The organism is Candidatus Pelagibacter bacterium nBUS_25 (genome assembly GCF_051200975.1).
GTDB lineage: Bacteria > Pseudomonadota > Alphaproteobacteria > Pelagibacterales > Pelagibacteraceae > Pelagibacter.
Genome location: NZ_CP172846.1, coordinates 574157 through 689184 on the forward strand (window position 1 = coordinate 574157; position 115028 = coordinate 689184).

The window sequence follows — 115028 nt, forward strand, 5'->3', positions numbered from 1 at the left end:
GGTGATCCTTGAGTCAATAAAAGGGCATAAAGCGAGAGGAGTTTTTTGGACTTACCCAAACTCTTCAGGAAAAGAACAAATTAGAGACGAGAAAATAAACGAGTCTGCTTATTCAGAATTTATTGATGATTATAAAAAAACTTATTTTAAAGAAGTTTTTGATGTGTTGTCATCAAAATACAAATTAGGTAGAATTAGAATTTTATTAAAACAACCAAGGTCTACTTTAAGTTGGCATAGAGACCCAGAGCCACGATTACACATTCCAATAATTACAAACCCTGGATGCCATATGGTTATAGATAATGTTGCAAAACATTTGCCTGCTGATGGTTCTGTTTGGATTACAAATAATACTAAATATCATAATGCGTTTAATGGTGGTGAAGAAAATAGAATTCACCTAGTTGCTTGCGTATTAGATCATAAATTTAATTAATTTGAAAAAAATATTTATTTCATCTGATCACGCCGGTTATAAATTAAAAGAGGTTATCAAATTACACTTATCAAAAAAAAAAATATCTTTTCTTGATATGGGTCCTTATAATCATGACAGAGTTGATTATCCTGATTTTGCTCATAAAGTAGCTAGAAAAGTTAAAACTAATAAAAATAATGTTGGTATTTTGGTTTGTGGCTCAGGCATGGGGATGAATATTGCGGCGAATAGACATAAAAAAATTCGCGCAGCACAATGTTTTAATTTGAAATCAACAAAATTATCGAGATTGCATAATGATGCAAATATCATTACATTAGGTTCTAGGTTATTGACTAAAAGAGTTGCTTTAAATTGTGTAAGTGTTTTTTTAAATACTAAATTTGATGGGGGAAGACATTTAAAAAGAATAAAGAAAATATAATTATGTCTAGCGAAAAAAATTATATAAATGATAGTTACAGAAGTTTTTTTGAAGATAGTTTGTCTTTAAAAGATCCAGAACTTTATAAAGCTATCAAAGATGAATTAATCAGACAACAGCAACATATAGAGCTAATAGCCTCTGAAAATATAGTTTCTCAAGCAGTTCTGGAAGCCCAGGGTTCAGTTTTAACAAATAAATATGCAGAAGGTTACCCTGGAAAAAGATATTATAATGGCTGTGAACATGTTGATGTCGCTGAAAATTTAGCAATAGAAAGATTAAAAGAATTATTTAATTGCAAATTTGCAAATGCTCAGCCTCACTCTGGTGCTCAGGCAAATGGTGCTGTATTTTTAGCTTTATTGAATCCAGGTGATACTTTTATGGGAATGAGTTTAAATTCTGGTGGTCATATTACACATGGGTTAAAAATTTCAATGTCAGGTAAATGGTTTAATGCAATTGGATATGATGTAGATAAAGATTCTGAACTTATTGATTATGATAACGTTGAAAAACTTGCTTTGGAGCATAAACCAAAATTAATCATAGCTGGTGGTAGTGCTTATTCAAGAGTTATCGATTTTAAAAGATTTAGAGAAATTGCAGACAAAGTGGGTGCTTACCTGATGGTTGATATGGCACACTTTTCAGGTTTAGTTGCTGGTCAAGGGTATCCTAATCCTTGTGAACACGCTCATGTAGTTACCTCAACAACCCATAAAGTATTTAGAAGTGCGAGAGGTGGTATAATACTTACTAATCATGAAGAACTTTCTAAAAAATTTAATACTGCTGTATTTCCAGGTTATCAAGGCGGACCTTTAATGCACATCATAGCAGCTAAAGCTGCTGGATTCTTAGAGGCATTACAACCAGAATTTAAAGATTATATTAAATCGGTTTTATCAAACGCTAAAATATTAGCAGAGACTTTAAAAAATAACGGTTTCAAGATTTATTCGGATGGAACTGATACCCATTTAATGTTGGTAGACTTAAGGCCTTACAATGTTAAGGGAAACTTAGCAGCAGAAAGTTTATCAAGAGCAAATATAACTTGTAATAAAAATGGAATTCCTTTTGATGCAGAAAAACCCATGATTACATCAGGTATTAGACTAGGTACACAAGCAGCAACTACTAGAGGTTTTGGTTTAAATGAATTTAAAACTGTAGGTGAGCTGATAACTAGAAATTTAAAAGGATTATCAGAAAATCCAACTGATAATTCTAAGATTGAAAATGAAGTTAAAAATGAAGTTATTTCTTTAACCTCATCATTTCCAATATATAAGAATTTATAGTAAATGATTTGTTCAATTTGTAAAAAAGGCGAAACCTCAGTTGTTGACTCACGTCCTACTGAAGACGGTACTGCTATTAGAAGAAGAAGACTTTGTGTTTGTGGAGCTCGTTTTACAACATTTGAAAGAGTCCAGTTTAGAGAAATTATGGTTGTTAAAAAGAACGGGAGAAAATCTTCCTTTGATAGAGATAAATTGTCTAAATCAATTTATATCGCTCTTAAAAAACGACCTATAGACACAGAAACGGCTGAAAAATTTATAAGCAAGATTTCAAGAGCTTTAGAAGAACTTGGGCAAAGTGAAATTTCAACAAATACAATCGGAACAATGGTGATGGAAGGGCTTAAGGAATTGGATCCTGTTGCATATGTTCGATTTGCTTCAGTTTATAGAAACTTTAGAGAAGAAAAAGATTTTGTACAATTTGTTGACAAGCTTGATGTCTACAAAAAAAGATAAATTTTCAAAAAAAGATAAACTATATATGGGGCTTGCTCTTGATTTAGCAAAATCTCGAGAGGGTCATACAGGACCAAATCCTTCTGTAGGTTGTGTAATTGTAAAAGATGACAAAATAATATCTATTGGCCAAACATCTTTAAATGGAAGACCACATGCTGAATATAATGCAATTAAAAATTGTTATGAAGATTTGCAAGGTTCAAAAATGTATGTAACTTTAGAACCATGTTGTCATCAAGGTGTAACATCACCATGCACATCAGCAATAATTAAGTCAAAAATTAGTGAGGTTATTTATTCAATAAATGATGTCGATAAAAGAGTGAGAGGAAAATCAAAAAAAATTTTAAATTCAAAAAAAATTATTGTTAAAACAGGCTTGCTTAAAGATAAAATTAAAGAATTCTATAATTCTTATTTCTATAATAGAAAATATGAACTGCCTTTTGTAACAGGTAAAATCGCAGTATCAAAAAATAATTTAATTTATAGTAAAGGGAATAAAAGGATAACAAATTACTTATCAGATAATTTTACTCATTTATTAAGGTATAAAAATGATTCTATTATGGTTTCTTACAAAACTCTCAATAAAGATAATTCAAAATTAAATTGTAGATTAAAAAATGTAAAAAATTTCTCACCTAAAAGAATTATCTTAGATAATAAATTAAATCTTAATACACAAAGTTTTTTATTTAAAAGTATCAAAAAAAATAACACTATAGTTTTTTATAATGAAGCAATTAAATCAAAAATTAAAGAATTTAAAAAAAATAAGATTAGATTAATAAAATCAAAATTATCTAAAGATAAAAAATTTAATATGAAGGTTATCTTTAAAAGAATATATGCTTTAGGAGCAAGAAATATTTTGATCGAAGGAGGAAATGAATTAACAACTCATCTTGTTAAAAAAAGATTATTTAATAAGTTTTATTTATTCAAAAGCAAAAAAATCTTATCTAAACTTGTTGAATATAAGGAGTTTACTGCCTTAAAAGATCTTAAGAAAAATTATAAAAATAGATTAAATTTAAAATTAAATTTTGGTAAAGATACAATAACTTTGTATAAAAATTAAGATGTTTAATGGAATAATATATAACCAGGGCACAATATTAAAAGTATTAAAAAGACCTAAGGGTATTAATATATTTGTAAAAAGTAATTTAAAATTAAATAAAAAAGACATCGGTTTGTCTGTTGCTTGTGATGGTGTTTGTCTTACCTTAATTTCATTTAAATCAAAATTAATGGAATTTTATCTTTCAAACGAAACTCTTGTTAGATCTAAATTTAAATTTTTAAAAAATAATGATATTTTAAATCTTGAGTTACCATTAAGTTATGGAACAAAAATTTCAGGACACATATGTCAAGGTCACGTAGATACTGTTGCGCGTGTATTAAACATTAAGAAAATTGATAAATCTTATCTATTTGAATTCCAAATTCCAATCACAAAACGAAAAAACTTAATTGAAAAAGCATCAATATGCGTAAATGGTATATCTCTTACAATATCAAAAGTTTCAAAAAAAGGCTTTCAAATTTGGGTTATACCTCACACATACAATGAAACAAATTTAGCAGGTCTTAAGAAAAATGATCTTGTTAATATAGAGATAGATATCTTATCTAAATACGTTAGAAATTATTTTAATGACAAAAAATAATTTTGCATCAATTGAAACCATTATTAATGTAGCTAAAAAAGGCGGCATGTTTATTCTTGTTGATGATGAAAAAAGGGAAAACGAAGGAGATTTGATTATCTCTACATCTAATTCAAATGCAAAAAATATAAATTTTATGGCTAAGTATGGTCGAGGTTTAATTTGTTTAGCATTAGATACTGTTCAAGCTAAAAGATTAAATCTATCTTTAATGTCATCTAACAATCAATCTCGAAACAAAACTGCCTTTGCAATTTCAATTGAAGCAAAAAAGGGTATTACCACAGGAATTTCAGCAAAAGATAGAGCCAAAACAATTAATATCGCCTCAAAAAAAAATGTTAAGAAAAGCGATATTGTTTCACCAGGTCATATATTTCCAATAATAGCAAAAGATGGTGGTGTTCTAGTTAGAGCTGGTCACACTGAGGCTTCTGTAGACATATCTAAGTTAGCTAAGAAAAATAATTCAGCAGTAATTTGTGAAATTATGAATGAAGATGGAACGATGGCTAAAGGCCAAAATTTATTTGATTTTGCAAAAAGACATAAATTAAAGATCGGTAAAATTGAAGATTTAATTGCTTACAGATTAAAAAAAGAAAAATTAATCAAATTAAAAAAACAGAGTTTTATCATAGTTAAAAATCAAAAATACAAAATACGAATTTATGAAAATCTTCTTGATGGATCAGAACATTTTGCTCTAATTAAAGGAACTATAAAAAAAGGTATAACGCCAAGAGTAAGAGTTATTTCGTCTAATGTTGTGCAAAATTATTTAATAAACCAGCAATTACCAAATTCTTTTAATAAGACACTTAATTATTTTAAAAAATTTAATAGTTGCGTACTGATATTCATAAAAGATACTAATTTAAGATCTGTTACCCAAACTTTAAAAGACTATAAAAATAAAGATTTTTATAAAAAAGGAAAAGATAAATTAATTAGAAATTATGGTATTGGTGCTCAGATAATTAAAGACTTAAAAATAAAAAACATGACCTTAATTACAAAATCTCCTAAAAAAGTTATAGGTTTAGATGGTTATGGTATAAGAATTACTAAACAAGAAATAATTTGATGAAAAAAAAATGTTTAATAGTTGTGGCAGATTACTATAAAGATATAGCAAAAGGCCTTCTTGATAGCGCTTTAAAATTAATTCCAAAATCTAATATTATTAAGATTGTTCGTGTGCCGGGTGTTTTTGAAATACCAGTAACAATATCAAAAAATATTAAAAAATATGACGCTTTTTTAGCACTTGGCTGTGTTATTAAAGGTGAAACTCCTCATTTTGATTTCATATCTCAAGCTTCGACAAATGCTATTATGGATTTATCTGTACTTAACAAAAAACCAATTGGAAATGGGATTATAACTTGTTTAAATATGAGTCAGGCTAAATTCAGAAAAAAAAAAGGTGCTGAAGCAGCTATGGCGGTAAATTCAATTTTATCCCAAAAATGAAAACTCACTATAATCCAAAAAATAATCCAAGAGTAATTATAATCCAAAAATTATATGGTAAATTTTATAACGAAGACAATGATTTAGAATTTCCAAAACATAGATTTAAAAAATTTATTAAAGATATTGTTTTTGGAACAATAGAGCGCAATGATCTAATATTGGATGAATTAAATAATAAGCTTGGAGATGAGTTTGTATTAGACAATTTAGATAAAGTTTTTCAAACTATATTAAAAGCAGCAACATATGAATTTTTATATAAACCAAATATTTCTATCAATATCATAATTAAAGAATATCTAAACTCATCAAATTTTTTTTTAGAAGATTCTCAGACTAAATATCTGAACGCTTTACTGGACAATGTTGGAAAAAAATTAAGAACTTCAAATGCGTGAATTTGAGTTAATTAAAAAGTATTTTTCAAATTTATCTAAATCAAATAAATCTTCATTGAATTTAAATGATGATGTTTTCTTTGATAAAAATAGATCTCTTGTTATTTCAATTGACACATATAATGAGGGAGTTCATTTTCTGGATTTTAAAAAACCAGATTTAGTTATTAAAAAGATTTTGAGATCATCTATTTCGGATCTAATATGCAAAGGTGTTTCTCCAAAATATTATTTTATATCAGGTAGCGGCAATAAAAAAACATTTACAAATAAAAATTTATCAAAAATTTCAAATTCATTAAAACATGAACAAAATAAATATGGAATTCATTTGTGTGGAGGTGACACAACTTTTTCAAACAAATTAAGTTTTTCAATAACTTCTGTTGGTTTTTCAAAAAACATTATTTTCAGAAATAAAGCAAAACTTAATGATGACATATATGTAACTGGTAATCTTGGCGATAGTTTTGTTGGTTTAAAAATTTTACAAAATAAAATTAGTTCTACAAAAATAATTGAAAATTATTTTATAAAAAAATATTTTGAACCTGATATTCAAATAAAGTTAACAACAGCATTATTAAGATTTGCTAACTCATCAATAGATGTATCTGATGGTCTGATAGATGATCTTACAAAAATGATAAATAATCAGAGATTATCATATAAAATTTATGAGGAAAAAATTCCAATATCTAAAAAATTGAGCTCTTTTCTTAAAAAAAATAATCTTAAAAAATTAAATTTTATCTCAAACGGAGATGATTATCAGATTTTATTTACGGCTGGCGTTGAGAAATCTAGAATCATTTCACGCACATCAAGAAAACTTGGCATTAAAATAACCAAAATTGGTAAAATTACTTCAAATAAGAAAAAATCAGCTATCATGAGTGAAAAAGGTCAGCATTTACTTGTGAAAAGTCATGGCTATGAACACCAATTCTAAAAGTTAATTATTGTCTTTTTTAGCTTTTTTTGTATTGTCCGGGCTTAAAATTTAACAACCAACAACCTTAAGGTTTATATGAGCGCAACAGTCGAGACTATTTTATTATACACAATCGGAGCTGGTTTTTTATCCATAGTTTATGGATTTTTTACTGGAAAAAATATTTTAAATCAAAGTGCAGGTAATGCAAAAATGCAAGATATAGCATCTGCAATTCAAATTGGTGCCAAAGCTTATCTAGCAAGACAATACAAAACAATAGCAATTGTTGGTGTAGTTGTTCTAGTAATTGTAAGTGTTGCCTTTAGTCCTTTAGTAGGTTTAGGATATTTAGTTGGTGCTGCGTTATCTGGTATTGCTGGTTATGTTGGTATGCTTGTCTCTGTTGAAGCAAATGTTAGAACTGCAGAAGCTTCTAGAAAAGGTCTTGCTCAAGGTTTGTCAGTGGCATTTAAATCAGGTGCTGTAACAGGCATGTTGGTTGCAGGTTTAGCGTTGTTAGCTATCGCTGTTTATTATTATTATTTACTAAAATTTAATATTGATGAAAGAGAAATAGTTAATGCTCTTGTTGCGTTAGGTTTTGGTGCTTCTCTTATTTCAATTTTTGCAAGATTAGGCGGTGGAATATTTACTAAAGGTGCTGATGTAGGTGCTGACTTAGTTGGTAAAGTTGAAGCTGGTATTCCAGAGGATGACCCTAGAAACCCCGCTGTAATTGCTGATAACGTTGGTGATAATGTTGGTGATTGTGCTGGAATGGCTGCTGATTTATTTGAAACCTATGCAGTTACAATTGTAGCAACAATGGTTTTGTCGTCAATTTTCTTTCAAGGAGATATGAGTATGATGATTTATCCACTAACAATTGGTGGTGCTTGTATCTTAACTTCAATTTTAGGAACATTTTTTGTTAAACTTGGAAAAGATAAAAATGTAATGAATGCATTATATAAAGGTTTTGTTGTATCTGCTATTTCTTCAATAGTGATTTTATACCCAGTGACAGATCATGTAATAGGATTTGCTACTGAATATAATGTTAATGGAAAAAATTTTACTGGAATGAGTTTGTATTACTGTGGGATAATTGGTCTTATAATTACCGGTTTATTAATCTGGATCACTGAATATTACACAGGTACGAATTATAGACCTGTTAAATCTGTTGCTGCTTCGTCGACAACAGGTCACGGTACTAATGTTATTCAAGGTTTAGCTGTTTCTATGGAGGCAACTGCTGTACCTGCGTTAATTATTGTTGCTGGAATTTTAGCTACAAATTCAATCGCTGGACTTTTTGGTATAGCAATTGCTGTAACCACTATGTTAGCTTTAGCTGGGATGGTCGTTGCTCTTGATGCTTATGGACCAGTTACTGATAACGCTGGTGGAATTGCTGAAATGTCTAACCTAGACAAAAAAGTAAGAAAAACAACTGATGCTCTCGATGCTGTTGGTAATACCACTAAAGCTGTTACCAAAGGTTATGCTATCGGATCTGCTGGTTTAGGGGCTCTAGTTTTGTTCGCAGCTTATGTAGAGGATATAAAACATTTTTCAGGTGTAGCTGGCTCTAAATTAGAAGGTATTGTTGTAACCTTTGATTTATCAAACCCTTACGTAGTTGTTGGCTTGTTAATAGGGGGAATGCTTCCTTACTTATTTGGTTCAATGGGAATGCAAGCTGTTGGAAGAGCGGGTGGTGCTGTTGTAATAGAAGTTAGAAGACAATTTAAAAAATTTCCTGGCATCATGAAAAGAAAACAAAAACCAGATTATGCTAAATTAGTTGATCTTTTAACTGTAGCAGCAATTAAAGAGATGATTATACCATCTTTGTTGCCTGTCTTATCTCCAGTTGTTCTTTATTTTATTATCCTTGCTATCGGTGGACAGGTTGCTGCATTGGCTGCTGTTGGCGCTATGTTGTTAGGTGTTATTATTACAGGACTTTTTGTGGCAGTTTCAATGACCGCAGGTGGTGGTGCATGGGATAATGCTAAAAAGTACATCGAAGATGGAAATCATGGTGGGAAAGGTTCAGAAGCTCATAAAGCTGCTGTTACGGGAGACACTGTTGGTGATCCGTACAAAGATACAGCAGGTCCTGCAGTTAACCCAATGATTAAGATAACAAACATTGTAGCTTTGTTATTGTTAGCAGTTATCGCTGGCTAATTTCTTTTTGTTTATCGGCCCTCTTACCAAGAGGGTCGTTAATCTTTTGCCTCATACTTGACATAAAATCATACACAAAAGTATTTTTTTTATATCCAATTTCTGTTTTATTTTTTGCAATTTTTATTTTTTTCATATCTTCTTTATTATAAAACTCTTTTTTTTTAAGCATTCCATAATCATCTATTTCTAAAACCAAAACATCATTTCTATATATTTTCATTTTACCAAGATTTATTAATTTTGATTGTGTTTGTTTTCTTTCAATATAGATCCACACATCATTATCAAATTTACTTTTAGTGGAAGGATTGCCTAAAATTTTCATTATATCATTTTTATTAGTTTTATTAACAATTAATGAAGATTGTTTTTTTTCTAAAAAAGGCACACCATGGTGATTAACAACTTTTTTAAAGGAGCAATTTGAAACTATTAATGAAAGAAAAATTATATATAATATTTTGGTCATGAATAAAAAATATCTATATATCTATAACAATTTAATAAATTTCACTAGAAATAAAGATTTATATAAATCTTTGGATAGAGATGATATTTTTTCAGATCGTTTAACTTTATTTTTATTACATTTTGCTTTTTTTCTAAAAAATTTTAAAAATGAGGAAAATAAGATTATTTTACAAGAGATTTATGATTTTAACTTCAGGCAACTTGAACTTAGTATAAGAGAAATAGGTTATGGCGATCAATCAATTAATAAAAAAATGAAAGATTACATTAATTTATTTCATTCAATGGTTTCAGAAATTCATTTTTGGAATAAATTAACAAGAAAACAGAAACTTGCAAAAATTTCAATTTTTTTAACTGATTTTAAAAAAAATGATCAATTACTTGATTATTTTGAGATTTTTGATGAAAATTTATCAAAAAAAACTTTGAATTCTTATTTAAAAAGTGTAAGTAACCACTGATTATGGCTGTACCAAAACGTAAACAAACCCCTTCCAGAACTGGAATGAGAAGAGCTCAAACGATGAAATATTCAACAAAGAATATTGTTGAAGATAAAAAATCTGGTGAGTATCGATTATCTCATCATTTAGATTTAAAAACAGGTATGTATAAGGGCAGACAAGTTTTAGACCCAAAAGAATAATATAAATCTAAAATGACTGATCTGATAAAAATTGCAGTTGATGCAATGGGCGGTGATAACTCTCCAAATAAAATTATTGATGGGGTAATCTTAAATCATAAATCAAATAAGAATATATTTTATAAAATTTTTGGAGATAAAAATAAAATTAACAGTCTCATTGACGATAAAATTGGTAATGAATTTTATGAAATCATCCACACATCTGATGTAGTTAAAAGTACTGATAGCCCACTAGAGGGTGCTAAAAGAGGCAAAAATACAAGTATGTGGCTTGCAATAGATAGTGTTAAGAAAAAAGAAGCGGATATTGTGGTATCAGCTGGTAACACTGGTGCTTTACTTGTTATTTCAAAACTAAATCTTAAGATGATAGAAAATATTGATAAACCAGCATTATCAGCTTTATGGCCAAATAAAAAAGGGATGAGTGTTGTATTAGATTTGGGTGCAAATATTGAATGTAGTTCTAAAAATTTATTAGATTTTTCTATAATGGGTGCATCTCTTTATACCTCGTTATATCCTGGTGATAAACCAAATGTAGGTTTACTAAATATTGGATCAGAAGAATTAAAAGGACATGAAACAATTAAAGAAACTTATCAAACTTTAAATGATAAGAAATCTGAAAATTATAATTTTTCTGGCTATATAGAAGGTAATCACTTAATGGATGGAGAGGTCAATGTGATTGTTTCTGATGGTTTTACAGGAAATGTAGCTTTAAAAACTGCTGAAGGCACTGCCAATTTTATTACTAGTGAACTTAAAAAAGCTATGACTGGATCAATAATTGGAAAAATCTCATCTTTATTAAATATTTCAAATTTGAATAAATTTAAAAAACGCTTAGATCCAAGACTTTATAATGGAGCTATATTTATTGGACTTGATTCACCAGTTGTAAAAAGTCACGGCGGAACTGATTTTATTGGTTTTTCAAACTCTCTAGATGTTTGTCATAGAATTGTAAAAGGTAATTTGATAGAAAAGATCAAGCAAAATATTTAAACTAATGAGAATAAACTTAACTAAAAAAGACTTAGTTAATTTGGTGTATATGCAGCTGGGTTTTTCAAAACAAATCTCTGAAAACCTTATTGAAGATTTTCTAGCAACAATTGTCACAAATATTAAACAAGAAAAAAAATTAAAATTATCTAAATTTGGAACTTTTTCTGTTAGACAAAAAAAATCTCGAATAGGTAGAAACCCAAAAACTAAAGAGAATAAAATGATTTCTTCTAGAGATGTTGTGTTATTTAAGCCATCAAAAGAATTTAAAGAATTTATAAATTTAAAAGATAATGGATAAATCTGACAGCGCTTACAAAACAATAGGTGAGGTCGCAAAAATATTAAATCTAAAATCTAATAAAAAAGGTATTCTACCAACTCATACAATTAGATTTTGGGAAACTCAATTTAAGCAAATTAAACCTAAAATCTTAAACTCAAACAGAAGATATTATGATGAAAACTGCATTAATCTTCTCAAAAAAGTTAAATTTCTTCTTAAAGAACAGGGCATGACAATTAATGGTGTAAAAAAGATCCTAAACGGAGGCGAGTTTTTAGAACTTGACGAAATTGCAAATAATTCTATAAAAGCTGATAATTTAAGAAATAAATTAATTAAAATTTCTAAAATTGTAAAAAACTTAAAAAATTTAAAATAATATGGCTAAAAAAACACACGTAAAAGTTAGACTGGTTCCAGAGTCTAAACCTGACAGTCCATTCTTTTATTATGTTAAAAAACCTGCTGGCGGTGAAAAAGCTAAAGTAAAGCTGTCTGCTAAAAAATATAATCCTGCAACTAGAAAACATGAAACTTTTGTGGAAAAGAAACTTCCACCACACAGTAAGTAATTATTATTTTTTAAAATTTCTTCTCTCGTAGTCGATATATGACCAGATCATATTTTTCCAAATTCTATTAGTGATTTTTGGATCGATTTTTAATTTTTTTGATTTTCCTTTGATTTTGTTAAGGATAAAATTAATTCTTTTTTGGTCAACTATTTCTTTTTTAAACTCTTTTAACTTAAGCACCTCTTTTACAAGGCCTGTTCTGTATTTAATCAGAGAAAGAAGCTTATTATCAAGTTTATCAAGCTTAACTCTAATTATATTTAATTTTTTTTTATTATTAGGCGACATTTAATTTATTGGATTAATTAATAATTATTATATTTATCTACACATGTACAGTGCGAATAGTCATATAAATTATCAATTAAAAATTTGGTTACTTATATTATTGTCATTGATTATTTTGATTATCTTAGTAGGTGGACTAACAAGATTAACAGATTCAGGTCTGTCCATTACTACATGGGAATTATTTGTAGGTTTTCTTCCCCCTTTAACAAATGATAAATGGATAGATTATTTTAATCTTTATAAGACAATACCGGAATATCAGGAACAAAACTTTAATATGACTTTAGATGAGTTTAAACTAATTTTTTGGTGGGAATGGGCCCATCGACAACTAGGTCGACTAATTGGTTTGATTACATTATTACCGCTCCTGTATTTTGCAATTAAAAATGGTTTATGGGTTGTAAAAAGATATGGCATAATTTTTATTTTAGTTTGCTTGCAAGGTTTTTTAGGATGGTACATGGTATCCAGTGGTTTAGTAAATAGAATTGATGTCAGTCATTATAGATTATCCATACATTTGTTTACAGCCTTTATTATTCTTTCAATTGTTTTTTGGAATGTTTTAAAATTAACCAAACTACAAATTAATCAAATTTCTATTAAATTATTTTTTATTAAATTTTTTCTTGTTTTGCTATTTATACAATTAATTATTGGTGCTTTTGTATCAGGTATGGATGCTGGAACCATTTATAATACATGGCCTTTAATGGGCGCTTCTTATTTTCCAGATGATAGTAAAATGATTGAATTTTTAAGCATTTCTGTTTTTGATAATCCTTCTATTGTACAATTTTTACATAGAAATTTAGCCTACCTAATCATGATAGTTTATATTTTTCTGTTAATTTCTATCTTCAAGGAAAGAAATAAAATATTTATAAAACCAATTTTAATTATTGGGATAAGTTTGTTTTTACAGGTTGTGTTAGGAGTATTAACTATTTTATCTGGAGTAAAGATTATTTATGCATCTTTACACCAGATAAATTCTATTTTGATAATATTATCGACTTTATATTTCCTCTACATATCCAGGTATGAGGAAAAAACTAATTAGTTTCTATTTGTTGACATATAAAACTCAAATTAACTAACAGCTTTTAATTTACCTTTAGAAGAATTCTCTAAAGCTTGATCCAAATCATCAATGATATCGTCTATATGCTCCAAGCCAATACTCAATCTTACATAACCAGGTGTTACTCCAGCTGCAGCTAACTCATCTTCAGTAAGTTGACTATGTGTTGTTGTTGCCGGATGAATTGCTAAGCTTCTAGCATCACCAATGTTTGCAACATGGTAGAACATTTTCAAAGACTTAATAAATCTTTTCCCTGCTTCAATACCTCCAGCTAGTTCAATGCCAACTAGCGCACCATAACCACCTTTAAGATATTTTTTAGCTCTACTATTTATTTCATCATTATGTTCAGTAGCATAAATCACTTTATCGACCGCTTTATGTTTCTTTAAATAATCAACAACTTTAGAAGCATTTTCACAATGTTGTTTCATTCTTAAAGCTACGGTTTCTAAACCTTGAATTACCCCAAAGGCATTATCAGGTGATAGTGCTGAGCCAAGATCTCTTAAAATTGTTACTCTTGCTCTCACTGCAAAAGAAACATTAGCACCTGTAAGTTCTGGAACAGCTTTTCCCCAAACTACACCTCCATAGCTAGCATCAGGTTCGTTGAAAAGAGGTTGCCTTTTTGGATCTGCTGTCCAATCAAAATTACCACCATCAACTAAAGCTCCACCAACAACAGTTCCGTGACCAGCTATATATTTTGTCAGCGAATAAACCACAACAGCAGCCCCATGTTCTAATGGCTTACAAATTACCGGTGCAGCTGTATTATCAACAATAAGTGGTATATTGTATTTTCTTCCAATATCTGAAACTTCTTTGATAGGAAAAGCTCTTAAATATGGATTTGGTAAAGTTTCTCCATAAAAAGCTCTTGTTTTATCATCTATAGCTTTTTCAAAGTTTTTTGGATCAGAAGGGTCAGCATATCTTACTTCAATACCAAGTTTGCTTAAAGTATGCGTGAATAAAGATACAGTTCCACCATAAAGATCTGTTGAACTAACAATATTATCTCCAGCTTGAGCAACATTTAATATTGCAAAAGTTGAAGCTGTTTGTCCTGATGAAACGGTTAAACTTGCTAAGCCTCCATCAAGTGCCGCCAGTCTTTTTTCCAATACATCATTGGTTGGGTTCATGATTCTTGTGTAAATATTGCCAAACTCTTTTAATGCAAACAGGTTGGCTGCATGCTCCGTGCTATTGAATTGATATGATGTAGTTCTATAGATAGGCACTGCTACAGCATTTGTTGCAGTATCACTTCTGTAGTCTCCACCATGAATTGCGATAGTTTCTGGATTATTTCTTTTTGTACTCATTTTTACTCCTTTTTTAGTGCTTTAACTTAATGTAAGGCGCACAATATAGTTCAAATGCCTACCGATAATGTTGTGTAAATTCCTGTTTAGCAGTTTTATGCCCGCAATAGGATCAAATCGGCTCAAACCTTTTAGCAGATAAGTATTGTAATGCAAGCCAAATATCAAATTGACTTTGCAATTAATAATAGTATTAATCCTGGCACAATGACAAAATTTGTAAAAAAAGACCAAGTAACATCATCATGGTTCGAGATAGACGCAACTAATGCTGTTGTTGGTAGATTAGCAACTGTTATTTCAAAAATTATTCGTGGCAAAAACAAAACTACTTATACTCCTCATATGGACCACGGTGATTTTGTTGTAGTTAAAAATATCGAACAAGCAAAATTTACTGGAAAAAAGTTTGAGGATAAAATCTATTATAGACACACTGGCCACCCAGGTGGAATTAAAGAGACTACACCTGAGAAATTACACGAAAAAAAACCAGGTGAAACTTTAAAGCTTGCCGTAAAAAGAATGCTTCCTGGTGGAGTGTTAGGTAGAAAACAATTAACTAAATTAAAAATTTATACAGGTAGTGATCATCCACATGCAGCACAAAATCCTCAAATTATTGAGTTAGGCAAATTAAACAGCAAAAACTTAGTTAGAAACTAATATGGAAAATACTCAAACAGCATCAAAAACACCTAAACTAAAATTAGACTTTAAAGACAGTAAGTATGCAACAGGTAGAAGAAAAACTTCAATTGCAAAAGTTTGGTTAAAAAAAGGTTCAGGAAAGATTTATGTAAATGGAAAATTATTTAATGAATATTTTTCAAGTGAATTTCATCATCTTCAAATTACTAGACCTTTTGATATAATCAAACAATCTACCGACTATGATGTTAGATGTAGTGTTAGTGGGGGAGGTCCAACTGGTCAAGCAGGTGCCTTAGTTCATGGTATTTCTAAAGCTTTAGTAATGTTTGATGAAAATTTAAAATCTACATTAAAAACTGAAAAACTTACAACCAGAGACTCTAGAGCAGTTGAAAGAAAAAAACCTGGTAGAAGAAAAGCTAGAAGAAGCTTCCAATTCTCTAAAAGATAATTCTTTTTTAATTTTAAACTGTTATAATATATTATGCCTAAGCTTAATGCGTTGGTTGCTGGTTCAACTGGATATATTGGAGTTCAATTAATTAAATTATTAATTAAACACAAATTTATAAACATAAGATTTCTATGCGGAAATAGTTCTGTAGGAAAAAATATTTCTAGTTATGACAAATCTCTTTCAGGAAAAAATTTACCAAAAATTATTAAATTTAATAAAAAACTTTTAAAAGATGTTGATGTAGTTTTTACAGCATTACCCAATGGAGAAGCACAAGATATTTCAAAACATTTAACAAAAAATATCACTTTAATTGATTTAGCTGCTGATTTTAGATTAGAAAATAGATCAGAATATTTAAAATGGTACAAACAAAAACACAGAGCAGTAAATTTAATTAAGAAAAGTATATATTGTCTTCCAGAAGTTAACGGAAAAGATATAGGTAAATATCAGATTGTATCTTGTCCGGGTTGTTATCCAACTTCAATACTTTTACCTTTAATTCCTCTTTTTAAAAAAAAATTAGTTAAAGTTAACAATATAATAATGGATTCTAAATCTGGCTATTCAGGAGCTGGTAGAGGTGTCCATAAAAAATTTAAAGATAAAAACCTATATGAATCTTTAAGTGCTTATGGTGTTGGCTTTCATCGACATAATTCAGAGATTGATCAAATGTTAAGAAAATTCACTAAAAAGAAATTAAGTTTTAATTTTACACCTCATTTAACTCCTATGTTTCGAGGTATTTTAAGTACTATTTATATTGATCTAGAAAAAGGTGTTACTCAGTCAAAAATAATTAAGACACTAACAGATTTTTATAAGAATGATGATTTTTTAAAAATTTTAGAAGCAAATAGTCTGTTAAGTACAAATGATGTAATTAACTCAAACAATTGTTTCATTTCTGTTTGTAAATCTAAATACAAAAATAAGATTGTAATAATTTCAGCTATAGACAATTTGATTAAGGGTGGAGCTGGTCAAGCAGTACAAAATTTAAATATGAAATTTAATTTCCCAATTAAAACAGCTTTATAATGAAATTAGTCTTTATTTTTTTTATTTTTTTTATTTTAAATAATTGTTCATTAAACAAAGATTCTAAATATTGGACAGAAGATGTGGTAAAAAAAAGTGAAGATCAAAAAAAATTATCTGAAGTATTAAAAAAGTCAGAAGACATAACAAATATGAGTTATGACGAATATAAGATTTATATAGATGACTATACTAAAAAAAGTAAATATCCGGATATAAACCAATGAAAAAATCAATAAATATTGCTGTAGTAGGTCTTGGACAAGTAGGTTCTTATTTGCTTAATGAATTGAATACTAAAAAAAAAGATATTGAGCTTAAAACAGGCAAGAAGATTAATGTTGTATCCATATCAGCTAGAAATATAAATAAAAAAAGACAATTTAGAATTAATAAAAAAATATTTTTTAAAAATCCGTTAGATATTTTTAGTAAAACAAAGGTTGATATTTTGTTTGAAGCTATAGGTTTATCAGATGGGATTTCAAAAAAAGTTGTTGAGACTGCTTTAAAAAAGAAAATTCACGTAATAACTCCAAATAAAGCATTAATCTCAAAACACGGTAACGAATTAGCTAAAATTGCAGAACAAAATAATGTCAATCTAGAATTTGAAGCATCTGTTGCTGGGGGAATTCCGATATTAAGATCAATTAAAGAAGGTTTGGCTACTAATAAAATTTCAAAAGTTTATGGGATTTTAAATGGTACATCTAACTATATTCTCTCAGAAATGGAAAATTCGAACCAAAGTTTTGTTGATGTTCTAAAAAAAGCTCAAAAACTTGGATATGCAGAACCAGGAAATCCAAAATTAGATCTAAATGGTTTTGATGCTTTCGCAAAAGTTAGAATTTTATCATCATTATCATTTAATAGTAAAATTTCTAAACACAAATGCTTAATGGAAGGAATTGAGAAAATTGATCTTAAAGATATTAAAATTGCAAACCAATTAGATTTAAGAATTAAACTTCTTGGAATATCTGAATTGAAAAATGGTCATTTATTTGAAACAGTACATCCATGCCTTGTAAGTAAAAATTCTTATATTGGTAACGTTACCGGTGTAATGAATGCTGTTATACTTGAAGGAAAACCTGTTGGTGAAAGTATTTTACAAGGAGAGGGTGCTGGCCCAGGTCCTACATCTTCTGCATTATTGTCTGATTTATTATCTATCTTAAGAGGTAATATAAAAAAACCTCTGGGTGTTTCTGTTAATAAATTAAAATCCTTAAAACCATATAATGTTAAAAATTATGTTAATTCTTTATATTTAAGATTTGAGGTAAAAGATAAGCCAGGTGTTTTATCTCAAATTACAAATCGTTTAGCTAAATATAATATATCTGTAAAAAGACTAATTCAAACTCCCAATAAAAAAGATGATAAAGCTACTATTGTTATAATAACTCATAAAACTTCTGAACTTAATTGTAATAACTGTTTATCTATATTTAAGAAAAATAAAAATATTCTTAAAACACCAGTTTTAATCAGATTGTATAATTAATGGATATTTACTTCAAACTTTTTGAAGTTTTATCCCCTGTTTTTTTTATTGTCGGCATTGGTTATTTTTTAGGTAAAAAAAATCCAAAACTGGATACTTCTTTCATTACTAATTTTGCAGCAAATATCGGTACCCCAGCAATGGTGTTTTATTCAATAACAACAACCGGAATTACTTTTGAAATATTTACAAATTATTTTTGGTATGCGTTACTAGCTATCAGTGGTTTTGCTTTAACAGGAATTGTTTTTTTATTTGTTCTTAAAAAAGAAATTATTAGAGAATTACCTCCTTTTATTTTACCTAATACAGGAAATATGGGTTTACCAATTTGCTTATTTGCGTATGGCAGTCAGGGTTTAGGTGTAGCAGCAGCAATATCTTCACTAGTTATATTATTTCACTTTACTCTAGGAGTTTTTTTGGCTAGCAGAAAGTTTGATCTTGATCTAATTGTTAAAAGCCCTCCTTTTTATGCAATAATAATTTCAGTATTATTTCTTTATTTCGAAATAGAGTCGCCAGTTTATATAATTAATCTTACAATGATGCTTACCTATACAGCCATTTTTTTGATTCTTATGTCCCTAGGAATTGCTTTAACAAGATTTAAAGTCTTTTCATTCCAATCTGCTTTAATAGCTTCCATTAGTAGAGTAATTATTGGACCAGTAATTGGTTTTTTGATAATTAAATTTTTTAATTTATCTGGATTTGCTGCAGGTGTTCTATTAATTCAATGTTCAATGCCAAGTGCAGTATTAACTTATTTAGTTGGCTCAATGTATTCGCCTAAGAAAATTGTTGATAGTGTTGCAAGTATGATTGTTGTTTCAACTGTAATGTCTTTTATTACAATACCAATTACCTTATTCTTTGCTTTAAAATACTTCTATTAGGCGGTATCCTTCTTTTATGAAGGCAATAATTTTAAATGCTACTGCTTGGATGATTGTTCCTGTAATGGACGCAATTGCTAAACATCTAAGTCTAACAATGGATGTTTTTCAGATAACTTGGGCTAGGTATTTCTTCACTGTTGTTTTTACGCTTTCTTTAATGGTTTTATTTTATAGAGAAACCCTTATTTGGAGCAAAAGACCAAAGCTTCAGCTTGTTAGAGGAATAATTCTTGCTTTTTCAACTTTATGCTTCTTCTATTCAATATCAGTAATTTCACTTCCTAAAGCATTAACACTTGCATTTGTTGCCCCAATAACATGCACTGCTTTATCCCCATTTTTTCTTGGTGAAAAAGTTGGTATTAGAAGGTGGTCAGCTGTACTTGTGGGTTTTTTAGGGACTCTAATTGTTATCAGACCAGGATTTATAGATGTTAATTTAGCCACTTTAGCAGCTCTAGCTTGCGGTGTTTGTTATGGCTTCTATTTAGTAATAACTAGAAAGTTAAGTACTTCAGATAATTCGCTTTTAACGCTTTTATTTACTGGTGTAGTAGGGTTAGCGATAATTAGTGTGTTTATGCCTTCAGTGTGGGTTAATCCAACTCCAAATGAGTGGATTATGATGGCTATAATCGGCCTTATAGCCTCTGTAGCACATCTTTTTATCATTTTATCACTCAAATATGCTGATGCTTCTAAATTAGCTCCTTTAGGCTATACAGAGATTATCACTAATATCATTATTAGTTATTATTTCTTCCATGAACTTCCTGATAATTGGACTTATCTTGGTCTTTTTATTATAGTATTAAGTGGTCTATATATCTCTAGGAGAGAATACTATCTAAGCAAGTTAAATTAATAGTAATAAATTATTTACTAAATACTAATGTATTAGATTAATTTTATACAATAAATAATTGTAATTGTTGATTAATTTAGTTTATTAAATATATAAATAAAATTGTAATATAGTAAAAAAAATATTACTATATATTCAATTAACCTCAATAATTAGCGATAATAAGATAATCATTAATCCAATATTCAATTTTATATTAATAAAAATTATATCAATAAATCAAATTTATTGTGATTGATTAAAATTGTTTAATATCAACACTTTTAAACATTCTAACATAAATAATTAATATTAAAGTACAGGAGGGGAGTGAAAATAACTAAAAAAACAAGCTGTTTTTTCATCTTCTAAAAGTATTGATATCATTGAAAACTAGAGCAATGCACTATCCGAATATACGCTTTAAACGGCCATAGAGCACCTTATTTTAAGCAAAGATAGATATCTAGTACAACTAAAGGGTGCATAATACTATTTATGGGAAAAAGGATTATAATAGCTTAAAAGTGTTTATTTTAGCGGTTAATTTAAGGATTAGGTATATAAAAAACGCTATTTAATGAAAACCTTTTCTAACCTCAGTAATCGCCTTTTTTGCTGAATACCACCTTTTCCTGAGTAGCCACCAAGGCTGCCATCAGATCTTATCACTCTATGACATGGTATTTTGGGAGGATAGGGGTTTTTGCCTACAGCATTAGCAACTGCTCTGAAAGTTTTAGGTTTTCCAATAGCTTTAGCAACTTCAAGGTAAGTTTTAACTTTACCTTTTGGTATTTTCCTCAAATAATTCCAGACTTTTAACTGAAACTTAGTCCCCTTTAAGTTCATAGAGTTCAAAACCTGTGTTATTGGCTATTTTATCGTATAATTTCTTTGCATTTTCATTGGAAGAGTGGGTGATCCAACGAATTCCATTCCAATTATTGTCTTTAGATAAGGATTTTAGATGACTAATAAGCTTTTGAGCTATTTGTTGACCTCTAAATTTTGGCTCTACGAACAAATCATCTAAAAAGCCTATATATTGGCCCTTAATTGGTCTTGGCATTGTTCTATAATGGGCAATTCCAGCAATTTTACCCTCTAATTCAAAGCAAATACCATTCACAATATGATTTTCATCATGTATCCAATTCCATAAAGTATTTAAAATCTCGTTATTCATTGATACTTTGTAAAATTTAGCATACCCACAATACAATTTTATCCAATTTTCCTTATCTTTTCGCTCTAATTTTCTAATCATTTAAATTAAATTTAGCTTTTAAATCTTTGTAATTAATATGTTATTTGTCTTTTAAATGAATTGTTCTTGAAACCAAATTATGTAACCCTTGCTTTCTTGAGGTAAAACCTATCATAATAAGACCAATGAATAGGATTATAATAGAAATACCAACGACTAAATAGTTTCCGGTTGCTCTCCAAAATCCAATTTTATCAAGATTTTCATCATTTATTGTTATATCTAAAGCTCTCATTCCTAAAGTTGATCTTTTTGATGATGAGTGCTGAATTGCAAAATAAAGCCATCCAAAAAATATTCCGATTATCCAGCCAATTACTGGAATTAGAGTAAGAACAAAGTAAATTACTGCTAATATTATGAAATCTATTAAATAAGCTAAAAATCTATGCCAAAAACCGGCATAAATTTTATTTTTTGGTAATTTTTTATAATTTCTTTTTTTAATTAAAATTAAACATAAAATTAATGCAATTAAGGATGGGAAAAATAATAATATTAATATTCCTAATTGCCAAAATCCTATAGACATATTCATTTATTATTTCATTTGACAGATAACTTCTATTAATATATTACTAACGATAATTAATGGTTATCAATAGTAATATATGAATCAAATAATAACTGACATAAAAGCATTACAGGAAGAAACATTATTAAACCTTAAAAGTTCTAAGGCAGTGAATACGGTTAGAGCTTATAAATCTGATTTTAATGATTTTGGATTATTCTGTGCGCAAAATGGATTTAAATCACTTCCATCTGAACCAAAAATAGTTTCATTATATTTGACTCATTTATCAACTAAGGAAGTTAAAATAAGCACTTTAAAACGCAGATTAGTATCAATAGGTGTCATACATAAGCTTAAAGGTCACTATTTAGATACAAAACACCCTTCAATTATTGAAAATATAATGGGTATTAAAAGAAGAAAAGGAAGCATTCAAATAGGTAAAAAACCATTATTAATCAATAGTTTAAAAGAAATTATTAATGTAATAGATCAACAAAAAAAGGAAGCGATAAAAAAACTTAGGGACAGATCAATTATCTTAATCGGGTTCTCAGGCGGTTTTAGAAGAAATGAGATAGTTTCATTAGACTATGAAGATTTAGATTTTGTGCAAGAAGGTCTTAAAATTAACCTTAGAAGGTCAAAAACAGATCAATTTGGTGAAGGTTCATTAAAAGGCCTGCCCTACTTTAACAAATCACAATATTGTCCAGTTGTTTCAATCAGAAAATGGATTGAAATATCAAAAATAAGTTCTGGAGCGTTATTTAGAAGGTTTACTAAAGGATCAAAATTGTCAGATAATAGATTAACCGACCAGACAGTCGCTTTACTTATAAAAAAATATTTAAAATTAGCAGGTTTAGAAAGTAAAGATTATTCTGGACATAGTTTAAGGTCGGGCTTTGCAACATCAGCAGCTAAATCTGGAGCAGAAGAAAGAAGTATAATGGCTATGACAGGCCATAAGTCAACAGAAATGGTTAGAAGATATATTAAAGAAGCAAACTTATTTAAAAATAATGCTCTTAACAAAATTAAGTTTTAGAAAAAGTTACAATATTAGTTTTGTCAATATTATTTAATTTAAGACTATGTTCTTTTGCTAATTCATTACATTCAAACAAAGATAAAATGTTTGATTTCGGACCATCAAATTCTTTTAATCTTTTATAAAAAAATTTTTTTAAAGAAAAACGGATCACAGGCTTAATAATTCTTGACCAATTCATACCCCTTTTTCCCGTAACTATAATACCATTTCTATTTAACATCATATTATAATCGCTAAATAGTTTTTTAAATGAATATTCACAACAACAGAAAGATTTTATGTTCACATCTATAATAACGTCATATTTAGAAAATATTTTATTAGAAAAAACATTATTCTCTAATTTATTAAAAAAATAACTTTTATAATTTTCTATTTTCAAACTTTTAGCTAAAATAATTTCATTCATAGATATTGATATACCATCAATATTTATAAATTTTTTTAACTTTGTAGCAACATAAGAGTTACCTATACCGATATGAAGTATAGAAATATTTTGATTATTGTATTTATTATTTAAGAAATCAGTAATTTCAATTTCATCATTAGTGACATTTCTATTTTCCCAGTACAAATAATTAGAATTATCATTAAACAGCTCACAACCGTTAACGCACTTTGTTTTATTAAATTTTTTTATAAACATTAATTATTTTTTAAATTTGATGTCCTCATATATTGTGTTGATTTTTAAATAAAACTTAAAAATATTATCTTTTTTGTTAATGGGGACTCTTGGAAGTTTACAATTATTAAATTTATTGAAAATATATCTTGATCTATTAGTGGTAACAGCAAAGTTATAATTATCTTTTACTATATTAAAACATTCATCATCAAAAGAACCAAAAGGATAAGAAAATGTTTTAACGTCTAGTTTGAAAACTTCATTAAAGTATTTTTTGGGATTTATAATTTGTAATTTTTTTTCATTACAATCAAGATTTACAAGATTTTTGTGATCAGATGTGTGTGAGCCTACATCCATATTGTTATCAATCCATAACGAAATTTGATTAATATTCATCAAATTTAATTTTATAAATTCTTTTTTGTTTTCATCCCAAGCATTATATTTACCAATAAAATTTGAAACAAAAAAACATGTTGCTGTAAAATCATATTTTTTTAAAATTGGTAAAGCATTAAGAAAAACATCCTCATAACCGTCATCAAAAGTAATTATAAAAGTTTTCCTATCAGGAATGTTTGTTAATTTTTGTAAACTCATTGTTTTATATCCATTCTGACTCATAAATCGCATTTGTTTGTCAAAATTTTCAATTGAAACAGATAATGGATTGTTACCATCTGAAATGGAATGATACATTAAAATTGGAATTTTCATTTATTTACTACATTCATAGTACAAAATATCATTCAATTGGCCAATTTTTGGAATTTTTAGCTCATTTACTAAATTAAGATCATTGCGTGATAATACGCTAACCATTCCATCATAATATCTTGTGTGTCTTAATTTTCTTGAAGCTGTACCACTTTTTCCAACAAATATATAATCTTTACTTTTTGTTATGCCCCTAGTCCATACAGGGAGTTTTTTAATAACGGATAACTGATTTAAACTTACCAAGTTTCCGTCTTCTGACGCAGAAAAAAAATAATCATCACCAATTTTTTCTATATCATGTGTATGAAAAATATCTTTTAATTCAATAATTTTTCCAACATTAAATGCATCTAAATTATTATTGGTAATATTTTTAGCAATAATTTCTATAATTTGAGCATTTTTTAAGTTTTCTTTATTACCATTGTTTAATCCTATTAATATTCTATTTTTATCGACATAAATAGCGTTTACATGATTATAATTTTTTCTATCCGGTCCTATATCTATAAATGAATCAATTTTCTTAGTTTCACAATTATAAACTTGAACTCTGTTTTTACCAGTATCAGTTAAATAAATTTTTTTATTATGATAAAATATTTGATGAACGTCGTATATGTTTTTAATAGTCACGTTTTCAACAGACCTATTATTTATTGGGTCGTAAAAATGTAAAAGTAAGTCAGTAGATTTGTTATAAAATTTATCTATAGTAAAATTTTCACGGGACGCAGTAATAATTTGATTTTTGTTATTATCTAAACATATACCAAAAAAACCTTTACTTGGTTTTTTAAATAAACCTTTGCTCCAATTACCAATAATTTTTATTAAGATATTATCTTTAAGATTATATTTATATAATCCTTTGCTAGTCGTTAAGTATAAACACATTTTAAGAATTAATATTTTTAAATATAAGTGAAAATAAAAAAAAATTTAGAAAAATCAGATTAACACTTCTATAGTCATTTTCAATTATTTTAAGGTGTGATGAATATTTCTTTATATCGAAACTACCAAGTTCTTTCATTTTTTAACTTCCAATATCAACATATAAGATTTTTTATTATTCATTTAAAAATAATTTTTTATTTATATTCCCAGAAAAATCTTTTTTTTCTATTAATATCAAAAACTTTGTTAATCATATACTCAGAAACTATCTTTGAATTCATATGTTTGTGATATTTTTTCATACCTTTTTTTGCAATAAGGTTTCTTAATTTATCATCGTTTTTATATCTATTTATCTTTAATGATAAATCTTTAATATTTTTATAAAAAATAATTTCATTATTAGAAAAAATTTTATTAAGTTTAGTTTTAATGTCAACAAATGTTAAAATGCCATTACCAACTAGCTGAGCAATCCTATCACTTGAATAAAACTTTAATGAAGCACCTTGGCTTAAATTAAGAGCCATTTTACATTTTGAAAGTTCATTCTTAAAATTTTCTGCCCATATAGGTTGTTTTTTATCTATCCCAAATATATGAAATTTAATTTCATTATTAAATTTAATCAACATACGTAATAAACTCTCTCTTTTGTCAGATTTGCCTAATTTTAATGTGCCCCTATGAACTCCGTGCGAAAGTGCGAAAAATAAATCATGTTTAAAAATTTTTTTATTATATATATTTAGATTTTCAAAAGTCTCGTCTACTGGATTAGGGATAAATAATACATTATTTTTACTAAAAGATTTGATTGCAGAAGGATGTGTGGTGCAAAAACTTACATCAACATACCTAAATTTTTTAGAAAATCTATCCTTATTCATTCGCCATTCATTATCATCCATTTTATCCAGAAACCATTGGCATATTTTTATATTTGGGTAAAATTTTTTAATAGTTTTTAAGGTTGTATTCTGAATTTGGTCTGCATGACCAAGCATAAGTAAATTTGGATTATAATTTGATATTATTTCTAATAACTTATTGTTAAGTGATTTTGATCCAGTTAAGTCACTTATTTTTCTTTCACGGCTAATTGTATCTCTATCACTTAAAGTCTGAACAGTATGACCAAGTTTTATAAGTCCATTATTTATTCTTCGACCTGTATTATAAAAAAGTCTGCCATTATGACGTTCATTTAAATTTGTAACATGTAAAATTCTAAATTTACTTCTTTTAATATAGGTTTTATTTTTTGTTATTTTTTCTCTATAATTATCAATCTGTTTTGAAGTGTATATATTATCTAGATAAAAATTTTGAAGTGAATTCTTTTGAATTCTTTTTAGTTTAGTCTTATCAATTATTAACTCTTTAATATTTTCATATATTTCTTCAACATTAAGATTTTTTAAAATTATACCATCCGTTATAGTCTCTGGTAATCCCCCTTTATTGCTAACAATTACAGCACAACCCCTACTGCTGGCCTCCAAACTTGATCTGCCAAATGGCTCATCCCATCTGGAACAAGCAACAGCGATAGAACTTATCTTAAAAGATTTCAAAATTTTATCATTAGACTCATAGCCATTTTGCAATAATCTTTCATGTTGAAATAGAATTTCTTCCCTAGGTTCGTCTCCATATACTAAAACTTTCCAGTCTTTAAATTCATTAAGAATTTTAATTGCAGCTTTACCAAACAAATCATAACCTTTCGATCTATTAAGTTTACCAACAAACATAATTATCTTTTTTTTACTATCTAAATTTACTGGTGATTTAGATGTTGATTGATTAATAATTTCTATTTTTTCAGAATTTAAATAAAATTTATCTATCTCGTTGAAAAATCTATTTTTTGTCCATTCGCTATTAAAAATAATTTTGCTACAAAAATGTAAAATAAACAATCTTTCTGAAATACTTTTTGAACCATTCATAGATAAGGGATCGTTATGAAAATAAAATACGATTTTAGGCTCAAATGTATCTTTAAAATATTTAAGATAATTAGGTCTGTTGTGTATTTCAATTATATTAGAATTTCTTTTTTTTTCAATTTTTAAGAAATTATTTACATATGTTTTAGATGAGCTTTGAAATAAGCTTTTTTTGAATGATAAATTTACATAATTTTTTGATAATAAATTTGAATAATTAGTATTTCCATAAACTTTTATATCATTCTTAAATCTACTATATTTATTAACACCATTAATAAATATTGAAACTGCCCCAGCATAATCTTTTGAGAAATTTTCTTTGTAAGGTAGCAGAATTGAAATCTTCATTAATTTTTTTCTAGAAACTTTTTTTTTAATAAATTACGTTTTTTATAATTTTTTTTTAATAAATATTCATTCTTCATAGCTAGTGATTTTGAGTTGTAACATCTTTTATAGATAAGTGTCCACTTTCTACCTTTTGTAAATTTTGCACCTCTTGATGTATTATGAAGAGCCAACCTATTTTCTATGTCGCTTGTATAGCCAACATAAGAAGTGGTTCTATTTGTATTAACATTTATTAACAAGTAGACAAAAAATTTCATTTATGGCGGTCCCTGGGGGAATCGAACCCCCCTTTGCAGGATGAAAACCAGCTGTCCTAACCGATAGACGAAGGGACCATTGGTGGGTCTTTTATTTTAAAAGTTACTATAATTCAAGACTTATTAGGTTGTAGAATTAAATCTTTAATGTTTAATTGGATTGTTTTTTTATTATTCCAAATATTTTCATGAATTTGAGCAATAATATTTATCTTTTTTTTATGGGACAGCATATAATTTGCAATATTTGTATTTAAACAGTTATAACATATTGCTTTCACTGATGAACCTCTATCTGGTTTTATTATAGCGGATATATGCTTATTATTAATTACTTCAAATTTAATAATTCTAACATTTTTAATAAGAAAAGTTGGTAAAAAATTAAAATTACCAAAAGGTCCTAGTTTGTTTAGTTCGTTTATAAATTTTATATTAATTGCAAAGTTAGACAGCTCCATATCATAATTGTCTGAGCTATATTTTTTTGAATTTTTTTTAGAGTAATCTTTTTGGATAAATTCATCTAAAATTTCAAGATTTTCTTTTTTAAGAGTAAAACCAGCTGCCATATTGTGTCCACCACCCTTTTCAATAATATGATTATCAATTAATGATTTTATTAAATCACCAATATTATATTTTGGGGTAGATCTGGCTGAAGCTTTAAGAGTATTATTAGCTTTTGTGATAATAATTGATGGTTTATTAAAATAATCTTTTAATCTTGAGGCTATAATACCAATCAAACCCTCATTTAAATTATTTTTATAGTAAATTATGACGTCCTTATTTTCTTTTTGGATTTTATCAAAATCTATTTCATTTAGAATATTTTGTTCTATAATTTTTCTTTTATTGTTAAGTTTGATTAACTTATTGGATCTATCTTTAATAATTTCAGGATTATCAGAGGACAATAACTCAACGCTATATTTAGAGTGGTTAAGCCTACCACCAGAATTAATTATTGGTCCTATTAGAAATCCTAAATCCTCAACAGTAATTTTTTTTTTTAAATCATATTGTTTAAATATACAACTTAACGCTAGATTATTTTTTAAATTAAAGTCATAAATTGCATTACGTGCTAAAATTTTATTAATTTTCCTTAATGGCATTACATCACATATAGTAGCAAGTAACACATATATTAGAAAATTAGATAATTTATAATTTGATTTACTTTTTTTAATTAAGATGTCTATAAAAAAATAAGTTAAAGCAGTAGCGCACAATAGAGAGCTTTCTTTCTTATTTTTATCTTTTTTAGGATTTATAATAGCATCTGATACTGGATATGGTTTATATATTTCATGATGATCAATAATTATAGATTTAATATTTTTTTGTTTTAAATAGTCAATCGCATCATTTGAGGTTGAGCCACAATCAACCATTATTATCAATTTAGGTTTCTTTAGAATTAATTTTTGAAAAAGTTTTTTGCTAGCTCCATAACCATCATTGACTTTATCAGGAATATAAAAAAAGTGTTTTTGATTAATGTGATTAAAATATCTAACTAATAATGATGTTGCGCACGCTCCATCGACATCATAATCACCCAAAATACAAATATTTTCATTATTTTTGATGGAATTTAAAAGAATTAAAGATGCTTTTTGATAATCATAATCATTTTTTAATATATTTGTTAATACTTGACTATTGCTGATTCCATGTATTTCTGAATTATCATAATTTCTTGAAATGATTAACTGTGATATAATATTACTAAATCCGAAATCTTGCTTAACTTTTTCAACTAAATTTTTATTAACTTTTTGCTGTACCCAAGTTTTTCCAGAAACAGAAATCATTCATTTGTAAAATTAACACTTTTAACTATTTCTCTAAAATTACTATTTTTATGAGTAACCAGAGTTTCGCTAAAATATTTGTTTCTCTCAACAACAATTCCTTTTAACACTTCACTATTAGTTATTCCTGATGCACAAAAAAGAGAATCTCCTTTAACAATTTCGTTTAATTCATATTTTTTGTTTAAATCTGTTATACCCATCGATTTGGCTTCAATTATATCTTTTTCATTATCAAAAATAAATCTTCCTTGAAAATGACAATTATATGAATCAAGTGCACATGCAGCAAGAACACCCTCTGGTCCACCACCAATACCTAAAAACATGTCTACTTTATATTTTGGATCCGAAACATATAGTGCCCCAAGTACATCACCATCCGTTATAAGTTTAATATTTACATTTAAATCTTTTAACTTATCAATAATAATCTTATGTCTAGGTCTATCCAATATACAAACAGTTATTGAAGAAAAATCTTTGCTCTTATATTCAGATAAATTTTTAATATTTTTTTCTAAAGGAAAATCTAAATCAATTAAACCTTTGTCAATTTTTCCAGTCGCAATTTTATTCATGTAAGTTTCTGGTGCATTAAATAAATTACCTTTTTCTCCAATTGCTAATACAGCAATCCCACCAGGTAAATTATTAGCTACAAAATTCGTTCCCTCAACAGGATCCACGGCAATATCAAAATCTGGGCCTTTTTTTGTACCTAAAAATTCTCCAGTATAGAGTAGTGGAGCTTCATCTAAAGTTCCCTCACCTATTACAACCTGTCCATTCATATTGATTTTATTTAGTTCTGATCTCATGGAGTCAACGGCCGCTTGATCAGCAGCAATTTTATCTTTCTTACCTGTCAAATATGAAGCTGCAAGAGCTGCTTTAGATGTAACGTTACAAAATTGATCAATAAATTTTTTATCAATAGCCATTAAATTTTTTCATCAATAAATTCATCTTGATTTATCTTTGACTCAAATTCTCTTAAACGTTTATAAACACTAGCCAATTCAATTATTGTAGGCCAAGCTTTAAGTATATATTGCATAGAACCCTCTACTCTTCCAAAAGCTCTGATTATTTGTTGCATTACACCAAGTGTAACAGCACCAGCTACAATTGCTGGAGCTAAGAACACATACGCCGATAGTACATTCGCTTGCAAATAAGCAATACGACCAATATTAAAATATAAATATCTAATGTAACTTAAAAAATGTATTTCTCTTACACCATTAAAAAGTTCTTCGATTGATTTTGGTCTTACAGTTCCATCATCTTCGGCTACAACTAAAATTTTTCTATATGCTGCCTCTTTTTTTTGAAGATCATACTCAACACCAACTAATCTTAAAATTAAGCCTAGTATAATCAAAAATATAGTTCCTCCAACAGACCAAATTAAAGCTCCAACAATTAATCCATAGTCCCAATCACCAAAAAAGAAAATTGGAATACTTACACTTAAACCAAATAAAATTGGCATAAATTCAATTAAAATCATTAAAGCTTCAATCAAACTAGTACCTAATGTTTCCATTATTCTAGAAAATTTTATTGTATCTTCTTGAACCCTTTGAGACGCACCTTCGATTTTACGCGCTCTATCATAAACGCTGTGATACCATTCAACCATTGCAGCTCTCCACCTAAAAAGATAATGGGATGTAAAAAAACTTACAACAACAGCAACACCAACATAAACTGCTGCTAGAGTAATAAACGATAAAAGACTGGACCAATATTCCTCTATGGTAATAGCATTTGGTTCGCCAAGTGCTTTTTGAATCATGTCGTAAAACTGACCAAACCATTTATTTATTTTAACATCAATTTTAACTTGGATCCAAAGAGAGGATAAAATTATTATTGATCCTAACCATGACCACATAAACCATTTTTTTAATTTAAAAAATCTAAACATTTATTTATTATTTTAAAAAATTATCTGCGTATGATTTTTTTACAGTTTTTCTTTTCTTGGGTTCAATTAAATCAAAATTAATTTTTCTTTTTTTTGCATAATTAACAGCTAATTCTTTAGATGAAAATTCTAATTTAAGTTCAGACAATGTATCTGAAGAACTTTCCCAGCCCATTAAAGGATTTTTAGTTGGATCTTTAGTAATAAACTCTAGTATCCATTTATTATTCTTAGCAGTTCCCGACTGCATAGGGCTTTTGTTTGGAATATAAATTATAGCTTTATTCATCATAGATGGTCGGAGTGGCAGGATTCGAACCTGCGACCCTCTGGTCCCAAACCAGATGCGCTACCAGGCTGCGCTACACTCCGATCCGTGTACTATTACAGTACATTTTAATTATTTAAAAGGATAAAGATAAGCAAATTGAAGGTAATTTTAATAGAATCTGATATATAAAAATTATGATTATTGAGTGCATAAATTGTAATAAAAAATTTAATGTAAATGACAAGCTAATTCCAGTAGATGGGAGGCAAATAAAATGTGGATCTTGCAATCATAGCTGGCACTTTATAATTGAAAAACCTTTAGAAGAAACCACTATTATTAAAAATGAAGATATAATACGTGATCAGTCAGAAAACAAAAAAAATTTTGAACTTCCTATAAAGATTAAAAGAAATAAGATTAATGATAAAAATAAAACATTAAAAAATGATTCAAATTTTCTAAATGATAGTAAAAATCAAAGATCAAATAATTTTTTTTCATATTTATTAGTTTTTATCATTTCGCTTATTGCACTAATTATTGTCGTGGATACACTAAAAACACCACTTATTAACCTCTTTCCTGGTTTAGAAATTATTTTATTTAATCTTTTTGAAACATTGAAAGATGTAAAATTATTTATTATTGATCTAACATAAGATTTTATGATTAATTATTTATCTCAGCCATTTAAATGGTTTTTTAAACTCGAAGCTGCAAGTGGATTAATTTTGTTAATTGCAGCTATATTGGCATTAATAATTAGTAACAGTGGTTTCAGTTATCTATATTTTCATAGTCTTGAAAAATATTTATTTATTGGTGTTAATGAATTCGGATTAAAACTTAGTGTTCATCACTGGATTAATGATGCTTTGATGGCAATATTTTTCTTTTTTGTCACTTTGGAAATTAAAAGAGAATTTATCCAAGGTGAGTTATCAAATATTAAACAAGCTCTACTTCCTATAATTGCAGCAGTTGGTGGCATGTTAGTACCTGCTCTTTTTTATGTTTTTATCAATTGGGGAAATTCAGAAACTATGAATGGTTGGGCAATACCATCAGCAACTGATATAGCCTTTTCATTGGGGATTTTGTCATTATTAGGATCAAGGGTCCCAATATCATTAAAAGTTTTTCTAACTGCTTTAGCGATAATTGATGACCTTGGTGCTATTTTAATTATCGCATTCTTTTATTCTGGAGATTTAAGCATCCCATATCTTAGTCTTATTTTATTAAGTTATATTTTACTTTTAATTCTAAATAAATTTTCTGTAAAAATCTTTATCCCATATCTGATTATTGGATTGTTTATGTGGTTTTTTACTTATAAATCTGGAATACATGCTACGATTGCTGGTGTTTTGTTGGCTACTACAATTCCTCACAGAATAAAAGATAAGGATTTTTCTCTACTTGTAAAAATAGAACATGCAATTTCACCATATGTTGCATTTATGATAATGCCTCTTTTCGCATTTGCGAATGCTGGTGTAAACTTAGAAGGCTTGTCTTTATCTAGCTTACTGGCCCCAGTTCCACTTGGTATTTTATGTGGACTATTCTTTGGTAAACAAATTGGCGTTTTATTATTTTCTTATATTTCAATAAAATTAAAGTTCGCTGAGGCACCTAATAATTCTAATTGGTTAAGTTTATATGGAGTTTCAATTTTAACAGGAATTGGATTTACGATGAGTTTATTTGTCGGTAATTTAGCATTTATAGATAACACCCAGTATATTGATGGTGTTAAAATAGGAGTATTAACAGGATCATTGTTGTCTACTATATTTGGATATTTATTGTTATTAATTTCGGCAAAAAAAGTAAATGTTTAAAAAAAAACTTATTGTTTATATAATAATTTTAATGTTTTCTTTTTTTACTAAAACTATGTCAGATAATTCAAAAACTTTTTTTGATTTTAAGATTAATTCTATAAATGGCGATGAGCTAGATCTGTCGAGTTTTAATGGCAAAACTGTACTGTTGGTAAATGTTGCTAGTAAATGTGGATTTACAAAACAATACAACGATCTTCAAAAATTATATGACGATTATAAGGATAAGGGGCTAATCGTAATTGGTGTTCCTACAAATCAATTTGGTGGCCAAGAACCTGGATCAGAAACAGAGATTAAAAATTTTTGTGAAACTAATTTCAATATTACATTTCCAATGACCAGCAAGTATGATGTCAAAGGAGATAATGCTCATCCAATATATATATGGGCAAAAGATTCATTTGGTAAATCAACAGTACCTAAATGGAATTTTCATAAAATTTTGATAAATAAAGAGGGTAAAATTGATGATACTTTTGCATCTTTTACTGGGCCAACGTCTAAAAAAATTATAAATAAGTTAGATCAAATTTTATAAGTTTACTGTCAATCCATCATAAGCTGGAATAATATTTTTAGGTAATTTTTTTTTAATTACCTCGTAGTCTATATCGGTATGAAGATTAGTTAAGATGGCCTTTTTTGGAGAAAATCTATTTATCATTTCTAAAGATTTTTCAAAATTAAAATGTGCAGGATGATTTCTGTACCAGAGACAATCAATAATCAGATATTTGAGATTTTTGAAATATCTATAATCTTTTTCAAATATTTTACTTACATCACTTATATAAGCTAATTTTTTATCTACAATATAGCATATAGAGTAAACATTACCGTGTTGAACTTTAATAGGTTTAACCAAGATATCTTTATCTTTATTTTTAATAAATAAAACTTTATTAATGTTATTTAATTTAAGTGTTGCAGGATATTCTCTGTTATATGTGTCAAAGCAATAAGAAAATGTTTTTTTAAGATATTTAGATGTTGAGTTGTCAGCAAAAACATTAATTGGTTTTTTATTTCTTATAAAGAAAGATCTTAAATCATTTATACCGTGTGTTTGATCTGCATGTATGTGGGAGTAAAAAACTTTATCAATTTTTTTTATTTTTTGACTTAACATTTGATTACGTAGGTCAGGAGAGGTATCAATTAAAATATTTTCTTGATCTGTTTTTATTAAAGCGGAACATCTTGTTCTATAGTTTTTTTTATTTTTAGGATCACAATTACCAAAATAGCCATCTGGACGAGGTACACCCATCGAACTTCCACATCCAAGAATTACAAACTTCATAATATTTAATTAAAAAAAAGTTTATTAAAATTGTTAGTAGTAGAACTTATCAAATCAGATTTAGAAATATTTTTTATATCTGCTAATTTTTGAGCAGTATAATCAATAAAAGATGGTTCATTTTTTTTACCTCTATTAGGAACGGGTGCTAAAAAAGGGCTATCTGTTTCTATCAAAATATTATCCAAAGGTAAAAATTTAAATGTTTCTTGTAAATCTAGTGAATTTTTAAAAGTTATAATACCACTGGCAGAAAAAAAGGCATTGAGGGTCAAAAGTTTTTTTGCAAAATCTTTACTACCGGTAAAACAATGCATTAATATTTTCAGGTTTTGATCTTTATAATTGTTCAGTAAATTAAAAGTTTCATCCTCAGCGTCTCTAGAGTGAACAATTAATGGAGTATTTGTTATTATGGATGCCTCAATATGTTCTTTAAAGCTAATTATTTGATCATCTTTATCACTATTATTGTAATAAAAATCTAAACCAGTTTCCCCAATTCCAATTATTTTTGCATTATCATTAAGATTTTTTACAATAAAATCTGAGGTAATTTTATTGTCAGCTGTTTCATGTGGATGAATACCTATTGTACCATAAATCATTTCATCCTCTTCTATAATCTTCTTAATTCGATCAAAGCTTTTATATGAAGTTGAAATTGTTAATAGTTTCTTTATACCCACTTCTTTTGAACGCTTAATTACGTTGCTTAAATCACTTAATAAAGGCTCATGATCTAAATGACAGTGTGAATCAATCATTATATTTATCTATCTTTTTAAAAAGAATATCTATTTTATTTATTTTACTTCCATTTGTTAAGAATTCATTATTTTCAATGGACGTTAAATTAATATCATCTTCATTAAGTTTAAAAATCTTTAGAGCCTTGACCGCTGATTGAGGAATTATTGGATAAAGTAAAAAGCTAATTTTTCTTACAATTTCTAAGGTTGAATAAACTATTGTATTCAATCTAATTGGATCTTCTTTTTTTTTCCATGGTTCTTGATCGTTAAAATATTTATTAGCTTCAAATAAAGAGTTTATAATAAAATTTATGTAAAAATTAATATCCTGATTATCAATTTTCTCTCTTATTATTGGTAAATTATCTTTATATTTATTCAAAATTACTAAATCTTCATCTGTAAATTTGATATTCTTTGGGACTTCGCTATTACAATTCTTAATAGCAAATGCTGTAACACGTTGACATAAATTTCCGAAATTATTAGCAAGGTCACTGTTTATGCAATCTTCAAGTCTTTCTTGTGATATGTTACCATCGTTTCCAAAAGATACTTCTTTAATTAGATAATATCTTAATGGATCTAGACCATATTCGTTAATAATTTCAATCGGATCTAAAATATTTCCTTTTGATTTAGACATTTTTTCATCACCAGAAAGGATCCAGCCATGACCATAAACTCTTAAGGGTAATTCTATTTTAGCAGCTAAAAGAAAGGCTGGCCAATATATTGCATGAAACCTTAAAATATCTTTGCCAATTAAATGTATTGATGCTGGCCAAAAATTTTTAAACAATTTATCATTGGTGTCAGGATAATTTAATGCGCTTATATAATTTGTTAGTGCGTCGAGCCATACGTAAATAACATGATCCTTATTATTAGGTACTTTTATTCCCCATGAAAAACTTTTTCTACTAACTGATAAATCTTTTAATCCACTTTTAACAAAACTTATAACCTCATTTTTTCTGGACTCTGGTGCAATAAAATTTGGGTGAGATTCATAATACTCAAGAAGTGGTTTTTCCCATTTTGATAACCTGAAAAAATATGACTTTTCCTCAATCCATTCAACAGGTGATTTTGAAGAAATAGATCTTTTAATACCGTCTATTTCTTCTATTTCATCTTCATTGTAAAAAGCTTCATCTGATACAGAATACCAACCAGAGTATTTTGATAAATAAATATCATCATTTTTTTCAAGTTCATTCCACAAATATTGCACTGTTTTTTTATGTCTATCTTCAGTAGTTCTTATAAAATCTGTATTTGTTAAATTTAGTGTGTGTGAAAGATCTCTAAATGTTTGACTAATTTCATTGCAAAATTCCAAAGGGTCAATATTTTGCTTTTCTGCTGAACGTTGTATTTTTAATCCATGCTCGTCAGTCCCAGTTAAAAATTGAACATCAAAACCATCCATTCTTTTAAATCTAGCAAAAAAATCAGCTATTATACTTGAATAAGCGTGACCCATATGAGGATTGGCTGAAGGATAATAAATTGGTGTGGTGATATAAAACTTTTTATCCATTTAAAACTCTATCTTCAAATTCCATTAATATACTTTCATCATCTAAATTAAAAATTTTTGTATCGTTAATTTTATTTAAAAAATATTTTTGTTTGTTCAGTAATTTAATATTCTTAACTGATATATTATTTCTAAAATAGATCTCTATTAAAAAGTATAATAAATTTTTAATAAATTGGTCTTTTTTATATTTTTTTTCTATTATAACTTTTTTTATAAAGTCTTTTAAATTAATATCTTTTAAATTAATATCATTTTGATTGGAAAAATTTATTAAATTTAATATTGTTCCTGGTGTACTGTAACCATTTATCATTTCTTCATTAATTGAATTCCTATAATCTGCCTCTAAAATTTTGTTAGTGATATCAAATGATTGGTTAGATGTAAGATGAATTTTATAATTAAGACATCTAGATTTAAGAGTAGGTAGAATTTTTTTGTTATTATTGATTAATATAAAATAGATATTATCATTTGGTTCCTCTAATACTTTCAATAAAGCATTAACAGAATTAATATTTAAAAGCTCAATATTATCTATAAGTACAAGCCTGGGTTTTAAATTAAAAGAAGATTTGTTTAGAGTTAAAATTAAATGTCTAATTTGGTTTATATCAATACTTTTTTTATCTTCATTGATATCAATTGAAATAAAGTTTGGATTAGATTTATTTGAAATTAATTTATATGATTTATTATCTGGGTTAATTTTAAAGTTTTTAACATCATATGTAAAATCCTCATCATACGACAAAATGTAATTAACAATGTGATATGCTAGAGTAGATTTCCCTATCCCCTTTTCACCGGATAATAATATTTTATTGGGTAGTTTTTTATTAATATAAAGTTTTTTAAAATTCATAAATTCAGAATGATGACCAAATAGGTTTAATTGATTTGATGGATTCAAGTTCATTTAATTAATTTATCAATTTTATTCAAAATTAATGCTTGATTATGTTCTATGTTTAAATTTGAATTAATTAGTTGATACTTTTTTTTTTTATTTTTGATAATTTTAAAAATCCATTTTGAACCTTTTTATAAAATGATATATCAAATTTATCATATCTGTTTAGTGATTTTCTCATTTTTAATCTTTCCTTTAAATTCTTTTGATTAACTGTATTTAAAAATGTAAAACTAATGTCAATATTTTTCAGCAAATACTTGTTTAAAGTTTTAATTAAATTAATATCAACACCCATTCCATAGTGTTGATAAGCTATTGTTGAGTCAGTAAATCTATCAATAAGTATTATTTTTTTATTAAATGATTTTTTTATAATATCTATATTTTCACTTCTTGCAGCCATATATAGTAATAAGTCAGTGTTTTTATTAAAATTTGATTTGTTATTTAAAATCAATTTTCTAATCTTTTCTGAATTTGGATTGCCACCAGGCTCTCTTATTTTTATATGACTAATTTTTTTTTTGTTAAGATACCTGGAAACGACAGAAATATGGTGACTTTTTCCACTTCCTTCTATTCCTTCAAAAACTATGATTGGTTTTTTAGACATCGCCCCAAATGAGATAATTAAGTGATTTTAATAATCTAGATACAAAATTTACTTGTTTAACTTCTTTTGAAGCCAGTAAATCGTATTCACCAACTAACTCATCATCATAAACAACTTTCAAAACAGCAACTTTTTCATCTTTTTTAATTGGAGCTTCTACAGGTTCTTCATATTTGATAGAAACTTTTAAAAGTTTTTTTTTAGCTTTTTTAATAGTTTTGTAGATGTCTTGTTTGGTATAGACATCAACTCTATCATCTTTTCCAAGCCATACATTTATTTTTTCAAATGGTTCATTAGCTTTAGAAATCTTGACAAGATCAAAATTAGTAAGACCGTAAGTAAGTAATTTTGAACTTTCCCTTGATCTAGCATTTTTCGAATTAAATCCACTACCAACGGCAATTAATCTTCTGCCATTTCTAATGATTGATGAAGCTAAAGAGTATTTTTCAACTGCTAAATATCCAGTCTTAATACCATCTGCACCTAAGTTTTTATATAAAAGAGGATTTCTATTACCTTGTGTTATAGGGTCACCTCCTGTTCTATTCCAAGTAAATTTTTTTTCAGAAAAAATCTGATAGAATTTAGGATGTTTATCAATTAAATATTTAGACATTTTTAAAATATCTCTGACAGTTGAATAATTGTCTGGGTTATTTATACCTGACGAATTTGCAAAATTAGTATTTTCCATCCCTATTTCTTTAGCTTTTGCAGTCATTAAAATTGCAAATTCTTCTTCAGTGCCAGCAATACCTTCTGCCAATGCTATACAAGCATCATTTCCAGAAGCAATTATTATCCCTTTTAATAAATTCTCTACAGATACCTGGTCTCCTACCATAATAAACATAGATGAATACCCCGAGGTTGATAAACGCCATGCTTTTTCAGAAATTATAAATTTTTCATCTAATTTTAAATCACCTGATTTAATTAAATCAAATGCAATTATTGATGTCATAATTTTAGTCATTGAAGCTGGATATATTGAGATGTCAGCTTCTTTCTCATAAAGAATTTCACCTGAATAATAATCTTGTAATATTGCAGTTCTAGCTTTTACATCAACATTAGCAGTAGTTAGTTCAGCGTAATAAAAACTAACAAATAGTATTAAAAATAATTTCTTAAACATCTTTTAAAATTTCTATATTTTCAAAATTTAACAACTTAATTTTATTAAATAAGTCTTTAAGTTTTTTTATATCACTAAATGGTCCTATTAATACCCTATATTTAGTATTTGATATTGTTTTAATAATAATAGGGTTCTTAATATTTGTTTCCTTAGTAATTCTATCTGACATATTGATAGCAGAGTCTTTATAATAAAAATCAGCAATCTTTATTGAGTATTTAAAAATTTTGTCTTTTGAAATATCTTCTTTTTGAAAGCTAGAATTACCTAAATTATCAATTTGAATACCATCAACAGGAGCTTTTTGTGCAACATATTTTTCTTCTTTAAAAGTTTTAGCTTTTTTTGCAACAAATGTAGAGTTTTGTGAAATTAAAACTAGATCAATATAAGGATCTTTTAAATCTAACGATAATTCCTCTGCTATTCTTAATGTTATGACACAATTATAGAAATCAGAAAATTTTGCTTTATTTGAAATAACTTTCGCAATTATTGTTTTTTTGTTAGTGGGATTTGTGATCTTAACAAAAGAATTTTTTTTCAAATTTTTATGAAAAATTAATAGAGATCTATTGTCAATTTTTTTTGTAATTTTTTTTTTTTCTTTTAAATTAGCGTCATAAACTAAAGCAAAACCAGAGTTTTTATATTTATTTGACATTTCATAATTAAGTATTTTTTTATTGAGATTTTTTTGTTCACAACCAGCCAAGAAAATAATAGCAATAATTATTAATAAGGTTTTATAATTCATCATTAAATTTATCTTTAAGTGTACATACAGCCAATGAAAACCTTAAGGATCTATTCCATTTTAAAATAATTTCATAATTGTCAAAAACTACATAGGCAGGGCTTAAATTTTCTGCATCCGGTATAATATCTTTATCAGGTGTGATTAGTGATACTTCAAGGTTGTCAAATTTTTTGTCCAAAATATCACTATTAATAATATATTTCCTAAAATATTTTAATTTTTTCTTGTTATGAAGTTTTTTTGCAGAAACATTTAAATATTTTTTTGGTATAGTTGGTGATAAATCAATTTTATAAAAACATGGCTGATCATCATTCCATCCTATTTTACTTAAATAGTTAGCTGCTGATGCATATGCGTCTTTATTGTTTTTTAGGTCGATATAACTATTTTTATCAAAATCTATTGCGTAATTTTTCATTGTTGATGGCATAAATTGAAAATAACCAAATGCTCCAGCCCAAGATCCATATAATGTTTTATAATCAATTTGATTATTTTCTATTAGTTTTAGTAATATTAATAATTCATTTGTAAAAAACTCAGACCTGCGCTGATCATAACTTAATGTAGCTAATGAAGATAATATGTCCATTTTACCAACATAAGTTCCAAAATTGGTTTCTATACCCATTAAAGCTAATAGAAGTTCTTTTTCTATTTTATATTGATCCTCAATTGTATTAATCAAATTAAAGTTTTTTTTATAGAAATTTACACCTTTAGAGACTTTTTTTGATGATGTTCTTTTTCCAATATAAGTTTTGGTATCCTCATAAAATTCTGGTTGATATCTGTCATATTTAATAACATTTGGTAAAAATTTTACATTAGCCATAGCTATGTCAAAAGTTTTTTCTGAGATATCATTTTTCAAAGCAGTTTTTTTAAAATTTTCCTTCCAAGTAAGAAAACTACTTGGACTTTCTGAAAATGATGATGAGTAAATAAAAATTACAAAAACAAATATATAGTTAACTAGTTTCATATAAATCCTTCAAATATATAATTACAGCAATCCATATAAAAATAAAACTAACTAATTTTGCCATTGAAAATGGCTCGTCATAATAAAAATAACCAAGTAAAAATTGTAATGTAGGCGTTATATAAAAAATCATTCCTGTTGGTCCTAAGCCACACAATTCCACACCTCTGACATACAGAAATAATGGTATTACAGTCATAGGACCAGCTAAAAAAATAAACAACATCATAGGTGGGTTTGATAATTGAAAATCATTATGTCCATATAAAGTTATCAAATAAAAAGCTATTAGAGCAAATGGTAAAATATAAAGACTTTCAATCAATAGACCTATATCTGTATCAATATTAATTTTTTTTCTTACTAAATTGTAAAATCCCCAGCTTAATGCAACTATGATGCCAACCCAAGGAAGAGATTTGAAACTCATTAATAATAAATATAAAATTGAAATAATTACTAATATAATTGATAAAATTCTTTGTTTGTTTAGTTTTTCATTAAAAAAAATGTAACCAAGCATAACACTTAAGATCGGCATCATAAAATACCCAAAGCTTGCATCAATTATTCTGTTGGTTGCTATAGCGTAGATCCAAACAGCCCAATTAATAAAAATAAGAAAACCTGACAAGAAAAGATAAATTAAATTTTTTTTATTTTTAATAATTGTAAAAAAAATATGCCATTTTGAAAAAAAGAAAGTTGTAATTATTAAAGTAAATGTAGTCCATAAGCATCGGTGAACAACCAATTCTATGTGACCAATAAACGTGATATATTTAAAATAAAGAACACCAAAAAAACCCCACCAAAAAGAACCGGATCCCGCTAAGAACAGTCCTTTGTTAAATTCTTTATTCATAGAAATTAAACTGATTTGTTATAAATAGCTTCTTTAGACTATTTTATAGTTGAATTAAATAATTATAATAATAAAACAATGCTCACGGAGAGATGGCAGAGTGGTTGAATGCACCGGTCTTGAAAACCGGCAAAGGGGCAACTCTTTCCTGAGTTCGAATCTCAGTCTCTCCGCCACTTTTTTTATTCACTGTATTTAAAATTTTTGTACAAAAGGTTGATTTTGTTATCTTTAAATTTAAAATCTGTTACTAAACCATTGAAGAAGTTATAAAGATTAGCGTCATCTATATCTAATAACTTTTCTAAATCAGCAAGATCTTCATTATTCAATTCATCAATATATTTTTTTGTAAAGGCGCCTAAGAGTTTATCCATTTCTTTTGTGCCACGATAATTTGAGCGGTAAATAATTTTTTTTTTTAATTGATCTATATTGAGTGTCATTAATATAATATATTATTAGTTTATGGCTAATAAAAGTAATTATGAGTACTTATTATCAGATTTAACCAAGCTTAATGGTGTTGGTATTAAAACAACTAATTTATTAAAAAGAAAAAAAATTAATAATATTTTTGATTTATTATGGAAGTTACCAAAATCATATACTGATAGAACCTTATCAACAAAAATAAAAGATTTAAGGATTGGAGAAAATCAAACAATAACTATAATTCCTAAAAAATATCTGTTTCCACGTGTTAGAAATTTACCTAACAGAGTGTCATGTTTTGATGAATCTGGTGAAATTGATTGCATCTTTTTTAATAGTTATGAGGGCTATGTAAGAAAAATTCTTCCACTTGGAAAAGAAATTACTGTAAGTGGAAAAATTGGTTTTTATAGAAATAAATATCAACTTACTAATCCTAAATATGTTTCTGAAGACTCTTCTTTAATAAAACAGAAACATAATACTTACTCACTGACAGAAGGCATCTCAGAAAAAATATATAATAAAATTATTAATCAAATAATAAACAATTTACCTATATTAAAAGAATGGCATTCAAAAAATATATTAGATAAATTTGATAACATTAATTGGAATGAAGCAATCATTGAATTACATAAATCAGAAAATATTGGAAAATATCAAGATAACTTTTATCAAAGATTAGCTTTTGATGAGATCTTTTCTACTTTTCTAGTGAATTCAGAAATTAGAAAAAAAATAAAGAAAATTAAAAAAAAAAGTAAAAGCTTAGATATAAAAAAACAAATAAACCTAATAAATAAATTAGAGTTTTCTCTTACCAATGATCAAAAAAAAACCTTAGAAGAAATTAATCAAGATCTTTCCTCGTCTAATAAAATGTTTAGACTTTTGCAAGGTGATGTAGGGAGTGGTAAAACAATTGTTTCATTAATCGCTGCATACAATACTGTAAATTCTGGTTTTCAAGTTGCGTTGATGGCCCCTACCGAAATTTTAGCACGCCAACATTATAATTTTGCAAAAAAATTATTTTCAAAAGAAATTAATATAGAATTAATTTCAGGTAAATCTGACTATAAAACTAAAAAAATTATATTAAATAAATTAGACAATAATAATATTGATATCATTTTTGGTACTCATGCAATTTTTCAAAAAAAAGTAAATTTTAAAAATTTAGGATTAATCATTATTGATGAGCAGCATAAATTTGGTGTTAACCAAAGAAAACGTTTGTCTGATAAAGGTGGCAAAAATTGCGATGTATTATTAATGACCGCCACACCAATACCGAGAACTTTAACAATGACCATGTATGGAGATATGGATCTTTCTATTATAAGAGAAAAGCCTAAATCAAGAAAACCCATTAAAACTTATAGTAAATTAGAAAGTAAAATTAATGATGTTATTAAATTTATTAAAAAAGAAATACAACTAGGCAATCAAATTTTTTGGGTTTGTCCTTTAATAGAAGAGTCAAAAAAAATAGACCACTCTTCAGCTGTTAAAAAGTTTGAATATTTAAATAAACTTTTTCCAAATCAAGTATCTCTACTTCATGGCAAGACTGATATAGAGGATAAGGAGATAATATTAGATGATTTTTTGAAAAAAAAATTTAAAATATTAGTATCCACAACGATTATTGAGGTTGGTATAGATTTTCCTAATGCAAACGTAATAATTATAGAAAATGCAAATAAATTTGGATTATCACAATTACATCAGCTTAGAGGTCGAGTTGGAAGAGGCAATAAAGACTCTGCCTGTATATTAATGTTCAAATCAAATTTAAGTGATAATGCAAAAAAAAGAATTAATATTCTAAAAGAGTCTAATGATGGTTTTTATATATCTGAAGAAGATATGAAAATTAGAGGTTTTGGTGATATATTGGGATTTAAGCAAAGTGGTATTAAAAATTTTAAATTAGCTGATCCAATACATAATAATGATCTTTTTCTATTGGCAGAAAAAGAGATTAAAAGAATAGAAAATAATAGTGAAGATATAGGTAGGTTTAAACCACTTATTAAATTATATGATAGAGCAGATGTTATAAATGATATTGCTTAAGATTCTTTTTTTGAAGTACCTGCAGAAACTATAAATTTAGAAGCCTCTTCGAAATTCATATCTAGAAAAATCACATCATCAATAGGAAACATTAATAAAAAACCACTTGTTGGGTTTGGTGTGGTTGGAACAAAAACATTGATGAGTTTTTTGTTAGTTTTATCTGACATTTCACCTTTATTCTCTTTAGTTGCAAAACCAACTGCCCAAACATCTTTTCTTGGGTATTCGACTAAAACAACACTTTTTTTGTCATCATCCTTTTTAGAAAAAGTTTCTGTCATTTGAACGATTGCTGAATAAACAGTTCTTAGAAAAGGAATTCTTTTAAATAAATCATCAATTAATCCAAGAATTTTTTTACCCAAGAAAGACAAAGATAGCCCGCCTACGATAGTTATTAATAGTATAGAAATCAAAATTTCTACGCCAGGGATGTCAAAAGGCAAATAGTGATTAGGATTAAGATTTTTAGGAATCAATTTTGAGGATACACCTATTAAGAATTTACTAAGATATATAGTAAATCCGATAGGAATTAATACAACTACGCCTGTAATAAAATAGTTCCTAATTTTTAATGATAAAGATTTTCTTTTAGATTTTTTATCCATACTTTAGTTAAAACTTGAATAAATTACAAAAACTATCGCAACAATAAATAATACTAATAAAATTTTATTATTAAGATTCATAATAAAATGATAATAACAACTATATATGAAAATGAATAGAAGAAAATTTTTGTCTTATGTTGGCTGCGGTTGCTGTGGCTTTATCATGCCCTCTTGTACAACTGCTCCGATTACTGAAAGAAAACAATTAAAAATTGTTTCTGAAGCAAGACTAAATGCCCAAGCAGCTCAAATATATGAAAAAGTCAAAGAAAAAGAAAAAATGAGTGATGACAAAAAAACATTAAATGAAATTAAAGAAATTGGAAAAAAAATGGAAGATTCAATTTCTGAATACTTTGATAGAGAAAATTTAGATGACCCAACTAGAGACTTTGATTGGGAATATATATTAATTGATAAAAAGAAAGTACGTAATGCGTGGTGCATGCCTGGAGGTAAGATAGCTGTTTATACAGGTATTCTAGATGCAACAAAAAATACTAATGGTTTAGCTGCTGTAATGGGTCATGAAATTGCCCATGCTGTTGCAAAACATTCTGTTGAAAGAGCTAGTAGAGGTACTTTGTTAAATGTAGGTACTAGAATTATTGATATAGCAAGTGGCGGTGTATTATCTGACATTAACAGAACAACGGGTCAAAATACGGTTGGATTATTAGCACAACTTGGAATTTTAAATCCTTTCAATAGAAAGCAAGAAAGTGAAGCAGATTATCTTGGAATGATATTTTCCTCACTATCAGGATACGATATTAGAGAAACTGTTAAAATTTGGGAACGAATGAAAGTTTTAAACAAAGGTAAAGAACCTCCTGAGTTTATGAGCACTCATCCATCATCAGATAATAGAATTCGTGACTTAAATGAAAAGATGAACGAAGTAATATTAGATTATCCACCAATTAAACACAGCTAAATTTTAGTAGTGACAATCCTTGATGGACTTAAATCTTTAATCAATTCCTAAAGGAAAATGACATAACTGAAAAATTTTGATTTTAAAAAAAATGCTGATTAAAGGTTGTATGAATATAAAAAGCCTAATGGTTTTGCGAAATTTTTGATTAAAAACTAAATCTTATAATTTCACATATTAAAAATTAAAAATTTTTTTAATTTATTATGTTTTTAATAAATATATGTAAGTACTTGTAGTATTTTTTTAGTTCTTTATTTTCATCAATCTCATCTTCATTAATGAAATCAGTTGCCTGAAAATTGATTAAGAAATATTGATGATTGGATAGATAAAATAAAGTTTAATTAAATCTAGCATATTTTATTACAGTAATTTTTATGTTTATTATTCTTTCAAACAAACTAAAAAAGACTCTGATATAAAGTGGATAATTAGTAAAATTTTAACAATAAAAAAAAATTATGGCAAAAATAACAATAAGCTATCTATATAATATTTTTGGTTCAAATATTCTAAAAATACTTAACAATGATGTAAAAAAAATTTTAGTATTTAGCCCTCAAAGAACTTTTTCTAATTACTTTGAAACACTTTTGGAAAAAAATTTCTTTATAGATTTTGAAAACACTACAAATGAAGTAAAAAATTATAATAGTAAAATTCACAAACATACTTTTAATCCAGATTTAGAATACTTAAAAAAACATCATAGTGACAGTATTATATTTATTTTGTACAAAAATTTTGATTTATGGTTAAAAAGTTTAGAAACAAATGATCAAGATTTCTTTGATCATTTTCTGCCACATCACAATATAAAAATTGATAGAAATGATAAGATTAAATTAAAACAATATTATTTTAATTGGTATCAAAATTGGTTAAATATAAAGAATAAGATAAAAAACGTAGAACTTGTTAATCACAAGCAAACTCTTACATTGGAAAATAATAAAAAACTTTTTAAATATTTAAAAATAAAATATAAAATGTATTCAAAAGGAAATTTTAAAGAACCAAGCAAAATTAGAAGATCGGCATCTTTTAACAAGAGTTTTTACCTAAATAATATTGAAGAATCAAACAGTCCTTTTGTTGAGTATTTTCAAATAATTAAATAAAAAAACTGTGATAGAGGCAAATTTCAGGATGCATGAGTTTGTAAATTGAATTAAATGGAAAGAATAGTGGTGAGCCCTGATGGACTTCGAACCATCGACCCATTCCTTAAAAGGGAATTGCTCTACCAACTGAGCTAAGGGCCCCCAAATATTCAAATTGAATAGTTGTTGTATACAGAATTATTCTTATATTTCAAACGTCAAATTGAACAAAAGAAAGGATATCTATTACAACTTATCTATGTATTTATCATGAAATTGATCAAAAGTACCTTCTGAAATATTTTTTCTTATAGCTGACATTAATTCTTGATAAAAATTAATATTATGTAGAGTTAGCAACATTGATGCTAAAATTTCATTAGTATTAAACAAATGATTTAAGTAATTTTTTGAATATTTATTGAGACTTAAATTGTTACAATCAGCATCTAATGGAGTATTGTCTGTTTGATATTTGTTATTTTTAATGTTTATTCTTCCATTCCAAGTGAATGCTAAACCAGTTCTTCCCGATCTTGTTGGTAAAACACAATCAAACATATCAATACCTCTTTTAACTGCTCCAATTATATCTGAAGGTGTCCCTACGCCCATGAGGTAATGAGGTTTTTCATCAGGTAAATGTTCTTTAACATCATCTAGTACATCAAACATTTCTTTTTGAGACTCTCCTACTGCTAAACCACCCATTGCATAACCATCAAATCCAATTTTAATTAATTCCTTTAGTGATTTAATTCTTAAATCTTTAAATAAGCCACCTTGGACAATGCCAAAAAGAGCTTTGTGTGGATTTTGACCAAAAGCTTTTTTCGATCTATCTGCCCAGTAAAGAGACAAATCCATTGATTTTTTTATCAGTTCATAATCATCAGATTTTCGGGGGCATTCATCCATTATCATAATTATATCAGAATTAAGGCCTAATTGAATTCTTATGCTTTCTTCAGGGCTTAAAAAAAACTTTTTACCATCAACATGTGAATTAAAAATTGCTCCTTTTTCTCTGTCAATTTTATTTAACTTAGAAAGGGACATTACTTGAAACCCACCAGAGTCGGTAAGAATTGGTAAATCACAGTTCATGAAATTATGAAGACCTCCTGCTGACTGAACTCTTTCGACACCTGGTCTTATCATTAAATGATATGTGTTTGATAATATAATTTCTGATCCAGTTTTCTTTATATCTTCAATGGTACATGCTTTAACTGTAGCTTGAGTACCAACAGGCATAAAAGCAGGAGTGTTAATATTTCCTCTGTGAGTTTCAATTAAACCACATCTAGCAAATTTATCTTTTTTTAAAACATTAAAGGCAAAAGATTTTAATGCCATTTAAAGAAATTATAATGATTTAAAGCTTATAATCTTATCCGGATCTGATACAGAGCCGTTATTACTCTCATCACCTCTTTTAATTTTATCCACTAAATCCATACCTTCTAAAACTTTTCCAAAAACTGTATATTGTCTATCAAGGAACGGTGCTGGTTTAAAACATATAAAGAATTGACTATTTGCACTATCAGGATCGGAAGATCTTGCCATAGATAATGTTCCTCTATCGTGTGGAACACTACTAAATTCTTGTTTTAAATCAGGTAAATCAGAACCACCCATTCCAGCTCTTCTTAAATCGAAATCATTTGAATCTGATTTTCCAAACTTTACATCGCCTGTTTGAGCCATAAACCCATCGATGACTCTATGAAAAACAACATTATCGTATTGTCCTCCGTCAGCTAATTCTTTGATCCTTTTAACATGATTGGGAGCCACATCTTCAAATAACTCAATCTTTACATCTCCATCTTTTAATTTTAAAATCATTATATTCTCCTGTGCTATTAATTGATTGGTAAATAAAAAAAATAAAATAAGTATATTTGCTAAAATTCTATTCATATTTTTCTTTTAAAGACTTAATTGTACTTTTGGTAGTAAATTTTTTAATATCACCATTTAATTTTACAATTTCTTTTACAAATCTTGATGAAATTATTTGATTTTCTACATCAGACATTAAAAAAATTGTCTCAATATTATTATTAAGTTTTCTATTCATACCAGCTAATTGAAACTCATATTCAAAATCCGAGACCGCTCTTAAGCCCCGCAAAATTATATTAGATCTATATTTTTTACACAAATCAGTTGTAAGAGAGCTGAATGAAACTACTGATATTTTTTTTCTATTTAGTTTTAAATCAATGAATAAAGCTTTATTAACGATATCTATTCGCTCCTCAGAATTAAATAGATAGTTTTTATTACTAACATTAGAAACTCCAACAACAATTTTATCAAACAATTTTAATGCTTTTTTAATTACATCTATATGTCCGTATGTAATTGGGTCAAATGTACCTGGATAAATAGCTGTCTTGTTCATCAAATTAGATTATCATCAATTTTAATTGCAGATACCACTTTTTCTTCACCTGATAATTTTATAATTCTTACGCCCTGAGTATTTCTACCCGCTGTTCTAATTTCTTTAACAGCAACTCTTATTACTCTTCCTTTGTTTGTAGAAATAAGTATTTCGTCACCTTCAAAAACTGGGAATGACGATGTAATATTTCCATTTCTTGGTGAATTTACAATTCCAATTATTCCTTTGCCACCTCTATTAGTAACTCTATAATCTATATGAGAAGTTCTTTTTCCATATCCATTCTCACTTATTGATAAGACAAATTTTTCTTTAGCTTTGATTTCAGATTTTTCATCTTTAGATTTTTTGCCATTTTTTTTTACTTTATCGTTATTAATGACTGACAGAGATACAATCTGGTCGTTTGAGGCTAATTCTATACCCTTAATACCTTTAGATGATCTTCCTTTAAATACTCTTAATTTCTTTGCTTCAAATCTTATACATTTACCAAACTTTGTACTTAAAATAACATCCTGATCATCTTGACAAATTTTTACTCCTACAATTTTATCATTATTGTCAAGTTTCATTGCAATTTTTCCTGATGCATTAATTGATGAAAAATCTTCTAAACTATTTTTCCTAACTTTCCCTTGTGCTGTAGCAAAAATTATTTGGTAATTTTTAGACTCAGTCTCATTTTCTGGCATTGGCATTATAGAGCTAATAGATTGGTGGTTTTTTAAAGGCAAAATATTAAACAATGATTTACCTTTTGAGGTTGTGGAACCCTCAGGAATTTTCCATGCCTTTACTTTATAAACTAGTCCTTCAGTAGAAAAGAAAAGGACTGATGTATGCGTGTTAACTGATAATGTCTGGATAACAAAATCTTGATCTCTTGTAGTGATACCAGATTTACCTTTACCACCTCTTTTTTGTTGTTTAACACCATCCAATGATCCTCTTTTTATATAACCCTGTAGTGTAACGGTAATGATTACAGACTGTTTTTGAATAGTTTCTTCAATGTCATAATTTAATACAGCATCTATAATTTTAGTTCTTCTTGGAACTGCAAATTTTTCTTTGATATTTTTAAGTTCTTCACTAATCACTTTTAAGAGTTCTTTTTTTGAAGATATAATTTTTTTGTATTTAGCTATTAACTCAGCTAATTTTTTTATCTCAACTTCTATTTCATTTATTCCAAGGGCTGTAAGTTTTTGTAATCTTAATTCTAAAATAGCTGTCACTTGGGGTTCTGATAATGTGTAAATATTTTTACTTTTTTTACCTTCAACCAAAGAAATTAGTTTTTGGGTTTTGTTTATTTTCCACTTTGTTTTTAAGATAGATTGTTTGGCGTCATCTGGGGTTTTAGATGAACGTATAATCTTAATAATCTTATCTAAATTTTCTACAGATACAGATAAACCTAATAAAATATGTGCTCTTTCCTCTGCTTTTTGAAGATCAAATTTTGTTTTTTTAATAACAACATCTTCTCTAAAAGATAAAAAGTTTGTTAAAAAATCTTTTAAATTACAAGTTTTAGGTTTTCCATCAACAATTGCTAAAGTATTAAATCCAAATGAACTCTCAATTTGAGTATTTTTATAAAGTTGTCTTTTAATCGTTTCGGGCTCAACACCATTTCTTAAATCTATAGCAACCCTGATACCTTCTCTATTAAACTCATCTCTAATATCTTTAATACCTTCGATCTTTTTCTCTCTAACGAGTTGAGCAATTCTTTCATTTAATACTGACTTGTTAACTTGATACGGAATTGATGTAATAACCAATCTATCTCTACCATTTTTTAAAGTTTCAGAAGCTACCTCACCTCTAATTTTAAATGAACCTCTTCCATTATTATATCCTTGTTTAATGATATCTTTACCAATTATAACACCTCCTGTTGGAAAATCAGGTCCAGGAATATGTTTCATTAATTCCTTAACTTTAATATCTTTATTGTCAATCAAAGCTAATGTTCCATTTATTATTTCGCCTAAATTGTGCGGAGGAATACTCGTTGCCATACCTACAGCAATACCACCTGCGCCGTTAACCAAAAGGTTTGGGTACTGTGCAGGTAAAACAGTTGGCTCTTTTTCAGTTTCATCATAATTACTTTTGTATGAGACTGTATCTTTTTCAATATCATCAATTAAAAACTGTGAAACTTTTGAAAGTCTTGTTTCAGTGTACCTCATAGCAGCAGCAGGATCTCCGTCAATTGATCCAAAGTTACCCTGACCTTGAACCAAAGGTAAGCTCATTGAAAAATCCTGAACCATTCTTACGAGAGCATCATATACTGACTGGTCACCATGAGGGTGATATTTACCAATTACATCCCCTACTATTCTTGCAGATTTTCTAAATTGTTTTGACCAATCATATCCACCTTTATACATTGCGTATAGAATTCTTCTGTGAACAGGTTTTAATCCATCTCTTACATCAGGCAAAGCCCTACTGACAATTACACTCATTGCATAAGAAAGATAAGACGAGCTCATCTCATCATGCATTGAGATTAATTTAATATTATTGTCTTTTGGAGCTTCAGTTTTTTGCATAGACACTAAAATGGAATTTCGTCATCCATATCATTTGAAATCTGTGAAGAATCCTCAATATTATTTTGTTGAGAAGTATCATTTTGAATTCCACCACCAGTATTTCCGCCTCCAAGCATTGTTAGTGTAGTGTTGTACCCTTGAAGAACAATTTCAGTAGAATATTTATCTTGTCCAGACTGCTCATCTTTCCATTTTCTTGTAGTTAGTTGACCTTCTACATAGATTTGAGCACCTTTTTTTAAATATTGTTGAATAACATTTACAAGGCCTTCGTTAAATACAACTATACGGTGCCATTCAGTTTTTTCTTTTTTTTCACCTGTATTTTTATCTTTCCACGATTGACTTGTAGCTAAGCTAAGTCTCGCAACACTTTTGCCATTAACCATTTGTTTGATCTCAGGGTCTGCGCCCAAACGACCAATTAATAATACTTTATTTAAACTTCCAGCCATAATATTTAATATTTGTTAAATTAATTAATAAGAACTATATCACAATTCTTCTCATTATTAATTTTATTAACTCAAAGCAACAAAAAATATGATCAAAAAGATAGTTATTAAGGGTGCCAAAGAACATAATTTAAAGAATGTTTCTGTTGAAATACCTAAAGATCAATTTGTTGTAATAACAGGTCTATCAGGGTCAGGAAAATCCTCGCTAGCTTTTGATACTATTTATGCAGAAGGTCAAAGAAGATATGTGGAAAGCTTGTCTGCTTATGCAAGACAATTCTTAGATAAAATGAAAAAGCCTAATGTAGATCTTATAGAGGGCTTAAGTCCTGCAATAGCTATTGAACAAAAAAATACGTCTAAAAATCCGAGATCAACTGTTGCTACAGTTACAGAAATTTATGACTATATGAGGGTTTTATTTGCCAGAGCAGGAATTCCTTACTCACCGTTTACTGGTAAACCAATTACATCACAAACAATAACTCAAATTGTAGATTTAGTAAAAAAACTCCCAAAAAAATCTACTATTTATATTTATGCTCCAGTAGTAAGGGGTCGTAAAGGAGAATATAAAAAAGATATTTTAAGTTACAAAAGAAGAGGATTTAGAAAAATTAAAATTGATAATGTTTTATACGATATAGAAAAATCACCTAATTTAGATAAAAAACTAAAACATGATATTTCAGTTTTAGTTGATAGAATTGTATTAAATTCAAAACTAGGCAATAGATTGGCAGAGAGCATTGAGACAGCAGTAAATTTATCTAATGGATTAGTATTTGTTGAATATGAAGATGAAACACTTCCACAAAAATTTAGAAAAACAGAAAAACTTATTTATTCAACAAAATTTGCTTGTCCAGAAAGTGGCTTTACTATTGAAGAGATAGAGCCAAGACTTTTTTCATTCAATAGTCCTTATGGAGCTTGTGAGGAATGTGAGGGTATTGGAATTAAATTAAATGTTGATCCAAATTTAGTTGTTCCAGACGAAAGAAAAAGTATTGCAGATGGTGCGATTGAGCCATGGGCAAAATCTACAACATTATATTATGCTCAAACATTAGCATCAATTGCTAAACATTATGGTTTTTCACTTGATGATAAATGGAAAAAATTACCAAAAAAAATTAAAGATGTAATTTTGTATGGATCTGATGAAGAAGAAATTAAGTTTAATTATGATGATGGTTATGAAAAATATTCACATAAAAAAACATTTGAAGGTGTAATTAACAATCTGGAAAGAAGATTTTTAGAATCTGATAGTGAGTGGAAAAGAGAAGCTATAGCAGAATATCAATCAGATTCTGCTTGTGAAGGCTGCAATGGAAACAGACTTAAAGAAGAAGCTCTATGTGTAAAAATTGATAATCACAACATCAGTGAAGTTACAAAAAAATCAATCCTTGATGCATCTCAATGGTTTAATGATTTAGAAAAAAATTTAGATAAGCGACAATTTAAAATTGCGGAACATGTCTTGAAAGAAATCAATGAAAGATTAAACTTTTTACTTAATGTTGGCTTAGATTACCTAACATTATCAAGAGAGTCTGGGACACTTTCAGGTGGTGAAGCTCAAAGAATAAGGTTGGCTTCACAAATTGGATCTGGACTTACAGGTGTTTTATATGTTCTTGACGAGCCCTCAATAGGATTGCACCAAAAAGATAATGTTAAACTAATTAATGCTCTTAAAAGGTTAAGAGATTTAGGTAATACCGTAATAGTTGTAGAGCACGACACAGAGACAATGGAAAACGCAGACCATATTATTGATATGGGGCCAGAAGCTGGAACTAATGGTGGACAAGTCACAGCACAAGGAACATTCGAAGAAATAAAAAAAGATAAAAACAGTATTACTGGACAATATTTATCCAATAAAAAAATAATTGAAATTCCTAAAACTCGTCGATTAGCAAAAAATGGAAGATTTGTAGAAATTAATGGTGCTACAGGAAACAATTTAAATAATGTAAACCTTAAAATACCAACAGGAAGTTTCACTTGTATAACAGGTGTTTCTGGAAGTGGTAAATCAACCTTAATATTACAAACTCTATATCATGCTTTAAATTTAACCCTAAACAATAAAGCTAGAAAGGCGCCAAAAGCTTTCAAAAGTTATAAGGGTGTTGAGTTAATAGATAAGATTATAGACATAGATCAATCACCGATTGGGAGAACTCCTAGATCAAACCCAGCAACTTATACTGGTGCCTTTGGTCCAATTAGAGATTGGTTTACAAGTTTGCCTGAGTCTAAAACTAGAGGTTATAAACCTGGAAGATTTTCTTTTAATGTTAAAGGTGGAAGATGTGAAGCTTGTGAGGGAGATGGTGTTATAACATATGAAATGCATTTTTTACCTGATGTGTATATTCAATGTGATGAATGCAAAGGTACTAGATACAATAGAGAGACATTAGAAATTAAGTTTAAAGATAAAAGCATTGCAGACGTTTTAAATATGTCGGTAGATGAAGGTTGTGAATATTTTGAAAATATATCGAATATTAAAACAAAACTTTTAACACTTAAAAAAGTAGGTTTAGGTTATATAAAAATTGGTCAACAAGCCACAACACTTTCAGGTGGTGAAGCTCAAAGAATAAAACTAGCAAAAGAACTTTCTAAAAGGTCTACTGGTCGAACCATGTATATATTGGATGAACCAACTACTGGACTTCATCAGCATGATATAAAAAAACTTTTAGAAATACTTCATACATTTGTAAAACTAGGTAACACGGTCGTAGTTATTGAGCACAATTTAGACGTCATAAAAACTGCTGATTATATAGTCGATATGGGGCCTGAGGGTGGTGTTAAGGGTGGCAACATTATTGCAGAAGGTAAACCTGAGGAAATTTGTAAAATCCCAGGGAGTTACACTGGTCAATTTTTAAGACCATTATTAAAATAATATATTAAAAGATTGTTAAAATTTTTGAAAAATTAGTGTATAAACACACAGAATCATGAGTAATTTATTATCATCACTTTCTAAAACAATCCATGCATCCCTAGCATTAGCAATATTGCTGTTTATTGGTTTATTTTATTTAAATGGTGGATTTGCATTTGATACATTGTTCTGGAGTTGGTTGTTTAGATATATACATGTAATTGTTGCAATTATGTGGATTGGTTTACTATGGTATTTCAATTTTGTTCAAATTCCAAACATGGGAAAGATTCCAGATGATCAAAAACCAGCGATTGGTAAAGTTATAGCACCTGCAGCTCTATTTTATTTTAGATGGGCAGCAGCATTAACTGTACTATCTGGATTAGTTTTAGCTTTACTTAATGGTTATTTACATGACGCGATGACACTAAGTATCGGCTCTGGAATTCCAAAACACACTGCTATTGGTATAGGTATGTGGCTGGGTGTAATAATGGCTTTTAATGTATGGTTTGTAATATGGCCTAATCAAAAAAGAGCCTTAGGTATAGTTGATTGTGAACCTGAATTAAAAGCTAAATCAGCAAAAACAGCGATGTTGTTCTCAAGAACAAATACTCTACTTTCTCTACCAATGTTGCTTGCAATGGTAGCAGCACAAAATCTTTACTAGTTTTTTTATTTTAAATTTAGCTCTGCTTAAGTTAATACTGTAGTTCTTTTATATTGGTATACTCATCTAAAACATGTGCGTTTACTAAGGCCTCTTTGTTTTTAATTTTATTACCTTCAATAATATTTTTAACAGCTAATTCAACAATTTTACCACTTTTGGTTCTGGGAATGTCATTTACTTTTATTATTTTATGAGGAACATGTCTTGGAGATGCGTTTTTTCTTATTTGCAATTTTATTCTTTTTAATAAATCTTCACTAAGTTCATAATTTGAATTTAAAATTACAAATAAAACAATTCTAATATCATTATCCCATGACTGACCGACAACAAGAGATTCCTTAATTTCATTAAATCTTTCAATTTCAGAATAAATTTCAGCTGTTCCAAGACGAACACCACCAGGATTTAAAGTTGTATCTGAACGACCAACAATTTTAAAACCTTTTTTATTAGTTATTTTTGCATAATCGCCATGATGCCAGATATTTTTAAATTTATTGAAATATGCGTTATTAAATTTTATATCTTTTTTATCATTCCAAAACTTTAAAGGCATTGATGGGAAAGGATTAACACAAACAAGCTCTCCCTTTTCATTTAGAACAGATTTACCTTTTTCATTAAAGACACGAATATCCATTCCCAAACCTTTGTTTTGTATTTCACCAGAATAAACGGGTTGATATAAATTTCCTAGAACAAAACAAGATACAATATCTGTACCACCTGATATTGATGCGAGGTGAATGTTTTTTTTTATATTCTTGTAAACATATTTAAAACTATCTTCAGATAAGGGAGAGCCAGTTGAACAAATAGTTCTTAATTTAGGTAATTTGTATAATTTTTTAAAATCTTTTTTAGTTTTTCTTAATGAATCAATATATTTTGCACTAACACCTAGTAAAGTTATATTTTCTTTATTTGCTATTCTTAATAAAAGGTCCTCTTTTTTGTACATTGGAGAACCATCAAATAATACAATTGAAGCTTTTGAGGCTAAAACTGAAATTAACCAATTCCACATCATCCATCCACAAGTTGTAAAATAAAAGACATTATCGTGTTCTTTTATATCGCAATGTAGCTGATGTTCTTTTAAATGTTGTAATAATACACCACCAGTTTTATGACATATACATTTAGGTTTACCAGTTGTACCACTTGAAAAAAGAATTGCTAATTCATGTTCAAAATCAAATTTTGAAAATTTTAATTCAATTTCGTCTTCTTTGATAATATTTTTCCAATTATAGGTTTTAATATAATTGTATTTTGGAAGTTGTTTAATTTCTGATTCACCTGGATAATTTGAGACAATTATATGTTTTATGGTTGGTATCTTTTTAATTATGCTGGGAATTCTTTCTAAAATATTAATCCTTTTTCCATTATAGAAATATTCATTTGTTACAAATAAGACTTTTGGTTTTATTTGTGAAAATCTTTCCACAACACCATTTATACCAAAATCTGGTGAGCATGATGACCATATGGACCCTATAGCTACAGTAGCTAAAAAAGCCTCAACTGTTTCTGAGGTGTTTGGCATATAGGCTGCTACTCTATCTTTTGATTTGATATTTATTTTCTTTAAAAAGGTACCAACATTCTTAACGTTTTTATTTAATTCTCTCCAATTTTTTGTTTCACGAAATCCACCTTCACTAATAAAAGTGATCGCCTTATCGTTATTATTTTTAGAAAGTAAATTTTCAGAAAAATTTAATTTTGATTTTGGTAAAAAAATGTTTTTATAAAATTTTGGAGATTTTTTTACTTTGATTGATTTTTTCTCACCTTTTACTTTTGCATAATCCCAAACACTATTCCAAAAATTATGTGAATTTTTTACAGACCAACTATGAAACTTTTCGTAGTTTTTATTAAAATTTTTTTTATATCTTTTTGATATAAATTTCTCAAATTTAAATAAATTTGAATTTATTTTTAATTTTTTTGAAGCTTCCCAAAGTTTTTTGTTCATGCAAATATATTGCTTTAGATAGTTCTAATTTAACTATTATCATCCTCTCTCAAAACAGTTTTTTGAGAAACTCTAAGTCTAACTAAAACAGTGTTGGCGATATAAATTGAAGAATAAGTTCCAAAAACTACGCCTAAAATCATTGCTAATGAAAATCCTTTTAAAATTTCACCTCCAAAAAAATAAATGGCTATTAAAGCTAATAATGTTGTAACTGAAGTAATTATCGTTCTAGATAAGGTTTCATTAATTGAAATATTTGTTAACTCAAAAATTTTAATATCAGAATATTTTCTCAAATTTTCTCTTACACGATCAAAAATAACAACTGTGTCATTCATCGAATATCCCACTATAGTTAGGACGGCAGCTATGATGGATAAATTAATTTCAAGACTAAACAAAGAGAACACACCAAGAGTAACTATAACATCATGAAATAAAGCCAATATTGCACCAAGACTAAATTGCCATTCAAATCTTATCCAAATATAAAAGAGCATTATCGCTAAAGATAAAGAGATTGCAATTACACCAGATTTTAATAACTCAGCACTTACTTTAGGTCCAACATTTTCAACTCTTCTAAAATTAAAATTATTACCAAAAGATTTATCAAGGTTAGTTTTTATTTCTGCAATTATATCTTTCTTATTATCTTTATTTTCAAATTTAACTAAATAATCGGATTCATTACCAAATTTTTTAACTGATACATCTCCAAGATTCATTTGGCTAAATTTATCTCTAAGTGAACTAACATTTATTTTTGTATCTGTTGATCTTAATTCAATTAGTGTGCCCCCTTTAAAATCAATTCCAAAATTAAGTCCTTTAAAAACTAATAGAGCTAGCGAACAAGTAATCAATAGAACAGATATGTAATTAAAATGATTATAATATTTGTTAAATGCTATCATTAAATTAATTTTTCCTTATTTCTATTTTTGGACACATAGAGGCTAGTGAAAAGTCTTGCAATAAAATAAACTGAAAACAGTGTAGTAAAAATTCCCACACCAAGAGTAACTGAAAAACCTTTTATTGGACCTGACCCCATAAAAAAAAGTATAATTGCTGCTAATAAAGTTGTGATGTTAGCATCAATAATTGCTGTTCGGGATTTAGTATAGCCACTATCAAAAGCTACAATATTATTCTTTTCATCTTTTAATTCTTCTTTAATTCTCTCAAAAATTAAAACATTTGCATCAACAGCCATACCAACTGTTAAAATTATTCCTGCGATACCTGGTAGTGTTAATGTGGCTTCAAATAAAGTTAAAATTCCTAACAAAATAAATAAATTAATGATTAAAGTTACGTTAGTAATTAAACCAAAAACTTTGTATTTAACAAACATAAACATTATAACCAAAAGAAAACCTAAAGCTAAAGCAATCATTCCTGCATTAATTGAATCCTGACCTAAATCTGGCCCAACGGTTCTTTCTTCGATGATATCTAGTGGAGCCGGCAATGCACCAGATCTTAATAAAAGTGCTAAATCTGTTGCAGATTGGAATGTAAATCCTCCACTAATTTGTCCTGAACCGCTTGCAATAGTGTCTCTAATAACTGGTGCACTTATTATTTTACCGTCTAATACTATGGCAAGCTGTTTTCCAATACCAGTAGAAGTTGCTTTACCAAATCTTTTAGCACCCACCCTGTCTAATGAAAAAGAAACAATGGTTTGGTTTGTTTGTGTATCCATTTGAGGCTGTGCATCTAAAAGATTATCACCACTAATTATGATACGTTTACTTACAGTTGCTTCTTCAATTCCATCTTCATATTTTAATTTTTCAACACCAAACCTATCGTTTTCATTACTAGTAACAAATCTAAAAGTTAAGTTAGCGGTTTTTCCTAAAAGAGATTTTACTCTCATAGGATCATCTAAACCAGGGAGTTCAACTAAAATACGATTGTTTCCTCTCTTCAAAATATTTGGCTCATTAGTTCCTACTTCATCAATTCTTCTTCTGACAATTTCTATTGCTTGATCTTGAGAAGAGGTTTTTAAAGAAATTAATCCTTGTTTTGAAAAATTTACTTGAATATTTGTGCCTGTATCTTCAATTTCTAATTGATGAGATTTGAATCTAGGATAATAAGGATTTAGATCACTATTTTCATCGGTAAAAACATCAATTATTAATTGTTTGCTCTGATCATCAGTATTAAAAAATATTTTTTCATCTTCAATTTTAATATTATTAATCTTTATATTTTGATCTTTAAAATAATTTCTAATTGTTGTGGTTAAATTTTGAAGTTTTTGCTCAATAACTGGTGCATTATCAATTTCAAGCAATAGATACGAGCCACCTTGCAAGTCTAAACCTAAATTAATCTTTTTACTAAAAAAATTGTCATCAACTTTAATTAAATTTGATGAGGCTATAACAATAAATAATAATGAAAATAGAGTTATAAATAAGATTCTTAACTTTGAAAAATAAAGCACTTTACTTTAATTTATTATTTCTTAACTTCTTGAGTATTTAAAAGACCTTGAATGCCTGTTGCTTTCACAATTTCAACTTTAACATTGTCAGCTATTTCAACTTCGACTTTATCGTTATCAATTAATCTTTCAACCGTACCAGTAATACCTCCAGAAGTAATAACTTTGTCACCTCTTTTTAAACCTTCAACCATTGCCTTATGTTCTTTAACCTTTTTTTGTTGAGGTCTTATTAAGAAAAAATAAAAAATAACAAATATTAAAATTAACGGTATAAATTGTCCTATTCCTGAACCTTCCATAAATCTCCTTATAAATTAGATGAATTATTATACTATCTTAATTGTGAAAACAACTTTAATTGAATGAAATACTTTCTAAATTGTTCATATAAGATCTTAAGACTTTTGGTACAATAATTGAACCATCTTTTTGTTGATAATTTTCTAAAACAGCTATCAATGTTCTACCAACAGCTAGTCCACTTCCATTAAGGGTGCCAACGTAGTGGGTTTCTTTATTTTCAGTTTTATATCTAGTTTTCATTCTTTGACCCTGAAATGTTGAGCATGACGAACAAGAAGAAATTTCTCGATATTTATTTTCTGAGGGAAGCCAAACCTCAATATCATAAGTTTTTTCAGCACTAAAACCCATGTCTCCTGAGCATAAAATAATCTTTCTGTAAGGTAATTCTAATTTATCCAATATATCAGTTGCGCAGTTAGTCATTCTTTCTAGCTCTTCTGAGCATTTTTCTTTTTCAACAATACTAACCATTTCAACTTTATAAAATTGATGCTGCCTGATCATACCTTTAGTGTCTTTACCATAACTACCAGCTTCTTTTCTGAAACAAGGAGTTGACGCAACTAATCTTATGGGCAAATCCTTACGATCAACAATTTTATCTTTAACCATATTTGTTAAGATTACTTCAGCCGTAGGTATCAAAAATTTTCTGTCAGACGCTCCGTCAAATTTAATTTCAAACTGATCATTTTCAAATTTTGGGAGTTGCCCAGTACCAAACATTGTATTATCAGAAGCAATCAATGGTGGTGAAATTTCTTGATAGTGATTTTGATTTACATGAGTATCAAGCATAAAATTTGATAATGCTCTTTCCAATAAAGCTAACTGGTTTTTGACAAAAACAAATCTTGAACCTGTAGTTTTTGTTGCAAGATCAAAATCAAGCATTTTTAATTTTTCACCTAGCTCGTAGTGTGATTTAGGATTAAAATCAAAGTGAGGTATTTTACCTGATTTTGAAATTTCAATATTATCATTTTCATCTTTACCATTAGGAACATCGGGATGAGGTATGTTTGGGATATTTGATAGTATATGTTCTAATTCAACTTTAATTTTTTTTTGATCATCAGAAACCTTCTCTAAATCAGAAGAAATTTCTTTTGATCGTTTGAACAAAGACTCATCTTTAGATTTTGATATATCTTTTTTTTCTTTTTCAAGAGTTTCTTTTTGTTGAATTAAATCTCTATTTTGTTCATCCAATTTTTGTAAATTCTTAAAATCAATATTCAAAGATCTTTTTTCCAAAGACTTTTCAAAGAAACTAAAGTCTTTTCTAATTTCTTTAATATTATGCATCAGTATTTTTTAAATTTTTGTTTTCTATAAATTTTACAGAAAATATTGATAATTCATATAAAATTAATAATGGAATGGCCAACCCGATTTGAGTAATTGGGTCGGGTGGTGTTAACAGAGCAGCAGCTGCAAAAATTATAACCACAACATATTTTCGTCTATCTTTTAAGAACTGACTATCTACAACACCTACTCTAGCTAACAAGCTAAGTACCACAGGTAATTGAAAACTTAATCCAAAAGCAAAAATAAGTTTCATTACAAGAGATAGATATTCATTTACTTTGGCTTCAAGTTGTATGGGTAAACTTGTTGATAGACCAGTACTTTCGAACGATAAGAAAAATTTTATCGCAAGAGGCATAATTAAATAATAAACCAACATTCCCCCTAGAAGAAATAATATTGGTGTTAAAATTAAGTAAGGCATAATCGCTATTTTTTCATGCTTGTACAAACCAGGAGCTATAAATTTCCAGATTTGCATAAGAATAAATGGACATGTAACAAAAAAAGCTGTGAAGAAAGAAACCTTTAGATAGGTTAAGAAAGTTTCTTGTAACGCTGTAAAGATTAATCTTCTTTCAGATCCATCATCCTTAACAGCTTTAGCGAAGGGATCAACCAAGAACCCATATATGGTTTCAGCAAAAAAATAACATCCAATAAAAAAAATAAACAAAAACAAAAAACTATGAATTAGTCTTTTTCTTAGTTCTGTTAAATGACTTATGAAGCCACCTTCATTTTCTTCGTTATTCATCTTTTTTATTATCTTTTTCTACTTTTTCAATTTTTTCATCTTCAATATCAATATTTGAAACTTCATTTTGAATATCATTGATGTATCTTTTGGCTGTACCAATCCAAGAACCAGCTTTTTTTAACATTAAAGGAAAGTCTTTTGGACCAAGAACAACAATAGCAATAGCTACTACAATTAAAATTTCAAACCAACCAATAGTAGGCATGTATTTTAATCTTTGTTATTTGAGTCTTTATTTTCGTCGGAAATATTTTTTGGCTCGCTTTCGTCAGTAACATCTGACGCCATTCCTTTTTTGAAACTTTTAATACCCTTAGCAACATCACCCATTAAACTAGATATTTTTCCACGTCCAAATAATAAGACAACTAATATTACAACAATTGCTATTTGCCAAATTCCTATACTCATAAAAACTTATAACCTTTTTATGGTTGATTTAAAAGTGACTTTTTTATGTATCTTTTTCCTCTTCATCAAGAGTGCTATTTAACATCTCGTCAATATTTGAGTAGATATCTTCTTTCTTTTCATCTTGTTTTTCTTTAAAAAATTTGCTCGAGCCAAAAATTGCATTATCAACACTTGCGCTATCAATTAAACCAGCGGCACCTAATTCATCAACTGTTGGAAGATCTGATAATTTTTGTAAATTGAAATGACTTAAAAAGCCATCTGTTGTTAGGTATTGAATAGGTTTACCTGGAACATCTTTACGGCCTCCTGGTTTAACCCAATCTAATTCCATTAATATTTCTAAAGTATTTGTCCCAAATGCAACACCACGTATTTCTTCAATTTCTGCACGAGTGACAGGTTGATGATAAACAATAATGGCTAAGGTCTCAATAGCAGCGCGCGATAATTTTTTTTCAACAGTTTTTTCTTGAGTCATTAAATTTGAAAGTTTAGGTGACGTTCTAAAAGACCATTTATCTTTTATACAAACCAAATTTATACCCCGGCTTGAATATTCATGCTGTAATTTTTCTAACGATTTAGCAACATTTGCTTTTTTTGAAATTTTAGTTTCTATTGTGTCAACATCAAGAGGCTCAGCAGCCGCAAAAATTACAGCTTCAATTTCTTTTTCAAGATCTGTAAGTTTTGATGGAAATTTAACTATGTTATCTTTAGATATTTTTTCTTTTTTAATCATTAATTTCCCTTACATAGATATCATCAAATAGGTTTTCTTGTTTTATCGAAAGATTGCCTTCTTTGACTAGCTCTAAAGATCCAGCAAATATACCCGCTTTGCCTGTCTTTTTATATTTTGAACCATTTTTAAAATTATTAGGTATTAAGTCATTTATATTTTTCCAATCCATCAATTTGCCAAGAAATTTTTTTATAGTTTTAATGCCATCTTCAGTAGTAAATACAGGTAATTTAGGAATACTCATGGTCTGAAAGTCTTTAGTCATCACTATTGATGAATAAGATTTTAAAAGTTCAAATAAGCTTACATTATATTCAGAACTATAAATAGATCTTATATTGCCTTTAATACCACGAGTTCTAATTTCTCTCCCCAATCGATTTCTTTTAAGCATTTGCTCAGAAAGCAACCTAATTAGTTCCAATTTTTTAAGTTGTAATTTTAATTTTTCTGCAACCTCTTGAACTTTGAATTCCTCTTCAGGGGTGCCTGGGAGTAATAATTTTGATTTTAGATAAGCTAACCATGTGGCCATTAACAAATATTCAGACGCAATTTCTAAATTCAAATTTTTTTCGTTGGTAATATAGTTATGAAATTGGTCAGCTAATTTAGTTATTGAAATTTCTTCTAAATCTACTTTTTGTGCTTTAGCAAGATCAAGTAATACATCTAACGGGCCATTATAGTTATTGATATCAACATTAAATAAAACAGAATCAAACTCAGGCATATACAAATATTAACTTAAAATTTTATAAAATTGTGATGTTTTTTTAATTATAAAGCTACTTATCAAGGGTGAATTTTCAGCAACTATCTTCATTTCATTGAGGTTACTATTGCAATGAAGAACTATATTACATCCAGCTTTAAAAGATTTAATAGTATTGTCTTTCATGGTCTCTTTTAAGCTCTTCATTGAAAGATCGTCTGAAATTATAATGTTTTTGAAACCGATTGAATTCCTAATATGATTAATCACTTTTTTTGATTGAGTTGCTGTATTTAACTTATCAATATTTCTATAAATAACGTGAGCTGTCATTGCAAAAAAACAGTTCTTTTTTTTAAAAACACTAAAATCATATTTCTTTAGATAATTAAGGGATTTATCAACTACAGGAGTAAAATTATGACTGTCAACTTTAGCTAAGCCATGTCCCGGTATATGCTTTATTATTGTTCCAATCGAATTTTCTTGAAATAATTTTATACATAAATCACCCAACTTAGAGACTATTTTTGCTTTTTTTGAAAAAGATCGATTACCAATTATATTACTAGATCCTTTAATTCTAAGATCTAAAACAGGCACAGTATTAATGTTTGCCCCTATTAACTTTAATAAGTGAGATGTTTTATCAATAAATAATTTATAAATAATATCAAATTTCATTTTATCTTTTTCATAAAGATTGCCAAAATATTCAGATGTTAAGCTGTCAAAAGAAATAATATTACTTAATCTATTTACTCTTCCACCCTCTTGATCAATTAATATTGGATAATTCTTATCTTTAAATATCTTTTTTATACTATCTGTTAAAACTTTGGTTTGTTTGATAGATTTAATATTTCTTAAAAACAATATCACGCCCCAAGGTTTGTATTTAATTAAAAATTTTTTTTCATTACTTGATAACTTGTAAGATTTAATACCAACGATTATAGCTCTTCTATTTTTAATCATTTTCTAATAATTTCCAAAAGTTAAATTTTTTTTTCTTTTTTTTGTCTGTCTGTTTCACATATTCAATGACATTATCTGTATCATTTCTTAATAAAGGTAAATTTTTTGAATAATCCTTAATTTTCTGATTAATATTTTTGTAAGATCTATAAGAATTTTTGATATTATCATTTGAGAAATAATATTTTCCCGTGAAAAAAAGAAATATTATAATAATTGTTATAAATATTAAATACTTAATCTCTTTTAACATTACATTTTAGTTGGAGAAGCAACACCAACTATATCCATTCCTGATTTAATTACATTTGCAATTGCTTTTAAAAAAACTAATTTATCTTGGGAGATATTTTTTTGATCATTGATAAATCGTTTTTCTGGAAATTGTTTTCCAAGATTCCAATAAGAATGAAATTCAGCAGCAAGCTCATATAAGTAAATTGGTATTCGATGAGGTTCTAGTTTTGTGCTAGATGCATCAATACATTTTGGCCACTCAGATATCTTCTTTAAAATTTTAATTTCATCAACAGAATATTCGAATTTAAAATTATCTATATTAATATCTTTTTCTAAATCTCTCTCCAAATGCCGAAATACAGATGAAATTCTAGCATAACAATATTGAACATAGTATAGCGGGTTATCTTTAGATTTTTCTTTGACAGCATCAAAATCAAAATCTAGCTCCACATCACTACTTCTGTTTAACATAATAAATCTAGTTGCATCTTTACCAACTTCCTCAATTAAATCATCAACTGTAATATAATCGCCTTTTCTTTTTGACATTTTAAAAGGTTTGTTGTCTTTAATTAATTTTACAAGCTGACTAATTTTACAAATTAATTTATTTTTTTTTCCTGAAAGAGCTTCTACTGAAGAAGAAATTCTTTTTATATAACCAGCATGATCTGCACCAAGTATATTAATTAGATAATCAAATTTACGATCAACTTTATTTTTATGGTAGGCAACATCACTTGCAAAATAAGTCCAGGTACCATCAGATTTTTGCAAAGCCCTGTCCTTATCATCACCGAAATCTGTTGATCTGAACAATAATTGCTCTCTTTCTACCCAATCCTTCTTATCTTCCCCAGCCGGTGCTTTAATTTTACCTTTATAGACAAAATTATTAACTTCCAAAAATTTTATTACATTTTCAACTTCTTTATCTAAAACAATATTTTTCTCGCTAACAAAATTGTTATGTTTAATTCCAAGACTTTTTAGATTTTTTTTGATTAATAATAAGGCTTGTTCTATTGATAATTCAGTTAATCTTTCACTTATATTTTCATAATTATCAAAATTTAATTCAGAATTGGAGGAAATAATATTTTTTGCAAAATCAACTAGATAGTCTCCAGGATATAGATCGGAATTATCAATTGGAAATTTTTCATTAAATTTAATCTCACGTATTCTGGCAAAAACAGATTTAGTAAAATTAATAATCTGATTTCCATAATCATTGACATAATATTCTTTAGTAACTTTATGATGGTTAAAGATTAATACATTTGAGATTACATCACCCAATATAGCTCCACGACAATGACCGACATGGAGGGGTCCTGTTGGGTTAGCTGAAACAAATTCTATTAAATAATTCAGCTTTTTTTCTTTTTGATTAACACCAAAGTTTTTTTCGTTAGTAATAATTTCTTGAATAAAATTTGTCCAAAATAAAGGTTTAAACTTAATATTGATAAAACCTGGTTTCACAATTGTTATATTTTGGATTAATGAATCTTTATCTTTAATAATGGGAGATATTTGTTCAGCTATGTCTATTGGTGATCTTTTATTTAATTTTGAAAGTACCATTGCTACATTGGTCGATATATCACAATCAAATTGAACTGGTGGAATTTCAGCATTAATTCCATTAAAAGTTTCTGGTATAAGTAACTCTCCTTGTTTGCTAAGATTAATCAAAATTAATTTAATTTGGTCTAGGTATGATTCAAAGATATTCATTTATAATTATTATATAGGTTAATAGCATAACGATCCGTCATACCTGAAATAAAATCTGAAATAGCTCTAAATTTATCACTAGTCAATTGATCTTTTGAAAGAAATTTTTTAGGATTAGATTTAATTATACTAAATAATTTTTTAATGATCACTTTACCTCTTTGGTTTTTTCTTAGGACTGATTTATTATTGTACATTTTAGTTCTTAAAAATAATCTAATTTCTCTTTCTGAATTCTGCAATTTATCTGAAAGATTGACTACTAATTGATCTGCTTTGTTGACATCATTTACAGATTTGATTTTTAACTCTTTTAAATTTTTTTGTGTGTTAGATAGCAAATCCCTTATCATTAAATCAATTGAGTCTCTAATTATTTGATAAGTGGCAATCTTATAATTTCTTTTATTTATTTTATTTTTATACTTAAGATAAATCGATTTAAAAAAATCTATTTCAACAAGTTCTTCTAATTTAAACAAATTAGCTTTAATTCCATCTTGTATATCATGATTATTATAAGCAATATCATCAGAAATTGCTGAAATTTGAGATTCTAAAGATGCGTAAGTGTTAAAATTAATCTTTCCTTTAAATACCTTTAATCCAATTAAGCTATTTACTAAGTTTGTATCTTCGACAGGTCCGTTATGTTTTAACAACCCTTCTAATGTTTCAATAGATAAATTAAGACCTTTAAATTTAAAATACTTATTCTCTAAGAACATAACTATTCTTAATGTTTGCAGATTATGATCAAAACCACCATAATTTTCCATACACTCGTTTAAAGCGTCTTCACCAGCATGGCCAAAAGGTGTGTGACCTAAATCGTGAGCAAGACTTAATGTTTCAGCTAAATCTTCATTTAAATTTAAATATTTAGCAACAGATCTTGCTATTTGAGCAACCTCAATAGAATGGGTAATTCTTGTTCTGAAATGATCTCCCTCCGTATTTACAAATACTTGTGTTTTATGTTTCAGCCTTCTAAACGATGCACTATGGATAATTCTATCTCTATCTCTTTGAAAGGGTGATCGATACTTTGAAGTGGGCTCTTTACTAAGTCTACCCTTACTTTTGAATACGCCTAACAAAGTGTGTTTTTTCATCCTTTAATTTAAATAATTAAGTATTATATTAGTAATATCAGTGTTCAGACATGATTAAAGAAATTAAATTTACAGATAATGCTCTAAAACAGATAGCAAATTTATTATCTAAAAAAGATGATGGATCATTTTTTAGAATCGCTATTAAGGGCGGAGGATGTTCGGGTTTTCAATATGAATTTACATTTGAAAAATCTAAAAATGACGATGATTTAAATTTTGAAAACATCTTAATTGACAAAACTTCAGCAGATTTATTAAAAGGTTCTGAGGTTGATTATGTATCTGAGCTTATTGGTGAGTCTTTTAAAATTTCTAATCCACAAACCAAATCTTCTTGTGGTTGTGGTGTTTCATTCTCACTTTAATGATTATCTCATCTTGGAATGTTAACTCAGTAAGAGCCAGAATAGAAAATATCAAAAGCTATCTACTAAAATACAAACCTGACGTTTTAATGATGCAAGAAATAAAAACTGAAGATGTTAATTTTCCATATGATGATTTTGCCTCCATGGATTATGAAAGTCATGTTTTTGGTCAAAAAAGCTATAATGGTGTTGCCATCTTATCTAAAGGAAAGTTAAATAATGTCAGAACTGATTTAATCAAAGATAAGTTAAAACAATCAAGAATAATTTCTGCAGAAATAGAATATAAAAAAAAAGTTATTCAATTAATAAATATCTATACACCTAATGGTAATCCAGTTGATACTGAAAAATATGATTATAAAAAAAATTGGATGGATCAACTTATCAAGCAACTAAAAACTTTATCTAAAAAAAATCAAAACATCATTTTAGCTGGAGACTTTAATGTTATCCCTGCTGCTGAAGATGTTTATAACGTTAAAAGCTTTGAAGACGACGCTTTGTATAGACTTGAAATTAGAAAAAAATTTAGAGAAATGTTAAATCTTGGTTTTAATGATGTTTATAGACACTTTAATGAAGATAAAGAGGGATATACATTTTGGGATTATATGAGAGGTGCTTGGCAAAAAAATAATGGTATGAGAATTGACCACTTCTTAGTTTCAAACTCTCTTATCGATAATATAAAAGATATTAATATTAATAAAGATCCTCGTGGAAGAGAAAAACCCTCAGATCACACGCCTATTGAAATTAAACTAGCTTAGAGACTTTATTTTATTAACCAAATCCTCATTGATATTTCTAGGACCTGTATCCTGTCTATTTTTATGTCTTCTTTCACCAGGCAATCTAACTTCACCCATTGATTTCATTTTTTCAAAAAATTCTTCAGCATGTTTTTGCCAAGTTGTTCCAGCTGTTTTATCAGGACAAATAGCTAAAATAAATTCGCCTCCACTAGGTGGTCCACCATCATTATTATCTTTTGCAGCAGTCTCGTAACTAAAATTATCTCCAACTAAAGCACCCGCAAGTAATTCAACCATCATTGCAATTGCAGAACCTTTATATCCACCAAAAGGCAACAATACACCTCCGTCTGCTATTTCACCTGGATCAGTTGTTTCTTTGCCATCTTTAGTTAAGCCTGTACCAAGTGGAACTTTATGCCCTTCTCTTTTTGCGACTTGTACTTCACCCATTGCCATTGAGGCAGTGGCCATATCGTAGACAACAGGAGTTTTTCCGGGTCTAGGCCATGCAAATGAAATTGGGTTAGTACCAAATAAGGGTTTGATTGCTCCAGCAGGAGCAACAGCAGGCTTGTATGATGTGCAGGCAAAAGCAACTAAACCATCATCTGCTAACATTTCAGTTTCAGGCCACATAGCAGCCATATGATGTGAATTATTAATAGCTAAAACGGCAACACCATTTTCTTTCGCAGCTTTAGATAATTCAGGTAAACCTTTGTTCAAAACAACTGGAGCTAAGCAATTATTGCCCTGAACTTTAATTACAGATGAAGAAACTTTATTAATTTCAGGTTTTCCTTTACCGTCTATCTTTCCACTCTTAAGACCGCTTACATATGCGGGTAACCTAAATAAGCCATGGGATACAGATCCATCTCTTTCTGCATTTCTAATTAGATTTGATAAAATAGTTGCAGTTTCATCATTACATCCATTAGCTATTAGCGTTCTTTTTGCTAATTCAAAAATTTCATCCAAGGATAAAGAAATATTACTCATTTATTTAGTCTTACAATTTTTACATAAACCAAAAAATTCTAAATTATACTTGCTGTATTTCATTCCAGTTTCATCCGTAAAGTTTGATAAATATTTTGAAAGCTTTGAATTGCTTATTTCAGAAACATTTTCACAATTTTCACAAATTGAGAATGCTGTTGCTTTAGAAATTTGACAATTAGAATTTTGACAAGCTATAAAAGCATTTCTACTTTCAATCTTATGGATCTTTCCAATTTCTACTAATTTATCTAACGCTCTGTAAACTTGTAATGGAGCTTTAATACCTTCTTTTTGAACATTAAACAGGATTGAATAAGCTTTCATCGGCTCGCCAGATTTATCAATTATATCAAAAATGATTTTTTGGTTTTTAGAAAGATTGTGTTCTTTTTGCATATACAAATTCTTATCAATTAGTTGTTAATTTTTCAATTTAATCGATTGTTTAATATTAAGTAAAGACAATATAAATAAAACTAAAGCAGCCATAATTATTGAAGGTCCAGATGACGTATTAAATTCTAATGAAGAAAATAAACCCAATATTACTGATAAAAGACCACCAATAATTGAGTATAAAACCATTTTCTTTGGACTATCTGAAATATTTCTGGCCATTGCAGCTGGTATAATTAACATTCCAGTTATTAATAATAAACCAACCATTTTAATTGATATAGCAATGACAGCAGCCATCAGAATAGTAAATATAGCTTTTGATCTATCAGGGTTTAATCCTTCTGCTTCTGCTAATTCATAATTTACCGTAGATGCGAACAAAGGTTTCCAAATCAATTTAAGTACAAATAAAATTAATGCTCCACCTGTCCATATAATAATTAAGTCATTAGTTGTTACGGCTAATATGTCACCAAATAAAAGACCCATTATGTCGAAACGAATAAAGGTTAAAAAACCAATTACAACTAATCCAACAGCCAAAGAAGAATGTGCCAAAAGACCCAACAAAGCGTCTCCAGGTAGATTGGTTTTTTTCTGAAGCTGAATTAATATTAATGCAACTACAGATGAAATTATGAATACTGAAAGCGCAATATTAAGCTCAAAAGAATAAGCTATTGTAACTCCTAATAAGGCTGAATGAGATAGTGTATCGCCAAAATAAGACAATCTTCTCCATACTACAAAACAGCCTAGTGGGCCCGTTACCAACGCAACTCCTATTCCAGCTATTAAAGCTCTTATGAAAAAATCATCTAACATATTAATTTTTCTTTATTTGACCCTCATCTGAATGAACATGGTCATGTTTGTGCTCATAAACAGATAGAATTTGAGAGGCTTGTTCACCAAATAAAGTTTTGTACTCATTATTTTTAGCAACATCCATTGGTGTACCTGAACAACATACATGACCATTCAAGCAAACAACATGATCAGTTGCTGTCATAACAGTATGCAAATCATGGGAAATTAATAAAATTCCACAATTTAAAGTATCTGAAATTTTTTTGATCAACTCATATAACGCTATCTCTCCAGTATAATCAACGCCTTGAACTGGTTCATCTAGAACTAATAATTCTGGTTTTTTTGAAATTGCTCTTGCAATCAAAACTCTTTGAAATTCTCCACCTGATAAATTTCCTAAATTTTCATTTTTAAGATGACTAACTCCAGTTAGAGTTAAAGCTTCATTTATTGCTTCGTCTTTAATATCTTCAGTTAAAAGCATAAAATCATACACTCTTAGTGGCAAGGTCCAATCTATAGAAATTTTCTGAGGAACATAACCAACTTTGTTTGTAAATTTTTCAACACTTCCCGCAATATTTTTGTAAATACCTAATGCAATTTTTGCTGTAGTACTTTTGCCAGACCCATTTGGGCCAATTAAAGTAACAATCTTTCCCTTCTCAACTTTTAACGAAACACCTTCAACTAACCATTTATTATTTTGTTTAAAACCAACTTTATTTAGTTCAACTAATATATTTTTATCTGAGTTCATTTATATCTTGACTTATATATGTTATATTATTACATACTGTTATATTATAACAACTAATTAAATTACTTATTATGAAAAATATCAAAAAATTACCCTTAATATTATCAATTTTATCAATGTTAACATTCTTTACATCAGCTAGTGCTGAAATTAAAGTAGTTACATCAATAAAACCTATCCATTCTTTAGCAAGTTATCTTATGGATGGGGTTGGAAAACCAAGTTTAATTGTAAATGGCTATGCGTCTCCTCACGCATTTTCCATGAAACCATCTCATGCAAAAATGTTACAAAATGCAGATATTATATTCTGGGTTGGTGAAAGCATGGAAAATTTTCTAAAAAAACCATTGAGCTCAATAGCAAAAAAAGCCGAAAAAATCGAATTAATAGAAGTTAAAGGATTGAACGTATTAAAGTTCAGGGAAAGAAATATTTTTGATGAGCACAATCATGATGATCACGCTAAAAAAGAAGATGATCACGACGACCACGACCATGATGATCACGCTAAAAAAGAAGATGATCACGACGACCACGACCATGATGATCACGATGATCATGCACACGGAGATTATGACTCTCACATTTGGTTAGATCCAATGAATGCTAAAGTAATCTTAAATGAAATGGCTGAACATTTGATCGAAAATGATACTGAAAATGCATCTAAATATAAAAATAATTTAAAAAAAGCACTTAAAGAAATTGATACTCTTATAATCCAAGTGATGACTGAATTAAACAAAAGTGTGTCATCTATAGTTTTTCATGATGCATATCAATATTTTGAACAAAGATTTAATGTAAATATTCTTGGAGCGTTTACTGTTAACCCCGATGTAATGCCCGGTGCCGAACAATTAGCAGAAATCAGAGAAATTATTGAACATGATAAAGTTGCTTGCGTGTTTTCTGAGCCTCAATTTAATCCTGACATAATCAACGCTGTAGCAAAAGATATGAAGATAAAAACAGGTGTTTTGGATCCATTAGGTGCAACTTTAGATCCAGGTAAAAATTTATATTTTGATTTAATAAAGAATATGTCTTTGTCATTTAAAGATTGTTAAGTCAGTAGTTTTGTAATTGTACTAAAATACAACTTATATTTGTAAATTTTAAGTAGACAAATTTTAAAGATAATATATTGCTAATGAATCAGCTAATCCTTTAAAAACTTCTATATTCTTACTGTGGACTTATGTTTTTTTTATTATAAATATCGATGAATCAACTCATCTAAAAAAAATATAATAAATTTAATTATAGATAAATTTCCTCACACCTATTAAATCGTCATCAAGAATAAGAATCGTTCGAAACGGAAAACAATAAAGTAAACGAAAAAAATAGGAAAGAAATGGAACTGACAACAATATATACGATCGTCGGCTTTGCATTAGCTGGTTATAGCGTTATTGCAAATGATTCAATACAAACGCTAGGTACTTTTATAGCGTCTAAACAAAAATGGTTTAAATGGTACACTCTTGCTGGTTCAGCATCTGTAGTAATGGCTATAGCTATTACATGGGGGTGGTATTCGTATGATGGTGATATATCATACGGCAGGCTTAACAGAATACCATTTCAAGAAATTCAATGGTACCACGCAGTAGCTCCTGCTATTCTTTTAGTACTTACTAGAGTCGGTATACCAGTATCTACAACCTTCTTAGTACTTTCAGCATTTGCATCCACTGTAGTATTGGAGAAAATGCTAATGAAAAGTGTTGTGGGTTATGGCCTGGCTGCTGTAGTCGCGTATTTAGCTTGGATAGTAGTATCAAAGTTTATCAATGAAAAATTTGATGAAGTTGAAGATAAATGGATAGGATTTTGGAGAAACTCAGTTTGGGTGACTTCTGGTTGGTTATGGTGGGTTTGGTTATCTCACGACGTAGCAAATATTGCAGTTTATCTCCCAAGACAACTAGATGTAACTTTACTATTAATTGTTCTAGCGTACTTTACAGCATTATTGTTCTACATATTTTATATTCATGGTGGACCAATACAAAAAGTTGTTTTAGATAAAACTGGAACAAGATATGCGAGATCAGCAACAATAATAAATGTTATTTATGCTGCGGTACTATACTACTTTAAAGAACTTAATGACCTTCCAATGTCTACAACATGGGTATTTGTAGGTTTATTATGTGGTAGAGAACTTGCTATATCAACTATGAATAAAGAGTACAAATTCAAATACGTCTTCCCATTAATTGGAAAAGACTTTATTAAAATGATCTTTGGATTAAGTGTGTCTGTAGGAATTGTTTTAGCAATTCACTACATTATTATTCCAAATAATTGGTTTTAAATAAATCTAATTATGGTCGTGTTAGAAATATCTAATACGACCATGAAATGTATAATTTTAGTATTTTTTTTTAAGATATTATTTCTTGAATTTAGAAACTAACTCTTTTAATTTTAGTTTTTCTTTTTTTAATTTTCTTAGTTTTTCCCAAGAAGAAAAAGCTCTGTCATTCATTCTTAATTTTGTAAAATGCTTAATTGCTAATTCAATTTTTTTGTGTTTTTTGATGAGCTCTTTAAACTCCTTCATATTGAATAATCATAGCATAAATAAAATTAAAACAATCAGAATTTAAAAAAAAATTAATTTTAAAAAAGGGTTAAAAAAAGTGCTCTTAAGTAAATAAGAAAAAAAACTGAATTATTTTTTGCTTTAGTTTTGCGTCTACGGTATGATCTGTTTAAGTCCCGCACTAATTCAGCTTTAGGCTGACGATCAATTTTATAAATTAACAATTTAAAGTGTCAAAATTATGATTTTAAAATTGGTAAAATTACTGTGTTTTCTTGGATTACACAGATACAAAACAATAAATATTGAGTTTGGATTTAATCCAACAGATAGAATTACAACTCTTGAGTGTAAAAATTGTGGACACACTAAATTAAAAGCTGATGGCTAAAATTAGATAAAATGAAAAATATTAGAAAAGATATTGAGATTAGAAGATTTATTGAATGGTCTAAAATTGTTAGAGGCAAACCAATTCAAATTAGATTATATGAATTGATATATTTTGAGCTTCTAAATTTGTGGATAGAGCTAAACCAACCCCCATTGAGAAGATTAATATACGAAACCATAAATTCAAATAATTATGATGAAAAGTTTGTTAAGGGAAAAATTTTTAAAGAATATATTGATGAAATTTTAGAAACACCTTGTGAAGATAAATCTGGTTATTATAACCCAAACTCAAGAGAAGTATTGAGTAAAATTAACATTAAAGAATTATATGATGTTAAATTTTTAATAAAAAGTGAATTAAATACTGTGATAATGATCGATAGATATAATGCAATTTACACATTCTGCAGACTATATGAAGAGTGGTGTTTGAAAAAAAAATCAGAACAAATTGATGATGTGACTAAAAAAGAAAGATTTGATGTAACAAAAGACTTACCAATAAAGATTTCAACTCAAAGGTAAGTTTATTTAACCCTTCCATAAATATCTTCAAATCTAACTATATCTGTCTCTTTAAGAATTGATCCAACTTGAGCTTCAAATATTTTGACTGGTTTTTTTCCAGGGTTTTGAATTCTATGAATTGCCTCTAGTGGAATAAAGATATGATCATTTGGTTTTTTTACAAAACTATTTTTGTTCAATGTTATCTTGGGATTTCCTTGAGTAACTAGCCAATGTTCAGCTCTATGATGATGTTTCTGTAAACTTAAAATACCTTTTGGTTTTACAAATAACTCTTTAATCAAAAAATCTTTACCTTCAAATAAATTTGTGTACCTACCCCATGGTCGATAAAAGATATTCTTCTTCTTGATGTATTTATTCTTTTTTTTGTCATACATTTTTAAAATTTCTTTCCAACTTCCAAGATCTGACCAGGGTATATCTAGTTTGATAGCATTAATTTGCTTTGTTTTTTCTAAAATTGCATAGTCAAATGATTTAGCTGTAGCTTTGGTAAATGAAGTTTTGTTTAAATAATAAGTATTAGATTTTAGTTTTGCTTTTTTAACCGCATTTACACAGTTTTTATAAATAATTGGTTGGTTTTTTTGAAAGTTATTAATTATTGAGTCTTTTCTAAGGAAAAACATTCCTGAATTCCAATAACCTTTTTGTTTTATTACCTGTTTAGCTTTAGAGATTTTGGGTTTTTCAATAAATTTAGTTACTTTATTAATGTTTCCTTTAATCTTTTTAGTAACAAAATATCCGTATTCACTTGAAGGTGATGTAGGTTTAATACCGAATATGAAGATATTTTGATTAGTTAAATTTGATTTATTTTTATTTATCGCTTTATTAAACACACTCATTTTTTCAATTAAATGATCAGCTGTAAAAAACATCAATGGTTGATCATTTGGAATATCTTTAATTAAGGCAGTACTTAATATAGCTGGAGCCGTATTTCTTTTTGCAGGTTCTAAAACTATCTTATATTTTTTAATCTTATTTTTTTTAAGATGTTGTTTTACTTGTTTTAAGTATTTTTTATTTGTACTTATAATTGGAGAAGTCATAAATAGGTACTTTAGTTCGCTCTAAAGTTTTACCCAGTAAAGTCCAATTTCCAAAATCAATAAATTGTTTTGCTTGATGTTTTTTAGAATTTGGCCAAAGTCTTGTTCCGGCACCTCCACATAAAATGACCGGTCGTATCTTCATTAAATTTCTGAATAATCCTTAACTTCTTTTTTCTTACCAGGATGAGTTGGTGCGCCCAAATAAGCTGGTCCTACTGTTTGTGCGTATTTCCAAAGTGTGCCTGATCCAAAATCTGATTTTCTTGGTTTCCATTTTCTTTTTCTTAAAGTTAATTCTTTTTTAGAAAGCCTTACATTTATCGTCCCTTTTTTAGCATCTATATCAATTACATCTCCATTACGTAATAAAGCTATAGGGCCTCCTAGGGCCGCCTCAGGGCCTACATGACCCACACAAAAGCCTCTTGTAGCTCCAGAGAACCTTCCATCTGTTATAAGAGCAACTTTTTCACCCATTCCCTGACCATAAATTGCACCTGTTGTAGATAGCATCTCTCTCATCCCAGGACCTCCTACAGGGCCTTCGTAACGGATTATAATTACATCGCCTTCTTCATATTTACGTTTTTGGACAGCGTCCATAGCTGCTTCTTCATTATCAAAGCATCTTGCTTTACCAGTAAATTGTAATTTCTTAAGTCCAGCAATTTTAACTATACCACCATCAGGAGCTAAATTTCCTTTTAAACCAACAACTCCTCCATCTGGAGATAATGGATTATCATATTTTCTTAAAACTTTTTGTTTAGGATTAAATTTAATATCTTTTAAATTTTCCTTCATTGTTTTTCCGGTAACGGTCATACAATCACCATGAATAAAACCTCCATCATAAAGTGTTTTTAACAACATTGGTACGCCGCCTGCTAACCACATATCTTTTGCAACATATTTTCCACCAGGTTTCAAATCAGCAAGATAAGGTGTTTTTTTGAAAATTTTAGCCACATCCATTAAATCAAATTTTATTCCAGCTTCATTAGCAATTGCAGGTAGATGTAATGCTGCATTAGTAGATCCACCTGTAGCAGCAACTATAGTAGCAGCATTTTCTAAAGCTTTTTTTGTAACAATATCTCTAGGTTTGATTTTTTTTGCTAAAAGATTCATTACTGTTTTTCCACTTTCTTTAGCGTACTTATCTCTTTCTTCATATGGAGCTGGCGTTCCAGCAGAATATGGCAAGGCTAAACCAATAGCTTCTGATACACATGCCATCGTATTTGCTGTAAATTGACCACCACAGGCACCTGCACTTGGACATGCAACTAATTCTAATTTTCTAAGTTCTGCTGAAGACATTTGACCAGACGAATGTTTTCCAACTGCCTCAAATACATCAACAACTGTTACGTCTTTTCCCTTATATCTTCCTGGAAGAATTGATCCGCCATAAATAAATACACTTGGTACATTTAATCTAACCATCGACATCATTAGCGCTGGTAAAGATTTATCACATCCAGCAATACCAACTAATGCATCATAGCAATGCCCTCTTACAGTAAGTTCAGCAGAATCTGCTATCACCTCTCTAGATATTAAAGAAGCTTTCATTCCTTCATGACCCATTGCAATTCCATCTGTAACTGTAATTGTGCAAAATTCTCTTGGCGTACCACCATTAGCTCTAACACCTTTTTTAACTGATTGAGCTTGTCTCATAAGAGCAATATTACAAGGAGCAGCTTCGTTCCAAGTTGAAACAACACCCACAAAAGGTTTTGATACATCTTTTTCTGTTTCACCCATTGCATAATAAAAAGACCTGTGAGGAGCTCTATCTGCGCCTAATGATGTATGTCTGCTTGGAAGTTTCTTTTTATTAAATTTTGCCATTATATTCCCTTCATAGTTACTAATATTTTATCAATATCATTCTTTAAATTATTATAATTAGTTTTTTCTTGTTCAACAATCTCTTTTGGTGCTCTATCTACAAAACTTTTGTTTTCTAGTCTTTGCGATATCTTGTTCATTTCTTCCTGAATTCTATTTTGTTTACTAGTTAAATTTTCTTTAATTAATTTTAAATCAACATCTTTATCAAAATAAATCTTAAATAAATCACCTGCAACGACCATAGTTGCTGCTGGTTTATCTAAGTCATCATTAAGGATATTATTTATTCTTCCTAATTTTTTAAGGATAATTTCATTATCATTAATAAATTTTTTTTGGATATCATTTATATTATTGATAGACATGTCTATAAATGAACCTGGGCTTACATTAAGTTCATTCTTAAAGGATCTAATTTCAGATATTATACTTATAATATTTTCAACTTGCTCTGTATTAGAGTCTTTATTGATTTTACCAGAAGGCCAATTAGCAAGCATTAAAAAATCTTTGCTTGAATTATCAAATTTATTTTTAAGCCATATCTCCTCTGTAACAAATGGAATAAAAGGATGTAACAAAATTAAGATTTGCTTGAATATATAACTTGAAACTTTTTTAACCTCAGATTTAGCTTCTTCATTATCCGAAAATAGTATTGTTTTAGATAATTCTAAATACCAGTCACAATAAGAGTGCCATGCAAATTGATAAGCATTTTTTGCTGCCTCGTCAAATCTATAGTCTTCTAAATTTTTCTCAATTTTAGATTTTGCTTCAATTAATTCTGCATAAATCCATTTATTGATATTAACTGATAAATTTGGAACTTTATCGATATCAGAAAAATCACATTCATTTGTGATTAAAAAATTATTAGCATTCCATAGTTTATTCAAAAAATTTCTATATCCTTTAACTCTGTCTTCTGAAAGTTTTACATCAGTACCAGGAGATGCCATTGAAAGAAGAGTAAATCTTAATGCATCGGCACTATATTTTTCAATTAAATCTAAAGGATCAATAACATTACCTTTAGATTTTGACATTTTTTGACCCTTCTCATCTCTAACTAAAGCATGAACATAAATATCTTTAAAAGGTTCTTTATTTAAAAATTCTGTTCCAAACATAATCATTCTAGCAACCCAAAAAAAAATAATGTCAAAACCAGTTACTAAAACTGAAGTTGGATAAAACTTTTCAACATACTCTTTATTGTCTGGCCAACCCAATGTTGCAAATGGCCAAAGACCAGATGAAAACCATGTATCTAAGACATCAGGATCTCGAATTAAATCAACATCTTTTTTATAATGTTTTTTTGCTAATAATTTTGCATCATCTTCATCTTCAGCAACAAATATCTTTTTGTCAGGACCATACCAAGCAGGTATCTGATGACCCCACCAAAGTTGTCTTGAAATACACCAGGGCTCTATATTGTTCATCCATTGAAAATAAGTCTTAGACCAATTTTCAGGAAAGAAATTAGTCTTTTTTGAATTAACAACTTCTTTTGCTTTAACAGATAATTTTTCTGCATCAGCAAACCATTGTTCTGTTAAGAAAGGTTCAATAATAGAATTAGATCTATCCCCATATGGAACCTTATTTTTTATATTTTCTTCTTTAACAAAAAAATCTTTATCTTTTAGTTCTTTTAAAATTCTCTTTCTTGCTTCAAATCTGTCTAATCCTATATATTCTTTAGGCGCATTTTCGTTAATTTTACCAGCTTCAGTAAATATATTTATAATTTCAAGATTATTTCTTTGTCCTACATCGTAGTCATTAAAATCATGCGCGGGTGTAATTTTTAGTGCACCAGTTCCCTGTTCAGGATCTGCATAATCATCTTCTATAATATTAATCTTTCTTCCAACAATTGGTATTGTAACTTTTTTGCCGACAAAAGATTTAAAGCGATCATCTTTTGGATTAACTGCAATTGCAGTATCTCCCAACATTGTTTCAGGTCTTGTTGTTGCAATTGTTATAAATTCTTCGGTTCCATCAATAGGATACCTAATATAATAAATTTTTGAATTTACTTCTCTTTGATCAACTTCAAGATCAGAAATCGCAGTTTTTAAAACAGTATCCCAATTTACAAGTTTTTTATCTTTGTAGATTAAATCTTTATTATATAGATCAACGAATACTTTTATTACTGATTTTGAAAGGTTTTCATCCATTGTAAAAGCATTACGAGACCAGTCACAAGAACATCCAAGTTTTTTTAATTGGTTAATAATGATGTCACCATATTGCTCTTTCCATTCCCAAACTTTTTCAATAAATTTGTCTCTACCAATTTCATTTTTATCAATTTTTTCAGCAGTAAGTTTTCTTTCGACTAAAGCTTGAGTAGCAATACCTGCATGATCTGTACCTGGTTGCCATAAAGTTTCATAATTATTCATTCTGTGATAACGAACTAACAAATCTTGAATAGAATTATTCAAAGCATGACCCATATGAAGACTTCCAGTCACATTTGGTGGGGGTATAACTATTGAAAATTTTTTTGAATTTTCTTTAGGTTTGAATAATTCATTTTTTTCCCAATAAGAGTAAATCTTATCCTCTACATCAGAATGTATATATTTATCGTTACTCATGAATGTATAAAGTTTATAATTTATTAATCTAAATTAACAATAATCAATTTAGATCGTTATTTAATAGACTAATGAGAAATATTTAATATAAAAAGGCATCTGAAGCTATTAGTCAAAACAAGATGGCAACGTGGCGGAATGGTTACGCAGAGGATTGCAAATCCTTGTATCCCGGTTCGATTCCGGGCGTTGCCTCCAAAAAAAATCTTGTTTTAACTATAAAAAAAAGTAAGTTGAGTTTTTTACATTCCTCGGTAGCTCAGTTGGTAGAGCAGTTGACTGTTAATCAATTGGTCGTAGGTTCGAGTCCTACCCGAGGAGCCAAAATCAGTATTTTCTAATTTATTATTTTAAAATTTATCTAATTATACAATTAGGATTGAAACCAATTAAATCATCTATTCCATCAGGTGTGTGCATTTTTCTTTTTCGTAGATATATTGGATCATTTTCTAATTTTATACCTGTTACTATCTCCATTAATGTATCTATAGCTATAGCCATTTGATGTGTGTGAGGTGTTGCCTTTTTTGGATCTGTAATTCTATTTCTTGCTAGACCATTTGGGTTTTTTCTTTCTAAAAACTTTTCTGGATCTGTAATTGCTAAATTGACTATTTTGACTGAATTAAATATTTTATCTTGTATATTTTTTGGAACATTAGCTCCCCATAATTCAGCTATATAAATGTATCCTAGAGCAATATCGACTCCATATGAATGGTACCATTGGCCTCTTAGGCCTCTGAAAGAGTTATCATTTATGTATCCATCATCATAAAATAGTTTGTCTATTTGTTTAAATGTGTGATTAATTTCTTTGGCAGCAAGTTTTTTATCTTCTGTCCATGAAGCATAAACCAATGTTGATAATCCTCCGTTAGCCATTGCATAAAACCCTTTGTCATTTTTTTTAAATTGAATTGGCTTTAAGAACTTTTTGTACATTTTTTTAATGTAACTATTCACAATCTTAAACTCCTCTTTATTCAATTCAGATTTAAGCATTACTGCACTAATCATATAATTACCAAACCATTGGCCTGCAAATTCATATTCATGGTACCAGCAAGGAGCTTTAGGGTTATTATCTTTCCAACATCTTCCCTTTTTTTTTAATTCTTTATAGCTTATGCTGTTATATAAAGTACTTGCCTTAGCTATTTCTAATAATAAATCTTTAGCTATGTTAATGTTAGTTTGATTTTTATCACCAATAGCAGTGTGAGTTCCTGCGATCATAACTTTTATAGGTGTCGTGATTGCTGCATGTTCTACCAAAATAGAATTACTATATTTTGTATGGTAAGCTGACCAATCAAAACCAACTACACTTCTAACAGTATCAATGGTTGATTTATTGCTAAAAGATTTATCCTTAGGAATTGCTGAGCAAGTCTTAATTTCTTTAGTGTAATATTTACCTGGAAAAGTAATATCCTTTGATTTAACTTTTGCAAAAGCATTTCCACTTAATAATAGGGTAAAGAAAATAATTTTTATTAAATTTTTCATTATCAGATATATTATTGATATTACTTATTTGAAATGAGACTTAAAAATTTGATAAAGGGTCTTAAATTTAATCAAAAATTAAACTGCTTTAGAAATAACGGTTCCTGATATTTGTAAAGATTTGTTAAATTTTAATTTTTGGTCAGCACTAAGTTCTGAATACAATTTTGTTAAAAAATTATAATTAACATTCATATGACCTTCTTGAGATTTTTCTAAGTTAATTAGATATTCAGAGAAATCTTCAAAAAAATAATTAATTGGAACTTTTAAATAGTTAGATAGTTGAAGTAATCTAATAGAGCTTACTCCATTAGTTCCTTTTTCATATTTTTGAATTTGTTGAAATGTAACATTAATTGCTTTAGCAACTTTAGTTTGTGTTAATCCTAAAGCTAATCTTCTCAGCTTAAGTTTATTACCTAAGTGTTTGTTGAAATTATCTTCCATTAAGACCCCTCTTAATTAAATTTTAAAATCATATTGAACAAACTTATTGAGGTTCATGCAATAGATAAATTTATTTATTTTCTTATCAAAAGATGAGTGACATAAAACATGTCAAGCTTAAGATTTTAAAAAAACTATTTTTTTTAAGATAAAAATATCAAAAAGTTATCTAAATTTTTGATAGTAAAAGAGTTAAAAGTTATAAAATTTGGCTTAAAAATAGCTTTGTTCTATCGCTTTTCGGATTAGCAAAAAATTCTTTTGTGTCGGCCTTCTCTACTATCTTACCTTCATCCATAAATATCATGCAATCAGCAACTTCTTTAGCAAATCCCATTTCATGAGTAACAACAATCATGGTCATTCCTTGTTTAGCTAAATCAACCATTACATCTAGTACTTCTTTAATCATTTCTGGATCTAATGCGGATGTTGGTTCATCAAATAACATTATTTTGGGTTCCATGCATAGTGCTCTAGCAATAGCTACCCTCTGTTGTTGTCCACCAGAGAGTTGTCCTGGGAATTTTTGAGCTTGATCTAAAATTTGAACTCTTTCCAAATGTTTTAAAGCCAATTCTTCTGCCTCTTTTTTAGGCATTTTTTTAACCCAAATAGGAGCTAATGTGCAATTGTCCAAAATTGATAAATGCGGAAATAAATTAAATTGTTGAAAAACCATTCCAACTTCTGCTCTGACTTGTTCTATATTTTTTGTATCTTCAGAAATCTCAGTTCCATCAACTATAATGTTTCCTTTTTGATGCTCTTCTAATCTATTAATACATCTAATTAGTGTAGATTTACCAGATCCAGATGGTCCGCAAACAACAATTTTTTCTTTAGCTTTAACTTCAAGATTAATATCTTTAAGAACTTGAAAGTCCCCATACCATTTGTTTACTTCTTTAATCTGTATAATTGAATCTGACATAGTTATTTATCTATCTGTTTTAAATTTTAATTCTAATTTTTGACTATATTTACTCATACTGTAGCAAATAATCCAGAATATAATTCCAGCAAATACATAACCTTCCATCGAAAACCCAAGCCATTTAGGATTTGTTTTTGCTAAATTTAACATTCCAACTAACTCCAATAACCCTACTACAAAAATTAATGGAGTATCTTTTACTAAAGCTAAAAAAGTATTAGCAATACCAGGTATTACTAGTTTAAGAGCTTGTGGTAAAATTACTAATAAATGAAGTCTCCAGTACCCCATACCTAAAGATTTTGCTGCATCATACTGTCCTCTAGGTAGTGCTTGTAGACCACCTCTAATAACCTCAGCTGTATAAGCGGCTTCAAATAAAGTAATAGCAACAATAACTCTAATTAATTTATCGACATATGTTCCATCAGGCAAAAACATAGGAAACATTACCGCTGACATAAATAATACTGTAATTAAAGGTACACCTCTCCAAAACTCAATAAATGAAAGTGAAGAGTATTTAACTACTGTTAAATCAGATCTTCTTCCAAGCGCCAACATCATCCCTATTGGAAAACAAAAAATTAATGAAAAGAAAGAAACAATAAAAGTTAAGGATAAACCGCCCCAAGCACCAGTTTCTACCCATTCTAGACCAAATTCACCACCTGAAATTAAATAGTAAATTAAAAGAAATGAAATTATTGGTAGAAAGATAACATAATAAAAAGTTAAATATTTTTTAAATTTTAATGGAAAAAAATATCCAGCTCCCATTAACCCTAAAACAATAATAAATGTTGCATTAACTCTCCATTGTTCAGCATTAGGATACATTCCATACATAAATCTATTAAACCAAGTTTTAATATAAACCCAACATGCACCACCTCCTGTACAAGCTTCTTTATTTTCACCAACAAATGTTGCATCTAGGACAAACCAATTAAGCAATGGTGCAACACCAAAAATTATTAATATGATTATACTTATACTCAAAGCTGCATTAAAATTACTAGTGTTAATATTTTTGTTAAGCTCGTCTAGGATTTTAATTCCAGAAAATTCTATTCTTATTAAATGTAATCCAATCATTCCAAAAATTAGAGGAGTAAAAAAACTGACAAAAGCAGGTAAAAATCCAGTAATATTAGTCTCATAAAAATTATTTAGACAAAAATCAATTAACCCTAGTGCAAAAAATAAAGAACCTAAAATTAAAAATAAATTTAAGTTTTTTCTATTGGGTTTTAAAAAATTTATATTACTCATTGCTATTTTTCCTGTATCGCAATTCTTTTATTATACCAGTTCATAAATAGTGAAATTACTAAACTGATTGTTAAATAAGTAGCCATTGTAATTCCTACAATTTCAATAGCTCTACCTGTTTGCATCATAGCTGTACCTGCAAAAACTAATACTAAATCTGGATAAGCAATTGCTGCTGCTAAAGATGAATTTTTTGTTAAGTTTAAATATTGATTTGTAGTAGGTGGAATAATAATTCTTAATGCCTGAGGTAAAATTACTAATTTTAAAACTTGGCTAGGTGTTAAACCAATTGATGCAGCTGCTTCTTTTTGACCTTTCCCTATACCTTGAATTCCAGCTCTTACATTTTCAGCAATAAAAGTTGCTGTATATAAAGTTAATGCCAATGTAAGTGCTATAAGTTCAGGTGGTATTCCCATGCCGCCTTCATATGTGAAAGAAGTTTTAGCTAATTTTTTCAATTCTGGAAAACTCCAAGAAAGATCAACACCACCGATTATAAAAGTTAATGCTGGCAGTATAACAAAAATTCCGAGTGAAATTAAAAATTTAGGATATTGTTTTCCCTCTTCTTCTTGTTTTCTTTTTGCAAATTTATTAAAAAAGTAAATAACAAACATTGCAACAATCAAGGCAATCATAAATACATCAAAATTGTTCCAAATTGGTGCTGGTGTATATAATCCCTTAATAGTCATAAAAGAAGATCCAAAAATTAATGGGGCATCCTCTGGCATTGGTAGTGCTCTTAACGCTGCAAAATACCAAAAAAAGATCTGTAACAACAAAGGTATGTTTCTAAAAAATTCTACATAAAAACTAGCTGTTTTATTAATTAGATAGTTAGGTGATAATCTAGCAACACCAATCACAGCACCTAATAAAGTACTTAAAATAATACCAATGAATGAAACTAATAATGTATTTAAAAGTCCAACTAGATAAGCACGTCCATATGACATGGAGCCATCATAATCAATTAACGAAAATTGAATGTCAAATGAAGCTTCTTGTGATAGAAAACCAAAACCAAACTCGATGCCTCGAGTGTCCATGTTCTCTTGGGCATTCATTGTAAAGAAACCGAAGATTAAAACTATAGATAATAGAGTTAAAAATTGAGGTAAGATTTTTTTAAATTTCATTTGATCAGATACTATAAAAAAAGGGCTAGATAAATCTAGCCCTTTTTATCAATTTATTACTTTTAATTATCTTGCAGGTGGTACGTAAAGAATTCCACCTTTAGTCCATAATTGATTAGGACCTCTATCAGGCAAAATACCAGTGTCAGCTATATTTCTGTCATAACTTTCACCGTAGTTTCCAACTTGCTTAATAATTCTTAAGCTCCACTCGTTATCTAAACCAAAAGCAGCACCTAATTCACCTTCAGCACCAACAAGTCTTTTTACTGCTGGATTATCTGAAGTTTTCATAGAGTCAGCATTTGAAGAATTAACACCGTATTCTTCAGCTTCGATCATAACGTTTAATGACCATCTAACTATATCTTCCCATACAGCATCACCTTGTCTTACAACAGGTCCTAATGGTTCTTTTGAAATAGTTTCAGGTAAAACCATGTGATCATCAGGGCTAGTCATTTTAGTTCTTTGTGCAGCTAAACCTGATTTGTCAGTTGTGTATGTATCACATCTTCCAGAATCATAAGCGGCAACAACTTCATCAGCTTTTTCGAAAGCTACTGGAGTATAAGAAATTCCTTTTGAATTAAAGAAGTCTCTCATATTAAGCTCAGTTGTAGTACCAATGTTTGTACATGCAGAAATACCATCTCTGAAATCATTTACTGAAGTAATTCCAGAATCTTTTCTAACCATGAAACCTTGACCATCATAAAAGTTTACACCAACAAAAGTTAATCCAATGTCAGCATCTCTAGAAAGTGTCCAAGTTGTGTTTCTTGACAAGATATCTATCTCACCAGAAGTTAAAGCTGTAAATCTTTCTTTAGCACTTAATGGTGTAAACTTAACTTTGTTTGCATCACCTAATACTGCAGCAGCTACCGCTCTACACACATCAACATCTACACCAGTCCAATTTCCCGCTGCGTCTGCATTAGAAAACCCTGGAAGACCTTGAGATACTCCACATCTTACAAAACCTTTACTTTGAGTTTGTTTAAGAGTTTTTGATTTACCTTTTGATTGCTTTCCACCACCTGGTTCGCATGCATATACGAATAACAATGATAAAGCAGCAAGAACGGCAAACAATTTTTTAGTATGTTTAAACATAATTCTTCCTTTTAGTTATTTTTATTTGTTAACAAATAATTCAATAATAAATTGAATTAGTTGAATCTTTTATCATTATCTAAAATTGATCAAAGCAAATTGATAAATTTAGAATAGGTTTTACTATATGTTGTGTGGATAAAATTAAAAGAGATATATATTGTTACTGGTGCGCCCTGCACGACTCGAACGTGCGACCCTCGGTTTAGAAAACCGATGCTCTATCCAGCTGAGCTAAGGGCGCAATAATTATTTCAAATACATATATAATACTTAATTAATATTTAAAAAGAAATTTTTTAGTTAATAAGAGTAATGATAAAAGCTCAACTCTTCCTATAATCATAAAAAAAATAAGAGTTTGTTTGGTTAAATAGTTTAAATTAATGAAATCTAAATTATTCAAACCATATGAAGAGGAATTAACTGTATTCATTAAAGTCAAAATTGCTAATTTAAATGAACTTTCAAAATTAATACCACTTAGACTTAATAATGATGTCAAAATAAATAATGAAATAATAAAGATTATTATAGTTAAGAAATATTTATTAATTTCTTTGACTTCAAAATTTATTTTAGAAAACATTAATTTATTCATAAAAACATTTTTAGGTTTACTAAAAGATAAAATCTGATTTAGCGAATATTTAGTTAAAGAATACATTCTTAAAAACCTTAAACCAGAACTTGTAGAAAAAAAAGATCCACCAATTATTACTAAAATTAAATAAATAAAACTCAATTTCGAGTGATCATATTCCAGTGAGATACCAATATTAGATATACTGCTAACAAGTGATAAAAAACTATAGGTAAAATCACTATCAAAACTAAAGAAAATAAAAAAAATTGTAACGGTAAACAAAAAATATAAAAACAAATGAATATCTTCATAAAAAAAATTAAGATTTTTATCTCTTAAAAAAATCAAATTATAAATAAAGAAAATACTAAAAAAAGAAACTAACATTAATAAAGAAAAAATAACTATTTGAGATTGGTTGATTAAAATTGATGAAAGATTGTTAGATGGTAAAAAACCACCTGATGAAATTATAGTCATTGATAAATTAAGAGAATTAAAAGATCTAATATCAAAGAAATTTAAGATTAAAAAAATAGATAGAGTTATACTTAAATATAAAACAAAAATTTTTATTGTTTGTTTTAATACCTCAGTACTATTAAAGGATAAGAAGTTTGTGAGTGATTTTTTTAAACTATCATCGTAAATATCTATTAAAAAGATAATTGAAAAAAGAAAATATAAACCTCCAATCCATTGAATAGAGGATCTCCATAAAATTAAACCTTGATCAATGTGTTTTATATTATCAAAAATTGTAAAACCTGTAGAAGTAAATCCAGAAACAAACTCAAATATTGAGTTTAAAAAAGTCAAGTTATAAATACTAAAGTAAAAAGGAAGTGACAATATAATCGGCAATAATATATAGCCTAAAAAGACCGTTAAGATCTTTTCAAATATTGATGGTTTTGTATTAATCTCTTTAAGGTTATAGAATAATAGTCCAATAATTAATGAAGAAAATAAACTAAAATAATATGTATTAAGATTTAAATATAAATTGAAATAATAAGAATAGATAATATTTAAAAAAGAAAAGACTGACACCAAAATCAAAAAAAAACTTAAATATTTTACTCTAAATAGAGACATTTTTAATTATATAGAACTTATTCTAAATATATTTTCTACTACTGAAATTGAGTCTTTTTTAGCCAAAAAAACAACCCTATCATCTTTTTTAAATATAAAGTTTGATCGGGGAATGACCACTTTATCGTCACGCAAAACAGCGCCTATTCTTATCTCTTCAGGTAAGTTTGAATTTTTCAATTCTTTGTTAATTAATTCTGAAGTTTCAATAATTTCAGCTTCAATTACTTCATATTCACCATTCAGAATAGTGTAGGCTGTTTCGATTGTACCCTTGTGGATATGTTTCAAAATACTTGATACTGTATTCATCCTAGGATCAATTAAGTCATCTATTTTCAAAGAGTTTTGTAATAATGAATAATTTGGTTTGTTTATTAGGGCCATTGTCCTCTTATCATCAATTTTCTTCTCATCTTTTGCAAATTTTTCAACAAGAACACTAACCATTAAATTATCCTCATCATCGTTAGTAAGAGCAAGCACTGTTTCTACTTCTTCTAAATTTGCTTCAATTAAAACTTCCTCATCAAGACCATCACCATTTATAATAATAGTATTATTTAGTTCGTTTGCTAAGAATTCTGATCGATCTTTATCTTTTTCAACAATTTTTACTCTTGCCGAATCTAAGCTTTCTTCAAGATTTTTTGCAAGATTAAATCCAATATTTCCACCTCCTACAATTAATATCTTTTTTGATACCTTTTCATTGTGTCCAAAGGCTTCAAGAGTTTGGGACATTTGAGTAGAATTAATAATAACATAAATTTTGTCATCTTTTTGAATATCATCATTTTTTTTAGGAATTAAAAATTTATCCCCTCTAATTATACCAATTATATTTGCATCAAGATTTGGATGTTTTTTTGTTAGTTCTTTAAGTTTAATATTAATTAGATTACAATTATCATTTATCAAAATTTCTAATAATCTAATTCTATTATCGGCAAAAGGTACACTATCTAAAGCGCCAGGTGCTTCCAATTTTCTTTGAATTGATTTTGCTATTTCTAATTCAGGTGAAATAATTACATCGATTGGTAAATTCTCTTTATTATAAACAGTTGTAAATTTTGGATTTAGATAATCTTGTGATCTAATTCTTGCGATTTTTTTTGGAATATCGAAGATAGAAAAAGCTATTTGGCAAATAACCATGTTGATTTCATCATTACGAGTTACAGCTATGATCATATCAGCTTCTGAAGCGTTTGCTTTCTCTAAAATAGTTGGATATGTAGCTTTTCCAACTATAGCTTTAACATCCAAAGAATCATCTATCTTTTGTATATCTTCACTAGATTGATCAATAACAGTAATGGAATGACCTTGTTCACTAAGCTGTTTGGCTATAGTAAAACCTACTCTACCCGCTCCACAGATAATTATATTCATTTTAATTAAATTCTTTAATTCCTAAACCTTTTAATTTTCTATGTAAGGCACTTCTTTCCATTCCAACAAAATTTGCTGTTTTTGAAATATTGCCATTAAATTTTTTAAGTTGGATAGTTAAATACTCTTTTTCAAACTTTTCTCTAGCCTCTTTTAATGGCACAGATAGGCTATTTTCTGCAATTTGATCATCAAAATTATCAATTTTTAGTGACTCTTTAATTATATTTGAAATCTTTTCATTTGTATCTGGTTGTAAGATTGCAATTCTTTCAATTAAATTTCTTAATTCTCTAACATTACCTTTCCAATTGTGATTTAAAATATAGCTATTATTCTCATCAATTTCTAATTCTTTAATATTATAATTTTCTGATATTTTTTTTGAAAAATATTTAATTAATAAAGGAATATCTGAAATTCTTTGGCTTAATGGTTCAATATTAATTTCAAATACATTTATCCTATGAAATAAATCTTCTCTAAAGTTTCCTATTTGAATTTCTTTTTTTAAATCTTTGCTTGAAGAACAAATTAATCTAACATCTACACTTACATCACTATTTCCATTAACTCTTTTAAATTTTTGATCAATTAATACTCTTAAAATTTTTGACTGAATATCTAATGGTATTTCTGAAATTTGATCAATAAGTAAAGTTCCCTTGTTTGCTTTTTCTAGTGAACCATATGATATTGATCCATTTTCCTTTTCTTCTCCAAACAATTCAAGTTCATATTTATTTGAGTCTAATAATGCACCATTTAAAACAATGAATGGATTTTTACCTCTTAAAGAATTTTTATGAATCTTTCTTGCAACTAGTTCTTTACCTGAGCCAGATGGCCCCTGTATAAAAATTCTGCTTTCTGTTAATGAAATTTTTTTTATTTGATCAATTATATTTGTTGTGTTCTTACTGTCACCAATTAAATCATATGATGAAAATAATTTACTTTCATATTCTTTATTCTGTTTTTTTAGATTGAAATTTTCAACTGCACGACCTACAAAATTTAGTAATCTCTCTTGATCAAATGGTTTTTCAATAAATTCGAAGGCTCCATGATGTAAAGATTTTATAGCCATCTCAATATTAGCATGACCAGAAATTATGATGACAGGAACATCCTTATTTTTAGTTTTAATGTGAGATAAAAGTTCGATACCATCATTATCGCCTTTATCTAATTTTACATCAAGTATAGCAACATCAGGTAATTTTTTATCTATTTCTGCTAAAGCTTGATTGTAATTAGCTGCAATTCTTGTTTTATATCCAGCATCTATTATTAGCTCATTAATAATATTTCTAATATCAGCATTATCATCAACTATTAAAATTTCAGCGCTCATTTTATAAAAGTAATTTTTATTGTGGCTCCATCATCTTTTGATTTAAATTCAATGTTACCGTTATGATCATTAATTATTTTATTTACAATAGATAGACCAAGTCCTGTTCCTTGTTTTTTGGTTGTAAAATATGGATTTAAAATTTCTTTAATGTCTTTATTCAAACTTTTAAAACCAATTCCATTATCTTCAATTATTAGAGTAATATGATCATCAAAATCATTTAATTCAATAGAGATGTTTTTATTAAAATTACCCATATTTTCTGTTTTTTGCTGAATACTTTCAATCGAATTCTTAATTAAGTTAAAAAAAACTCTACTTAATTGCTCTTTATCACTATTAAAAATTATACTTTTTATATTATGATCAAAATTAATCTTTATTAAATTGTCTAATTCTTGGAGCAATTTAATATTATCCTCCATTAAGATAATTAAATCATTATTTTGAAATATGGGTTTAGGCATTCTAGCGAAATCAGAAAATTCATTCACTAATTTTTCAATTTGTTTAATTTGATTGTTAATAATCTTAAGATTTTCTTTAAAATCATTCGTATTTTTTTCAGTTAACTCTGAAGAATATTTGCTTTTTAATCTATCAATAGTTAATTGAATTGGTGTTAATGGATTTTTAATTTCATGTGCTAGCTTTCTAGCTAAACTACCCCAAGCTTCATGTCTTTCATTTATAACCAATTTATTTTGTTGATCTTTTAATCTTTCAATCATTTTATTAAAATTTTTATTTAATGTTTCTAAATCTTTGTCAGTTTTTACTTCAGGAACTTTGATATCTAAATTTCCCTTTCCAATTGAAGTTGAGGCTAAAATTAAATTATTAATTGACCTAAAAAACCTTGAAGAAAATCTAATAGCTATAGATATAGATACAAACAATAAAAGTGAAACAACAATAATATAAATTATTGCAAACGAAACTTTTATACCTGTACTTTTTTCTTCAACTGTATAATAAAAGTTAATAGCCTCTTCTGTCTCTGTTAAATATTTGGAAATATCTTTGTCAAGATATTTAACAACATAAATAAATCTATCATTAAAATTTTGTAATCGCATAATTGCTGATGATCTGTTTTCAAATGCATTTATAATTTTTAAAGGACGATCATCATCCAAAACTAGATTTAAAGCTTTATCAACAGGTGCTATATAAGGATCATTATCTTCGATTGTTGAAAATAATAATTTTTTTTCTAAATTTATTATATGTATTTCATCAACACCACGAATTAATTTTTGTGTTTGCAAAAACCTTTTGTATTCTTTTTCATTATCATTTAAAAATTTTTTACTTTTGTTTACATCAAAAGCAATAAGAACTATTTCTGATTGAATTTTATTTCTAACTTCGTCAACATAATCTCTAGCTAGTTCGTAAGAATTATTGACAACTGTTGTTACTTTTTTGTCAAAATATTTTTCAAGTGCAAAAGAAAAAAGAAATAAAGAAAAAATAGATATCAGTAATGAGGGTATAAAAGTAAAAAGTGCAAAATATGTTATGTATTTTTTGTTTGATTTTAAACCATCTTTATCAATGTCATTTTTGATTGTTTTTTTTATTTCTAAAAAAATAAAAACAAAAAGAAGTCCAAGCAAAAAGAAATTTAGTATTAGTAAAAATTGTAAATTTTGACTTGATAGTTCTATGAGACTTTTATCAATAAAAGTTAAAAAAGTTAAAAAACCTACAGATAATGTGATAATAAATAGGAATATTAAATATATGTTTTTTTTGATAAAATCGTACATTCTTAAAAAATAATCACTATAAATGATGAACAATTATTTTATAATACTTGCCTCAGGACAAAGCAAAAGATTTAATTCAAATAAACCAAAGCAATATATTACTTATAGAAATAAAGCTCTTTTTGAACATTCTTTGGATAAAGCCATAAAATCAAAACTTTTTAAAAAAATTATTTTAGTTGTTAGCGATAAAAAACAAATCAAAAAAAAATATTCTAGAGATATTGAAATTATTAAAGGTGGCAAAGAAAGATCAGAATCCTCTCTAATTGCCTTAAAATATATTAAAAAATTTAGTCCTAATAATGTTTTAATTCATGATGCAGCAAGACCCAATTTTACTATTGGTCTTTTAAATAAATTAATTAATTCTCTAAAAAAGAATAAAGCATCTGTTCCTGTTATTTTTTCTAAAGACTCAATTAAATATAAAGTTAAAAATCAATTGTTTAATCTTAATAGAAAAAATTCTTATTTAACGCAAACTCCTCAAGCATTTAAATTCAAAGACATTTATGATTTATCTATAAAACAAAAAAATATAATTCAAGATGAGGCAACACTATTTATCGATAATAATTTGAAAATTAATTTTATTAAGGGTGAAACTTTAAATAATAAGATTACTTTTAAAGAAGATATTATTAATACAAAAACCTATTATGGTATTGGATTTGATATTCATAGGTTGATAAAAGATAAAAAACTTTATTTAGGTGGGGTTAAAATCCCCTTTCATTCAGGTTTAAAAGGTCATTCAGATGGAGATGTAATTTTACATTCAATAATTGATGGACTATTGGGTGCGATGAGAAAAAAAGATATAGGAACTTTTTTTCCAGATAATAAAAATAAATTTAAAGATATTAGATCTCCAAAAATGCTAAAACCTATTGTTGATATCTTAAATAGAAGTAAATTCTATATTAATAATTTAGATATCAATTTGATATGTGAGCAACCTAAAGTTTCCAAATATAGAAATAAAATAATAAGCTCTTTATCAAATCTATTAAATTTAGATAAAGATTTAATTAATTTAAAAGGTAAAACAGTTGAAAAATTAGGATTAATTGGAAAGGAAAAAGCAATAGCTTGTGAAGTTATTTGCTCAATATCAGAATGAAGAAAATAAATGTACTAATATCAACTTTCTTCGGTTATGGTTATTTAACCAAGATACCAGGAACTGTTACATCGTTAGTTACGACTGTATTTATTTATATTGCATATGAATACCTTGGATACACAGATCTTAAATTTTCAATAATTTTTTTTACTCTTTTATTTTTCTATTCTTTTTATGCAGTTAAAGATGCAGAAAGTGAGTTTAAGAATAAAGATCCTAGACAAATAGTTATTGATGAAGTTTTAGGTCAAGCCATGCCTTTAATATTGTTGTTATATTTAAACCAAAACAGTCAACTAGGTATGCAAATTGAAATATATTATATTTTGTCATTCGTATTCTTTAGGTTTTTTGATATTTTAAAGCCTTTTCCAGTTAGCTATTTTGATAAAAATTTTAAAAATTACTTTGGAATAATCATGGATGATATAATGGCTGGATTGTATTCAATGTTATTAATTTACCTAATAAGTCTTAAATTCTAATGAGTATTCAGCTTCTCCATAAAAAATTAATTAATAAAAAGTTAACTATATCTGTGGCTGAGTCTTGTACTGGTGGGTTATTGGCTCATAATTTAACTAAATTAGCCAACTCATCAAAATATTTTCAAATGGGGCTAACCACCTACTCCAATCAAGCTAAAATTAAAATTTTAAAAGTAAATAAAAACATAATTAAAAAATATGGAGCTGTAAGTAAAGAATGCTGTAAATCTATGGTCCAGAATTTATCAAAAATTTCAAAAAGTAAAATAAACGTTTCTATTACTGGAATAGCAGGACCTGGTGGAGCTTCTAAAAACAAACCAGTGGGTTTGGTTTATATTGGAATAAAAAATGATAAAACCTTACTTATTGAAGAAAATTTTTTTAAAACAAAAAAAAGATACTCAATCCAATCTTTAACAGTAAAAAAGGTAATAAAAACTATTCTTAAAACAATCTATTAATTAAAATTTGCTAAAGCATTATAGATGCAGCCAATTCCAATTCCTGCAATCTCATCACTTTTTAAAGATCTAGCTCTAGTTGTCATTTTAGATTTTAGGAATTTTGACGTTCTGTGATCAGGATATCTATATTGGATAATATGAAACCAAGGGCCATTAAAACTCACTCCATCTAAATTTTTATTAAATTTTTGAACACCGTTACTTGCTTGTGAATTATGTGCTTTTTTTGCCCAAGGTTCTAAAACTGAATTATCCATGAAACCATCTTGGAACAATTCAGCAGCTTTTAATAAATTTTTTTCATAATTTTTTGGAAGTTTTACATTTGCTGCATTGGCAATTTCCAAAATCATAAAAGCTTCACCTAATCCAGTATGATGATACCATAACGACCTATTACCACGTGTTGTCCTATCTTTAATGCTGCCATCTTTTAAAATCCATTTATCTGCACCTTTAATAAGCTTTTTAACTAATGATTTATAATTTTTATTATTATTGTGTTTGAGAGCAATGTTAGGGAAAAACCATCCAGCAGAATTTCCCATATAAAATTTTGATACTGGTTTTATCCTTTTGTAAAAAGATTTAAACCATTGATTAATCTTTTTATGTCTGGGATCGTCTGTTTTATAAGATGTAAAGTTTAAGTTATAAATATAATTAAGACCCATAACAATTTCTACAGCAACAGTTGCATCTTTTATTGGCGCTATATCTTGGCCGTTAGGGTCGCTCCATTCTCCCTCACAATCTTTTAAAATAGGTTTATCTTTTGAGTTTGTGTAACACTGCTTGGTTGCTGATAGTGCATTATTCTTTGCCCAAGTATAAAGTTTATCAAATAAAAATTCTTTAACTTTATCATTCTCTTTAACACTGACATAAGTTATTGCATCTGCATATTCTTTAAAAACATCTCTACTGTAAACACCTTCTACTATCTTCCAGTTATCCATTCTTGAATTGTAGCCAAGTATTTTGGGCGCAAGATCTTTGTTAATAATATTTTTTTTAGGCTTATAATTGTTAAAACCACATATTTTTGATTTATAATCTTTAGGCAAATCATCATATTTGTTTAATATGTCATCAGGTATAAAAGGACTTTTGCTTAATTGTTTAGAATTGGCGACAGAATATGAAGTTAATGTAATAAATAATATGTATATAAATAAAATATTGAAACTTTTTATAACCATTTCTTTTAATTAAAGATTTTTTACAAAAATGTATACTCTTAAATCTAAATCATAAATTTATTCAATTGGCTGGTAAAGATCTTCGGCCCTTTTTTGAAAAGCATCTGCTATCTTATTCAAACCAAACTCGAAAGACTTAGACATCAAAACATTTAAGAATTTATTCTCAATTTCAAAATCAATATCAAAAGAAATTTCGGTGCCCCCTTTTGTTTCATTAAAATTCCAATTATTTTCTAAGTGATTTAATGGGCCGCCAATATTGGTTACATTTATAGTACTGTTCTCTTTGTCAAATTTTACATCACTTTTGTATGTATCTTTAAATGGTCCTTTACCAATGGTAAGATCAGCAATAATTAAAATTTGATTACCTTCTTTAATTCTTTCATAAACATGTGAGTCCAAACAAAAAGGAACAAACTCTGGATATTTTTCAATATCAAGAACTAAATCAACAAGTTGATCTTTTTTACATTCAATTAATCTCTTAACTGATGCTTTGGGCATTAATGTTTGTTTAATCTATTTTGTTGAAGTTGAGCAAAATCTTCATCGGCATGATATGAAGATCTTGTTAATGGTGATGAAGAAACTAGTAAAAATCCTTTTGCTTTAGCTATTGTTCCTAAATCATCAAATTCTTTTGGAGTATAATATCTATCAAGCGGATGGTGTTTTGTTGATGGCTGAAGATATTGACCAATAGTTAAAAAATCTACATCTGCAGCTTTCAAGTCATCCATAACTTGCAAAATTTCATCTCTACTTTCACCTAGTCCAACCATAATTCCAGATTTGGTAAAAACATTTTTATTAACTTGTTTGGCATTTTTCAAAAGTTCTAAAGATGAAAAGTATCTTGAGCCAGGTCTAACTTTTAAATAAAGGCTGGGTACAGTTTCGATATTATGATTAAAAACATCTGGGTTTGCATCTAAAACTCTTTTATAAGAATCTCCTTTTCTCAAAAAATCAGGTGTTAATACTTCAATTGTAGTATTTGGATTTTGTTTTCTTGTTTGATTTATTGTTTCAAAAAAATGTTCTGAACCACCATCATCTAGATCATCTCTATCAACCGATGTTATCACAACATGTTTTAAATTTAATTTTTTAACAGCTTCTGCAATTTTAATTGGCTCTAATTGATCTAGTTTTCGAGGTAAACCAGTTTTAACATCACAGAATGCACATGCTCTAGTACAAGTATCTCCCATTATCATAAATGTTGCATGTCTTTTACTCCAACACTCGGTAATGTTTGGGCAATTAGCTTCCTGGCAAACAGTTACTAAATTATTATTATTTACAATTGTTTTTGTTAAGAAAAACTCTTTACTATTTACAAGCTTAGATCTTATCCAATCTGGTTTTTTCTTGATCGGATTAATTGGTTTGTTTTGTTTTTCTGGATGTCTAGTTTTCATTGTTTTTAATTATATAAATCGTCTCGCCTTCTTTTCCAAACAAAAATCTTTCTCTTATTAATGTTTCAACATAATCAAGATCTAAATTAGTGCTTAGTAAAGTATTTTTATGATCTAAATCATTTATTTTATTAACTAAGGATAATTCTTCAGTTTTCAAGTTGGACAAAAGTTCTTTTTTTTTATAAATGAAAAAAGACCTCTTTCACCTGATACAAGATTAAAAGCAAAGTAAAAAATCAAAAAAATAGATACTAATAAAAAATAATTCCTTTTTATTAATCTAAGCATTAATTGATTTTATTCATCCTCGTCTTTTTTCCAAGTTCTTCTTCAATACGAATTAATTGATTATATTTAGCTACTCTTTCGGATCTTGCTAATGATCCAGTTTTAATTTGATTAGAGTTTGTCCCAACTGCCAAATCTGCAATAAATGTGTCTTCACTCTCTCCTGATCGATGAGATATGATTGTTTTATATCCTATAGTTTGAGCAAATTTTATCACATCTAAGGTTTCAGATACTGTGCCAATTTGATTGAGTTTAATTAAAATTGAATTTGATGAAATATTTAAAAAACCTTTTTTAAGTCTTTCAAGGTTTGTTACATACAAATCATCTCCAACGATTTGAACATCTTTTACTGATTTCATTAATTTATTCCAAGCCAGCCAATCATTTTCTGCAAAAGGATCTTCGATTGATTTTATCTTATATTTGTTAATAATTTTTTGATATTCTTTGATCGATTTTTCAACTGAAATATAACTTTTAGAATGAATGGAGTATTTATTCTTTTTAAATAATTCATTGGCTGCAACATCAAGACATATGGAAACATCTTTACCGTTTTTAAAACCTGCTTTTTTAATTGCAGAAACAATTAAATCTAGCGCCTGATTATTACTACTGATCATTGGAGCAAAACCACCTTCATCACCAACAGATGTCGATAAACCCTTATCTTTAATTAGCTTACTTAGACTTTTAATAACTAAAAAACAAACTCTCATTGCTTCTGAGAAACTTTTTGCACGATCAGGTCTGATCATAAATTCTTGAATTCTAAGACCATTGTTAGCGTGTGCCCCACCATTAATTATATTCATTAGAGGGTATGGTAGTTGAAAATTATTTTTAACAGTAAATGTTTTATATAATGGAACTTTTTTTATTTTAGCTGAAAGTTTTTTAACAGCCATAGAAACAGCCAACATTGCATTTGCCCCAAGATTTGTTTTTTGTCTTGTGCCATCAAGGTTAATTAAAAGGGTGTCAATTCGTTCTTGGTTATGAATATTTTGACCTTTTAATTTTTTTGAAATTTTTGTATTAACTAAATTTACAACACTAAAAACACTTTTTCCTAAATATCTTTTATTGTTTTTGTCTCTTTTTTCATAAGCCTCAAAAGTTCCAGTAGATGCGCCAGAGGGACAAATGGCTGATGCGCTATTATTCTTTACATAGACTTCAGCTTCAACAGTTGGATTACCTCTGCTATCAAAAACTTGTCTTGCTTTTACTTTTAAGATTTTGCTCACTACTTTTTAATTAAATTATCAATATCAGTTAATTGTTTAAGTAAATTTTCTAACTTATCTAAAGGAACCATGTTTGGACCATCTGAAGGAGCATTATCAGGATCTTGATGAGTTTCAATAAACACTCCTGCAACTCCTACTGCAACTGCAGCTCTTGCTAAATATTTAACAAACTCTCTTTGTCCACCAGAAGATTCGCCCTGACCACCTGGTTGTTGTACTGAATGTGTTGCATCAAAAATTACTGGATAGCCATTCTTTGCCATGATCGGTAATGATCTCATATCCGATACTAAAGTATTATATCCAAAGCTAGCTCCTCTTTCTGTAACTAAAATATTTTCATTTCCAGAGTCTGCTATTTTTCTAGTAACATTAACCATGTCCCATGGAGCTAAGAACTGTCCCTTTTTAACATTTATAATTTTATTAGTTTTTGCAGCAGCAATTAGAAGATCTGTCTGTCTGCATAAAAATGCTGGTATTTGTAAAATATCAACATGATCTTTTAATAACAAACATTGCTCTGCGTTATGAATGTCGGTTAAAATTGGAACATTCAATTCTTTTTTAATTTTATCAAACACTGGAAGGGATGCTTCTAAACCAGCTCCTCTTTGACCTTTTAGACTAGTTCTATTAGCTTTATCGAAAGAAGTTTTATAAATAAATCCAAGATCAAATTTTTTTGTAATTTCTTGAATTTTACCTGCCATGTCCATTGCATGCTGTTCTGTTTCTAGCTGACATGGTCCAGCAATAATACAAATTTTATTATTATTTGAAATTTCTATATTTCCACAATTTACTTTTTTATTACTCATTTATGATTTTTTGCTGCCTTGATAAATGATGAGAATAATGGATGAGGGGCTAAAGGTCTAGATTTAAATTCTGGGTGAAATTGAACTCCTATAAACCATGGATGATTTTTTAACTCTATAATCTCAGGTAACTTATTATCAGGCGATAAACCAGAAAAAATCATCCCTTTTTTTTCAAACTTATCTTTATAAGCTATGTTCACTTCATATCTATGTCTGTGTCTCTCTTTAATCAATTTTGATTTATAAATTTTTCTGATTTGTGAATTATCCCTAAGCTTGGCATCGTAGGAACCTAATCTCATCGTCCCACCTAAATCTTTATCAGTACCTTTAATCATCTTTCCATCTTTGGTCCATTCATTAATTAATCCAATTATAGGTAAACCTTTTTTATCAAATTCACTTGATGTAGCATTTTTTAAATTTAATTGATTCCTTGCAAATTCAATAATTGCCATTTGCATTCCATAACAAATACCTAAGAAAGGTATCTTATTTAATCTAGCATATTTGATTGCCTCAATTTTTCCATCAGTTCCTCTTTTTCCAAATCCACCAGGAATTAATATTCCTGAAATATTTTTGAGTTTTTTCTTAATTTCTGAAACTTTTAATTTTTCAGAGTCTATTCTAACTAGATTGACCTTTATTTTATTATCTATTCCGCCATGAGTTAATGCTTCATCCAATGATTTATAAGCATCTTTCAGCTCCACATATTTTCCAATAATTGCAATGTTTACTTGCTTCTTATTTTGTAAAATTATTTTAGTAATTTTTTTCCAAGGATTTAGGTTTGCAGGTTTTTTAGATTTTAAATTAAAATAATTCAATACTTGAAGATCTAATTTTTCTCTAAAAAAACTCATTGGAGCTTCATAAATAGTTCTTACATCCACAGTTTCAATCACATTCTTAATATCAACATTACAAAATAACGAGATTTTTTTTCTATGATCTAAAGGGATTGGTCTTTCAGATCTACAAATTATTATATCAGGCTGAATACCTATGCTTCTTAATTCTTTTACAGAGTGTTGGGTAGGCTTTGTTTTTATTTCATCGGAAGCTTTTAAATATGGAACTAATGTTAAGTGAATAAATAATGCATTTTTTTTTCCAACATCATTTGCAAATTGTCTAATAGCTTCAACAAAAGGTAAGCTTTCGATATCCCCTACTATTCCTCCAATTTCACAAATTACAAAATCTTCTTTTGATGAGTCGTGCTTGATAAATTGTTTAATACGATCTGTGATATGGGGAATTACCTGAACAGTTTTACCAAGATACTCTCCTTTTCTTTCTTTTCTTAAAACATCACTATAAATTTTACCTGTTGTTATATTGTCTGATTTTTTTGCAGATACTCCAGAAAACCTCTCATAATGTCCAAGATCTAAATCTGTTTCAGCTCCATCATCTGTTACATAAACCTCTCCATGCTGAAACGGACTCATTGTTCCTGGATCTACATTCAAATATGGATCTAATTTTCTAATTCTGACTTTGTAACCTCTTGATTGAAGTAAGTAAGCTAAAGAAGCTGAAGAAAGACCTTTTCCTAAGGAAGAAACCACACCGCCAGTGACAAATATATATCGCGCCATGGAACTATCTTATAGCGAATAAAAAATGAATTGAAAAGTAATAATTATTTATCTTCAGGAATTGAAGGAGTGTCCTCAGTTTTTTCCTCAATAGTATCTAAAACTGAATTTGTAGGGGTTAATTCCGCTCTTGAAATAATTGTAAGCGCCAGACTACACACAATAAACAAAGTTGCAATCACAGCAGTTGCTTTGGTCATGAAGCCACCAGCAGATCTTGAAAGCATGAAGTTTTCTTGAGAAACACCAATACCAAGAGCCCCACCTTCAGATTTCTGCAAAAGTATTAATGACACCAAAATTAATGCAAGAATGATGTTGATGACTAACAATATATTTTCCATGCGGACTAATTAAAGGTTTTTTTGATTATATCAATAAATTTTTTTGGGCTTTGAGAGGCTCCACCAATTAAAAAACCGTCTATAACGTTAATATCTTTTAATTGAGCAATGTTATTGCTGTTAACTGAACCACCATACAAAATTTTTGGAGATTTTTTACTAAATCTATTTTTAATAAACGAGACAGATTTTAGTAAATCTTCAGATGCAGGTATCAATCCTGTTCCAATTGACCAGACAGGCTCATACGCTACAATTATATTAGATTTGTTTTTAATAGATTTTAAACCGTTGTTAATTTGTTTTGCTAATACTTGATTGGTTTTTTTGTTTTTTCTTTCTTTATAAGTTTCGCCAATACAAAATATAATTTTTAAACCAGCTTTAATTGCACTTTTAATTTTTAAGTTGATTAACTGATCAGTTTCACCAGATTGTCTATTTTCTGAATGCCCCAATATTATATATTTAGCCCCAACATTTTTTAACATTTTTGCATTAACGTTACCTGTGAAAGCACCAAAGTTTTCACTTTCATGACAATTCTGTGCACCAACCTCTAACTTGGTTTCTTTTAATCTCTTTGACAATGGTCTGATAAGTGTATTTGGAGGGCAATAAACTATTTTAAATTTATTTTTCTTATTAGTAATTGAAAATTTTATAACACTATCAAGGGAATTTAATGTTCTTAAATCACCAAACATTTTCCAATTAGCTACAAAATACATATATTTATTTGTCATTATTGAATTTTTAATCTATAGATTTGTTTTTTGCAGATCAATATATTTATAGCTTAATGATAAAAACTTTGAAAAATTTTGGTGGAAAAAAATTAGGTGGTGTAATTCTAATTGCAGTAATTGTAATAGCGTTTGGATTTGGAGGTTTTGGTGGTGGATTTAGCACCAACAACCAGAATAATATTGCAAAAATAAACAAGACCAATGTAACCACACAAGATTTTATGGACTATCTAAATGGTAGTAACATTTCACAACAAGCAATTAGAGAAAACCTTGATCAAAATATAATTGAAGAATTATTGTCAGGACTGATTTCAACTACTTTAATTGATTTAGAGGTTGAAGATTTTGATCTTTCAATAACAGAATTGACTGTTTTAAAAAAAATAAAAGAAAATAAAAATTTTCAAGATGAAAACGATGTATTTCAAAGAATTAAATATGAAAAATTTCTTCTTTCAAACAATATGTCGGCTCCCATGTTTGAACTTCAATTAAAAAATCGTGAACTTCAAAAACATTTATTTGATCTAATTGGAGCTGGAACAATAACGCCAGATTTTTTAATTAAAAAAAAATTTGAGGAACAAAATAAAACTCTAGATATTGAATATTTATCAATGTCTAAGCAATATAGAGAAAAAGATAGCTACACTAGTGAAGAAATTAAGAATTTTGTCGAGGAAAATAAAGATCAATTAAAAAGAGAATATATTGATTTTAAATATGCAGTTTTAAATCCTAAAAATTTAATTGGATTAGAAGAGTTTAATCAGGATTTTTTTGACGAAATAGATAAAATTGAAAACAAAATTTCTCAAGGGGATACGTTCGAAACAATACTCAAAAATATTAAAACAGATGTAATAGAAATTAGCAAATACACAACTTCTTCCACTAAAAAGATTAACGAAGACAGAATTTATTCTAAAAGATCTTCAAATTTAGATATTATTGAAAATGGAGATAATTTTTTATTATTTTCAATAGTTGACAAATATGATCTTGGGCCTGACTTAGGAGATCTCGCTACCAAGGATGAAATAACTGAATTAGTTTTTCAAAAAGGTAAATTTGATCTTAATAGAAATATTTTAGAAAAAATACAAAAAAAAGAATTCGATAATAATGAATTTAATAAAATGTCAGCTAACAGTCTTGAGTATGTGTCGCTTAATTCAATTAATGATGACAATACTTTTGAAACGAATTCAGTTAAAATGCTATACAATCTTCCAGTTGGTTCTTTTACGCTTGTAAATGATAAAGATAATAAAATTTATTTGGTAAAAATAGTTAATGCAAAAGATAATTCTTATAATGCAGCTGATGAAAATTATTTAAAATTTGTCCAAGAACTAAACACGGACAATAGAAAAAGTATTCTTCAATCATATGATCAATTACTTAATAATAAATATAAAGTTCAATTAAATCAGAAAACTATTGATAGAGTTAAAAATTATTTCAAATGATAATTAATCGAAACTTCAAAGATTTTAAGTTTCGACACAGAAGCAAAAAAAATCAAATAATATATACTTCAAAAAAAGTAAAAAATGACGACAATGTTATAAATCTAATTGATAATTTCCTCACAGAAAAGAATAGCTTTATATTTGAGTCAGTTGAAAAAGGGAAAATCAAGGGTAGATATACTATTTTTGGCAAAAATCCTGACAAAATTTGGGAATTTAATAATGATAATTCATTCTTAATAAAAAACAAAAAAAAAATTAAATTAAAAGAAAAACCAGATCAATTAATTGAAAAAATTATTGAAGATTTTAAATTTGAAACCCCAAAGAAACTGCCTAAAATTTGCTCTTTAATATCAGGTTATTTTTCATATGACTCAATTCGATATATTGAGAAAATTCCAAACAAATGTAAAAATGATCTTAATTTACCAGATGTTAGACTTTTGAGACCTAGAACTCTAGTAATTTACGATAATTTAAAAAAAGAAATTTTTTATATAATTAATATTTTTGGTGATGAAAAAATTAAAAACTATACAAAAAAATATGAAGAAATTAAAATAGAATTATCTAAAATATTAATTCAATCTTCTTTAAAAATTTCAAGTTATCTAACTAAAAAAACAAATAAAGACATTAAAGTTAAATCTAATACTCCAAAAAACAAATTTATTAAAATGGTGCATAAAGCTAAAGATTACATCAAACGAGGTGATATTTTTCAGGTGGTTTTAAGTCAACGATTTGAAGCAAAATTAACAAAAAAACCCTTAGACATTTACAAAAAACTTAGAATTACAAATCCATCCCCTTTTATGTTTTTCTTTAATTTTGATGATTTCCAAATCATTGGAGCCAGCCCAGAAATACTAGTTAGATTGAGAGATAATAAGATTACAGTCAGGCCAATAGCAGGTACAAGACCTAGGGGCAAAACAATCAAGGAAGATCTTTTTTATGAAAAAGATTTACTTAAAGATAAAAAAGAACTTTCTGAACATTTAATGCTTTTAGATCTTGGTAGAAATGATGCTGGAAAAGTTTCTAAAATTAATTCAGTCAAAGTTACTGAAAGCTTCATTATAGAAAGATATTCTCATGTAATGCACATAGTTTCTAATGTAGTTGGTGAATACAATAAAAAATTTTCAAAATTTAAATCTATGCTTGCAGGATTTCCTGCTGGAACTGTATCTGGAGCACCAAAAATTAGAGCAATGGAGATTATTGATGAATTAGAGTCAACAAAAAGAAAAGTTTATGCAGGAAGTATTGGATATTTTTCAGCTAATGGAGAATTTGATACTTGCATAGCTTTAAGAACTGCTGTTGCTAAAAACAAAAAATTCTATGTACAAGCAGGTGCTGGAATTGTTGCAGACAGTAAACCAATTAATGAATATGAGGAAACAGTTAATAAAGCTAAAGCTTTAATTAATGCTTTAAGATAATGAAAATATTATTAATAGATAATTATGATAGTTTTACATTTAATCTTTATCATTATCTTTCTTCGTTAAAAACTAAAGTTGACGTTATAAGAAACGATCAAATTACATCTAAAGAAATTATTAAAAAAAAATATGATAAAATTGTAATTTCACCGGGACCTGGTAACCCTAACCAATCTGGAAATTGTTTGAATATTTTAAAGACACTTCATAAAGATCTACCTTTTCTTGGCGTATGTCTAGGCCATCAAATAATAGGTCAAGTTTTTGGTTCAAAAATTGTTCAAGCAAAGAAATTAATGCATGGAAAAACAAGTAAAATCAAATCAAAAAAAATTGGAATTTTAAAAAATCTTCCAAAAGCCTTTGAAGCAACTAGATATCATAGTTTAATTATTGATAAGAAATCTTTATCTGCAGACTTAGAAATTACTGCAGAAACTAGTGATGGTCTAATTATGGGTGTTCAACACAAAAAGTATAATATTCACGGTGTGCAATTCCATCCTGAAAGTATAAAGACTGTATTAGGAATTAAAATATTAAAAAATTTTATAAATCATTAATCTAATGCAGCAATTTTTAGAAAAACTTAGAAAAAAACAAAACTTAACTTTTGAGGATAGTAAATTAGCTTTTGAATTGTTGATGACAGGAAAAGCAAGTGAAGATCAGATCTATGATTTTTTAACATTACTATCAGCAAAAGGAGAGGTTTCAGATGAAATTGCTGGTGGTGTTTATGTTTTAAGAGATAAATCCAAAAGAGTAAATGTTGATAATTGTGTTGATACTTGCGGTACTGGAGGAGATGGTATGAATACACTGAATATATCAACTGCTTCTGCCCTACTTTTAGCAAGTATGGGTACAAAAGTAGCAAAACATGGAAATAAGGCTGTCTCATCAAAATGTGGATCTGGGGATGTGCTTGAAGCATTAAATATTAAGATTGATCTTGAACCATCTAATGTAGAGAAAGAAATTAACAATAATAACTTTGGATTTATGTTTGCTCCAAATTATCATAGTGCAATGAAATTTGTTGGTCCTATTAGAAAAAAAATAGGTAAAAGAACAATCTTCAATATGATTGGACCCTTAAGTAATCCAGCTTTAGTTAAGAGGCAGGTTGTAGGTGTTTTTGATAAAAAGTTATTAAAAATATTTGCTGAAGGTCTTAAAAATTTAAATATTAAATTTGCATGGATTGTTAATAGTGAAGATGGATTAGATGAAATATCACCTTATGAAAAAACAAATGTAATTCAATTAAAAGATGGTCAAATAACTGAATTTACAATTGATCCAAAAATATTAAATGTTAATGCTGAAAGATTTGAAAATCTTGTAGGTGATGATGCAAAATATAATGCAAATAAAATGATAGAAATATTTAAAGGTAAAGATAATGATTTTTCAAAAGCAGTTTGTTTAAATGCTGCAGCAGGTTTAATTGTTAGTGAAAAATTTAAAGAATTTTTTGACGCCTATAACTTCGCTAGAGAATTTATATTATCTGGTAAAACCTTTTCACATTTAAAAAAGATACAAAATGTCTGAAAATATTCTTGAAAAAATAATAAAAAGAAAAATTGAAAGAATAGATGTTTTAAAAAAATCTATAAATCTAAATTCTTTAAATGAAATTATTAATAAAAACATGTCTTTTATTGATTTTAAAAAAAAGATTCAAAATAATTTAAATAAAAATAAGAGTTCAATCATTGCAGAGATTAAAAAAGCAAGTCCTTCTGCTGGTGTTATTATTGATGATTATAATCCTGTTGAAATTGCTAAAATATACAATGATAATAATGTAACTTGTTTATCTGTTCTTACAGAAGAAGATTTTTTCTTAGGTAACTTAATTCATGTTAGTAAAATAAAAGATAAGATTAAATTACCGATTTTATGTAAAGATTTTTTTATTGATAAATTTCAAGTTCCTTTAGCTAAAAGTTATGGCGCTGATGCGATCTTAATTATTTTAGCTGGAGTATCAGATGATTTAGCTAATGAATTATACGAAGAAGCTTTAAAGTTTAATATGTCAGTTATTGTCGAAGTTCATACTGTTGAAGAAGCAAAGAAAGCTTTGAACTTTAAGGAAGCTTTAATTGGAATTAATAATAGAAACTTAAAAACTTTAAAAACTGATATAAATACAACCTATGATATTCATAATGTGTTAATTGACCACAAGGGACCGCTAATTTCAGAGAGTGGAATTAAGACTAAAGATGAGCTCTTAGATCTTAAAAATAAAACATCTATAAATACTTTTTTAATTGGTGAATCACTTTTGAAAAATTTAGAAAAAAATTCAATTTTTTCAGTTTTATAGGGAAATAAACCTCTATTTTACTGGTATTTTTTACTATTGTTAAATTAGAAGAACTTTTATAGAACATTATTTGTACGATATTTGTTCTTATGCTAACAAAAAAACAAAAAAACCTGCTTTTATTTATCAACAAGAAGTTGAGAAGTTCTGGTGTATCTCCATCTTATGAGGAAATGAAGCAATCTCTAAATTTAAAATCTAAATCTGGAATTCATAGATTAATTAGTGCCTTAGAGGAAAGAGGGTTTATTAAGAGATTAGCTCATAAAGCGAGAGCATTAGAAGTAATTAAATTACCAGAGACAGCCTCTGCAAATGATATTTACAATAGCTTTTCACCAAGCGTAATTAAAGGTGGTTTGGATGAGGTAAACATTAATTCTGACGAAATGGAAGTTCCAGTACTTGGAAAAATAGCTGCGGGTACCCCTGTTGAGGCAATTCAAAATGAAGTATCAAGAATTCCTTTACCTAGTAATTTAGAAAAGAATGGTGACTATTTTGGATTAAAGGTTCAAGGAGACTCAATGATTGAAGCTGGCATCAATGAAGGTGATACAGTAATCATTAGAAGAACAGATAGCGCGGACAATGGTAAAATAGTTGTAGCTTTGATAGACGAACATGAGGCTATGCTAAAAAGAATTCGAAAAAAAGGCAAGGTTGTTGCTCTTGAAAGTGCTAATAGAAACTACGAAACTAAGATTTTTGGTCCAGACAGAGTAAAAGTTCAAGGTGTACTGGTATCTTTATATAGAAACTTCTAAAAAAATAGTCTAAATAACACGAATGTCTAAAGTTGCAACACGTTTTGCACCCTCACCTACTGGAGCGCTTCATATTGGTGGAGTAAGAACTGCTCTATTTAATTGGCTTTATTCAAAAAATCAAAAAGGAACATTTCATCTTAGAATTGAAGATACAGATAAAGAAAGATCTAAGGATGAACATAAATTTCAAATCATAAAGTCTCTAAAGTGGATTGGCATAGAGCATGATGGTGAAGAATATATTCAATCAACTAAAATTAAAGATCATATAGATGTTGCTAGCGAATTACTAAAAAGTGGCAATGCATATAAGTGCTATTGTTCTAATGAAGAAATTGAAGAACAAAAAAAGAGAGCCAGACAAAAAAAACTTCCTTATATCTATAATAGAAAATGGAGAGATATTTCAGAAGAAGAAGCTCCAAATGATATAAAACCTGTAATAAGATTTAAAAGTAAAATTGAAGGATCAACTATACTAAAAGATTTGGTACAAGGTGATGTTGAAATTGATAATAACACAATTGAAGATTTTATAATTTTAAGAAATGATGGAACACCAACATACAATTTATCTGCAACTGTAGATGATCATCAAATGAACATGACTCATATCATTAGAGGAGATGATCATAAGATAAATACATTCAAACAAATGCAAATTTATTTAGCTATGAAATGGAAGTTACCTCAGTTTGCACACATACCTCTTATTCACACAATAGATGGAAAAAAATTATCAAAAAGAGATAATGCTTCGACATTAGACGACTATTCAAAAATAGGCATAATGCCAGATGCATTAAGGAATTACTTACTTAGATTGGGTTGGTCTTTTGAAGACAAGGAAATATTCACCTTAGATGAAAGTATTAAACATTTTAATTTGGAGGGTATAGGTAAATCTCCATCAAAACTAGATATGAGCAGAATTTTATCAATGAATGAACATTATATAAAAAACATAGACGAAAATGAACTCTACAAACATCTAGCAGAGTATTGTGGAATTTATAAAGAAAAAATAAACTCTGAAAAAGAAATAAAAATTAAACCATCGTTGTCATTTCTTAAAAATAAAGCCAAAACGCTCGAAGATATTTATAATAACGCAAAATATATAATATTTGATGAAGTAAAATTTGGAGATGAAGATTTAAAACTAATAGATGAAAAAGCAAAAGAAATAATAGCAGAATTTAAAAGTAAAATTACACCGATAAGTAATTTAAATAAGGAAATTCTTGAACCTATAATTAATGAGTTGATTAAAAAATACGAAACAAATTTTAAAGGAGTTGGTCAACCGATTAGAATTGCTTTAACGGGATCAAAATTTGGACCAGGTTTATACGATATAATAATTTCATTGGGAAAAGATGAAGTTGAAAAAAGATTAAGCAATAAGATAATTGTTTAAAATTTTTGCTGCCTCATTTGAAGAAGATGTTTTGGATTTAATTCCTTCTAAAGTTTTGCTACAAACATTCAATTGTTTTCTAATTAATTCAGGATTTTTTAAAAAATAAATAACCGTTTTATATATTTCTTCAGCATTACATTCTTTTTGTAATAATTCAGGAATAACTTCTTTATCATTAATGATATTAATTATATTTGCAAATTTAACATTAACCAACATTTTAAAAATCATAAAATTAATAAAACTAAGTTTGTAGATAATTATTGATGGTATATTAGAGTTTGAAATTTGAAGTGAAACAGTGCCTGATTTAGAAACTGCAAATATTGAATTAGATAAAATTTGTAATTTAATATTTTCATCAGCGATAACATCAATGTTGGATAAATCAGTTTTTTTAACATGACTTATGATAAATTCTTTATTTTCATCTGTTGCATGAAAAACATAAGAATAAGTATCATTTTTTTTATTCATCAAATTAATAAAATCGAGTAAAATTGGTAATAGCAGATTAGTTTCTGATTTTCGACTGCCAGGAAAAATTGATATGATTTTCTTATCTTTAGATATTAGTTCATTTAAAGTTGTTTTAACATTTTCATCTTTTTCGATTAATGGATGACCAACAAATGTATTTTTAATATTCTCTTCATCAAAATATTTTTTTTCAAAGTTAAAAAGTAAAAGCATGTGGTCTATAAAATTTTTAATCTTTTTAACTCTACTTTTTCTCCAAACCCAAACTTGAGGAGCCACATAATGGATTGTCTTTATGTTGCTATTAATCCTTTTAACTTTTTCAGCAACTCTTAATGTAAAATCAGGACTATCAACACTGAATAAAATATCAGGGTTAAATTTTATGATTTCATCTACAGTTGTATTAATCTTTCTTCTTATTTTAAAAATATTAAGCAATACACTTGTGAACCCAAGATAAGTAATGTCTTTAAGATCAAAGATAGATTGTATTCCCAATTTTTTAATATGTGTTCCTCCAACTGACAAATATTCAATATTAGGATTATGCGTTTTGAGTTTTGAAATAACTTTTGACGCTAATTTATCACCAGAAGGTTCACCTGTTAAAACAAAAATTTTCTTCATATGACATTAATGAAAATCTTATTTTTATTAGCATAAGTTATGCATTTAGACTTATCTAAAAATATATTCTTTTTAGATTTTAAAACTATCCCTTTTAGACCGTATTTTTTACAATCTCTTAAAGTATTAAGACCAATTGTTGGTAAATCCATTCTTAAATCTTGTTTTTTCTTAGGTAATTTAATCAAAATTCCTCTGGATTTTTTTTTCAATTTTGACAACATTTTCTTTGTTCCATGTCGATCTTCTGAAGCTAAAATAGTATTTTCTTTGACAATAACAGCTTGAACATGATCTAAACTATTTAATTTATTAAAATATACAATCCCCTTCTGAATTGAGATTATATCATCTAGATTTGGTTTTGATTTGGTGTAATTTCCAGTTTTTACAGTTAGTTCTGGATTAAAAAAAATTGAACTGATGACTTTTATATTCTCATTATCTAAAATTTTTATTACGGCTTTTATAATTGCAGCGTCACCTAATTTTGCAGCTTTAATAACACTTGGCATGTAATAAAAGCCTTTTAAGTCCAATCTTAAAGACGAAAGTTTTGGTTTTACAATCTTTCCTGCAAACAAAACTTTTTTTGATTTTTTTTCTTTAATTAAATTTATTATTTCTCCAAATCTTCCAATACTTATTCGGTGAGAATTTTTATCTTTTTTAAATTTATTATTTTTTGAAAAATCAATAATAAAGTATTTTTTATCTAATTTTTTTATTTTCTTTAAAACGATTTCTGAAAAATCAGTATCTCCTAAAAACAATCCAATCATCTTATTTTGAAAATGGGGTACAAATGGGTCTTTTTTTATCTTTCTCTAAAAAGTTAACAACTTCTAATACAAGTTCATTTTTCTTATAATCTTCACTTAAATTAGATAAATTTT

The 115028-nt window shown here is 27.9% G+C and carries 125 protein-coding genes, 7 tRNA genes, 1 pseudogene and 1 riboswitch (2 of these 134 running past the window's edge); of the genes and pseudogenes, 54 read left to right on the plus strand and 79 right to left on the minus strand.

Annotation, left to right across the window (positions count from 1 at the left end; translation table 11 throughout):
• From ACIJYH_RS03055 to ACIJYH_RS03110, 12 genes are all read left to right on the plus strand, one after another.
• Positions 1–12 carry the final stretch of a hypothetical protein gene (locus tag ACIJYH_RS03055; protein ID WP_435163951.1) on the plus strand. Its footprint begins 153 nt before the window's first position, so 12 of the gene's 165 nt are visible here — the last part of the coding sequence; the start codon falls outside the window, past its left edge; the stop codon is at positions 10–12.
• Positions 2–439, plus strand: coding sequence for an aspartyl/asparaginyl beta-hydroxylase domain-containing protein (locus ACIJYH_RS03060; RefSeq protein ID WP_435163954.1), 438 nt, complete (start codon positions 2–4; stop codon positions 437–439). The genes ACIJYH_RS03055 and ACIJYH_RS03060 overlap by 11 nt, the downstream gene beginning before the upstream one ends.
• Before the next feature lies 1 nt (position 440).
• Positions 441–866 (plus strand): ribose 5-phosphate isomerase B, encoded by a 426-nt coding sequence (gene rpiB / locus ACIJYH_RS03065; protein ID WP_435163957.1) that lies wholly within the window; start codon positions 441–443, stop codon positions 864–866.
• A 2-nt stretch (positions 867–868) separates the two neighbouring features.
• Complete coding sequence (gene glyA / locus ACIJYH_RS03070) at positions 869–2176, plus strand: serine hydroxymethyltransferase (RefSeq protein WP_435098432.1); 1308 nt, start codon at positions 869–871, stop codon at positions 2174–2176.
• 3 nt (positions 2177–2179) lie between these two features.
• Positions 2180–2638 carry a transcriptional regulator NrdR gene (gene nrdR, locus ACIJYH_RS03075; protein ID WP_271485343.1) on the plus strand — a complete coding sequence of 153 codons (459 nt, stop codon included), beginning with the start codon at positions 2180–2182 and terminating at the stop codon, positions 2636–2638.
• Positions 2619–3725 carry a bifunctional diaminohydroxyphosphoribosylaminopyrimidine deaminase/5-amino-6-(5-phosphoribosylamino)uracil reductase RibD gene (ribD, locus tag ACIJYH_RS03080; protein WP_435163960.1) on the plus strand — a complete coding sequence of 369 codons (1107 nt, stop codon included), beginning with the start codon at positions 2619–2621 and terminating at the stop codon, positions 3723–3725. Before nrdR ends, ribD begins: the two co-directional genes overlap by 20 nt.
• A gap of 1 nt (position 3726) precedes the next feature.
• Positions 3727–4320 carry a riboflavin synthase gene (locus ACIJYH_RS03085; RefSeq protein ID WP_435163963.1) on the plus strand — a complete coding sequence of 198 codons (594 nt, stop codon included), beginning with the start codon at positions 3727–3729 and terminating at the stop codon, positions 4318–4320.
• Entirely contained in the window at positions 4307–5407 is a 1101-nt protein-coding gene (gene ribB / locus ACIJYH_RS03090) for a 3,4-dihydroxy-2-butanone-4-phosphate synthase (protein ID WP_435163966.1), read from the plus strand. Before ACIJYH_RS03085 ends, ribB begins: the two co-directional genes overlap by 14 nt.
• Positions 5407–5796, plus strand: a complete 390-nt coding sequence (ribH, locus tag ACIJYH_RS03095) for a 6,7-dimethyl-8-ribityllumazine synthase (RefSeq protein ID WP_435163968.1) — start codon at positions 5407–5409, stop codon at positions 5794–5796. The genes ribB and ribH overlap by 1 nt, the downstream gene beginning before the upstream one ends.
• Positions 5793–6197, plus strand: a complete 405-nt coding sequence (locus ACIJYH_RS03100) for a transcription antitermination factor NusB (protein ID WP_435163971.1) — start codon at positions 5793–5795, stop codon at positions 6195–6197. The genes ribH and ACIJYH_RS03100 overlap by 4 nt, the downstream gene beginning before the upstream one ends.
• Positions 6190–7149 carry a thiamine-phosphate kinase gene (thiL, locus tag ACIJYH_RS03105; protein WP_435163973.1) on the plus strand — a complete coding sequence of 320 codons (960 nt, stop codon included), beginning with the start codon at positions 6190–6192 and terminating at the stop codon, positions 7147–7149. Before ACIJYH_RS03100 ends, thiL begins: the two co-directional genes overlap by 8 nt.
• Before the next feature lie 78 nt (positions 7150–7227).
• A complete protein-coding gene (locus tag ACIJYH_RS03110) occupies positions 7228–9333 on the plus strand; it encodes a sodium-translocating pyrophosphatase (protein WP_435089078.1) in 2106 nt (701 codons plus the stop codon).
• On the opposite strand, the gene bamE is transcribed toward ACIJYH_RS03110, so the two are convergent.
• Positions 9320–9805 (minus strand): outer membrane protein assembly factor BamE domain-containing protein, encoded by a 486-nt coding sequence (gene bamE / locus ACIJYH_RS03115; protein WP_435163975.1) that lies wholly within the window; start codon positions 9803–9805, stop codon positions 9320–9322. The genes ACIJYH_RS03110 and bamE overlap by 14 nt on opposite strands.
• Between bamE and ACIJYH_RS03120 the strand changes: the two genes are divergently transcribed.
• Genes ACIJYH_RS03120 through ACIJYH_RS03145 form a run of 6 tightly spaced genes read left to right on the plus strand, consistent with a single transcriptional unit; the run spans position 9804 to position 12331 of the window.
• On the plus strand, positions 9804–10271 hold the full coding sequence (locus tag ACIJYH_RS03120; protein ID WP_435163977.1) for a ubiquinol-cytochrome C chaperone family protein: 468 nt from the start codon (positions 9804–9806) through the stop codon (positions 10269–10271). The two genes, bamE and ACIJYH_RS03120, sit on opposite strands and share 2 nt — an antisense overlap.
• 2 nt (positions 10272–10273) lie before the next feature.
• Positions 10274–10456 carry a 50S ribosomal protein L32 gene (rpmF, locus tag ACIJYH_RS03125; protein ID WP_008544930.1) on the plus strand — a complete coding sequence of 61 codons (183 nt, stop codon included), beginning with the start codon at positions 10274–10276 and terminating at the stop codon, positions 10454–10456.
• Positions 10457–10468: 12 nt separating this feature from the next.
• Positions 10469–11470, plus strand: coding sequence for a phosphate acyltransferase PlsX (plsX, locus tag ACIJYH_RS03130; RefSeq protein ID WP_435163979.1), 1002 nt, complete (start codon positions 10469–10471; stop codon positions 11468–11470).
• Positions 11471–11474: 4 nt separating this feature from the next.
• Positions 11475–11774: an integration host factor subunit alpha gene (locus ACIJYH_RS03135; protein ID WP_435163982.1), complete on the plus strand. Its 300-nt coding sequence runs from the start codon at positions 11475–11477 to the stop codon at positions 11772–11774.
• On the plus strand, positions 11767–12138 hold the full coding sequence (locus tag ACIJYH_RS03140; protein WP_435163985.1) for a MerR family transcriptional regulator: 372 nt from the start codon (positions 11767–11769) through the stop codon (positions 12136–12138). The genes ACIJYH_RS03135 and ACIJYH_RS03140 overlap by 8 nt, the downstream gene beginning before the upstream one ends.
• Position 12139: 1 nt before the next feature.
• Positions 12140–12331, plus strand: a complete 192-nt coding sequence (locus ACIJYH_RS03145) for a 50S ribosomal protein L33 (RefSeq protein ID WP_028036963.1) — start codon at positions 12140–12142, stop codon at positions 12329–12331.
• A gap of 3 nt (positions 12332–12334) precedes the next feature.
• On the opposite strand, the gene ACIJYH_RS03150 is transcribed toward ACIJYH_RS03145, so the two are convergent.
• Positions 12335–12622, minus strand: a complete 288-nt coding sequence (locus ACIJYH_RS03150) for a chorismate mutase (RefSeq protein WP_435163988.1) — start codon at positions 12620–12622, stop codon at positions 12335–12337.
• Positions 12623–12665: 43 nt separating this feature from the next.
• Between ACIJYH_RS03150 and ACIJYH_RS03155 the strand changes: the two genes are divergently transcribed.
• Positions 12666–13691 (plus strand): COX15/CtaA family protein, encoded by a 1026-nt coding sequence (locus ACIJYH_RS03155; protein ID WP_435163991.1) that lies wholly within the window; start codon positions 12666–12668, stop codon positions 13689–13691.
• Between the two features lie 29 nt (positions 13692–13720).
• Here the strand turns inward: ACIJYH_RS03155 and ACIJYH_RS03160 are convergent, their stop codons facing one another.
• Positions 13721–15049 carry an O-acetylhomoserine aminocarboxypropyltransferase/cysteine synthase family protein gene (locus tag ACIJYH_RS03160; RefSeq protein ID WP_435163994.1) on the minus strand — a complete coding sequence of 443 codons (1329 nt, stop codon included), beginning with the start codon at positions 15047–15049 and terminating at the stop codon, positions 13721–13723.
• A 2-nt stretch (positions 15050–15051) separates the two neighbouring features.
• Positions 15052–15118, minus strand: a riboswitch (SAM riboswitch).
• A 138-nt stretch (positions 15119–15256) separates the two neighbouring features.
• Between ACIJYH_RS03160 and rplM the strand changes: the two genes are divergently transcribed.
• From rplM to ACIJYH_RS03195, 7 genes are read left to right on the plus strand one after another with little or no spacing between them, the layout of a single operon-like run.
• Entirely contained in the window at positions 15257–15715 is a 459-nt protein-coding gene (gene rplM, locus ACIJYH_RS03165; RefSeq protein ID WP_435089254.1) for a 50S ribosomal protein L13, read from the plus strand.
• A 1-nt stretch (position 15716) separates the two neighbouring features.
• Positions 15717–16154, plus strand: coding sequence for a 30S ribosomal protein S9 (gene rpsI / locus ACIJYH_RS03170; protein ID WP_435089091.1), 438 nt, complete (start codon positions 15717–15719; stop codon positions 16152–16154).
• Positions 16155–16187: 33 nt separating this feature from the next.
• Positions 16188–17207, plus strand: a complete 1020-nt coding sequence (gene argC / locus ACIJYH_RS03175) for an N-acetyl-gamma-glutamyl-phosphate reductase (RefSeq protein ID WP_435163997.1) — start codon at positions 16188–16190, stop codon at positions 17205–17207.
• The gene (locus ACIJYH_RS03180) at positions 17207–17434 is read left to right on the plus strand and encodes a hypothetical protein (protein ID WP_435098485.1); all 228 of its coding nucleotides are present in this window, start codon (positions 17207–17209) and stop codon (positions 17432–17434) included. Before argC ends, ACIJYH_RS03180 begins: the two co-directional genes overlap by 1 nt.
• Positions 17431–18723: a homoserine dehydrogenase gene (locus ACIJYH_RS03185; RefSeq protein ID WP_435163999.1), complete on the plus strand. Its 1293-nt coding sequence runs from the start codon at positions 17431–17433 to the stop codon at positions 18721–18723. The genes ACIJYH_RS03180 and ACIJYH_RS03185 overlap by 4 nt, the downstream gene beginning before the upstream one ends.
• Entirely contained in the window at positions 18723–19622 is a 900-nt protein-coding gene (locus ACIJYH_RS03190) for an AEC family transporter (protein ID WP_435164002.1), read from the plus strand. The genes ACIJYH_RS03185 and ACIJYH_RS03190 overlap by 1 nt, the downstream gene beginning before the upstream one ends.
• A gap of 16 nt (positions 19623–19638) precedes the next feature.
• Positions 19639–20490: a DMT family transporter gene (locus ACIJYH_RS03195; protein WP_435164005.1), complete on the plus strand. Its 852-nt coding sequence runs from the start codon at positions 19639–19641 to the stop codon at positions 20488–20490.
• Between the two features lie 552 nt (positions 20491–21042).
• On the opposite strand, the gene ACIJYH_RS03200 is transcribed toward ACIJYH_RS03195, so the two are convergent.
• The 3 genes from ACIJYH_RS03200 to ACIJYH_RS03210 are packed head-to-tail and all read right to left on the minus strand — an operon-like array spanning position 21043 to position 22271.
• Positions 21043–21321, minus strand: a complete 279-nt coding sequence (locus ACIJYH_RS03200; protein ID WP_435164007.1) for a methylated-DNA--[protein]-cysteine S-methyltransferase — start codon at positions 21319–21321, stop codon at positions 21043–21045.
• Positions 21302–21739, minus strand: a complete 438-nt coding sequence (locus tag ACIJYH_RS03205; protein ID WP_435164010.1) for a GNAT family N-acetyltransferase — start codon at positions 21737–21739, stop codon at positions 21302–21304. Before ACIJYH_RS03205 ends, ACIJYH_RS03200 begins: the two co-directional genes overlap by 20 nt.
• 40 nt (positions 21740–21779) lie before the next feature.
• Complete coding sequence (locus ACIJYH_RS03210; RefSeq protein ID WP_435164013.1) at positions 21780–22271, minus strand: RDD family protein; 492 nt, start codon at positions 22269–22271, stop codon at positions 21780–21782.
• Positions 22272–22350: 79 nt separating this feature from the next.
• Between ACIJYH_RS03210 and ACIJYH_RS03215 the strand changes: the two genes are divergently transcribed.
• Complete coding sequence (locus ACIJYH_RS03215; protein ID WP_435164016.1) at positions 22351–23307, plus strand: site-specific integrase; 957 nt, start codon at positions 22351–22353, stop codon at positions 23305–23307.
• Here the strand turns inward: ACIJYH_RS03215 and ACIJYH_RS03220 are convergent.
• The 11 genes from ACIJYH_RS03220 to ACIJYH_RS03270 all read right to left on the minus strand — a co-directional run bounded on the left by ACIJYH_RS03220 (position 23297) and on the right by ACIJYH_RS03270 (position 32264).
• Complete coding sequence (locus tag ACIJYH_RS03220) at positions 23297–23962, minus strand: hypothetical protein (protein WP_435164018.1); 666 nt, start codon at positions 23960–23962, stop codon at positions 23297–23299. The genes ACIJYH_RS03215 and ACIJYH_RS03220 overlap by 11 nt on opposite strands.
• Before the next feature lie 3 nt (positions 23963–23965).
• Positions 23966–24664, minus strand: coding sequence for a polysaccharide deacetylase family protein (locus tag ACIJYH_RS03225; protein WP_435164020.1), 699 nt, complete (start codon positions 24662–24664; stop codon positions 23966–23968).
• Positions 24665–25564, minus strand: a complete 900-nt coding sequence (locus ACIJYH_RS03230; protein WP_435164023.1) for a hypothetical protein — start codon at positions 25562–25564, stop codon at positions 24665–24667.
• A 197-nt stretch (positions 25565–25761) separates the two neighbouring features.
• A complete protein-coding gene (locus ACIJYH_RS03235) occupies positions 25762–27873 on the minus strand; it encodes a glycosyltransferase (protein ID WP_435164026.1) in 2112 nt (703 codons plus the stop codon).
• Positions 27873–28133: a GIY-YIG nuclease family protein gene (locus ACIJYH_RS03240; protein ID WP_435164029.1), complete on the minus strand. Its 261-nt coding sequence runs from the start codon at positions 28131–28133 to the stop codon at positions 27873–27875. Before ACIJYH_RS03240 ends, ACIJYH_RS03235 begins: the two co-directional genes overlap by 1 nt.
• A gap of 3 nt (positions 28134–28136) precedes the next feature.
• Positions 28137–28211 (minus strand) — tRNA-Glu (locus ACIJYH_RS03245).
• Positions 28212–28246: 35 nt separating this feature from the next.
• A complete protein-coding gene (recJ, locus tag ACIJYH_RS03250; protein ID WP_435164032.1) occupies positions 28247–29956 on the minus strand; it encodes a single-stranded-DNA-specific exonuclease RecJ in 1710 nt (569 codons plus the stop codon).
• On the minus strand, positions 29953–30900 hold the full coding sequence (gene glpX / locus ACIJYH_RS03255; protein ID WP_435164035.1) for a class II fructose-bisphosphatase: 948 nt from the start codon (positions 30898–30900) through the stop codon (positions 29953–29955). The genes recJ and glpX overlap by 4 nt, the downstream gene beginning before the upstream one ends.
• Positions 30900–31892 carry a putative transporter gene (locus tag ACIJYH_RS03260; protein ID WP_435164038.1) on the minus strand — a complete coding sequence of 331 codons (993 nt, stop codon included), beginning with the start codon at positions 31890–31892 and terminating at the stop codon, positions 30900–30902. The genes glpX and ACIJYH_RS03260 overlap by 1 nt, the downstream gene beginning before the upstream one ends.
• Positions 31893–31899: 7 nt before the next feature.
• The gene (locus tag ACIJYH_RS03265) at positions 31900–32184 is read right to left on the minus strand and encodes an ETC complex I subunit (RefSeq protein ID WP_435164041.1); all 285 of its coding nucleotides are present in this window, start codon (positions 32182–32184) and stop codon (positions 31900–31902) included.
• A gap of 3 nt (positions 32185–32187) precedes the next feature.
• A tRNA-Pro gene (locus ACIJYH_RS03270) sits at positions 32188–32264 on the minus strand.
• A 93-nt stretch (positions 32265–32357) separates the two neighbouring features.
• Here ACIJYH_RS03270 and ACIJYH_RS03275 point away from each other — a divergent pair.
• Genes ACIJYH_RS03275 through ACIJYH_RS03285 form a run of 3 tightly spaced genes read left to right on the plus strand, consistent with a single transcriptional unit; the run spans position 32358 to position 34557 of the window.
• On the plus strand, positions 32358–32825 hold the full coding sequence (locus ACIJYH_RS03275) for a zinc-ribbon domain-containing protein (RefSeq protein ID WP_435164044.1): 468 nt from the start codon (positions 32358–32360) through the stop codon (positions 32823–32825).
• 6 nt (positions 32826–32831) lie between these two features.
• Positions 32832–34013, plus strand: coding sequence for a Na+/H+ antiporter NhaA (gene nhaA, locus ACIJYH_RS03280; protein WP_435164047.1), 1182 nt, complete (start codon positions 32832–32834; stop codon positions 34011–34013).
• Positions 34006–34557 carry a glutathione peroxidase gene (locus ACIJYH_RS03285; RefSeq protein WP_435164050.1) on the plus strand — a complete coding sequence of 184 codons (552 nt, stop codon included), beginning with the start codon at positions 34006–34008 and terminating at the stop codon, positions 34555–34557. Before nhaA ends, ACIJYH_RS03285 begins: the two co-directional genes overlap by 8 nt.
• Here the strand turns inward: ACIJYH_RS03285 and ACIJYH_RS03290 are convergent.
• The 9 genes from ACIJYH_RS03290 to rarD all read right to left on the minus strand — a co-directional run bounded on the left by ACIJYH_RS03290 (position 34552) and on the right by rarD (position 42915).
• Positions 34552–35322: an MBL fold metallo-hydrolase gene (locus tag ACIJYH_RS03290; RefSeq protein ID WP_435164053.1), complete on the minus strand. Its 771-nt coding sequence runs from the start codon at positions 35320–35322 to the stop codon at positions 34552–34554. The two genes, ACIJYH_RS03285 and ACIJYH_RS03290, sit on opposite strands and share 6 nt — an antisense overlap.
• Before the next feature lie 5 nt (positions 35323–35327).
• On the minus strand, positions 35328–36089 hold the full coding sequence (locus tag ACIJYH_RS03295) for a TatD family hydrolase (protein ID WP_435164056.1): 762 nt from the start codon (positions 36087–36089) through the stop codon (positions 35328–35330).
• A complete protein-coding gene (metG, locus tag ACIJYH_RS03300; protein ID WP_435164059.1) occupies positions 36082–37623 on the minus strand; it encodes a methionine--tRNA ligase in 1542 nt (513 codons plus the stop codon). The genes ACIJYH_RS03295 and metG overlap by 8 nt, the downstream gene beginning before the upstream one ends.
• Positions 37616–38545 (minus strand): AAA family ATPase, encoded by a 930-nt coding sequence (locus ACIJYH_RS03305; RefSeq protein ID WP_435164061.1) that lies wholly within the window; start codon positions 38543–38545, stop codon positions 37616–37618. The genes metG and ACIJYH_RS03305 overlap by 8 nt, the downstream gene beginning before the upstream one ends.
• Positions 38546–38612: 67 nt before the next feature.
• Positions 38613–39155, minus strand: a complete 543-nt coding sequence (gene tmk, locus ACIJYH_RS03310; protein WP_435164064.1) for a dTMP kinase — start codon at positions 39153–39155, stop codon at positions 38613–38615.
• Complete coding sequence (locus ACIJYH_RS03315) at positions 39148–40299, minus strand: D-alanyl-D-alanine carboxypeptidase family protein (protein ID WP_435164066.1); 1152 nt, start codon at positions 40297–40299, stop codon at positions 39148–39150. The genes tmk and ACIJYH_RS03315 overlap by 8 nt, the downstream gene beginning before the upstream one ends.
• Positions 40292–41062, minus strand: a complete 771-nt coding sequence (locus ACIJYH_RS03320; protein ID WP_435164069.1) for an SPOR domain-containing protein — start codon at positions 41060–41062, stop codon at positions 40292–40294. Before ACIJYH_RS03320 ends, ACIJYH_RS03315 begins: the two co-directional genes overlap by 8 nt.
• Positions 41049–42050 (minus strand): lytic murein transglycosylase, encoded by a 1002-nt coding sequence (locus ACIJYH_RS03325; RefSeq protein WP_435164071.1) that lies wholly within the window; start codon positions 42048–42050, stop codon positions 41049–41051. The genes ACIJYH_RS03320 and ACIJYH_RS03325 overlap by 14 nt, the downstream gene beginning before the upstream one ends.
• The gene (rarD, locus tag ACIJYH_RS03330; protein ID WP_435164073.1) at positions 42037–42915 is read right to left on the minus strand and encodes an EamA family transporter RarD; all 879 of its coding nucleotides are present in this window, start codon (positions 42913–42915) and stop codon (positions 42037–42039) included. The genes ACIJYH_RS03325 and rarD overlap by 14 nt, the downstream gene beginning before the upstream one ends.
• Before the next feature lie 86 nt (positions 42916–43001).
• Between rarD and ACIJYH_RS03335 the strand changes: the two genes are divergently transcribed.
• Positions 43002–43091, plus strand: a tRNA-Ser gene (locus ACIJYH_RS03335).
• Between the two features lie 6 nt (positions 43092–43097).
• Here the strand turns inward: ACIJYH_RS03335 and ACIJYH_RS03340 are convergent.
• Complete coding sequence (locus tag ACIJYH_RS03340; RefSeq protein WP_435164076.1) at positions 43098–43361, minus strand: succinate dehydrogenase assembly factor 2; 264 nt, start codon at positions 43359–43361, stop codon at positions 43098–43100.
• 22 nt (positions 43362–43383) lie between these two features.
• On the opposite strand from ACIJYH_RS03340, the gene ACIJYH_RS03345 reads away from it, so the two are divergent.
• Positions 43384–45435: an ATP-dependent DNA helicase RecG gene (locus tag ACIJYH_RS03345; RefSeq protein ID WP_435164079.1), complete on the plus strand. Its 2052-nt coding sequence runs from the start codon at positions 43384–43386 to the stop codon at positions 45433–45435.
• Here ACIJYH_RS03345 and ACIJYH_RS03350 read toward each other — a convergent pair.
• Positions 45432–46049 carry a DUF502 domain-containing protein gene (locus ACIJYH_RS03350; RefSeq protein WP_435164082.1) on the minus strand — a complete coding sequence of 206 codons (618 nt, stop codon included), beginning with the start codon at positions 46047–46049 and terminating at the stop codon, positions 45432–45434. The two genes, ACIJYH_RS03345 and ACIJYH_RS03350, sit on opposite strands and share 4 nt — an antisense overlap.
• A gap of 112 nt (positions 46050–46161) precedes the next feature.
• On the opposite strand from ACIJYH_RS03350, the gene ACIJYH_RS03355 reads away from it, so the two are divergent.
• Together ACIJYH_RS03355 and ACIJYH_RS03360 are read left to right on the plus strand one after the other, a co-directional pair.
• Entirely contained in the window at positions 46162–46989 is an 828-nt protein-coding gene (locus tag ACIJYH_RS03355) for a M48 family metallopeptidase (RefSeq protein WP_435164085.1), read from the plus strand.
• Between the two features lie 464 nt (positions 46990–47453).
• Entirely contained in the window at positions 47454–48113 is a 660-nt protein-coding gene (locus ACIJYH_RS03360; protein ID WP_435164088.1) for a hypothetical protein, read from the plus strand.
• A 67-nt stretch (positions 48114–48180) separates the two neighbouring features.
• Here ACIJYH_RS03360 and ACIJYH_RS03365 read toward each other — a convergent pair.
• The 6 genes from ACIJYH_RS03365 to ssb all read right to left on the minus strand — a co-directional run bounded on the left by ACIJYH_RS03365 (position 48181) and on the right by ssb (position 53548).
• Positions 48181–48257 (minus strand) — tRNA-Lys (locus ACIJYH_RS03365).
• A gap of 84 nt (positions 48258–48341) precedes the next feature.
• Complete coding sequence (gene tgt / locus ACIJYH_RS03370) at positions 48342–49454, minus strand: tRNA guanosine(34) transglycosylase Tgt (RefSeq protein ID WP_435164091.1); 1113 nt, start codon at positions 49452–49454, stop codon at positions 48342–48344.
• A 9-nt stretch (positions 49455–49463) separates the two neighbouring features.
• Positions 49464–50024 carry a peptidylprolyl isomerase gene (locus tag ACIJYH_RS03375; protein WP_435164094.1) on the minus strand — a complete coding sequence of 187 codons (561 nt, stop codon included), beginning with the start codon at positions 50022–50024 and terminating at the stop codon, positions 49464–49466.
• Positions 50017–50511: a pantetheine-phosphate adenylyltransferase gene (gene coaD, locus ACIJYH_RS03380; RefSeq protein WP_435089148.1), complete on the minus strand. Its 495-nt coding sequence runs from the start codon at positions 50509–50511 to the stop codon at positions 50017–50019. The genes ACIJYH_RS03375 and coaD overlap by 8 nt, the downstream gene beginning before the upstream one ends.
• Complete coding sequence (gene gyrA, locus ACIJYH_RS03385; protein ID WP_435164096.1) at positions 50511–53090, minus strand: DNA gyrase subunit A; 2580 nt, start codon at positions 53088–53090, stop codon at positions 50511–50513. Before gyrA ends, coaD begins: the two co-directional genes overlap by 1 nt.
• 5 nt (positions 53091–53095) lie before the next feature.
• Complete coding sequence (gene ssb / locus ACIJYH_RS03390; protein WP_435164099.1) at positions 53096–53548, minus strand: single-stranded DNA-binding protein; 453 nt, start codon at positions 53546–53548, stop codon at positions 53096–53098.
• A gap of 88 nt (positions 53549–53636) precedes the next feature.
• Here ssb and uvrA point away from each other — a divergent pair, with 88 nt between their 5' ends.
• Together uvrA and ACIJYH_RS03400 are read left to right on the plus strand one after the other, a co-directional pair.
• Positions 53637–56489, plus strand: a complete 2853-nt coding sequence (uvrA, locus tag ACIJYH_RS03395; protein ID WP_435164102.1) for an excinuclease ABC subunit UvrA — start codon at positions 53637–53639, stop codon at positions 56487–56489.
• Between the two features lie 55 nt (positions 56490–56544).
• Entirely contained in the window at positions 56545–57147 is a 603-nt protein-coding gene (locus ACIJYH_RS03400) for a urate hydroxylase PuuD (protein ID WP_435098610.1), read from the plus strand.
• Between the two features lie 31 nt (positions 57148–57178).
• On the opposite strand, the gene ACIJYH_RS03405 is transcribed toward ACIJYH_RS03400, so the two are convergent.
• Genes ACIJYH_RS03405 through ACIJYH_RS03470 form a run of 14 tightly spaced genes read right to left on the minus strand, consistent with a single transcriptional unit; the run spans position 57179 to position 69952 of the window.
• Positions 57179–59140, minus strand: coding sequence for an acetoacetate--CoA ligase (locus ACIJYH_RS03405; protein WP_435164105.1), 1962 nt, complete (start codon positions 59138–59140; stop codon positions 57179–57181).
• Between the two features lie 29 nt (positions 59141–59169).
• Positions 59170–60060, minus strand: coding sequence for a protein translocase subunit SecF (gene secF, locus ACIJYH_RS03410; RefSeq protein ID WP_435164108.1), 891 nt, complete (start codon positions 60058–60060; stop codon positions 59170–59172).
• Positions 60060–61613, minus strand: a complete 1554-nt coding sequence (secD, locus tag ACIJYH_RS03415; RefSeq protein ID WP_435089163.1) for a protein translocase subunit SecD — start codon at positions 61611–61613, stop codon at positions 60060–60062. Before secD ends, secF begins: the two co-directional genes overlap by 1 nt.
• A gap of 14 nt (positions 61614–61627) precedes the next feature.
• Positions 61628–61915: a preprotein translocase subunit YajC gene (yajC, locus tag ACIJYH_RS03420; RefSeq protein ID WP_435089166.1), complete on the minus strand. Its 288-nt coding sequence runs from the start codon at positions 61913–61915 to the stop codon at positions 61628–61630.
• Between the two features lie 55 nt (positions 61916–61970).
• The gene (gene serS / locus ACIJYH_RS03425) at positions 61971–63230 is read right to left on the minus strand and encodes a serine--tRNA ligase (RefSeq protein WP_435164111.1); all 1260 of its coding nucleotides are present in this window, start codon (positions 63228–63230) and stop codon (positions 61971–61973) included.
• On the minus strand, positions 63223–63993 hold the full coding sequence (gene tatC / locus ACIJYH_RS03430; protein WP_435089168.1) for a twin-arginine translocase subunit TatC: 771 nt from the start codon (positions 63991–63993) through the stop codon (positions 63223–63225). The genes serS and tatC overlap by 8 nt, the downstream gene beginning before the upstream one ends.
• Positions 63986–64201, minus strand: a complete 216-nt coding sequence (gene tatB / locus ACIJYH_RS03435; RefSeq protein WP_435098641.1) for a Sec-independent protein translocase protein TatB — start codon at positions 64199–64201, stop codon at positions 63986–63988. The genes tatC and tatB overlap by 8 nt, the downstream gene beginning before the upstream one ends.
• A 5-nt stretch (positions 64202–64206) precedes the next feature.
• Positions 64207–64407, minus strand: a complete 201-nt coding sequence (tatA, locus tag ACIJYH_RS03440) for a twin-arginine translocase TatA/TatE family subunit (RefSeq protein WP_028037013.1) — start codon at positions 64405–64407, stop codon at positions 64207–64209.
• 43 nt (positions 64408–64450) lie between these two features.
• Positions 64451–65155, minus strand: coding sequence for an SMC-Scp complex subunit ScpB (scpB, locus tag ACIJYH_RS03445; protein ID WP_435164114.1), 705 nt, complete (start codon positions 65153–65155; stop codon positions 64451–64453).
• The gene (locus ACIJYH_RS03450; protein WP_435164116.1) at positions 65148–65891 is read right to left on the minus strand and encodes a segregation and condensation protein A; all 744 of its coding nucleotides are present in this window, start codon (positions 65889–65891) and stop codon (positions 65148–65150) included. Before ACIJYH_RS03450 ends, scpB begins: the two co-directional genes overlap by 8 nt.
• Positions 65892–65900: 9 nt before the next feature.
• A complete protein-coding gene (locus tag ACIJYH_RS03455; protein ID WP_435164119.1) occupies positions 65901–66851 on the minus strand; it encodes a glycoside hydrolase family 3 N-terminal domain-containing protein in 951 nt (316 codons plus the stop codon).
• Positions 66844–67104: a hypothetical protein gene (locus ACIJYH_RS03460; protein ID WP_435164122.1), complete on the minus strand. Its 261-nt coding sequence runs from the start codon at positions 67102–67104 to the stop codon at positions 66844–66846. The genes ACIJYH_RS03455 and ACIJYH_RS03460 overlap by 8 nt, the downstream gene beginning before the upstream one ends.
• Complete coding sequence (gene argS, locus ACIJYH_RS03465; protein WP_435164125.1) at positions 67104–68837, minus strand: arginine--tRNA ligase; 1734 nt, start codon at positions 68835–68837, stop codon at positions 67104–67106. The genes ACIJYH_RS03460 and argS overlap by 1 nt, the downstream gene beginning before the upstream one ends.
• Positions 68834–69952, minus strand: coding sequence for a deoxyguanosinetriphosphate triphosphohydrolase (locus ACIJYH_RS03470; protein WP_435164128.1), 1119 nt, complete (start codon positions 69950–69952; stop codon positions 68834–68836). The genes argS and ACIJYH_RS03470 overlap by 4 nt, the downstream gene beginning before the upstream one ends.
• A 50-nt stretch (positions 69953–70002) precedes the next feature.
• Here ACIJYH_RS03470 and ACIJYH_RS03475 point away from each other — a divergent pair, with 50 nt between their 5' ends.
• Together ACIJYH_RS03475 and xth are read left to right on the plus strand one after the other, a co-directional pair.
• The gene (locus ACIJYH_RS03475) at positions 70003–70320 is read left to right on the plus strand and encodes a HesB/IscA family protein (RefSeq protein ID WP_435098682.1); all 318 of its coding nucleotides are present in this window, start codon (positions 70003–70005) and stop codon (positions 70318–70320) included.
• Complete coding sequence (xth, locus tag ACIJYH_RS03480) at positions 70320–71096, plus strand: exodeoxyribonuclease III (RefSeq protein WP_435164131.1); 777 nt, start codon at positions 70320–70322, stop codon at positions 71094–71096. The genes ACIJYH_RS03475 and xth overlap by 1 nt, the downstream gene beginning before the upstream one ends.
• On the opposite strand, the gene ACIJYH_RS03485 is transcribed toward xth, so the two are convergent.
• From ACIJYH_RS03485 to ACIJYH_RS03500, 4 genes are read right to left on the minus strand one after another with little or no spacing between them, the layout of a single operon-like run.
• Complete coding sequence (locus ACIJYH_RS03485; RefSeq protein WP_435164134.1) at positions 71088–72086, minus strand: Ldh family oxidoreductase; 999 nt, start codon at positions 72084–72086, stop codon at positions 71088–71090. The genes xth and ACIJYH_RS03485 overlap by 9 nt on opposite strands.
• On the minus strand, positions 72087–72485 hold the full coding sequence (locus tag ACIJYH_RS03490; RefSeq protein WP_435089184.1) for a Fur family transcriptional regulator: 399 nt from the start codon (positions 72483–72485) through the stop codon (positions 72087–72089).
• Positions 72486–72509: 24 nt separating this feature from the next.
• Entirely contained in the window at positions 72510–73313 is an 804-nt protein-coding gene (locus tag ACIJYH_RS03495; protein WP_435098691.1) for a metal ABC transporter permease, read from the minus strand.
• Between the two features lies 1 nt (position 73314).
• Positions 73315–74061: an ATP-binding cassette domain-containing protein gene (locus ACIJYH_RS03500; RefSeq protein ID WP_435164137.1), complete on the minus strand. Its 747-nt coding sequence runs from the start codon at positions 74059–74061 to the stop codon at positions 73315–73317.
• Positions 74062–74132: 71 nt separating this feature from the next.
• On the opposite strand from ACIJYH_RS03500, the gene znuA reads away from it, so the two are divergent.
• A complete protein-coding gene (gene znuA, locus ACIJYH_RS03505; RefSeq protein ID WP_435164140.1) occupies positions 74133–75134 on the plus strand; it encodes a zinc ABC transporter substrate-binding protein ZnuA in 1002 nt (333 codons plus the stop codon).
• Positions 75135–75424: 290 nt separating this feature from the next.
• Positions 75425–76390: a hypothetical protein gene (locus ACIJYH_RS03510; RefSeq protein ID WP_435089190.1), complete on the plus strand. Its 966-nt coding sequence runs from the start codon at positions 75425–75427 to the stop codon at positions 76388–76390.
• A 78-nt stretch (positions 76391–76468) separates the two neighbouring features.
• Here the strand turns inward: ACIJYH_RS03510 and ACIJYH_RS03515 are convergent, their stop codons facing one another.
• Positions 76469–76639, minus strand: a complete 171-nt coding sequence (locus tag ACIJYH_RS03515; RefSeq protein ID WP_435084866.1) for a hypothetical protein — start codon at positions 76637–76639, stop codon at positions 76469–76471.
• A gap of 223 nt (positions 76640–76862) precedes the next feature.
• Between ACIJYH_RS03515 and ACIJYH_RS03520 the strand changes: the two genes are divergently transcribed.
• Entirely contained in the window at positions 76863–77012 is a 150-nt protein-coding gene (locus tag ACIJYH_RS03520; RefSeq protein WP_435089192.1) for a hypothetical protein, read from the plus strand.
• Between the two features lie 11 nt (positions 77013–77023).
• Positions 77024–77542, plus strand: coding sequence for a hypothetical protein (locus tag ACIJYH_RS03525; protein WP_435164143.1), 519 nt, complete (start codon positions 77024–77026; stop codon positions 77540–77542).
• 2 nt (positions 77543–77544) lie between these two features.
• On the opposite strand, the pseudogene ACIJYH_RS03530 reads toward ACIJYH_RS03525, so the two are convergent.
• The 3 genes and pseudogenes from ACIJYH_RS03530 to ACIJYH_RS03540 all read right to left on the minus strand — a co-directional run bounded on the left by ACIJYH_RS03530 (position 77545) and on the right by ACIJYH_RS03540 (position 83096).
• A pseudogene (locus ACIJYH_RS03530) lies at positions 77545–78751 on the minus strand (sugar phosphate nucleotidyltransferase).
• Positions 78751–80469 carry a dihydroxy-acid dehydratase gene (gene ilvD / locus ACIJYH_RS03535; RefSeq protein ID WP_435164146.1) on the minus strand — a complete coding sequence of 573 codons (1719 nt, stop codon included), beginning with the start codon at positions 80467–80469 and terminating at the stop codon, positions 78751–78753. Before ilvD ends, ACIJYH_RS03530 begins: the two are co-directional and overlap by 1 nt.
• On the minus strand, positions 80469–83096 hold the full coding sequence (locus ACIJYH_RS03540; protein ID WP_435164149.1) for a valine--tRNA ligase: 2628 nt from the start codon (positions 83094–83096) through the stop codon (positions 80469–80471). Before ACIJYH_RS03540 ends, ilvD begins: the two co-directional genes overlap by 1 nt.
• 124 nt (positions 83097–83220) lie before the next feature.
• Between ACIJYH_RS03540 and ACIJYH_RS03545 the strand changes: the two genes are divergently transcribed.
• Together ACIJYH_RS03545 and ACIJYH_RS03550 are read left to right on the plus strand one after the other, a co-directional pair.
• Positions 83221–83294 (plus strand) — tRNA-Cys (locus tag ACIJYH_RS03545).
• Between the two features lie 50 nt (positions 83295–83344).
• A tRNA-Asn gene (locus tag ACIJYH_RS03550) sits at positions 83345–83420 on the plus strand.
• Between the two features lie 33 nt (positions 83421–83453).
• On the opposite strand, the gene ACIJYH_RS03555 is transcribed toward ACIJYH_RS03550, so the two are convergent.
• From ACIJYH_RS03555 to ACIJYH_RS03605, 11 genes are all read right to left on the minus strand, one after another.
• On the minus strand, positions 83454–84611 hold the full coding sequence (locus ACIJYH_RS03555) for a peptidoglycan-binding protein (protein WP_435164151.1): 1158 nt from the start codon (positions 84609–84611) through the stop codon (positions 83454–83456).
• A 78-nt stretch (positions 84612–84689) separates the two neighbouring features.
• Positions 84690–85061 carry a helix-turn-helix domain-containing protein gene (locus ACIJYH_RS03560; RefSeq protein ID WP_435089201.1) on the minus strand — a complete coding sequence of 124 codons (372 nt, stop codon included), beginning with the start codon at positions 85059–85061 and terminating at the stop codon, positions 84690–84692.
• A 199-nt stretch (positions 85062–85260) separates the two neighbouring features.
• The gene (locus ACIJYH_RS03565) at positions 85261–85995 is read right to left on the minus strand and encodes an amino acid ABC transporter ATP-binding protein (protein WP_435089202.1); all 735 of its coding nucleotides are present in this window, start codon (positions 85993–85995) and stop codon (positions 85261–85263) included.
• A 6-nt stretch (positions 85996–86001) separates the two neighbouring features.
• Positions 86002–87273, minus strand: coding sequence for an amino acid ABC transporter permease (locus ACIJYH_RS03570; protein ID WP_435164154.1), 1272 nt, complete (start codon positions 87271–87273; stop codon positions 86002–86004).
• Between the two features lie 2 nt (positions 87274–87275).
• Complete coding sequence (locus ACIJYH_RS03575) at positions 87276–88421, minus strand: amino acid ABC transporter permease (protein ID WP_435164157.1); 1146 nt, start codon at positions 88419–88421, stop codon at positions 87276–87278.
• A gap of 66 nt (positions 88422–88487) precedes the next feature.
• A complete protein-coding gene (locus ACIJYH_RS03580; RefSeq protein ID WP_435164160.1) occupies positions 88488–89540 on the minus strand; it encodes an amino acid ABC transporter substrate-binding protein in 1053 nt (350 codons plus the stop codon).
• 167 nt (positions 89541–89707) lie between these two features.
• Positions 89708–89784: transfer RNA gene (locus tag ACIJYH_RS03585), tRNA-Arg, on the minus strand.
• Positions 89785–89817: 33 nt separating this feature from the next.
• Positions 89818–90945, minus strand: a complete 1128-nt coding sequence (locus tag ACIJYH_RS03590) for a potassium transporter TrkG (protein WP_435164163.1) — start codon at positions 90943–90945, stop codon at positions 89818–89820.
• A gap of 285 nt (positions 90946–91230) precedes the next feature.
• Entirely contained in the window at positions 91231–92622 is a 1392-nt protein-coding gene (trkA, locus tag ACIJYH_RS03595; RefSeq protein ID WP_435164166.1) for a Trk system potassium transporter TrkA, read from the minus strand.
• Position 92623: 1 nt separating this feature from the next.
• On the minus strand, positions 92624–93979 hold the full coding sequence (locus tag ACIJYH_RS03600) for a sigma-54-dependent transcriptional regulator (protein ID WP_435164169.1): 1356 nt from the start codon (positions 93977–93979) through the stop codon (positions 92624–92626).
• Positions 93976–95757, minus strand: a complete 1782-nt coding sequence (locus ACIJYH_RS03605; RefSeq protein WP_435164172.1) for an ATP-binding protein — start codon at positions 95755–95757, stop codon at positions 93976–93978. Before ACIJYH_RS03605 ends, ACIJYH_RS03600 begins: the two co-directional genes overlap by 4 nt.
• A gap of 22 nt (positions 95758–95779) precedes the next feature.
• Here ACIJYH_RS03605 and ispF point away from each other — a divergent pair, with 22 nt between their 5' ends.
• The 3 genes from ispF to ACIJYH_RS03620 are packed head-to-tail and all read left to right on the plus strand — an operon-like array spanning position 95780 to position 97838.
• The gene (ispF, locus tag ACIJYH_RS03610) at positions 95780–96883 is read left to right on the plus strand and encodes a 2-C-methyl-D-erythritol 2,4-cyclodiphosphate synthase (protein WP_435164175.1); all 1104 of its coding nucleotides are present in this window, start codon (positions 95780–95782) and stop codon (positions 96881–96883) included.
• Positions 96880–97371, plus strand: coding sequence for a phosphatidylglycerophosphatase A family protein (locus tag ACIJYH_RS03615; RefSeq protein WP_435164178.1), 492 nt, complete (start codon positions 96880–96882; stop codon positions 97369–97371). Before ispF ends, ACIJYH_RS03615 begins: the two co-directional genes overlap by 4 nt.
• Positions 97371–97838, plus strand: a complete 468-nt coding sequence (locus ACIJYH_RS03620) for a CinA family protein (protein ID WP_435164181.1) — start codon at positions 97371–97373, stop codon at positions 97836–97838. The genes ACIJYH_RS03615 and ACIJYH_RS03620 overlap by 1 nt, the downstream gene beginning before the upstream one ends.
• Here the strand turns inward: ACIJYH_RS03620 and ACIJYH_RS03625 are convergent.
• From ACIJYH_RS03625 to tpiA, 9 genes are all read right to left on the minus strand, one after another.
• Complete coding sequence (locus ACIJYH_RS03625; protein WP_435164184.1) at positions 97835–99043, minus strand: alginate lyase family protein; 1209 nt, start codon at positions 99041–99043, stop codon at positions 97835–97837. The two genes, ACIJYH_RS03620 and ACIJYH_RS03625, sit on opposite strands and share 4 nt — an antisense overlap.
• 57 nt (positions 99044–99100) lie before the next feature.
• Positions 99101–99553, minus strand: coding sequence for a type II toxin-antitoxin system RatA family toxin (locus tag ACIJYH_RS03630; RefSeq protein WP_435164187.1), 453 nt, complete (start codon positions 99551–99553; stop codon positions 99101–99103).
• Complete coding sequence (lipA, locus tag ACIJYH_RS03635; protein WP_435098744.1) at positions 99553–100473, minus strand: lipoyl synthase; 921 nt, start codon at positions 100471–100473, stop codon at positions 99553–99555. The genes ACIJYH_RS03630 and lipA overlap by 1 nt, the downstream gene beginning before the upstream one ends.
• Positions 100463–100633, minus strand: a complete 171-nt coding sequence (locus ACIJYH_RS03640) for an FtsB family cell division protein (RefSeq protein WP_435164190.1) — start codon at positions 100631–100633, stop codon at positions 100463–100465. Before ACIJYH_RS03640 ends, lipA begins: the two co-directional genes overlap by 11 nt.
• Before the next feature lie 130 nt (positions 100634–100763).
• Positions 100764–102020 carry a phosphopyruvate hydratase gene (gene eno / locus ACIJYH_RS03645; protein WP_435164193.1) on the minus strand — a complete coding sequence of 419 codons (1257 nt, stop codon included), beginning with the start codon at positions 102018–102020 and terminating at the stop codon, positions 100764–100766.
• The gene (gene kdsA, locus ACIJYH_RS03650; RefSeq protein WP_435164196.1) at positions 102020–102844 is read right to left on the minus strand and encodes a 3-deoxy-8-phosphooctulonate synthase; all 825 of its coding nucleotides are present in this window, start codon (positions 102842–102844) and stop codon (positions 102020–102022) included. Before kdsA ends, eno begins: the two co-directional genes overlap by 1 nt.
• Positions 102841–104457: a CTP synthase gene (locus ACIJYH_RS03655; RefSeq protein WP_435164199.1), complete on the minus strand. Its 1617-nt coding sequence runs from the start codon at positions 104455–104457 to the stop codon at positions 102841–102843. Before ACIJYH_RS03655 ends, kdsA begins: the two co-directional genes overlap by 4 nt.
• A 44-nt stretch (positions 104458–104501) precedes the next feature.
• The gene (gene secG, locus ACIJYH_RS03660) at positions 104502–104801 is read right to left on the minus strand and encodes a preprotein translocase subunit SecG (protein ID WP_435098761.1); all 300 of its coding nucleotides are present in this window, start codon (positions 104799–104801) and stop codon (positions 104502–104504) included.
• A gap of 5 nt (positions 104802–104806) precedes the next feature.
• Complete coding sequence (gene tpiA, locus ACIJYH_RS03665; protein ID WP_435164202.1) at positions 104807–105547, minus strand: triose-phosphate isomerase; 741 nt, start codon at positions 105545–105547, stop codon at positions 104807–104809.
• Positions 105548–105603: 56 nt separating this feature from the next.
• Here tpiA and ACIJYH_RS03670 point away from each other — a divergent pair, with 56 nt between their 5' ends.
• The 7 genes from ACIJYH_RS03670 to gltX all read left to right on the plus strand — a co-directional run bounded on the left by ACIJYH_RS03670 (position 105604) and on the right by gltX (position 113019).
• Entirely contained in the window at positions 105604–107025 is a 1422-nt protein-coding gene (locus tag ACIJYH_RS03670; protein WP_435164205.1) for a SurA N-terminal domain-containing protein, read from the plus strand.
• Entirely contained in the window at positions 107025–108482 is a 1458-nt protein-coding gene (gene trpE / locus ACIJYH_RS03675) for an anthranilate synthase component I (RefSeq protein ID WP_435164244.1), read from the plus strand. Before ACIJYH_RS03670 ends, trpE begins: the two co-directional genes overlap by 1 nt.
• Positions 108482–109048: an anthranilate synthase component II gene (locus tag ACIJYH_RS03680; protein WP_435162270.1), complete on the plus strand. Its 567-nt coding sequence runs from the start codon at positions 108482–108484 to the stop codon at positions 109046–109048. The genes trpE and ACIJYH_RS03680 overlap by 1 nt, the downstream gene beginning before the upstream one ends.
• Positions 109049–109052: 4 nt before the next feature.
• Positions 109053–110045 carry an anthranilate phosphoribosyltransferase gene (trpD, locus tag ACIJYH_RS03685; protein ID WP_435162272.1) on the plus strand — a complete coding sequence of 331 codons (993 nt, stop codon included), beginning with the start codon at positions 109053–109055 and terminating at the stop codon, positions 110043–110045.
• Positions 110038–110829, plus strand: a complete 792-nt coding sequence (locus ACIJYH_RS03690) for an indole-3-glycerol phosphate synthase TrpC (protein WP_435162274.1) — start codon at positions 110038–110040, stop codon at positions 110827–110829. The genes trpD and ACIJYH_RS03690 overlap by 8 nt, the downstream gene beginning before the upstream one ends.
• Before the next feature lie 89 nt (positions 110830–110918).
• Positions 110919–111596, plus strand: a complete 678-nt coding sequence (gene lexA / locus ACIJYH_RS03695; protein WP_435089383.1) for a transcriptional repressor LexA — start codon at positions 110919–110921, stop codon at positions 111594–111596.
• A gap of 22 nt (positions 111597–111618) precedes the next feature.
• Positions 111619–113019, plus strand: coding sequence for a glutamate--tRNA ligase (gltX, locus tag ACIJYH_RS03700; RefSeq protein WP_435162276.1), 1401 nt, complete (start codon positions 111619–111621; stop codon positions 113017–113019).
• Here gltX and lpxB read toward each other — a convergent pair.
• The 3 genes in view from lpxB to lpxA are tightly spaced (at most 1 nt apart) and all read right to left on the minus strand, a layout consistent with a single transcriptional unit that may run on beyond the window.
• Positions 112996–114132, minus strand: a complete 1137-nt coding sequence (gene lpxB, locus ACIJYH_RS03705) for a lipid-A-disaccharide synthase (RefSeq protein ID WP_435162278.1) — start codon at positions 114130–114132, stop codon at positions 112996–112998. The genes gltX and lpxB overlap by 24 nt on opposite strands.
• Positions 114129–114914, minus strand: a complete 786-nt coding sequence (lpxI, locus tag ACIJYH_RS03710) for a UDP-2,3-diacylglucosamine diphosphatase LpxI domain-containing protein (protein ID WP_435162280.1) — start codon at positions 114912–114914, stop codon at positions 114129–114131. Before lpxI ends, lpxB begins: the two co-directional genes overlap by 4 nt.
• Position 114915: 1 nt before the next feature.
• A protein-coding gene (lpxA, locus tag ACIJYH_RS03715; RefSeq protein WP_435162282.1) for an acyl-ACP--UDP-N-acetylglucosamine O-acyltransferase crosses the window boundary here: on the minus strand, positions 114916–115028 show its 3' end. Its footprint extends 670 nt past the window's final position; 113 of the gene's 783 nt are visible here — the last part of the coding sequence; the start codon falls outside the window, past its right edge; it ends in the stop codon at positions 114916–114918.

Excerpts from the sequence above, each read along its gene's own strand:
- secG (WP_435098761.1), bottom strand. The coding sequence starts at position 104,801 with ATGGAAAATATATTGTTAGTCATCAACATCATTCTTGCATTAATTTTG.
- ribB (WP_435163966.1), top strand. The coding sequence starts at position 4,307 with ATGACAAAAAATAATTTTGCATCAATTGAAACCATTATTAATGTAGCT.
- ACIJYH_RS03625 (WP_435164184.1), bottom strand. The coding sequence starts at position 99,043 with ATGGTTATAAAAAGTTTCAATATTTTATTTATATACATATTATTTATT.
- ACIJYH_RS03110 (WP_435089078.1), top strand. The coding sequence starts at position 7,228 with ATGAGCGCAACAGTCGAGACTATTTTATTATACACAATCGGAGCTGGT.
- rarD (WP_435164073.1), bottom strand. The coding sequence starts at position 42,915 with ATGAATAAAGAATTTAACAAAGGACTGTTCTTAGCGGGATCCGGTTCT.
- coaD (WP_435089148.1), bottom strand. The coding sequence starts at position 50,511 with ATGAACAAGACAGCTATTTATCCAGGTACATTTGACCCAATTACATAC.
- ACIJYH_RS03160 (WP_435163994.1), bottom strand. The coding sequence starts at position 15,049 with ATGAGTACAAAAAGAAATAATCCAGAAACTATCGCAATTCATGGTGGA.
- ACIJYH_RS03495 (WP_435098691.1), bottom strand. The coding sequence starts at position 73,313 with ATGTTAGATGATTTTTTCATAAGAGCTTTAATAGCTGGAATAGGAGTT.
- ribD (WP_435163960.1), top strand. The coding sequence starts at position 2,619 with ATGTCTACAAAAAAAGATAAATTTTCAAAAAAAGATAAACTATATATG.
- secF (WP_435164108.1), bottom strand. The coding sequence starts at position 60,060 with ATGATAGCATTTAACAAATATTATAATCATTTTAATTACATATCTGTT.
- znuA (WP_435164140.1), top strand. The coding sequence starts at position 74,133 with ATGAAAAATATCAAAAAATTACCCTTAATATTATCAATTTTATCAATG.
- ACIJYH_RS03485 (WP_435164134.1), bottom strand. The coding sequence starts at position 72,086 with ATGAGTAATATTTCTTTATCCTTGGATGAAATTTTTGAATTAGCAAAA.
- yajC (WP_435089166.1), bottom strand. The coding sequence starts at position 61,915 with ATGGAAGGTTCAGGAATAGGACAATTTATACCGTTAATTTTAATATTT.
- ACIJYH_RS03670 (WP_435164205.1), top strand. The coding sequence starts at position 105,604 with ATGATAAAAACTTTGAAAAATTTTGGTGGAAAAAAATTAGGTGGTGTA.
- ACIJYH_RS03230 (WP_435164023.1), bottom strand. The coding sequence starts at position 25,564 with ATGTGTTTATACTTAACGACTAGCAAAGGATTATATAAATATAATCTT.
- metG (WP_435164059.1), bottom strand. The coding sequence starts at position 37,623 with ATGGATAAAAAGTTTTATATCACCACACCAATTTATTATCCTTCAGCC.
- gltX (WP_435162276.1), top strand. The coding sequence starts at position 111,619 with ATGTCTAAAGTTGCAACACGTTTTGCACCCTCACCTACTGGAGCGCTT.
- nhaA (WP_435164047.1), top strand. The coding sequence starts at position 32,832 with ATGATTAATTATTTATCTCAGCCATTTAAATGGTTTTTTAAACTCGAA.
- thiL (WP_435163973.1), top strand. The coding sequence starts at position 6,190 with ATGCGTGAATTTGAGTTAATTAAAAAGTATTTTTCAAATTTATCTAAA.
- ilvD (WP_435164146.1), bottom strand. The coding sequence starts at position 80,469 with ATGGCAAAATTTAATAAAAAGAAACTTCCAAGCAGACATACATCATTA.
- ACIJYH_RS03540 (WP_435164149.1), bottom strand. The coding sequence starts at position 83,096 with ATGAGTAACGATAAATATATACATTCTGATGTAGAGGATAAGATTTAC.
- ACIJYH_RS03190 (WP_435164002.1), top strand. The coding sequence starts at position 18,723 with ATGGATATTTACTTCAAACTTTTTGAAGTTTTATCCCCTGTTTTTTTT.
- ACIJYH_RS03615 (WP_435164178.1), top strand. The coding sequence starts at position 96,880 with ATGAAGAAAATAAATGTACTAATATCAACTTTCTTCGGTTATGGTTAT.
- tatA (WP_028037013.1), bottom strand. The coding sequence starts at position 64,407 with ATGAGTATAGGAATTTGGCAAATAGCAATTGTTGTAATATTAGTTGTC.
- ACIJYH_RS03690 (WP_435162274.1), top strand. The coding sequence starts at position 110,038 with ATGTCTGAAAATATTCTTGAAAAAATAATAAAAAGAAAAATTGAAAGA.
- lexA (WP_435089383.1), top strand. The coding sequence starts at position 110,919 with ATGCTAACAAAAAAACAAAAAAACCTGCTTTTATTTATCAACAAGAAG.
- ACIJYH_RS03470 (WP_435164128.1), bottom strand. The coding sequence starts at position 69,952 with ATGAAAAAACACACTTTGTTAGGCGTATTCAAAAGTAAGGGTAGACTT.
- ACIJYH_RS03655 (WP_435164199.1), bottom strand. The coding sequence starts at position 104,457 with ATGGCGCGATATATATTTGTCACTGGCGGTGTGGTTTCTTCCTTAGGA.
- ACIJYH_RS03515 (WP_435084866.1), bottom strand. The coding sequence starts at position 76,639 with ATGAAGGAGTTTAAAGAGCTCATCAAAAAACACAAAAAAATTGAATTA.
- ACIJYH_RS03580 (WP_435164160.1), bottom strand. The coding sequence starts at position 89,540 with ATGTTTAAACATACTAAAAAATTGTTTGCCGTTCTTGCTGCTTTATCA.
- ACIJYH_RS03520 (WP_435089192.1), top strand. The coding sequence starts at position 76,863 with ATGATTTTAAAATTGGTAAAATTACTGTGTTTTCTTGGATTACACAGA.
- tpiA (WP_435164202.1), bottom strand. The coding sequence starts at position 105,547 with ATGACAAATAAATATATGTATTTTGTAGCTAATTGGAAAATGTTTGGT.
- ACIJYH_RS03100 (WP_435163971.1), top strand. The coding sequence starts at position 5,793 with ATGAAAACTCACTATAATCCAAAAAATAATCCAAGAGTAATTATAATC.
- ACIJYH_RS03260 (WP_435164038.1), bottom strand. The coding sequence starts at position 31,892 with ATGTTTAGATTTTTTAAATTAAAAAAATGGTTTATGTGGTCATGGTTA.
- ACIJYH_RS03555 (WP_435164151.1), bottom strand. The coding sequence starts at position 84,611 with ATGAAAAATTTAATAAAAATTATTTTCTTTACCCTATTATTAAGTGGA.
- ACIJYH_RS03200 (WP_435164007.1), bottom strand. The coding sequence starts at position 21,321 with ATGAACTTAAAGGGGACTAAGTTTCAGTTAAAAGTCTGGAATTATTTG.
- ACIJYH_RS03235 (WP_435164026.1), bottom strand. The coding sequence starts at position 27,873 with ATGAAGATTTCAATTCTGCTACCTTACAAAGAAAATTTCTCAAAAGAT.
- ACIJYH_RS03320 (WP_435164069.1), bottom strand. The coding sequence starts at position 41,062 with ATGATGAATTATAAAACCTTATTAATAATTATTGCTATTATTTTCTTG.
- ACIJYH_RS03490 (WP_435089184.1), bottom strand. The coding sequence starts at position 72,485 with ATGCAAAAAGAACACAATCTTTCTAAAAACCAAAAAATCATTTTTGAT.
- ACIJYH_RS03145 (WP_028036963.1), top strand. The coding sequence starts at position 12,140 with ATGGCTAAAAAAACACACGTAAAAGTTAGACTGGTTCCAGAGTCTAAA.
- tatB (WP_435098641.1), bottom strand. The coding sequence starts at position 64,201 with ATGCCTACTATTGGTTGGTTTGAAATTTTAATTGTAGTAGCTATTGCT.
- ACIJYH_RS03405 (WP_435164105.1), bottom strand. The coding sequence starts at position 59,140 with ATGAACAAAAAACTTTGGGAAGCTTCAAAAAAATTAAAAATAAATTCA.
- bamE (WP_435163975.1), bottom strand. The coding sequence starts at position 9,805 with ATGACCAAAATATTATATATAATTTTTCTTTCATTAATAGTTTCAAAT.
- ACIJYH_RS03630 (WP_435164187.1), bottom strand. The coding sequence starts at position 99,553 with ATGCCCAAAGCATCAGTTAAGAGATTAATTGAATGTAAAAAAGATCAA.
- ACIJYH_RS03525 (WP_435164143.1), top strand. The coding sequence starts at position 77,024 with ATGAAAAATATTAGAAAAGATATTGAGATTAGAAGATTTATTGAATGG.
- ACIJYH_RS03680 (WP_435162270.1), top strand. The coding sequence starts at position 108,482 with ATGAAAATATTATTAATAGATAATTATGATAGTTTTACATTTAATCTT.
- ACIJYH_RS03215 (WP_435164016.1), top strand. The coding sequence starts at position 22,351 with ATGAATCAAATAATAACTGACATAAAAGCATTACAGGAAGAAACATTA.
- nrdR (WP_271485343.1), top strand. The coding sequence starts at position 2,180 with ATGATTTGTTCAATTTGTAAAAAAGGCGAAACCTCAGTTGTTGACTCA.
- recJ (WP_435164032.1), bottom strand. The coding sequence starts at position 29,956 with ATGATTTCTGTTTCTGGAAAAACTTGGGTACAGCAAAAAGTTAATAAA.
- ACIJYH_RS03290 (WP_435164053.1), bottom strand. The coding sequence starts at position 35,322 with ATGAAGTTTGTAATTCTTGGATGTGGAAGTTCGATGGGTGTACCTCGT.
- ACIJYH_RS03500 (WP_435164137.1), bottom strand. The coding sequence starts at position 74,061 with ATGAACTCAGATAAAAATATATTAGTTGAACTAAATAAAGTTGGTTTT.
- ACIJYH_RS03305 (WP_435164061.1), bottom strand. The coding sequence starts at position 38,545 with ATGAACTTGAATCCATCAAATCAATTAAACCTATTTGGTCATCATTCT.
- ACIJYH_RS03340 (WP_435164076.1), bottom strand. The coding sequence starts at position 43,361 with ATGACACTCAATATAGATCAATTAAAAAAAAAAATTATTTACCGCTCA.
- ACIJYH_RS03265 (WP_435164041.1), bottom strand. The coding sequence starts at position 32,184 with ATGATGAATAAAGCTATAATTTATATTCCAAACAAAAGCCCTATGCAG.
- lpxI (WP_435162280.1), bottom strand. The coding sequence starts at position 114,914 with ATGATTGGATTGTTTTTAGGAGATACTGATTTTTCAGAAATCGTTTTA.
- argS (WP_435164125.1), bottom strand. The coding sequence starts at position 68,837 with ATGAATATCTTTGAATCATACCTAGACCAAATTAAATTAATTTTGATT.
- gyrA (WP_435164096.1), bottom strand. The coding sequence starts at position 53,090 with ATGCAAAAAACTGAAGCTCCAAAAGACAATAATATTAAATTAATCTCA.
- glyA (WP_435098432.1), top strand. The coding sequence starts at position 869 with ATGTCTAGCGAAAAAAATTATATAAATGATAGTTACAGAAGTTTTTTT.
- ACIJYH_RS03570 (WP_435164154.1), bottom strand. The coding sequence starts at position 87,273 with ATGAGTAATATAAATTTTTTAAAACCCAATAGAAAAAACTTAAATTTA.
- ACIJYH_RS03085 (WP_435163963.1), top strand. The coding sequence starts at position 3,727 with ATGTTTAATGGAATAATATATAACCAGGGCACAATATTAAAAGTATTA.
- ACIJYH_RS03275 (WP_435164044.1), top strand. The coding sequence starts at position 32,358 with ATGATTATTGAGTGCATAAATTGTAATAAAAAATTTAATGTAAATGAC.
- ACIJYH_RS03120 (WP_435163977.1), top strand. The coding sequence starts at position 9,804 with ATGAATAAAAAATATCTATATATCTATAACAATTTAATAAATTTCACT.
- ACIJYH_RS03600 (WP_435164169.1), bottom strand. The coding sequence starts at position 93,979 with ATGAGCGCTGAAATTTTAATAGTTGATGATAATGCTGATATTAGAAAT.
- ACIJYH_RS03455 (WP_435164119.1), bottom strand. The coding sequence starts at position 66,851 with ATGATTAAAAATAGAAGAGCTATAATCGTTGGTATTAAATCTTACAAG.
- ACIJYH_RS03575 (WP_435164157.1), bottom strand. The coding sequence starts at position 88,421 with ATGAAATTTAAAAAAATCTTACCTCAATTTTTAACTCTATTATCTATA.
- trkA (WP_435164166.1), bottom strand. The coding sequence starts at position 92,622 with ATGAATATAATTATCTGTGGAGCGGGTAGAGTAGGTTTTACTATAGCC.
- ACIJYH_RS03460 (WP_435164122.1), bottom strand. The coding sequence starts at position 67,104 with ATGTTAAAAGAGATTAAGTATTTAATATTTATAACAATTATTATAATA.
- ACIJYH_RS03195 (WP_435164005.1), top strand. The coding sequence starts at position 19,639 with ATGAAGGCAATAATTTTAAATGCTACTGCTTGGATGATTGTTCCTGTA.
- rpsI (WP_435089091.1), top strand. The coding sequence starts at position 15,717 with ATGGAAAATACTCAAACAGCATCAAAAACACCTAAACTAAAATTAGAC.
- ACIJYH_RS03605 (WP_435164172.1), bottom strand. The coding sequence starts at position 95,757 with ATGTACGATTTTATCAAAAAAAACATATATTTAATATTCCTATTTATT.
- argC (WP_435163997.1), top strand. The coding sequence starts at position 16,188 with ATGCCTAAGCTTAATGCGTTGGTTGCTGGTTCAACTGGATATATTGGA.
- ACIJYH_RS03355 (WP_435164085.1), top strand. The coding sequence starts at position 46,162 with ATGAATAGAAGAAAATTTTTGTCTTATGTTGGCTGCGGTTGCTGTGGC.
- serS (WP_435164111.1), bottom strand. The coding sequence starts at position 63,230 with ATGCATAATATTAAAGAAATTAGAAAAGACTTTAGTTTCTTTGAAAAG.
- ACIJYH_RS03155 (WP_435163991.1), top strand. The coding sequence starts at position 12,666 with ATGTACAGTGCGAATAGTCATATAAATTATCAATTAAAAATTTGGTTA.
- kdsA (WP_435164196.1), bottom strand. The coding sequence starts at position 102,844 with ATGAGTAATAAAAAAGTAAATTGTGGAAATATAGAAATTTCAAATAAT.
- scpB (WP_435164114.1), bottom strand. The coding sequence starts at position 65,155 with ATGATTAAAAAAGAAAAAATATCTAAAGATAACATAGTTAAATTTCCA.
- ACIJYH_RS03325 (WP_435164071.1), bottom strand. The coding sequence starts at position 42,050 with ATGAAACTAGTTAACTATATATTTGTTTTTGTAATTTTTATTTACTCA.
- lipA (WP_435098744.1), bottom strand. The coding sequence starts at position 100,473 with ATGAAAACTAGACATCCAGAAAAACAAAACAAACCAATTAATCCGATC.
- glpX (WP_435164035.1), bottom strand. The coding sequence starts at position 30,900 with ATGGCTATTGATAAAAAATTTATTGATCAATTTTGTAACGTTACATCT.
- xth (WP_435164131.1), top strand. The coding sequence starts at position 70,320 with ATGATTATCTCATCTTGGAATGTTAACTCAGTAAGAGCCAGAATAGAA.
- ACIJYH_RS03375 (WP_435164094.1), bottom strand. The coding sequence starts at position 50,024 with ATGAATAGAATTTTAGCAAATATACTTATTTTATTTTTTTTATTTACC.
- tmk (WP_435164064.1), bottom strand. The coding sequence starts at position 39,155 with ATGTCTAAAAAACCAATCATAGTTTTTGAAGGAATAGAAGGAAGTGGA.
- ACIJYH_RS03620 (WP_435164181.1), top strand. The coding sequence starts at position 97,371 with ATGAGTATTCAGCTTCTCCATAAAAAATTAATTAATAAAAAGTTAACT.
- ACIJYH_RS03150 (WP_435163988.1), bottom strand. The coding sequence starts at position 12,622 with ATGTCGCCTAATAATAAAAAAAAATTAAATATAATTAGAGTTAAGCTT.
- ACIJYH_RS03345 (WP_435164079.1), top strand. The coding sequence starts at position 43,384 with ATGGCTAATAAAAGTAATTATGAGTACTTATTATCAGATTTAACCAAG.
- uvrA (WP_435164102.1), top strand. The coding sequence starts at position 53,637 with ATGATCAAAAAGATAGTTATTAAGGGTGCCAAAGAACATAATTTAAAG.
- ACIJYH_RS03510 (WP_435089190.1), top strand. The coding sequence starts at position 75,425 with ATGGAACTGACAACAATATATACGATCGTCGGCTTTGCATTAGCTGGT.
- lpxB (WP_435162278.1), bottom strand. The coding sequence starts at position 114,132 with ATGAAGAAAATTTTTGTTTTAACAGGTGAACCTTCTGGTGATAAATTA.
- ACIJYH_RS03400 (WP_435098610.1), top strand. The coding sequence starts at position 56,545 with ATGAGTAATTTATTATCATCACTTTCTAAAACAATCCATGCATCCCTA.
- plsX (WP_435163979.1), top strand. The coding sequence starts at position 10,469 with ATGACTGATCTGATAAAAATTGCAGTTGATGCAATGGGCGGTGATAAC.
- ACIJYH_RS03140 (WP_435163985.1), top strand. The coding sequence starts at position 11,767 with ATGGATAAATCTGACAGCGCTTACAAAACAATAGGTGAGGTCGCAAAA.
- ACIJYH_RS03475 (WP_435098682.1), top strand. The coding sequence starts at position 70,003 with ATGATTAAAGAAATTAAATTTACAGATAATGCTCTAAAACAGATAGCA.
- ACIJYH_RS03135 (WP_435163982.1), top strand. The coding sequence starts at position 11,475 with ATGAGAATAAACTTAACTAAAAAAGACTTAGTTAATTTGGTGTATATG.
- ACIJYH_RS03180 (WP_435098485.1), top strand. The coding sequence starts at position 17,207 with ATGAAATTAGTCTTTATTTTTTTTATTTTTTTTATTTTAAATAATTGT.
- tgt (WP_435164091.1), bottom strand. The coding sequence starts at position 49,454 with ATGGCATTAAAATCTTTTGCCTTTAATGTTTTAAAAAAAGATAAATTT.
- ACIJYH_RS03240 (WP_435164029.1), bottom strand. The coding sequence starts at position 28,133 with ATGAAATTTTTTGTCTACTTGTTAATAAATGTTAATACAAATAGAACC.
- ACIJYH_RS03350 (WP_435164082.1), bottom strand. The coding sequence starts at position 46,049 with ATGGATAAAAAATCTAAAAGAAAATCTTTATCATTAAAAATTAGGAAC.
- ribH (WP_435163968.1), top strand. The coding sequence starts at position 5,407 with ATGAAAAAAAAATGTTTAATAGTTGTGGCAGATTACTATAAAGATATA.
- rplM (WP_435089254.1), top strand. The coding sequence starts at position 15,257 with ATGACAAAATTTGTAAAAAAAGACCAAGTAACATCATCATGGTTCGAG.
- tatC (WP_435089168.1), bottom strand. The coding sequence starts at position 63,993 with ATGAATAACGAAGAAAATGAAGGTGGCTTCATAAGTCATTTAACAGAA.
- ACIJYH_RS03285 (WP_435164050.1), top strand. The coding sequence starts at position 34,006 with ATGTTTAAAAAAAAACTTATTGTTTATATAATAATTTTAATGTTTTCT.
- trpD (WP_435162272.1), top strand. The coding sequence starts at position 109,053 with ATGCAGCAATTTTTAGAAAAACTTAGAAAAAAACAAAACTTAACTTTT.
- ACIJYH_RS03315 (WP_435164066.1), bottom strand. The coding sequence starts at position 40,299 with ATGTTTAAGAAATTATTTTTAATACTATTTGTTAGTTTTTATTACGCT.
- ACIJYH_RS03205 (WP_435164010.1), bottom strand. The coding sequence starts at position 21,739 with ATGATTAGAAAATTAGAGCGAAAAGATAAGGAAAATTGGATAAAATTG.
- ispF (WP_435164175.1), top strand. The coding sequence starts at position 95,780 with ATGATGAACAATTATTTTATAATACTTGCCTCAGGACAAAGCAAAAGA.
- ACIJYH_RS03225 (WP_435164020.1), bottom strand. The coding sequence starts at position 24,664 with ATGAAAATTCCAATTTTAATGTATCATTCCATTTCAGATGGTAACAAT.
- ACIJYH_RS03360 (WP_435164088.1), top strand. The coding sequence starts at position 47,454 with ATGGCAAAAATAACAATAAGCTATCTATATAATATTTTTGGTTCAAAT.
- ACIJYH_RS03220 (WP_435164018.1), bottom strand. The coding sequence starts at position 23,962 with ATGTTTATAAAAAAATTTAATAAAACAAAGTGCGTTAACGGTTGTGAG.
- ACIJYH_RS03565 (WP_435089202.1), bottom strand. The coding sequence starts at position 85,995 with ATGTCAGATTCAATTATACAGATTAAAGAAGTAAACAAATGGTATGGG.
- rpmF (WP_008544930.1), top strand. The coding sequence starts at position 10,274 with ATGGCTGTACCAAAACGTAAACAAACCCCTTCCAGAACTGGAATGAGA.
- ACIJYH_RS03210 (WP_435164013.1), bottom strand. The coding sequence starts at position 22,271 with ATGTCTATAGGATTTTGGCAATTAGGAATATTAATATTATTATTTTTC.
- ACIJYH_RS03560 (WP_435089201.1), bottom strand. The coding sequence starts at position 85,061 with ATGGAAGATAATTTCAACAAACACTTAGGTAATAAACTTAAGCTGAGA.
- ssb (WP_435164099.1), bottom strand. The coding sequence starts at position 53,548 with ATGGCTGGAAGTTTAAATAAAGTATTATTAATTGGTCGTTTGGGCGCA.
- ACIJYH_RS03450 (WP_435164116.1), bottom strand. The coding sequence starts at position 65,891 with ATGCCTGAGTTTGATTCTGTTTTATTTAATGTTGATATCAATAACTAT.
- ACIJYH_RS03185 (WP_435163999.1), top strand. The coding sequence starts at position 17,431 with ATGAAAAAATCAATAAATATTGCTGTAGTAGGTCTTGGACAAGTAGGT.
- ACIJYH_RS03295 (WP_435164056.1), bottom strand. The coding sequence starts at position 36,089 with ATGATTGATTCACACTGTCATTTAGATCATGAGCCTTTATTAAGTGAT.